Source organism: Herbaspirillum sp. NPDC101397 (assembly GCF_044767325.1).
GTDB lineage: Bacteria > Pseudomonadota > Gammaproteobacteria > Burkholderiales > Burkholderiaceae_D > Herbaspirillum.
Map to the genome: position 1 here is coordinate 111560 of NZ_JBIWNS010000002.1, position 115343 is coordinate 226902.

Here is a 115343-nt window from a genome sequence, read left to right on the forward strand (position 1 = left end):
CCGAGGATCATCGGCACGTGGCCGTACAGCGGCAGCGTGCCGCCCAGCGCCTTGAGAATGTTGATCTGGCGCGGTGTGTTGTTGACGTGGTCGTCACCGCGGATCACGTGGGTGATTTTCATGTCCCAATCGTCCACCACGACGCAGAAGTTGTAGGTCGGCGTGCCATCCGGACGCGCAATCACAAGATCATCCAGCTCACGGTTGGAAATCGTGATCGGCCCCTTGACCACGTCGTCCCAGGTGACGTCGCCGTCGAGCGGATTGCGGAAGCGCACCACCGGCTTGCGGCCTTCGGGGATCGCCGGCAAGGTCTTGCCGTCTTCGGGGCGCCATGTGCCGTCGTAACGCGGCTTCTCGCCTGCGGCGCGTTGGCGTTCGCGCATGGCTTCGACTTCTTCCGGCGAGGAATAGCAATGGTAGGCGCTGCCCTGTTGCAGCATCTGCGCCACCACTTCGCGGTAACGGTCCATGCGCTTCATCTGATAGAACGGGCCTTCGTCATGCGCCAGACCCAGCCACTGCATGCCCTCGATGATGGCCTGCACCGCTTCCGGGGTGGAACGCTCCAGATCGGTGTCTTCAACGCGCAGGATGAAGGTGCCACCGAAACGGCGCGCATAAGCCCACGAGAACAAGGCCGTGCGTGCGCCGCCCAAGTGGAGATAACCAGTCGGGCTGGGCGCAAAGCGGGTGCGGACGGGCGTGGTAGGTGCTGTGGATGTCATGATAAATAAAAACGGCCTTGGAACGCCAAAGCCGTTGTCAGTCTGATCGGAAAGCCGCCATTTTACCGCGTCAGCCGCTGCGATGGAACGCAGCGACGGCAGACGGCAGGCGACGCGTGGTTTTACTTGACGGTGATGTTGATGGTCTTGCTCAAAGCCGGACCGTAGGACTGGTGCGCACCATCGGCGAACTGCATGGTCAGCTTGTACTTGCCCGGCGGCAGCGTCACCTTCGCTTCAGTCTGGCCCTTGCCGTAATGCAGGTGGGTGTCGTCCATCGGAATCGGCGTCCCCTTGGCGATCGGACCGGTGTTGATCAGCAGGTGATGATGGCCGGTGTTGGGCGCCATCTCGCCGGCCGGCTTGACTTCCATGCCGGTGACGGCGAACTTGACGTCGAACGGACTGGTGACGACGGCGCCGTCCATCGGCGCCGTGAACGACACCGACGGCTCGGCCGCCTGGGCTGCCGCGGCGAACAGGACGGATGCGGCGAACAGGGTCGTGACGAATCGGGATGGGCGGAATGTCAGGGATTTCAGGGATGTCATGGCAATTCTCCTTGCTGCGTTCTACGTTAGTGGGATTCCCCCCATGGCGTCGCCGGCATTGACCGACCGACCAATCGATCAATCGATCAGTCGTTCTGGATCACGATGCTCGGGAACTTGCTGGTCATGTCCTTGGCTTTTTCCGCCACTTTGACAGCGACCTTGCGCGCGATGTTCTTGTAAATTTCAGCCACCGCGCCATTCGGCTCGGCCACCACGGTCGGACGGCCGGAATCGGTCTGCTCGCGGATCGCCATCGTCAGCGGCAACGCGCCGAGGAAATCGACGCCGAAGTCGGCACACATCTTCTCGCCGCCGCCGCTGCCGAAGATCGCCTCTGCATGGCCGCAGTTGGAGCAGATGTGCGTGCTCATGTTCTCGACAATGCCCAGGATCGGGATGCCAACCTTCTCGAACATCTTCAGGCCCTTGCGCGCGTCCAGCAAGGCGATGTCCTGCGGCGTCGTGACGATCACCGCGCCGGTGACCGGCACCTTCTGCGACAGCGTCAGCTGCACGTCTCCGGTGCCCGGCGGCATGTCGACGATCAGGTAGTCCAGGTCGCGCCAGTTGGTCTGGTCGAGCAGCTGCTGCAAGGCCTGCGTGACGATCGGGCCGCGCCACACCATCGGCTCGTCCGGATCGATCATGAAGCCGATCGACGACACTTGCAGGCCGTGGTTTTCCAGCGGCTCCATGGTCTTGCCGTCCTTGGTCTCGGGCTTGGCGTCGATGCCCAGCATCATCGGCTGCGACGGACCGTAGATGTCGGCGTCGAGGATGCCCACGCGCGCGCCTTCGGCGGCCAGCGCCAACGCCAGGTTGGCGGCGGTGGTCGACTTGCCGACGCCGCCCTTGCCGGAAGCCACGGCGATGATGTTCTTGACGTTGGATTTAAGCTTGATGCCGCGCTGCACCGCATGCGCGACGATCTTGAAATAGACATTGGCCTTGACCGCGCCAACGCCTTCAACCGCCCGCACGGCGGCCTCGGCGGCGCTGCGAATCGGTTCGATCTGGCTATTGGCCGGATAACCCAGCTCGACGTCGAAGGCGACATCGACGCCGGTGACCTGGATGTTCTTGACCGACTTGCCCGCCACCAGATCCTTGCCGGTATTGGGGTCGATGACCTGGGACAGCGCTGCTTTGACGACTTCTGCGGTGATGCTCATTACCTCTCCTTGATGGACCTTTTCCAATGCACCCGCAAGTCTAAACCAATAGCGCCGCCGAGGTTGCCGCATCGATACGGCAAGCTTCACGAAAAATTGCCATGCAAACATGAAAATCGCCGTTTTCACCGGCTTGCTTCCGGCTTGTTTGCGGCTAGTTTATGGATCAACCCTGCGCCAAAGCCCCTGCGGCTGCTAAAATGACCCTCTTTCCTGATCACCAACCCAAGCACGCATTGCCAATGAGCACTTCATCGCCACGCCAACTTTTCGTTACCACCGCCCTTCCCTACGCCAACGGCGCGTTCCACATCGGCCACATCATGGAATATATCCAGGCCGATATCTGGGTCCGGTTCCAACGAATGCAGGGTAATGAAGTCCATTTCGTCGGCGCCGACGACGCCCACGGCGCACCGATCATGATCGCGGCTGAAAAAGCCGGCGTGACGCCGCAGCAGTTCGTTGCCGACATCGCGGCCGGCCGCAAGCAATACCTGGACGGCTTCCACATCGCCTTCGACAACTGGAGCTCGACCGACAGCCAGGAAAACCACCAGCTGTCGCAAGACATCTACCGCGCCCTGCGCGACGATGCCAAGCTGATCACGACCAAGACCATCGACCAGTTCTTCGACCCGGTCAAGAGCATGTTCCTGCCGGACCGCTACATCAAGGGCGAATGCCCGAAGTGCGGCACCAAGGACCAGTACGGCGACTCCTGTGAGAACTGCAGCGCCGTCTACGCGCCGACCGACCTGAAGAATCCGTACTCGACCCTGTCGGGCGCAACACCGGTGATGAAATCGTCGGAACACTTCTTCTTCAAGCTGTCGGATCCGAAATGCGTGGCCTTCCTGCGCGAATGGGCGCTGGACAACAACCGCCTGCAACCGGAAGTGGCCAACAAGTGCCGCGAATGGCTGGATGGCGAGAGCGGCCTGGGCGACTGGGACATCAGCCGCGACGCGCCCTACTTCGGCATTGAAATCCCTGACGCGCCGGGCAAGTACTTCTATGTCTGGCTGGACGCGCCGATCGGCTACCTGGCTTCGCTTAAGAATTACTTCGAGAAGACCGGCCGCGACTTCGACGCCTTCATGGCCGACGACAAGACCGAGCAATATCATTTCATCGGCAAGGACATCACGTATTTCCACACGCTGTTCTGGCCCGCCATGCTCAAGTTCGCCGGCCGCAAGACGCCGACCAACGTGTTCGCGCACGGCTTCATCACCGTCAGCGGCGAAAAGATGTCGAAGTCACGCGGAACCGGCATCTCGCCGCTGCGCTACCTCGACATCGGCATGAATCCGGAGTGGCTGCGCTATTACATTGCCGCCAAGCTCAACGCCAAGGTGGAAGACGTCGACTTCAACCCTGACGACTTTGTGGCACGCGTCAATGCCGACCTGATCGGCAAATACGTCAACATCGCCAGCCGCGCCGCCGGCTTCATCGCCAAGCGTTTCGACGGCAAGCTGTCGACCGCGTGGGCAACTGCCGACGATGCCTTCCTGGCCAAGCTGCGCGGCATCGCACCGGACATCCTGGCGCTCTACGAACAACGCGAATACGGCAAGGCCCTGCGCGCGATCATGGAGCAAGCCGACGTCATCAACGCCTACGTCGACGCCAACAAGCCATGGGAACTGGCCAAGGACACCGCCAAGGACGCGCAACTGCATGAAGTCTGCAGCCGCCTGCTGGAAGCCTTCCGCATCCTGACCGTGTACCTGAAACCGGTGCTGCCGCAACTGGCAGCGCAAGTCGAAGGCTTCCTCAACGTCGCGCCGTTCACCTGGGCCGACGTCCAGACCGCACTGCCTGACGGTCACGTCATTAATGCCTACGCCCATCTGATGCAACGCGTCGATCCGAAGATGCTGGATGCGCTGTTCGATGCGCCTGAAGCGGCTGCTGTTGCAACGCCTGCCGAAACGGCTGATGCCGGCATCGAAGAACTCGCCCCCGAAATCAGCATTGATGATTTCGCCAAGATCGATCTGCGCATCGCCAAGATCGTCAACTGCGAAGCCGTCGAAGGCTCGACCAAGCTGCTGCGCCTGACGCTGGACGCCGGCGAAGGCAAGACCCGCAACGTGTTCTCCGGCATCGCTTCGGCCTACAAGCCGGAAGAGCTGGTCGGCAAGCTGACCGTGATGGTCGCCAACCTGGCGCCGCGCAAGATGAAGTTCGGCATTTCCGAAGGCATGGTGCTGGCCGCTTCCGCCAAGGATGAAAAAGCCAAGCCGGGCATCTATGTGCTCAATCCGTGGCCGGGCGCCGAGCCGGGCATGCGGGTTCGTTAATCTCAGCGATCACTCGCCATGGCAGACATTGACCTTCTGATTCGTGAAGCCACCGTCGACGATGCGGAGCTGATCGCCGAGCTCACGCGCGGCAGCTGGGCCAACAAGGTTGCGCCCAGTTCGAGCGGCCACCGTGAAGAACCCAAACGCGTCGCCGAAGACCTGCAACGCGGCGGCGGCTTCGTGCTGCTGCGCAGCGACGTACCGGCCGGCTCGGTGCGCTGGTTGCCGCTGGACACCGAACTCGACGTCTGGGAAATCCTGCGCATGGGCATCCTGCCCGACTATCGTGGCGAACGCCTGTCGCAACATCTGATGGAGGCCCTGATCCATCGCGCCCTGGCCGCCGACATTGGCGAACTGCGCCTGGCGGTCCGCAGCGATCAGGAACAACTGCTCGACGTCTACGCCGCCTTCGGTTTTGAAATCGCCCCTGAACTGGAATACACCCGCGCCAATCCGATGGAGCCGTCGCCCATCGTGATGCGTCGCTGGCTGCGCAACTAACTCCCTGCCTCAGCCTTGCCCCGAGCCGTCGTCCGCGCTGCAATCGCAGTCGCGCACGACGGTTTTTCTTTCCCGCCGCGCTGCTTCCCATCGTCATCTTGCCGGCGCGCACGTGCTCGCCGATGCTGCACGGCGTCAAGGCTCAGGCTTGATTTCTCGAATCAATTCGATTATTGTACAAACGTTCAACAACAATGATCATCTGTTCAAAGACAAAATGGCAACCACAGACCGTCAGGACATTGCTTATTCCGCTGTGCGCGTCGCGCGTCTGTACTATTTCCAGAACATGACGACGGCGGCCATCGCGGAAGAGATCGGCACCTCGCGCGCGACCGTGTCGCGGCTGCTGTCGTACGCCATGGAGAACGGCCTGGTCGAGATCCGCGTGCATGATCCGCAGGAACTCTCGGGCAATCTCGAAGCCGCCATCACCAAACACTATCCGCTGCGCTCGATCCAGGTGGTGCCGGTGCCGGCCGCCGCCACCGAGCGCGAAAGCATGCAGCGTGTCGCCGCGCACACCGCCGCCTACCTGAATACGCTGATGCAACCGTCCACCGTCATCGGCCTGGCCTGGGGCAACACTGTCGCCGCCATTGCCGACAACCTGAGTCCGAAGGCAGTGCACGACGTCGACGTGGTGCAGCTCAATGGTTCGGGCGCGGGCGCCAACATCGTCAACACCTTCGGCGAATCGCTAGTGTCGCGCTTCGCCCAGAACTACGGCGGCCGCGCCCACAGCTTCCCGGTGCCGGCCTTCTTCGACTACGCCGACACGCGCACCGCGCTGTGGCGTGAGCGCAGCATCAAGGCCATCCGCACGCTGCAGAACGACGCCACCATCCTGCTGTTCAGCATCGGCGCGGCCGAAACCGGCAGCCACATTCACACCGGTGGCTATCTCGACAAGCAGGACCAGCAAGACATCCGCCGCGACGACGTGGTCGGCGACATCGCCACCGTGTTCTTCCGCGACGACGGCAGCTGGCGCGACGTGGCGCTCAACGCGCGCAGCAGCGGCCCCGACCTCGACCGCTTTCAGCGCGCCGCGCATTCGATCTGCGTGGTATCCGGCAAGGGCAAGATCCCGGGCCTGCGCGCAGCACTATTGGGCGGCTTCATCAATGAACTGGTGATTGACGAGCCCACCGCCCGCCTGCTGGTGCAGCAACTGGACGAAGACAAGAACGAGGCGATGCAGGAAGCGCCTGCCGGCAAGACCGCAAACAACAAAACCAACCGCAAACGAGCAAAGTAATGAGTACAGCGACCACTTCAGAAACCTACGATCTCCTGATCATCGGCGGCGGCATCAACGGCGCCGGCGTGGCGCGCGACGCCGCCGGGCGCGGCCTCAAGGTCGCCTTGTGCGAGCAGAACGATTTCGCCGGCGCCACCTCCTCGGCCAGCACCAAGCTGATCCACGGCGGCCTGCGCTATCTTGAATACTATGAATTCCGCCTGGTCGCCGAAGCGCTGGCCGAGCGCGAACACCTGCTCAACATCGCACCACACATTGCGTGGCCGCTGCGCTTCGTCATGCCGCACGTCAAGGGCCTGCGCCCGCGCTGGATGATCCGCCTCGGCTTGTGGATGTACGACCATATCGGCGGCCGCATCACGCTGCCGCATTCGGAAGGCATCGCGCTCGACCGGATGAGCGCGCCAAGCGGCCTGCGCGCCGACATCACGCGCGGCTTCGCCTATTCCGACGCCTGGGTCGACGACGCCCGCCTGGTGATTCTCAATTTGCTGAGCGCACAGGAACACGGCGCCGACATCTTCGCCCGCACGCGCCTGGTCGACGCCAAACGCAGCAACGGCCAATGGCAATGCGAAGTCGAGAACACCGTCACCGGCGTGCGCAAGCAGCTCACCGCACGCGCCGTGGTCAACACCGCCGGCCCGTGGGTGGCGAAGATGGACCAGCTGCTTAATCCGGCCCAGCAAGGCAAGGCGCACGCCGCCGTCAAGCTGGTGCGCGGCAGCCACATCGTGGTGCCGCGCCTGTTCGCCGGCGAGCATGCCTACATCCTGCAGAACGACGACAAGCGCATCGTGTTCATGATTCCCTATGAAGACAAGTTCACGCTGATCGGCACCACCGATGTGCCGCAGGAGAACATGGATAACGGGGCCAAGATCAGCGCTGACGAAGAAGCCTACCTGCTGCGCGCGGTCAATCAATACCTGGCCAAGCCGATAGCCCACGCCGACATCGTCTGGCGCTACGCCGGCGTGCGCCCGCTGTTCGACGACGAATCCGACAATCCCTCGGCCGTCACGCGCGACTACACGCTGGTGCTGCAGGATGCGGACAATACGCCTTGCGTGTCGGTCTACGGCGGCAAGATCACCACCTACCGTCGCCTGGCCGAATCGGTGCTGGAGAAACTGGCGCCCTGGACCAAGACCCGTCGCGGTCCGTGGAGCAAGGACGAAGCCCTGCCCGGCGGCAAGTTCAAGCGCGCCGATCGCGCCCAGGAACTGGATTACCTGAAAAAGAAATACGCCCAGCTCGACGCCCATTTCCTGACTCGCCTGTTCGGTCGCCACGGCCGCATCGCCCACGTCATCCTCAAGGAAGCGCAGACGCCGGCCGAACTCGGCCGCGACTTCGGCGGTGGCCTGGTGCAGCGCGAGGTCGATTACCTGATCACGCACGAATGGGCCTACCAGCCGGACGACATCCTGTGGCGCCGCACCAAGTGCGGCTTGCACATGAGCGAGCAACAGCGCGCCGAGTTCGCCGCCTATTTCGACGAACACTGCACCATCCGAAAACACCTGGCCGCACAGATGGCGCAGACCTGAGCGCGACCGCATTGATTTGCATCACCATTCATTTCTTTACCGAGGGGACACCGCGATGGCAGCAATTTCGCTCAAGGGCATTACCAAGAACTGGGGAGACGCCCAGGCAGTAAAAGGCATTGATTTCGAAGTGAAGTCGGGCGACTTCACCGTGTTGCTGGGACCGTCCGGCTGCGGCAAGTCGACCACGCTGCGCCTGATTGCCGGCCTCGATACGCCGTCCACCGGCGCCATCCGCATCGGTGAGCGCGACGTCACCAACCTGCCGCCGGCGCAACGCAAAATCGCCATGGTGTTCCAGTCGTATGCGCTGTTCCCGCATCTCAACGTGCGCGACAACATCCTGTTCGGCGTGCGTGTGCGCAAGGAGCCGGCCAAGCATTTCGACGAACGCCTCAAGCGCGTCGCCGACATCCTCGGCCTGAGCCACCTGCTCGACCGCCGTCCCGGCCAGTTGTCGGGCGGCCAGCAACAGCGCGTGGCGCTGGGCCGCGCCATCATCGCCGATGCGCCGGTCTGCCTGATGGATGAGCCGCTGTCGAACCTCGACGCCCAGCTGCGCCAGGAAATGCGCCGTGAAATCCGCGCCCTGCAACAGCAGCTCAACATGACCATGATCTACGTCACGCACGACCAGACCGAGGCGATGAGCATGGCCGACCAGGTGATCCTGCTGCGCGACGGCAAGATTGAACAGAACGCGCCGCCGGCCGAACTGTATGCGCAACCTGCTTCGGTGTTCGCCGCGCGCTTCATCGGCACGCCGCCGATGAACATCCTGCCGCTGTCGAACAGCGCCGCCGGCCTTGTCATAGAAGGCAGCAGCGGTCCGGTGATCCATCCGTACAACGTCGATGAAGAATGGCAACTGGGCGTGCGCCCAGAGCACATCCATCTGGTTGAGCAAGGCATTGCCGCCACCGTCGACACGATCGAATACTTCGGCGCCGACACCATCGTCGGCTGCCGCGTCGGCCAGGCCTCGCTGCTCATGCGCGTGCCGGGCCAGCTGACGCTGGTGCCGGGCGATGCGATCCAGCTCGGCTGGGATCGTGGCAGCCAGTATTTCTTCGACCGGAAATCGGGCTTGCGCCGCCTTCCGATGTAATCGTTTTCATCGCTTTTGCTTTGCACGACAGACGTACCACCATAACTAAATTGGGAGACAAACATGCGTAGAGTCATTCTGAAATCCATGGCCGCAGCAGTTACAGCAGCCGTCGCAGGCGCCTTCGCCGCTCCGGCATTCGCCGCCAATCCGGTCGAACTGACCTTCTATTATCCGGTCGCCGTGGGCGGCCCGATCACCAAGACCATCGACACCATGGTCGCCGATTTCGAAAAACAGAATCCCGACGTCAGGATCAAGGCGGTCTACGCAGGCACTTACCAGGAAAGCATCGTCAAGGCGCTGACCGCGTTCAAGAGCGGAACGCCGCCGACGCTGGCCGTGCTGCTGTCGACCGACCTGTTCACGCTGATCGATGAAAACGCCATCGTGCCGATCGACGGCCTGGCCAACAAGCCGGAAGACAAGAAGTGGATCGAAGGCTTCTACAAGGGCTTCATGGACAACAGCCAGACCGGCGGCAAGACTTGGGGCATTCCGTTCCAGCGCTCCACCATCGTGATGTTCTGGAACAAGAACCTGTTCAAGGAAGCCGGCCTGAATCCGGACAAAGCGCCGGCCACCTGGGCCGAGACCATCACCTACGCCAAGAAGCTGACCAAGAGCGACGCCAACGGCAACGTCTCGCAATGGGGCCTGAAGATTCCATCGACCGGCTTCACCTACTGGATGTTCCAGGGCCTGACCACGCCGAACGACACGGCGCTGATGAACACCGCCGGCACCAAGACCTACTTCGACAAGCCGGCCGCAGTCGAGTCGCTGCAATACTGGGTCGACCTGTCGGCCAAACACAAAGTCATGCCAAGCGGCGTGATCGAATGGGGCACCACGCCGAAGGACTTCCTCGAACAGAAGGCCGCGATGGTCTGGACCACCACCGGCAACCTGACCAACATCCGCGCCAACGCCAGCTTCCCGTTCGGCGTGGCGATGCTGCCGGCCAACAAGCATCCGGGCAGCCCGACCGGCGGCGGCAATTTCTACGTGTTCAACAAGACTTCGCCGGAACAACAGCAAGCTGCCGTGAAGTTCATCCGCTTCGCCACCGAGCCTGCACGCGCGGCCCAATGGTCGATCGCCACCGGTTATGTGGCGCCGCGCCAGGACGCCTGGGATACGCCGGAAATGAAGAAGTACCTGCAGGAAGTGCCGGCCGCCGCCGTGGCGCGCGAGCAGATGAAGTACGGCGTGGCCGAACTGTCGACGCATGACAACCAGCGCGTCACCAAGGCGCTGAACGACAATCTGCAGGCTGCTCTGTCCGGCACCAAGACGCCGGAAGCGGCACTGAAGGATGCGCAACGTGAATCCGATCGCATCCTGCGCAGCTGGAATCGTTAATTGACGCTTTGGCGAAGCAAAGGTCTGCAATCGCCGGTGCAGGGACAGGTTCCTGCACCGGCATTGCACCTGGTCTGAGACAGCAAAAGGCTTTACATGAATCGCACACAATTTTCCATCACACCCTGGCTGCTGCTGATGCCGGCCATGGTGCTGCTGGTCGCGTTCACCCACTATCCGGCGGTGGCGACGATCTGGCACAGTTTCTTTTCCACGCCCAAGGGCGCCAGCCCGTCGGTGTTCGTCGGCCTGGAAAACTATGCGCTGATGGCCGACGACCCGGTCTTCTGGCGCGCGCTATTCAACAACCTGTGGTTCGCGCTGGGTACCATCCCGGTCTCGATCGCGCTGGCCATCATGATGGCGCTGTGGGTCAACGACAAGCTGCTGGGCCGCGGCCTGCTGCGCCTGGCTTACTTCACGCCGACGGTGCTGCCGATGATTGCGGTGGCCAATATCTGGTTGTTCTTCTACACGCCGCAATACGGCTTGCTGGAGCAACTGACCAATGCGCTTGGCCTGCCTTCGCATAACTGGCTGGGCAATCCGGACACCGTGCTGGGCTGCATGATGGTGGTGGCGATCTGGAAGGAAGCCGGCTTCTTCATGATCTTCTACCTGGCTGCGCTGCAGCAGATCTCGCCCGTGCTGGCGGAAGCTGCCGGACTGGAAGGCGCATCGCGCTGGCAGTATTTCTGGAAGGTGCAGTTCCCGCTGCTGATGCCGACCACGCTGTTCGTGCTGATCAACGCGCTGATCAATTCCTTCCGCCTGGTTGACCATATTGTGGTGATGACCAAGGGCGGACCGGACAACGCCAGCTCGCTGCTGCTGTACTACATCTATGAAGTCGGCTTCAGCTTCTGGGATTCGTCCTACGCCGCCGCGCTGACCGTGGTGCTGCTGATGATGCTGGCGGTGATCGCCTTCGTCAAATTCCGAATTCTCGACCGCAGGACTCACTACCAATGATCGCTCAAGCCACCAATCCGTTCGGTGAACGGAACAAGATACTGGAAACCATCGCGGCCTGGGTGCTCGGCCTGCTGTGGCTGCTGCCGCTGATCTATGCGGTCTGGACCGCATTCCATCCAGCCGAGTTCGCCACGCGCTTCTCGCTGACCGCGCCGCTGACGCTGCAGAACTTCGTCAACGCCTGGAATGCGGCGCCATTCCCGCGCTACTTCCTCAACACCTTCCTGCTGGTGTCGATGATCCTGATCGCGCAGATGGTGCTGGCGACGATGGCGGCCTATGCATTTTCGCGCTACCGCTTCCGCGGCGACAACATCATGTTCATGCTGGTGCTGATGCAACTGATGGTGATGCCCGACATCCTGATCGTCGAGAACTACAACACCATGAACCTGCTCGGCCTGCGCGACACCATCCTGTCGATCGGCCTGCCCTACTTCGCCTCGGCGTTCGGCATCTTCCTGCTGCGCCAGACCTTCAAGACAGTGCCGCGCGAGCTGGATGAAGCCGCCACCGTGGAAGGCGCCAGCGCCATGCAAGTGCTGTGGAAGGTGTACGTGCCGCTGGCCAAGCCGATCTACCTGGCGTTCGGGCTGGTCTCGATCAGCACGCACTGGAACAATTTCCTGTGGCCGCTGATCGTCACCAATTCGGTCGAATCGCGTCCGCTGACGGTCGGTCTGCAGGTGTTCTCGTCTACCGACCAGGGCGTCGACTGGTCGATCATCACCTCGGCCACGCTGATGACCTCGGCGCCGCTGTTGCTGGCGTTCCTGCTGTTCCAGCGCCAGTTCGTGCAGTCGTTCATGCGCGCCGGCATTCGCTGATTTGATGAGGATATTGCGATGAAACTCATCAGCTGGAATATCCAATGGTCGCGCGGCGTTGACGGCGTCGTCGATCCGGCGCGCATCGTGCGCGACGCAAAGAAGCTCGGCGACTTCGACGTGCTGTGCCTGCAGGAAGTGGCGGCGAATTTCCCGTCGCTGGCCGGCAGCGCCGGCGAGAACCAGTTCGATATCTTCGCGCGACTGTTGCCGGACTTCACGGCCATCCCGGCGGCCGGCGTCGACGTCGCCGCACCCGACGGCAGCCGGCGCTGCTTCGGCAACATGATCCTGTCGCGCTATCCGGTCTCGCGCGTGCTGCGCCACCAGTTGCCGTGGCCGGTCGACGCCGACGTCATCAGCATGCCGCGCGTGCTGATCGAGGCGACGCTGGACACGCCGCTGGGCGCTGTGCGCGTGATGAACACGCACCTGGAATATTATTCCCTGCTGCAACGCCGCGCCCAGGTCGAGGCGATCCGAGCGATTCATGCCGAGACCTCGCTGCGGGCGGCCCGCAGCCGCGTGCGCGACCTGTCTGGTTCGCCTTACCATGCGTTCGAACAGACATCCAAAACGATCCTCACCGGCGACTTCAATTTCCGCCCGGAAGATCCGCTGCATTCGCGCCTGCAACATCCGTTCAAGGACGGCGCGCCGAGACTGCGCGACACCTGGGAATACCTGCACGGGAACAAACCGCATCCGCACAATGTCGGTCTCTATGACCGCGAACAATGGCCGGAAGCCTTTGCCTGCGACTTCATCTTCGCCAGCGAAGATTTGTTGCCGCGCGTGCGCGCCTTTGACATCGACAGCGACACGCACTCTTCCGACCACCAACCGCAATTACTGGAATTGAAATGAAATCCGTAGACCAATTGCCGCGCGCACAGGTCACGACCGTCTTCACCGACATCGACGACACCCTGACCACCGACGGCAAACTCAGCGCGCAAGCGTACCAATCGCTGGAGACTTTGCAGCGCGCCGGCCTGCGCGTGATCCCCGTGACCGGCCGTCCGGCCGGCTGGTGCGACCAGATCGCGCGCATGTGGCCGGTCGACGGCGTGATCGGCGAGAACGGTGCGCTCTACATGTGGCATGACCGCGCCGCCAACAAGCTGCGCACACGCCATCTGCTGGATGAAATAAGCCGCCGCAATAACACCGACAAGCTGGCAGCAGTGCGCGACCGCATCCTGCGTGAAGTGCCGGGTTGCGCCGTAGCGTCCGATCAGTTCTGCCGCCAGTACGACCTGGCCATCGATTTTTGTGAGGATGTACCGCCGCTGGACCGCGCAGCCGTTGATCGCATCGTGCAAATCATGGAAGATGCAGGGATGACTGCAAAAATCAGTTCCATCCACGTCAACGGCTGGTTCGGCGACTACGACAAACTGAGCATGGCGCGCCTCATGATGCAGGAGCGCTACGACGTCGACCTCGCCGATGACGAAGAACGCAGCCGCTGCGTATTCGCCGGCGACTCGCCCAACGACGCACCGATGTTCGCCTACTTTCCGCTGTCGGTGGGGGTGGCCAACGTGCTCGAATTTGCTGATCGCCTGCAACATCCGCCGCGCTTCATCACGCGGCATCCTTTCGGCGCCGGATTTGCCGAATTGACTCAACATTTGCTGGAGCCATGACCACCCTTCTCAACCTGCTTTCTGCACTGGCCCTGCTGGTATGGGGCACCCACATCGTTCGTACCGACGTGCTGCGCGTCTACGGTGCGCAGCTGCGCCGCATCCTGAGCACCAGCATCAAGCGCCGCGGCCTGGCCTTCCTGGCCGGCGTCGGCGTCACCAGCCTGGTCCAGAGCAGCAACGCCACCGCCGTCATCGTCTGCTCCTTCGTTGCCCAAGGTCTGGTCGGGCTGACGCCGGCGCTGACCATCATGCTCGGCGCCGACGTCGGCACTGCGCTGATGACGGGCGTGCTGAGTTTCGATCTGTCGTGGATTTCGCCGCTGCTGATTTTCGGCGGTGTGGTGGTGTATCTGTCGCGCCGCCATACCTCGGTGGGACGCCTGGCGCGCGCCGTGATCGGCCTCGGCCTGATCCTGCTGGCGCTGGAACTGATCACTGCGGCGACGCGGCCGATGATCACGGGCGCCGGCATCAAGGTACTGTTTTCCACACTGACCGGCGACATCATTCTCGACGCGCTGATCGGTGCGGTGTTCGCCATGCTGACCTATTCCAGCCTGGCTGCCGTGCTGCTGGCTGCGACGCTGGCCACCTCCGGCATCATTTCGCTGAAGGTGGCGCTGTGCCTGGTGATCGGCGCCAACCTCGGCAGCGGCATCCTGGCGCTGCTGACTGCCGCCAGCCAGAACGTCGCCGGCCGACGGGTGGCGCTGGGCAGCATGCTGTTCCGCCTGTCCGGCGCGATCGTGGTGCTGCCCTTCATCAATTACATCGACTTGTGGATTGCCCTGCTGGGCAAGGACCTGCGCTTCAGTGTGGTGGCCTTCCACGTGCTGTACAACACGGTGCGTTGCGGCCTGCTGCTGCCGCTGGTGGAACCGATGGCGCGCCTGTGCGAACGACTGTTGCCGGCGTCGCAGAAGGATGAAGAAGACGCCGCCGTCGCGCGCCACCTCGACCTTGCCGCAATCGACACGCCCTCGCTGGCGCTGGCCAATGCCTCGCGAGAAGTGCTGCGTATCGGCGACCTGATCGAGAAAATGTTGACGAGCCTGTTGCCGGTCATTCGCGACAACAACCAGCTGCGCGCGCAACAGATCCGCAAGCTCGATGACGACGTCGACAAGCTGTATACGGCGGTGAAGATGTATCTGGCGCGCGTCTCGCGTGAAGAACTCAATGAAAAGGAAGTGCGCCGCTGGACCAATATCGTCACGCTGACGATCAACCTGGAACAGGCCGGCGACATCATCGAGCGCATCGTCAAGGGCATCGAAAGCAAGAAGATCGCGCTGCAGCGCAGCTTCTCCGCTGCCGGCATGAACGAGGTCTGCGAAATGCATGCACGCCTGGTGGCGAGCCTGCAACTGGGCCTGTCCGTGTTCATCGACGGCGACCTCAAGAGCGCGCAAAAACTGCTGGCCGAGAAGGAAGCGTTCCGCGACCTTGAACGCGCCTACTCCAAGACACACCTGACGCGTCTGGCCGGCGAAACCCAGCAGAGCATCGAAACCAGTTCCTTGCATCTGGACCTGATCAGCGACATGCGCCGCATGCATTCGCTGTTCTGCTCGACCGCCTATTCGGTGCTGGACGAAGCCGGCATGCTGCGCCGCAGTCGCATGGACATCGGTGAAGATCCGGTGGTGGTGCAGGAGCGCCAGGAGTTCGGCGACTACTCGCACCCGCCCTGATCTGATCGGCGCCGACCGGCGCTGATCCCGCGCTGATCCTGCGCAATGCAGGTCAGTGCCCGGATATCTCCGAAATCGACATGCGCACGACCTTGCCGGTCTGCATGTCGAAATGCACGTTGAACAGTCGTTCTTCATGGACGTACAGGTATTTCCAGTCCCACACTTCTTCCTGCTTGCGCGCGAACGGCACCACGGTGCGCGGACGGCCGAGCATGTTGCGCACTTCTTCGCGGGTCATACCCTTCTGCACCCGGTCAAAGTTTTCGGCGGTCAGCACTTGTTGATAGTCTGATAATTTTCCATCGGCGCCGATGCGGAACATCCAGGTGCGAACACCTTGGGGTCCTTTCGGGTATTCCAGCGTGCGGCCGCCGTCGCTCTCCTCGCGCACGCTGTCCGGCTGTCCCATCACGCCGCGCACGTCGGCCTCGGTCGATACGCCTTTGTTCAACTTGTCCAAACCGAATTCCTCCAGCGGATTGCCGTTGCGGTCGCAGCCGAGCGCGAGCACAGTCGCGCAGACAGCCAGCAGCCGGGCCAGCAAGTTGTTTTTGATCATGGTCATCTTTGCGTCTGCCATTCTATGCGGGCTTCAAGACAGGGTAGAATAGCGGTTATTAGCCAGTTAACAAGAATTCCCGGGATAAATCATGTTCTTCAGCAAACTTTTCACCTCGTACGAGTCGGAAGCCACCAAGTTCATCGCCGAACTCAAGGAAAAGAATCCCGACCTCGAAGAACAGCAACGCGCCGGCCGCGCCCTGCTGTGGGACAAGACGCCGCTGGATCTGGACAAGACCGCGCGCGACAAGGAATCCCGCGTCAAGCAACAGCCTTACGTTTACCAAAATCACTGATTCGCCAGCATGATCGAAAACGCCGGGAATCCATCCTCCGACGCTGCCGAACTGACGCTGGAAGGCCAGCCGGACTCGACCCCCAATGTGGTCGACGGCGTCGCGTTCGCGAAGCTGTACGGCGAGCCGCTGTTCAAGCTGCCCACCGATCTGTACATTCCGCCGGATGCGCTGGAGATTTTCCTGGAAGCGTTCCAGGGACCGCTGGATCTGTTGCTGTACCTGATCCGCAAACAAAACTTCAACATCCTCGACATCCCGATGGCGCAGGTTACCCTGCAATACCTCGAATACGTCGAACAGATCCGCAAGCACAACCTTGAGCTGGCCGCAGAATACCTGCTGATGGCGGCGATGCTGATCGAGATCAAATCGCGCATGCTGCTGCCGGTCAGGAAGGCCGATTCCGGCGAAGAAGCCGAAGATCCGCGCGCCGAACTGGTACGCCGCCTGCTCGAATACGAACAGATGAAGCTGGCCGCGCAAGAGCTCGACTCGCTGCCGCAAGTCGGCCGTGACTATGTGCGCACTCAGGTTTACGTGGAGCAAACCGTCGTCACGCGCTGGCCCGACGTCAACGTCGACGACCTGCATGCGGTGTGGGCCGACATCATGCGGCGCGCCAAGCTGACCGCCCATCACCATATCAGCCGCGAAGAATTGTCGGTGCGTGAACACATGACCGGCATCCTGCGGCGCCTGCGTTCGGCGCGCTTCGTCGAATTCGCCGACCTGTTCGATCCGGCCCGCGGCGTACCGGTGGTGGTGGTGAATTTCATCGCCCTGCTCGAGCTGGCCAAGGAAACCCTGATCGAAATCACCCAGGCTGAAGCCTTCGCGCCGATCTACGTGCGGCTGTCCTATTCACCGAGCTGAGCTGCCGAACTCACCCTTCAGCTCTATCGGCCCAGTACATCGCAGCCTGCTTCCGCATCCATTCACGACACCACGCCATGAAAATCATCTCGTCCATCGAAGAACTGCGCGACCAGCTGCGCGGCCAATTGCGCACCGCTTTCGTCCCCACGATGGGCAACCTGCATGAAGGCCACCTGTCGCTGATGCGCCTGGCGCGCACCCACGGCGATCCGGTGGTCGCGTCGATTTTCGTCAACCGCCTGCAGTTCGGACCGAACGAAGACTTCGACAAATATCCGCGCACCTTCCAGGCCGACATCGACAAGCTGGAGAAGGAAGGCGTCTACGTCCTGTTCGCACCGACGGAAAGAGATCTCTATCCCGAGCCGCAGGAATACCGCGTGCAGCCGCCGGATGATCTCGGCAACATCCTCGAAGGCGAATTCCGTCCCGGCTTTTTCACCGGCGTGACCACCGTCGTGCTCAAGCTGTTCTCCTGTGTGCAGCCGCGCGTGGCGGTGTTCGGCAAGAAGGATTACCAGCAGCTGATGATCGTGCGCAACATGGCGCGCCAGTTCGCGCTGCCGACCGAAATCATCGCCGCCGAAACCTGGCGCGCCGACGACGGCCTCGCGCTGTCCTCGCGCAACGGCTACCTGTCGGCCGACGAACGCGCGGAAGCCCCCGAGCTGTACAAGGTGCTCAACCAGGTCGCCGACGAAGTGCGCGGCGGCCATCCCGACATTTCCAGACTGGAACGCAAGGCCATGGATGCGCTGACGCAGCGCGGCTGGCAACCCGATTACATCTCGATCCGCAAGCGCAACGACTTGCAGCCGCCGTCCGCCGGCGACCTGGCGCAGGGCGAACAACTGGTCGTGGTCGCCGCCGCCAAACTCGGCAAGACGCGCCTGATCGACAATCTCGAAGTCTGATGCGCTATCGGCTGATGCCGCTGCGGTTCGCTGTGCCGGCGGCGCTGGCGTTGCTTTGGGCCGGCAACGCCGCCGCAAGCATCACCGTCACCGATGATTTCGGCAACGACATTCGTCTCGACAAGCCCGCCCGCCGCATCGTCAGCTTGTCGCCGCATACCACCGAATTGCTCTACGCCGCAGGCGCCGGACCGTATGTCATCGGCGTCAGCAACTACAGCAACTATCCTCCGGCTGCGCTGCAAGTGACCTCGGTCGGCCGCATCAGCGCGGTCGACATAGAAAAAATCCTCACGCTCAAACCCGATCTGATCTTGGCCTGGCGCAGCGGCAACTCAGCCTCGCAGTTGCAGCAGCTGCGGGCGTTCGGTTTGCCGGTGTTCGAAAGCCAGCCGGCCGATTACGCAACGATTGCGACCTCGCTGGAACGGCTGGGTGTACTCAGCGGCACCGACGAACAAGGCCGCAAGGCGGCCGCGGATTTCCGCGCGCGCTGGCAGGCACTGAGCCACAACTACCGTGACCGCAAGCCGGTCAACGTGTTCTATCAGATCTGGGGACGACCGCTGATGACGCTCAACGGCAAGCACATGGTGTCGACGGTGCTGCACACCTGCGGCGGCAACAATATCTTCGGCGACTTGCCGCAACTGGCGCCCCACGTCAGCCTGGAGTCGGTGATTGCCGCCAATCCCGAGGCCATCCTTGCCCCCGACGACGCCAAGGATCATCCGCTCGATGAATGGCGTCAGTTCGGCAAGATGAAGGCGGTGGTCGCCGGCAACCTGTTCACGGTCAACGCCGACTGGCTTAACCGTCCGGGTCCGCGCGTCCTGGATGCGACCGAAGAAGTCTGCAAGATGCTCGATACAGTGCGCGCGCGGCGTCCGCCTGGCTAAAAAACTCAGGCCGGCATCAGCCACCGTCCTCCGGCAGATTCCACTATCTCGAAACGGCAATCGTAGGCCGCCTCCAGCAGGTCCGGGCGCAGAATATCCGTGGCCCTGCCCTGCCAGACTTTCCCCTCTGCGATCAACAACACATGCGACGCAAAACGCGTCGCCAGATTGATGTCGTGCATGGTGGCGACGACGGCATGGTCAGCGTCCGCCAGTTCCTTGAGCGTGCGCATCACCAGTTGCTGCGCGGCGACGTCCTGATGCGAGGCCGGCTCGTCCAGCAGATAAAGTTGCGGCGCCTGCAGCATCAGCGTCGCCATCGCGACACGCTGGCGCTCGCCGCCCGACAAACGCATCACGTCGGCATCGGCGTAAGACGCCATGTCCAGACGTTCCAATGCATACAGCGCAGCGCGCCGGTCGGCTTCATCCGGCCAGCCCCAGCCCGGACGATACGGATGCAAACCCGCCATCACGCTGTCCAGTACGCTGCACGCAAACGCGTCGACCTGTTGCTGCACCTGCAAGCCGCGGCACGAGGCCAGCTGCTGCGGCGCGGTTCGTGCGATGTCGCCATCCGGGGAACAGACGCGGCCGGACGCCGACTGCAACAGACCCGCAACCGCATGCAGCAAGGTGCTTTTGCCGATGCCGTTTTTGCCGAGCACACACCAGAATTCACCGGCGCGCACTTGCCAGTTGAAGTTCTCCAACAAGGTGATGTCGCCGGCGCGCAAGGTCAGCGCCTCCACCTGCAGCAACAGGCCCGCCGTCATGCGCGACTCCGCGCCAGCAGCCACAGGAACAAGGGCACGCCGATCAAGGCCGTGATGACGCCGACCGGCAATTGCATCGGCGCGACAATCGTGCGCGCTGCCAGATCGGCCAGCGTCAAACCGGCTCCTCCGGCCAGCGCCGAGGCCGGCAGCAACACGCGCTGATCGTTGCCGACCAGCAGGCGCAGACCGTGCGGCACCACCAGCCCGACGAAGCCGATGGTGCCGGCCAGCGTCACTGCGGCAGCCGTCGCCAACGACGCCGCGCACAAGGTCGCCACGCGCAGTCGCACCACCGGCACCCCCAGCAACTGTGCAAAACTCTCTCCGCGCGCCAGCAGGTTCAAGCGCGGTGCATTCCATGTCGACCACAGCAAGACCGCGCCCGCGATGGCGGCGGCCACCGGCAGGAAGCGGCTGTCTTCGAGATCGCCCATGAGCCAGAACACCATGCCGCGCAATTGCGTCTCTCCCGCCAGCGTCAGCACCAGCGTGATGACGGCGCCGAAACCGGCCGCCAGCATCACACCGGTCAGCAGTAGCCGATGCCCGGCCGCCATCGGCGACAGCGGCAAGCGCCGCAGCGATTTCCCGACCAGGCCGAACAGCAGCAGCACCGCCAGGCCGGCGCCCAATGCAGCGCCGACGGCAGCGATATTCTGGCGCGGCAAACCGATGGACGCAGCCAATAGCATCGCCAGCAAGGCACCCGCCGCAGATCCGCCGGAGACGCCAAGCACATAGGGTTCAGCCAAGGGATTGCGTAGCAATACCTGCATCAGCGCGCCCGCCATCGCCAGCAAGGCGCCGACGGTGAACGCCGTCAACGCGCGCGGCACGCGCAATTGCAGCAGCATGGCGATATCGGCAGGATCACCGCTTGGGCGCAGACAGCCGGTGCTGCCGCACAGACCCGCCAGCACGAGCGCCAGCCCGGCCAATACGGCCAGGCAGGAAAGCACCAAGATCGCTCTGCGCATGAAGTCCTTGAGGTGATTTAAAAGTCGTAACGGGCGGTGAATTTTACTGCACGGCCGCTTTCCGGATAGATGCCCGAGGCGCAGCCGAAGGCTTGCGAGAAATAACGCCGGTCGCCCAGGTTGCTGCCGGTCAGCGCCAGCTCCCACGTACTCACGCGCATCGCGTAGCGCGCATCGACCGTGGTGTACGACGGCATGCGCGCATTGCAGGTATTGCTGAAGTCACTGCCGTAGCGCTGCGCATCGGCCCACAGCACACCGAGGTTGACGGTCTGGTTGCCGGACTGCCAGTTGAGCCGCGCCGAGGCAGTATTCTTTGGCACCAGCACCATTTCCTTGCCGGCATTCGGACCGTCCGTGAAGGCGGCTGCAATGTGTTGGAAATTCGCCTTGAGGCTGAAGTCGGCGTTCAGGCGCGCGGCGGCTTCCAATTCGACGCCCTGCCGCTTGGTCGGATCGAGATTGACGTTGGCACCAAATGCGCCGACGGTGGGATCGTAAAACAACTCATCCTTGATGCGATGTCGAAACCACCTGAGCGTGGCATTGTTGTCGGCGCCGCCCCAGGTGGCGCCGAACTCCAGGTCATGCGAAGTCTGCGGCTTGAGGATTTGTCCGGCCGCCAGCACGATGCCGCGGTTTTCGTCCGCGGTCGGCAACCGGTAACTTTGACCGGCTTTACCGAACAGGCGCAGCGACGGCAGCACCGCGTGGCTCGCCTGCACCTCCCAGGCGTTGACGCCTTGCGCCTTGTCGTAGGCGTTGGCGGTGCTGCGCTTGTCCATGACCTCATGGCGCAAACCCAGCGCGATACGGGTGTTGCCGGCGATCTGCACTTCGTCGCGCACGTAGGCCGCGCGCGCAGTCTGCGCCGCGTCCCCGCTGCCGTCGACGTTGCCGATCCCCCATTCGGAGAAATCGACGCCGGCCACCAGTTCGTTCTTCAACACGCCACCTTCGGCGATGTGGCGCAAGCGCGGCGAGAACTGGGTGGTGCGGCTATGCACTTCACTGACCGCGCCTCCGCCATAGCTGGAACGCGAAATCTTTTCGCGATGCGACAACTCGGCCGCGGCTTCCAGCGCGCCGAACTTGCGCTCGAAGAAAGCGGTGATGCGGTCGCTGTCGTAGGAGCCGTAATCTTTCGGCGTGGTGGCCTGACGCGGATTGGTGAGGAATTGCGCCATGCTCAGCGAGCCGGCCAGGCCGTAGTCGGCGCGTGCGAGATCAACCCGCAAGCCGAAGCGACCTTGATTGGAAAACCATTGCGCCGTGCCGCTGAAATTCTCCTGGTTGGAAGCATTGTTGTCGCGGTAGTTGTCGGCATGCTGTTTGCTGTACGCGGCATTCAGGGCGAAGCCGTCCCAGCCCTTGGCGACGCTGGCGCGGCCGCTGCGCAAACCGTTGCTGCCGATTTCGCCGACCACGCTGCCGCGGATTGCATCCGCAGCCGGGCGTTTGGTGACGATCTGGATCGTGCCACCGGTGGCGCCGTCGCCATACAGTACACTGCCGCCGCCGCGTACGATCTCGATGCGCTCGACCGAGTCGATCGGCACCGACGACAGCAAGGCGGTCGACAACTCGTTTTCCGACAGTCGGACGCCGTCGATCAGGATCACCATGTTCTGATCGCCATTGCTGCCGAAGCCGCGCATGTCTAGCGCGAAGTCGCCCGGCCCCGCCAGGCTTTGACGGCCATACACGCCACCCAGTTTGCGGATCGCCTCGTTGACGTTGTCGATACCGGCGTTGCGGATGTCTTCGGCGCCGATCATGGTCGCGCCCACGGGCGGAAACGCAGGATCGTTCGGAAAGCGCGACGCCGTAACGACGACCGGCGTGAGGCCGGGGTCGTCGGCGGCCTGCGCCAGCGATTGTGCAAGTGAAAACACAGCGCAGGCGATCGCGCCGCGGCGGGATGGGACGGTGAATTTCATGATGTCGTTTTGCAATGATCTCCGGGCCTGCCTCCCCGCAAGCCGGATTGAAATGGAACGCCTGGGCGTTCCCCTGTCGTGGCCGGTATCCGGGCTGCAAGCCTGGCCCGCCGCGCCTTCCCATGCCTTGCCGCGCGAAAGATGCGGGAGGGTCACAGTGGCGAAGTCGGCAGGTTGCCGTTCCGACAAGGAACGGCGCTTGCTTACCGTTGCGGGGGCAGCGCACGTTGGCGGAGATCCTGGTATCCCAGGCGACCGCGCCGTGCTTCCCGTTTAACTGCCGGCACGAACATGCCGGCGAGCACCAAAACGGCGCAATTGTATGCGCCAACGCCACAGGCGGCAATCATCCGTGACAAACGAAGCGGGCTTGCATTATGATTGCCCGAAGATCAACAAGATCGTCATAACGCCATTTAAATGGGGAATTTTCATCGCTTTTTAGCCGATGGAGCCGCTTGACAGGGACTTATAATCCATTCAACAAATAGCGGAAGTCCGTCCCTACCGGGACACTCTCCGGGGGATCGGGCAAAAACAGGGGCAAGCTCTCTACAGATTTTTTATTTGTTGCCGATATGCAATGGATATCCGGCGGCCGCTGCCGCGCACTTACAGCAACAGGAGCTTCATATCACCGAACCATCTCGTCGAACCATGTAATTCAGTTGTGACAGATTACCTGCCTCGCGGCGGAAGCAAATAACGCATCAAATTTGTATGGAGATACCAAGATCATGAGTGACGACGTTGATTTAGAAGCACTATTCGACGAGATTTCGGCGCAAACCCTGCCGGCTTCAGTCCCGGCAGCCGCGCCGGCAGCTTCGGCCCCCTCGGCCGCAACAGAAGATCCGCTCGAAGACCAGACCGACAAGCCCATGTACGAACGCCTGGGCGGCATCGTTCGCTTGTTGCACGACTCCATGCGCGAACTCGGCTACGACCGCTCGCTGTCAGACGTCGCATCGCAGATCGGCGATGCCCAGGGTCGCCTGGAGCATGTCGCCACGCTGACCGAACAAGCCGCCAACAAGGTGCTCAATTCGATTGACGCCGGCATGCCTGCGCAGGACGCACTCGCCAGCAAAGCCAAGGACATCGATGACCGCTGGGCGCGCCTGTTTGCCGGCCAGATGACCATCGACGAATTCAAGAACCTGGCCAACGATTCCAAGAAATTCTCTTCCGCCGTGATCGAAGCCACCGAGGTCGAAAAAGCCCGCATGCTCGAAATCATGATGGCGCAGGACTTCCAGGACATCACCGGGCAGTTGATCAAGAAGATCGTCGGCATCACCGCCGTGGCGGAACGCGAACTTGCGCAACTGCTGCGCGACAACGCACCGCCGGAAGTCAAGGCGGCGATCCAGGCCGACAAGCCGGTTGAGTTGTTGAACGGACCTTCTGCTCCCGGCTCGGCCATGGCGCAGAATGATGTGGATGACTTACTCGCTAACCTGGGGTTCTAATGGATGACGAAATGCTCAAGGATTTTGTCGTTGAGGCCTTGGACCTCGCGACTAGCGTTGAAGAGCATCTGCTGACTCTTGAACGGCATCCTGACGATCTGGAAATTCTGAACGCGGTTTTCCGCGCCTTCCACACCATCAAGGGCGGTGCGGGCTTCGTCAATTTGCCGGCCATGGTATCGGCCTGTCACCTGACGGAAAACCTGTTCGACGCCCTGCGCACCGGCAAGGCGCCGGTCACGCCGCTGGCGATCGAAGCGGCGCTGCAGGCCAGCGGCTTTGTCGCCGACCAGCTCAACGAGCTGGCCAACGGCGCCGATCCGGCCAGCCTGGCGTCGATGCCGCAGGACCTTGAAGACATTCTGACGCAAGCCATTGAAGGCAATGCGGCGGCGCCTGCTGTTGCTGCGCCTGCTGCTGCTGCTGCACCTGCTGCCAGTGCTGCAGCGCCTGTCAGTGCGGCCGCTCCGGCTGCCGGCTCGACGCCTTCCGCCAACGGCGGCGCCAGCGTTCTCGGCGCTGACGGCTCGCTTGACTGGAACGCCTTGTACCAGGCTGTGTCCGGCGGTACCGGAGAAGTTGCGCCAGTTGCTGCTGCAGCCGTCGAAGCAGCGCCTGCGGAAGCAGAAAGCAGCTCCGGCCATCCGAAGTCGCTGCCTTCGGCGACGCCGACGCCAAAGCCGGCCGCTGCCCCCGTACAAGCGCGCCGCGCCACCGACAATCAACCCGGCAACGCCAAGGAAGAAAGCATCCGTATCGATGCCGGCAAGCTCGACGCGCTGCTCGAAGTCGCCGGCGAATCGGTGCAAGCCGCCAACCAGGCCGCCGTGCTGCTGGAAAAACTGCAACAGTTCAAGTTCGAAGGCACCGCCGCATCGCTGATGTCGACGCTGGCCGAAACCCTGGGCCGCGCATCGCGCTACTCCAGCGAACTGCAACGCGCCACGCTGTCGACGCGCATGCAGCCGGTCGGCCGCCTGTTCCAGAAATTCCCGCGCCTGGTGCGCGAACTGGCCAAGGATCTGGGCAAGGACGTCGACCTGGCGATCTCCGGTGCGGAAACCGAAGTCGACCGCGTGGTCGTGGACAGCCTCTACGATCCCCTGGTCCACATGCTGCGCAACTCGCTCGACCACGGTATCGAAACCGATCGCGGCGCTGCCGGCAAGCCCAACAAGGCGACCATTTCGCTCAAGGCATGGCAGGAAGCCAGCAGCGTCATGATTGAAATCTTCGACGACGGCAAGGGCATGGATCCTGATTTCCTGCGCAAGAAGGCGATCGGCAAGGGCCTCATCGGCGAGCATGAAGCGCAAAGTCACGACGAAGCGCTGCAACTGGTGTTCCTGCCGGGCTTCTCGACCAAGGAAGTGGCGTCCAGCGTGTCCGGCCGCGGCGTCGGCATGGACGTGGTGAAAACGGCCGTGGAAAAACACCGCGGCACCATCCGCATCGATTCGACACTGGGCGTCGGCACGCGCTTCTCGATCCGCCTCCCGATCGAATTGTCGATCATCCCGACCATGCTGGTGCGTACCGCCGGTGCTGCATTGGCCTTGCCCATGGCAGTGGTGGAACGCGTGGTGGAATTGCCGGCCGAGTTCGATGAAGTCGGTGGCGCGCCGGTGTTGCGCGATCAGGGTCGTCCGTTGCCGGTGCATTCGCTGGCCGGCGTACTTGGCTATGAACCGGGCAATGAACGTGTCGGTATCGTCATGGCGGTGCCGCATCCGTACATCCTCAGCGTCGGCGCCGTGGAAGGCACGGCCGACCTGGTGATCAAACCGTTGACCGCGATCCAGACCAACGGCATTACCGGCACTGCACGCTCTGCTGAGGGTGAACTGGTGCTGGTGGTCGGCCTCTCGTTCCTGCTGGAAGGCTGCCGCTCCGCTGCCAAGGCTGTGGCGCAAGTTTAAGCAAACTCTTCAAGTCCCATCGAAAAAAGCTGAGCCCGTTCGCGGGGTCAGCTTTTTTATGACCTGAGCAAATCCTTCTCAGGGCATCATTTGACGGTGGCGTGCGCGTAGCGCTCCGACAACGCCTCATACAGCGGCGGCGCAAAGAAGCGCGAGACGCGACTGGCCAGTAAGGCTGTCGCCATCAATGAAATCACCAGCGCATGGCCGTTGATCATTTCCATGACGATCACGAAGGCGGTGATCGGCGATTGCGTCACTGCAGCCAGATAGCCCACCATCGCCAGGGCGATCAGCATCGACAGCGACGTATGCTCGAACACCATGTGCAGCAGATTGCCGAAGCCGGCGCCGATCGACAGCGACGGCGCAAAGATGCCGCCCGGAATCCCCGGCAGGTAAGACCCCACCATCGAGGCCATCTTGGCCAGCGGATACCACGCTGACAACTGCGTCTGGCCGCTCAGCAAACCCTTGGCTTCGGCATAGCCGCTGCCGAAGGTCATGCTGCCTGCACACAAACCGATGATCGCGACGATCAGACCGCACACGGCGCCAAACACCACCGGACGTTCTGCGCGCAAGGCGCGCAGCGGTGCCGGAATCCACTTGTGCGTATTGAGCAGCAGCCAGCAAAAGATGCCACCGGCCACGCCCATCAGGATGCCGCTGACGATGACCGTGACGATCAGTTCGCGCGCGCTGTCATTGCCGGCATTGATGGTGCCGAAGTAGGTATAGTTGCCGTTCAGCCCGAGCGCGACGATACCGGCGAAGATGATGGTCGTGATGACGGTGCCGCTGGCACGTTGCTCGAAGCTGCGTGACAGCTCTTCAATCGCGAACACGATGCCGGCCAGCGGCGTATTGAAAGCGGCCGACAAGCCGGCAGCGGCGCCGGCCAGGATCAGGCGTCGTTCCAGAATGGCGCTGGGACGCGGATAGAAGCGGCGCATGTTGTACATCAGCGCCGCGCCGACGTGCACCGTCGGTCCCTCGCGGCCGATAGTGAAGCCGCCCAAAATACCCAGAAAAGAGATGCCGATCTTGCCGGCCAGGATCTTCAGCGTCAGCAACGCAGGCGCACGGGAAGGACGTGGCGTTCCGCGATCATTCTCCTCCGCCAGCGAGGCAATCACCTGCGGAATCCCGCTGCCCTCGGCGCCCGGAAAGAAGCGGCGCGTCAGCCACACGCACAAGGCGCTCATGGCCGGCGTCAGGACCAGCGGCAGCCAGGCGTGATCGCGCCGCATGGCGCTGAACATTTCGAAGCCGAAATCGATCAGCCAGGCATACATCACCGCCACCAGGCCGACCAGCACCGCGCCCAGCCACAGAATCCCGTATTGCATCCACAACCGGCGCGCCCGGCGGAGAGTATGGCCATGCAGGCCGGCAAGCATAGACATCATCGCGTTTCAGTTCCCATCGTTGATCCGGCTGCCCGCAGGCAACTCAGAGCTCGTACATGTCCTTCTCGCCTTCCATGACCTGACCGATCAACTTGCGGTTGAGCGTCGGCGCCAGCAATTCGATGAAGGTGTAGACATAGCTGCGCAGGTAGGCGCCCTGCTTGAGCGCCACGCGCGAGACATTGGTGCCGAACAGGTGTCCGGCCGGCAGGGAGCGCAGACCGCGATCGCGCTCGGCGTCGAAGGCCATGCCGGCGATGATGCCCACGCCCATGCCCAGCTCGACGTAAGTCTTGATGACGTCGGCGTCGATGGCTTCAAGCACGATGTCCGGCTTGAGGTCGCGCAGCGAGAACGCGTGATCGATCTTGCTGCGGCCGCTGAAGGCGGCGTCGTAGGTGATCAGCGGATAGCCGGCGATTTCTTCCAACGACAGGTTTTTGGATTTCAGCAAAGGATGGTCGGGCGGCACCACCACCACGTGCTCCCATTGATAACATGGCAAAGAGACAAGTCCCTCTCCCGATGCCAGCGCTTCGGTGGCGATGGCGATGTCGGCCTGGTCGTTGCGCACCATCTCGGTAATTTGTTTGGGATTGCCTTGCAGCAATGACAACCTGACCTTGGGGTACTTTTGCGTGAAGGCCTGCACCACTTTCGGCAGCGAATAGCGGGCCTGGGTGTGGGTGGTGGCGATGGTGAAACTGCCGCTGTCGTGGGCGGCGAATTCCTTGCCGATGCGCTTGAGGCCATCCACTTCCTGCATGATCAGTTCAACCGAGCGCAACACCGCGCGGCCCGGTTCTGTGAGGCCGCGGATGCGCTTGCCGTGACGGGTGAAGATGTCGACGCCGAGTTCTTCTTCCAGCTCGATGATCGCTTTCGAGACACCGGGTTGCGAGGTGAACAACGCTTTGGCGGCTTCGGTCAGATTGTAGTTTTGCCTAACCGCTTCCCTGACGAAGCGGAATTGATGCAGATTCATGGCTTGTCCTTCGATATGCTCAGCAAATGAATTTGTATATGCCGATTGTGCATATAAGCAAATAAATAGTATGTAGTTTGGTTTGAAGGCTAAGTTTATTACGATTCGAGCTGTTATAGACGAGGTGTTATGACTGTTTCTTATGTAGTCAGTGGTTTTGCTGTCGGTGTGCTGGTCGGATTGACCGGTGTCGGCGGCGGCTCGCTGATGACGCCCTTACTGACGCTGCTGTTCGGCATCCACCCCAGCGTGGCGGTCGGCACCGATCTGGCCTTTGCTTCGGCGACGAAGACGGCCGGCACGTTCGCGCATCGCTTCAAGGGCACCGTGCGTTGGGACATCGTGCGCCGCCTGTCCTACGGCGCCCTGCCCGCAGCCGTCGTCACCACACTGCTGCTCAAGCACTTCGGCGCGGTCAGCGAGGGCATGAGCCTTGTCATCCGTTATTCCATCGCAATCTCCGTTTTCCTCACGGTGATCGCTTTGCTGTTTAAGAGTAAACTTCAGGTTTGGCTGAATGCCCATCCGGAGCGCCAGTTGCAAGGCCTCAAGCTGTCCCGGGCGACCATCCTGGCAGGCGCCGTGCTCGGCACGCTGGTGACGATCTCGTCGATCGGCGCCGGTGCGGTCGGCGCCACGCTGCTGGTGTTGCTGTATCCGCGCCTGTCGCCGGCGGAAGTCGCCGGTACCGACATCGCTTATGCGGTGCCGTTGACGGCGATTGCGGCATTCGGTCACTGGTGGCTGGGTTCGATCGACTGGAGCCTGCTCGGCGCGTTGCTGCTGGGTTCGGTACCGGGCATCACCATCGGCTCCTTCGCCGCGCGTGCGGTGCCGGAGAAATTTTTGCGTGGCCTGCTGGCGATTACGCTGACGAGCGTTGCCTTGAAGCTGATTTGGTAGGCTGTTTTTTTTATCACATGAAGTCTCCATGAAAGACTTCTGCAAGACGTTAACAGGGATGACAAGATGTACCGTTATGACCAATACGATCACCTGATCGTCAAAGAGCGCGTTGCCCAGTACCGCGACCAGGTCCGCCGCCGCCTTTCCGATGAACTGGTCGAAGACGAGTTCCGCATCCTGCGCCTGCAGAACGGCCTGTACCTGCAACGCCATGCGTACATGCTGCGCATCGCGGTTCCCTACGGTCTGCTGGCATCGCGCCAAGTCCGCATGTTTGCCCACATCGCGCGCAAATACGATCGCGGCTACGGTCACTTCACCACGCGTCAGAACATCCAGTTCAACTGGATCAAGCTGGAAGAATCCCCGGACATCCTGGCCGAGCTCGCAACGGTCGAGATGCACGCCATCCAGACCTCCGGCAACTGCATCCGCAACACCACTTCGGACGAACTGGCCGGCGTCGCCGCCGACGAGATCGTCGATCCGCGCCCTTACGCCGAACTGATCCGCGAGTGGAGCACCTTCCATCCCGAGTTCGCCTACCTGCCACGCAAGTTCAAGATCGCCATCAGCGGTTCCGAGCAGGACCGCGCTGCAACCGCCGTGCATGACATCGGCCTGCACGTGATCAAGAACGAAGCCGGCGAAGTCGGTTTCCGCGTACTGGTCGGCGGCGGCATGGGCCGTACGCCCATCCTCGGCAGCCAGATCCGCGACTTCCTGCCATGGAAACACGCGATGTCTTACCTGGAAGCGATCCTGCGCGTGTACAACCAGTACGGCCGTCGCGACAACATCTACAAGGCGCGCATCAAGATCCTGGTCAAGGCCATCGGCGCCGAAGAATTCGCGCGCCAGGTCGAAGCCGAATGGCAGGACATCAAGGACGGCCCGTCGACGCTGACCGAAGAAGAACTGCAACGCGTGGCGAACTACTTCACCGAGCCTGCATACGAAACGCTGCCGGCCAACGACGCCGAATACGAACGCCTGAAGGCCGAAGACAAGGGCTTCGCCAACTGGATCAAGCGCAACGTCAAGGACCACAAGGTGCCCGGCTATGCCGCCGCGATCCTGTCGCTGAAGAAAACCGGCGTGCCGCCGGGCGACATCACCGCCGACCAGCTCGACTTCGTCGCCGACCTGGCCGACCGCTACAGCTTCTCGGAACTGCGCGTCACGCACGAGCAGAACCTGGTGCTGGCCGACGTCAAGCAAAGCGAACTGTACGCGCTGTGGAAAGAAGCCAAGGCGCACGGTCTGGCAACGCCGAACATCGGCCTGCTGACCGACATCATCTGCTGCCCCGGCGGCGACTTCTGCTCGCTGGCCAACGCCAAGTCGATCCCGATCGCGCAAGCGATTGCAGAACGTTTCGACAATATCGACTTCCAGCACGATATCGGCGACATCGAACTGAACATCTCGGGTTGCATCAACGCCTGCGGCCACCACCATGTCGGCAACATCGGCATCCTGGGCGTCGACAAGGACGGCGCCGAGTGGTACCAGGTGTCGCTGGGCGGCGCCCAGGGCAACACGTCCAGCATCGGCAAGATCATCGGCCCATCGTTCTCGGCGCATCAGATGCCGACCGTGATCGATCGCCTGCTGCAGGTCTATGTCAAACAACGCATCGAAGACGAACGCTTCATCGACACCGTGCGCCGCGTCGGCGTCACGCCGTTCAAGGACTTCGTCTATGCCACCCCGATCAAAGCTGGTCATGTCACCGGAGAAGACGTCTGTGCCTAATTCCACCCTCATCATCAAAGACAAAGTCGTCATCAGCGATGACTGGACCGTACTGCGCCTGAACGAAGGCGAAACCCCGGAAGGCGTCGCCGTCCCGGAAGGCAAGATCATCGTGCCGCTGAAGGTATGGCAGGCGCAACGCGCCACGCTGCAAGGTCGCCCGGAACTCGGCGTCTGGTTCGCCAGCGACGAGCGTCCGGAAGCGTTGAAAGACGACCTGGCGCCGTTCAAGGTCATCGCCGTGGATTTCCCCAAGTTCGCTGACGGCCGCGGCTATTCGATCGCCTACAACCTGCGCGCCCGCCTCGGCTATACCGGCGAACTGCGCGCCGTCGGCGATGTGCTGCGCGACCAGTTGTTCTACATGCAGCGCGTCGGTTTCAACGCCTTCGCCGTGCGCGCCGACAAGGACATCCACGATGCATTGAAGGGCCTGACCGATTTTTCGGAAAAATACCAGACCTCATGGGATGAGAAGAACCCGCTGTTCCGTCGCGCCAAACGCGAGACGGTTGTTACCCGCGATTAAGAGCAAGTAAGCGTCATTTGAATCAAGGGAAGGAAGTAACGCCATGTCCGAACAAGCTTTGCAAGCGCTCATCGAAGCTACCCGCGCCACGCTGGAAAAGATCGCCGCCGACTACACTCCGGCCGTGTTCGCTTCCAGCATGGCGGCGGAGGACATGGTGCTGACCGACCTCATCCTGCGCGGCAAGCTGCAGGACAAGATCGGTATCTTCACGCTGGAAACCGGCCGCCTGCACAAGGAAACGCTGGGCATGCTCGACCGCATCAGGGAAACCTACGATTACGACGTCACGCCGTATCGCCCGGAACCTGCCGCCGTCGAACACTACGTCGCGCAGAACGGCCTCAACGCCTTCTACGACAGCGTCGAGATGCGCAAGGAATGCTGCCGCATCCGCAAGATCGAGCCGCTCAACCGCGCGCTGGCCGGCAATAAATCCTGGATCACCGGCCAACGCCGCGCGCAGTCGGTCACGCGCGCCGCGCTCGATGTGCAGGAAGACGATCCGGCGCACGGCATGGCCAAATTCAATCCACTGGCCGACTGGTCGGAAGAAGACGTCTGGCAATACATCCGCGACAACCAGGTGCCGTATAACCCGCTGCACGACCAGGGCTATCCGTCGATCGGCTGCGAGCCCTGTACCCGCGCCATCGAGCCGGGCGAAGACGTGCGCGCCGGCCGCTGGTGGTGGGAGAACCCCGACTCCAAGGAGTGCGGCCTGCATGTGGTGGACGGCAAGCTGATCCGCATCAAATCACAGACCGCGCCGGCCTGATTTTTTCCACGACAAACAACATGTCGATGCGCGGCCCTTGCCGGCCTCGCCGTACTCGATATTCCGATATCCGTTTTACATCCGACTTGAACCAAAGGTCATCGCATGAACACAGCAGTTGAACAACTCTTCCTGGACAACGCCAGCAGCCGTCATCTTGACTGGCTGGAATCCGAAGCGATCCACATCATGCGCGAGGTCGCGGCCGAGTGCAGCAACCCTGCCCTGCTGTTTTCCGGCGGCAAGGATTCCGTGGTGCTGCTGCGCATCGCCGAGAAGGCCTTCCGTCCGGGCAAGTTCCCGTTCCCGCTGGTGCACATCGATACCGGCCACAATTTTCCGGAAGTGATTTCCTTCCGTGACCAGCGCGCCGCCGAACTCGGTGAGAAGCTGGTGGTGCGTTCAGTCGAAGACTCGATCAAACGCGGCACCGTGCGCCTGCGCAATCCGCTGACCGATTCGCGCAATGCCGCCCAAGCCGTGACGCTGCTGGAAACGATTGAAGAATTCAAGTTCGATGCCTGTATCGGCGGCGCCCGTCGCGATGAAGAAAAGGCGCGCGCGAAGGAACGCATCTTTTCCTTCCGCGACGAGTTCGGTCAATGGAATCCGAAGGCACAACGTCCTGAACTCTGGGACCTGTACAACACCCGCGTGCATCCGGGCGAAAACATGCGCGTGTTCCCGATCTCGAACTGGACCGAGCTCGACGTTTGGCAATACATCGCCCGTGAAAAACTGGCGCTGCCACCGATCTATTTTGCGCACGAGCGCCAGGTGATTCCGCGCAACGGCCTGCTGGTGCCGCTGACCGACCTGACGCCGGCCAAAGAAGGCGAAACCGTCGAGAACCGCGTGGTGCGCTTCCGCACCGTAGGCGACATTTCCTGCACTTGCCCGGTGGCCTCCGATGCGGCTTCCGTGGAAGCCATCATCGCCGAAACCGCCGTCACCCAGATCACCGAACGCGGCGCGACGCGCATGGACGACCAGACCTCCGAAGCGTCGATGGAAAAACGTAAAAAAGAAGGATATTTCTGATGAATGCCGCTGTTGCCGAAAAAGATCTCAACGTAACTTCGCACGAACGCGGCCTGCTGCGCTTCATCACCGCCGGTTCGGTGGATGACGGCAAGAGCACGCTGATCGGCCGCCTGCTGTTCGACAGCAAGGGCATCTTCGCCGACCAGCTCGCGTCCATCTCGCGCGCCAAGCACAAGCGCACCGTGGGCGACACCATTGATTTGTCCTTGCTCACCGATGGCCTCGAAGCCGAGCGCGAGCAAGGCATCACCATCGACGTCGCGTATCGCTACTTCGCCACGCCCAAGCGCAAATTCATCATCGCCGACACGCCGGGCCACGAGCAATACACGCGCAACATGGTGACCGGCGCTTCGACCGCAGACGCCGTGATCATCTTGATCGACGTATCCAAGGTCAAGCTGAACGACGACGGCAGCGTTGAGCTGCTGACGCAAACCAAGCGCCACTCGACCATCGCCCATTTGCTGCAAATCCAGCACATCGTGGTCGCCGTCAACAAGATGGACCTGGTCAACTACGACCAGACCGTATACGACCGTATCGTCGGCGCGTATCAGGAATTCGCCGCCCAACTGGGCCTCAAGGATGTGCGTCCGATTCCGCTGTCGGCGCTGGCCGGCGACAACGTTGTGACCGCCGGCGACAATCTGTCGTGGTACAAGGGCCCGACGCTGATCGAGCTGCTGGAGTCGCTATCGGTGTATGAAGATGCCCACGAAGAACCGTTCCGCTTCCCGGTGCAACTGGTGGCACGCCACAACGGCCACGAAGCCAACGACTTCCGCGGCTACATGGGCCGTATCGAAGCCGGCAAGGTGAGCAAGGGTGACAAGCTGCTGGTGCAGCCGAGCGGCCAGAGCGCGACTGTGAAGGACATCCTGACGCTGGACGGCTCGTTGCAATCGGCCGCGGCCGGACAGTCGGTGACGATCTTGCTGGACGAATACCTGGACATTTCGCGCGGCGACATGCTGGCTTCCGCCGAGCAGGCGCCGACGCAACTCAAGACCGTCAACGCCGACCTGTGCTGGCTGTCCGAGGATGCGCTTGATCCGCGTTGCAAGTATTGGCTCAAGCACACCACCAAGCAAGTGGCGGCGCGCGTGAGCAAAGTCGATACCTTGCTCGACATCAACACGCAGCAACGCCATCCGGCCGAGTCGCTCAAGCTGAACGACATCGCCCGCGTGTCCATCAATGTGCAGCAGCCGATTGCCGCGGACAGCTATGACGCCATCCGTGCCACGGGCGCCTTCATCCTGATTGATGAAGTCACCCACCAGACCGTTGCCGCTGGCATGATCCGCCTGGATGCCTGATAATCGCTGCTGTACCGTTTCACCCGCTCAGGCGGGCTGAAACGTACAGCAGCCGGTATGTGCCGGGCTGCGATTCTTATCTTTTTCAGCATGAGCTCAGCCCCAGCCAATCCAGTCAACGTGCCAACGCCTCCTGTTTCCATAAAACCCGTCGGCAAGGTCTATCTGATCGGCGCCGGCCCCGGCGCGGCCGATTTGATCACCGTGCGCGGGGCGCGTCTTCTCGCCCAAGCGGATGTCGTCTTGCACGACGCGCTGGTCACGGAAGAAATGCTGGCGCTGTGCCCGCAAGCCGTCAAGATCTCCGTCGGCAAACGCAGCGGCCAGCGCTCCACCGCCCAGCAAGTCATCAATGAACGCCTGATCGAATCCGCGCGCCAATACCGTATGGTGGTACGCCTGAAAGGCGGTGACCCGATGCTGTTCGGCCGCGCCGACGAGGAATTGCGCGCACTCGACAGCCAGAACATTTCCTACGAAATCGTCCCCGGCATCACCGCCGCACTGGCGGCGGCATCCTCGGCGCAACGACCGCTGACCAAGCGCGGCATCGCGCGCAGCGTCTCGCTGTTCACGTCCAGCACGGCCCCCGACGAGCCCAGCGAATTCATCATGCCCAACGGCGACACTTTGGTGCAGTACATGGGCGGCCGTGAAGCCGCCGCGACGGCGCAACGCTTGCTATCGCTCGGCTATGCCCGCACGACGCCGGTGGTGGTAGTGGAAAACTGCAGCCGCGACAACGAACGCATCCTCGATCTCGAACTCGGTACGCTGGAACAGGGACTGGCCCAGTGCAGCGGCCCGGTGCTCGTCATGATCGGCGAGGCGCTGGCAAGCCGTGACTGAACACCGTCTGACTATTTTTTCGAGCACATCCCCATGCACTTGCTACACGACCCCAGCGCGCCTGCAGCGCCGCTGATCACGTTCGACGATTTCCTCAAGGTGGATATCCGCATCGGTACAATCGTCTCGGCCGAAGCCTATCCAGAAGCCCGCAAACCGGCCTACAAGCTGAAAATCGACTTCGGTCCGACCATCGGCGTCAAGCAGAGCAGCGCGCAGATCACGGCGCTCTATCAGCTGGAGGAACTGGTGGGGAAACAAGTGGCGGCGGTGGTCAACTTTCCTCCCCGCCAGATCGGCAAATTCATGTCGGAAGTATTGACGCTGGGTTTCCCCGACGCACAGGGAGAAGTGGTGTTGTTCGCGCCGGACCGGTCGACGCCGAACGGCGGTCGCTTATTCTGAATCGTTTGAACTGCTGATGCAATATTGCGCCAGCGCCTGCAGCACGCCGTCGTCTTCACCGGCCGCTGCGGCCACCTGAAAATCCACGCCGGGATGATCCCGGCGCAACTGTTCGATCAATACCGGCAGATCGCGCCGGACATGTCCGCCCTGCCCCAAAAATACCGGCACGATCGTCACCTGCTGTGCGCCGTCGGCGATCTGCTGCGCCGCCAGTTGCGGCAAGCCCGGGGACATCAATTCCAGGAAAGCCAACTCCACCACCACGTCCGGCAGGTTCGCCTGCGTCAGTGTGCGCAAACGCTTGAACGGCTCGGCCCAGTTGGGATCGCGTGCGCCATGTGCAAACAGGATCAGTGATTTCTTCATCATGGTCAGCGCCGCTCGACCCAACGCAACGCCACGATCGCCATCAACATGAACAGCGTGCTCGGCAGCGCGGCGGTCACCAGCGCCGGCCAGGTGTTGAGCAAGCCCAGATGCGAGAACAGGTTGTTGATCAACTGAAAGCTCACGCCGATCATGATGCCGGTGAAAATCTTCAGGCTGACGCCGCCGGTACGGAAATGCAGATAGGCGAACGGCAGCGCCAGCCCCATCATCACGAAGATCGATAGCGGATAGACGATCTTTTTCCAGAACGCGATTTCATAGCGCTCGGTGCGTTGGTTATTGGCTTCCAGATGCTTGGTATAGGCACGCAGATCATAGGCCGACATCCGATCCGGATCGGCGAACAGCACCGACAGGATTTCCGGCGTGACTTCGGAGACGAAACTGACCGTCTTGATCTTTGCGGTGGTGATCGGCGCAGTGATCGAGCTGACCTTCTCGTCGACGATGAAGGTCGTTTTCTGCACGTCGGACAATTGCCAGGTATGGTCGCCCTGGTAGTCGCCGCGCGCCGCGACGATCAGGTCGGACAAATGGAAGTTCTTGTCCAGTTCATAAATCTTCACGCCTTCCAGCCTGCCGTCAGTCTGGATACGCTGGATGTTGAGGAAGCGCGTGCCGATGACGTCGCCTTCCAGGCCCTTGCTCTTGATCACGTCCTTGGCCCAGAGGCCGGAACGGAACTGCTGCGACAGCGACGAACCCTGTGCCTGCAACTTGATCTTCTCGCCCAGCTCGGTGGCCTTGGGCGCCACCAGTTCGCCGAACAGGATGGTGACGATGGCGAAACCGAGGCCGATCTTGGCCAGCGCCTTGGCGGTCATGCGTGTCGACATGCTGGACACGCGCATGATGGTGAATTCGGAACTTGCGGCGAACTGCGCCAGCGCGTAAATGGTGCCGATCAGCACCGCAATCGGCATCAGTTCATACACATTGCCGGGCAAACCCATGATCACGTAGAGCACGGCGTTCTGCAGTTGATAGCCATTGCGGCCGACTGCTTCCAGTTGCCCCATCATTTCAAAAAATGCGAACAACGCGAGGAAGGCCGCCAGCGCGAATGCGACCGAACGGACAATCTCGGTGGTGATATAACGTTGCAGGACTCTCATCAGGCTTGCCGTTTCAGGAAAAGCGCACGCCGTACGCGAGACAACATGACTGCGGGGTGATAGTGGCTATTGACCTTCAGCCGCAGGAAGAACAGACCGACCACCAGCAAGGCCACCACCAGATGCACCGGCCACCAGGCCAGCAGGAACGACGTGCGGTTCTGAATCACGGAAGACTGCATCACGCTGACGGTGTTGCTGTAGACGACGAACAGCAGCAGTGCGACCAGCAGGCCCATCGAGCGGCCCACGCGAGGATTGACGAAGGACAGCGGAATCGCCAGCAGCATCAGGGTCGATGCCATCAGCGGCAAGGCCATGCGCCACAGCAGCTCTCCGCGCGTGAACTGGTTGTCCAGCGCCAGCAACTCCCAAGTCTGCAGCGCACGCGCCGACTTGTCGCCGGCGGCGGCTTGCGACTGCCCGCCCACCAGCAAGCCGTAGCGTTCGAATTCAACCATCTGGAAATCGGGCTGGGTAGGCATGCCGTCGTAACGGCGTCCCTTGGTCATGACGACGAATTTTTCGCCGTCCTTGTCGACTTCCATTTCGCCTTCCTTGGCGACCACGATGCTGTTCTTGCCATCGCGGAAGGTATTGACGAAAACGTTCTTGACCTTGTTGGCGTCGCCGGAAATACCCTCGACGAAGAAAATGCGGTTGGCGGTGGCGGACTCCTGGAACTTGCCGGGAGAGACGCGTGCGATGTCTTCGCGCTTTTCAAAGCGTTCGCGGAATTGCGCACTCTGCTGGTTGGCCCAGGGAGTGGCGACGAAACTGAGCACTGCGGTCAGCAGGATGATCGGCCAGCCGAAGCGCAGCACCGGCCTGATCCAGCGCGTCAGGCTCAGTCCCGAAGCGAACCACACCACCATTTCGGAATCCTGGTAGCTGCGCGTGACCACCAGCAATACGGAAATGAAGCCGGTCAGGATCAGGATCACCGGCATGTAGTTCAGCGCCTGGAAACCGATCAGGGCGAGCACGTCCTGCGAGCTCACCTGTCCACCCGCAGCCTGACCAAGAATCTTGATCAGCATCACGGTGAGGGTGATTGTAAATAGCGTTGTGAACACTGCGCCGGCGGTGCTCATCAATTCGCGTCGAAGAGCGCGCTCAAAAATCATTCGGGGCTTATAATCGCAGAGGTAGATTGATGCAAACAGAAACTAGCAAACTAAGGACAAGCGATGGACTTTAGCATAAAAACATTGGACGCAAAAACCTCTGTCAACGCCGCCAAGACCGGCGTGCTCGTCGTTGGCGTTTTTGAAAACCGCAAACTGACACAAGCTGCACAAGCCCTGGACAAATCAGGCGCGATCAGCGACGCACTGAAATCCGGCGACATTACCGGCAAGCCGGGTTCCACCCTGCTGCTGCGTGGCGTGGCCGGCGTCGCCGCCGAACGCGTGCTGCTGGTCGGCCTGGGCGCCGATGAAGAAATTGCCGACAAGAGTTTCTCCTCCGCAACACAAGGCGCCGTACGCGCACTGACCACCGTCGGCGCCGTCGATGCGCTGGTGGCGCTGCCGCTGGACAAGATCAAGGGTCGCGATGCGGCTTGGGCTATCCGCGCGCTGGTGCTGGCCGTACGCGACAACAATTACCGCTCTGACGTCCTGAAGAGCAAAAAAGATCCCGCGCCGACCGGCGTCAAAAAAATTGCAGTGGCAGTCTCCACCGCCGCCACTGCCGCCGCCAAGACCGGCCTGGCCGAAGCGGTTGCGCTGGCCAACGGCATGGAACTGAGCAAGGACCTGGCCAACCTGCCGGGCAACGTCTGCACCCCGACCTACCTCGCCAACAGCGCCAAGAAACTGGCCAAGGAATACAAGCTCGGCGTCGAAGTGCTGGATCGCAAACAGCTCGAAGCGCTCAAGATGGGCAGCTTCCTGTCGGTCACCAACGGCAGCGACGAACCGCCGAAATTCATCGTCCTCAAGCATCTCGGCGGCAAATCCAAGGATGCGCCTATCGTTTTGGTCGGCAAAGGCATCACCTTCGACACCGGCGGCATCTCCCTCAAACCGGGTGCCGGCATGGATGAAATGAAATACGACATGTGCGGCGCCGCCTCGGTGCTGGGCACCTTCCGCGCCATCGCCGAGCTGCAACTGAAACTCAACGTCATCGGCGTCATTCCGACCTGCGAAAACATGCCGTCGGGCCGCGCCACCAAGCCGGGCGACATCGTTACCTCGATGTCGGGCCAGACCATCGAAGTACTCAACACCGACGCCGAAGGCCGCCTGATCCTGTGCGACGCGCTGACGTACGTGGAACGCTTCAAGCCCGCCGCCGTGGTCGACATCGCAACGCTGACCGGCGCTTGCGTGGTGGCGCTGGGTCATCACAATACCGGCCTGTTCACGCGTGAAGACGACGCCCACGACCAGCTCGCCAACGACCTGCTGGCAGCCGGTAAATCCAGCGGCGACACCGCATGGCGCATGCCGGTGCAGGACGCCTATCAGGAGCAGCTGAAGTCGAACTTCGCCGACATCGCCAACATCGGTGGCCAGCCTGGAGGCAGCGTGACGGCAGCGTGCTTCCTTGAGCGCTTCACCAAGAAATACACCTGGGCGCATCTGGACATCGCAGGCACCGCATGGCGCGGCGGCGCGACCAAGGGGGCCAGCGGCCGTCCGGTCCCGCTGCTGACGACCTTCCTGCTGAATGAAGCGAAGAAGTCGCAAAAAGCGCGCGCGTAAGTTGCACGTGTAAGTTCGCACGCTCCGCAATCAAGCCGTCATCCGCAAGATGACGGCTTTTTTATTGGGCATCGCGCTTCATTGCAGCAGCGGCAGCGGCAACGGCGGCGTCTGCGGGATGATGGCACGACGTCGGCGCAGCCTCGCCTGCAGCAGCGTCGCCAGCACCAAGGTCGGCAGCGCCGCGAACAGCATGTTCAGTTGATCGCCGTGACTGCGAAAATCAACTGGTCGCGCCAGGTGATACAGGCAATTGACGAAGTCGCCGGCGGTGTTGAGCAACGCCGTATTGGCGACGCCCGCAATCGTCGCGGCAATGAAGAACAACAGGTGCGCCACGATTGCCAGCAAGGCAATCGCGACGCAGTCGACGGACGATAATGCCGCTGTCCTGCCGCCGCTCACCGCATGCCCCATCCCGCGCATGGCGGCCCAGAAAGCCGTCAGTGCAAGATAGGATGGACCACACAGGATGCCTGTCGCCGCCAGTGTCTGCCAGATGCTGCCGCGGTCTTTGAGCATGAGGTGATCGAGTACCAGGATGAATGCAGTCAGCCCGGCGCCCATCGCCCGCCAGCGGCGCCGACGGTGCTGCCAATACAACAACGCCGGCAGCATCGCAAACAGCACTGCCATCAGCGAAAAGTGCACAAGGCTCGCAACAGAGCTGCCCCCCGCAGCGAAATGAGGCAGCGTGAGAAAACCGCCAGGTGTCAGGCACAGGGATGTTTTGAACGGTGGCATCGGTGTCGGGAAATCAATCGTGTTTTTCGCTCAGCTCCGGCCACAGTTTGGCCCAGTCCTCGGGAAACAGGTCTTTGCGGGTAATCACGCCCTGCGAAACGCGTTCCAGACACACCGCGATCAGCGGCGAACACGGGCGATTGCCATAGCCGATCTGACGCAAGTAGTCGAACGAGGTCTCACAGTACGCAGCAAGCGCGGAGCGCCTGTCCATCGGAACGGAATTGAGATAGTCGATCAGTGTCATAACGACAATTTAGCATCTGCTACAGACAAGTCAAGCAAAAGCTAATTTACCAAATGCTAAATTTGCGTTCAAATGCAGGCATGGACATGCATGAACATCGACGGAAACGTTTGCTTGCGTTGATCGCGGATCGCTACGACGGCGACCGCCAACAGGTTTGCGACGCCAGCGGCATGAGCGAGTCGCGCCTGGCGCAATTATTGTCGTCCAGTTACCGGCGCGGCCAGGGCTTCGGCGAGAAGGCGGCCCGTGCGCTGGAAGAGCGTCTGCACCTCGATCCGCTGTATTTCGACCAGTTCGCCGTCGGCGAGATGACGACGCCCTATGTCGTGCGCCAAACACCGAAGACGGATGCGGACGACGCCGTCACCGTGCGCCAGGTTGTACTGACGCTGACCGCAGGCTCGGCGCGCACATCCATGCAAGAGATCGCGCCGACACTGTGCCTGTGGAGATTCCCGAAAAGCTGGCTCAAGGCACACTGCCTGCACGCCGACAAACTGTTCGCCGTCACCGTCACCGGCGCCGGCATGGCGCCGCGCTTGCATGAAGGCGATGTCGTGGTGGTCAATGGCGGCGACACTGCCTTGCAGGACGGCGCCGTGTATCTGATCAATTACCGCGGCGAAGCCATCCTCAAACGCCTGGCGCTGGACCTCGGGCGCTGGTTCATGACCGCCGACAACAACGCCGGCAAACGCTACCCTCGCCTTGAATTCGACCAGCCGGATTGCATCCTGCTGGGACGCGTCATCTTGCTCGCCAGCGAACGGATCTGATTCCGCTTTGCCCTCGCCACTTCATGGGCGCGGCATGTACCGCAAACTCCAGCTCCAGAACATCAGGCCCAGTACACTGACGGCGGCGCCCAGCGCGCATACGCCACCCCATCCCCAGGCGGCAAACGCCGAGGTCGACAGCACCGCGCCGGCACCGCTGCCGACCGCATAAAAAATCATGTAGCAAGCCACAAGCCGGCTGTGCGCCGTCGCATTTGTGCGAAAAATCATGCTCTGGTTCGTGACATGGATCGCCTGCGCCGCCAGGTCCAGCAACAGCACCCCCGCCGCCAACGCCCACAGGCTCCACGACAGCAGCGACAGCGGTAGCCAGGCCGCGGCCAGCAACGCCAGCGCCACGCCGCTGGTCCACTGGCCGCGCCCACGGTCGGCCCAGCTGCCGGCCTTGGCAGCGCCCAGCGTGCCGACCACGCCGATCAGGCCGAAGGCGCCGATCGCGGCATGCGACAGCGAGTACGGCGGCGCACTCAGGGGCAGCACCAGGGCGCTCCAGAAGATGTTCAGCACGGCAAACATCAGCATTGCGATCACGCCGCGAATTTGCAGCACGCGGTCATGCAGCATCAACGTCGCCATCGACGCCAGCAGTTGTCCATACGACAAGCGAGTGACGCTGGCGTCCGCAGGACGCTGCGGCAGGCGGCCATGCAACAGCGCCAGCATCAGCAGCGCCAGCACAGCCGACACCGCGTACACCATGCGCCAGCCGGCGACGTCGGCGATCAGCCCGGCCAAGGTGCGCGCCAGCAGCAAGCCAATCACCACGCCCGCCTGCGCCGTGCCGACCACGCGGCCGCGCTCCTGCGGCGCCGCCAGCGCCGCCGCATACGAAATCAGTCCCTGCGTCATGGCCGTGCCAAGCATACCCACGGCCAGCATGCCGAGCAGCAGCCAGGCCGGCGATGACGCCAGCCCGACGCCGACCAATGCGGCGAACAGCAGTAGCAACTGCGCCAGCGTCAAGCGACGGCGGTCCAGCAAATCCCCCAACGGCACCACCAGCACCAACGCCAGCGCGGAACCGAGCTGGGTTGCGGTCACCACCAGGCCGACCGCCGCCTGGCTGAAGCCAAACTCTGCCGCCAGCGCATCCAGCAAGGGCTGGGCGTAATACACGTTGGCGACGCTGACGCCGCAGGCCATCGCAAACAACAACACCATGGCGCGCGGCATCACCGCGGAGGCCCGCTCCGGGCCTGCCTCTTCGAATCGGCACGCATCTGCCCCGCCATCGTTTTGCGCCATTGCTTCGCTCCTTTTCAACTTTTATATGTGGTTTCAAATTAAAACCAGTTGAAGTGTAGGCGAGCGAGTTTTAAAATGCAACCATCAGACATGCACGAGGAAGCGGCAATACGATGGCCAAGCGGAAAAGTCTCATGAGCGATCCCTGCCCGGTAGCAAGGTCGATTGACGTGGTCGGCGACCGCTGGGCGCTGCTGATCATTCGCGATGCCTTCGACGGCATGCGCCGCTTCGGCGAGTTCCAGAAGAGCCTGGGCGTAGCCAAGAACATCCTGTCGGCGCGGCTGCGCGACCTGGTCGACGCCGGCATCCTCGACGTCGCCCCGGCCTCCGACGGCAGCGCCTACCAGGAATACATCCTCACCGCCAAGGGCAAGGAATTGTTCACGGTGGTGCTGGGCCTGCGCCAATGGGGCGAGGGTCATTTGTTCAAGAAGGGTGAATCCATCGCGCCGATGGTCGACCGCGACAGCGGCAAGCCGGTCCCGAAAATCGCTTTGCACACTTGTGAAGGCAAACCGCTGAAGCCGGAAAACGCCTTCGTCAAAAGAAAGGCCAGGGCTTGATGCCGCGGCCACTATTCGTGCAAGATGCGTCTTTAACGCGGCTGACAGTGCCGGCGACATCATCCCAATTTCACCCATCGAAAGCCAACATGAACAAAACCCTGCTGTGCGCCCTGCTCCTGTCGTTCGCCGGCCATGCGTCTGCCCAGCAAGCTGCGGAAGCCGACTTCCCCGACCACCTGCGCGGCGATATCGGCCCGGGCGTGTTCCGTCTCGAACGCAATATCCTCGGCAAGAGCGACGTCACCCAGGTGCTGCCGTACGCCTACTTCGACTACGGCCGCTTCTTCGCACGCCTGGATACCTTCGGCGTGAAAACGGTGAAATTCGGCGCCGGCTATCTGGAACTGGCGGCGCGCGTCAACTTTGACCACATGGACGCCGAACGCGGCCTGAACCGCCGCTCCAACTCCGTGCCGATCGGCATCGGCACGCTGCAGGAAACCCGCTTCGGCGCGTTCTTTCTGAACGCCTTCTACGACGTCAACAAATCGCACGGCACGCTGCTGGAAGCCGTCTACGCGGCGCAATTCGACCTCGGCCGCGCCAGCGTCTACCCGCAGATCGGCATTGAGCGCCGCAGCAGCTCCTACAACAACTACTTCTACGGCGTGACCGGCCAGGAATCGTCCGCCAGCGGTTTCCGCGAATATCATGCCGGCGCCTCGACCACGCCGATGCTGGGCCTGACCATCGAAATGCCGGTGGCCGAGAACTGGGTCGCCAACGTCACCTTCCGCCGTAAATGGCTGGGCAACGGCATCGCCAACAGTCCGATCGTCAACCACAGCACCGAGAACATGGGGCTGGTGGCGATCAACTATCACTTCAAATAATCTGGCTTCAGATGTACCGGGCGATGCAGGCAATCGCGGCATTGCTGGCGGGAATCATGATGAGCCTGCCTGCAACGGCATCTGCCGCACCGCCCGACACGGTGTATTTCCCGGGCGGCGACGGCACTGAACTGGTGGGGTATCTGTTCCATCCGCCTGGCAATGCCGGTCAGCAGCGCCATCCCGCCATCGTGATGCTGCATGGCCGCGGCGGCCCCTACTCCAGCAACGTCAATGCGGCATGCTCACGCATCGGCCGCGATATCAGCTCGCCTTGCAACACGGGAACGCTGTCGCAGCGGCACAAGATGTGGGGTGAATACTGGGCCGCGCGCGGCTACCTCGCGCTGCACGTCGACAGCTTCGGCCCGCGTGGACGCGCCCACGGCTACGGCAGAAACTCGCACGACCTGCCGGAACGCCAGGCCGTCAATGAACTGACCGTGCGCCCGCTCGATGCCGAAGCCGCGCTGGCCTATCTGGCCGCACGCGATGACGTGCGGAAGGACAGCATCATGCTGCAAGGTTGGTCCAACGGCGGCAGCACTGCACTCAATGTGATGTATCGCCAGGCGCAGGGGAATTCATCGTTCGCGGCTGCGCGCTTCCGGGCTGCACTGGTGTTCTATCCGGGTTGCGGTGCACGCGCGCTCCTGAGCCGGCGCTATCGCAGCGACACCGACGTCCTGGTGTTCCTCGCCTCCAACGATGAAGAAGTGTCGCCGCGCAATTGCCTGCGTGCGCTGCAAGCCAACAACGAACCCGGCAAGGTCAAGGTGATTGAATACGCGGGCGCGATGCACGACTTCGACGACCCCGGACGCGCACGGCAATCGGTTCCTGAAAATCGTGCGGCAAAAGAAGATGCCATGCGCCGGGCGGCGTTGCTGCTCGAAGAGTTCTCGAATTCCGCAAACCGGCCTGCCGTGCCGGATAATCGCAAGTAAAACTCATCATCCATCCGTCGGTGAAACTCACTCCACCGGTTCAGGCGCCTGATTTTTCAACGCCCCGGACAATACGGATTTTGGATCCTCTCCACGCGCGCAGACTCCGGCAACCGGGAAGGACACGTGCGACAGGCTATGGCCATCCGGCCCGCGTCCTTTCGCCTCAATGACTTCAACCCGATGACCGGCCGCCGCCAGCTTGTCGGCGAAACGTTTCTGCAAAAAGAACACGGTGTTGCGGTCCTCCGGATTGGCGATCAGGTAAAACACGCGCTGCGGATCGGCCACGACGCCGTCCACGTGATCGATGACCTCATAGGCGTCGCAATAATTGGTGACATCGCAACCGGGCCGTGAACGCATGTAGTTTTTGGCGCGCTTGATTTCCGCCAGCTCACTGACCGCATACACGCCTGATGACGCCGCCACGCACATCACGTCGGTGCGGCCCAGCGACAGCAACGCCGCTGCGGTATAAGCGCCGCCGGACTGCCCCGCCAGCACCACCTTTTGCATGCCATAGCGCGTCTTGATCGCATCCACGGCAGCGTTGAGTGAATACGATTCCTTGAGGCGTCTGCGCTGCGTGTGATCGCCTGATGAACCGTACACGCCGGGCCGCCCGATCAGTACGTACGGTACTCCGAACTTGCGGTAGTACGACTGTACGCCGTCGAGCAGTTTCTGCGGCGTGATTTTTCCGTAGTTGCCCAGCGGCGCCGAACCTGCCAGATGATCGCCGTGGAAATACATGACGGCGACCTTCGGTTTTTCTTCCGGCGACAAACCGCTCGAGGGGTAATAGCGGATGCACTCCGTCCCGAGACGGTGTTCCACCCAAACCGCATTGGTCTGGCGCTCGCAGGCTTCTTTCGTGGAAGTGGTGCCGTATTGCAGGTCGCGTTCAAGAAATGGCCGGGCGTTTTCGTCGCCCGTGTTCTGCGCTAACGCTGCCGGGTTCGTCAGCATCGCGCCCAACAGCGCGGTCAACGACCAGAATCGCCTGTGGGCGCCAAACTCGTCAAACCAGCAGACTGTCGCGCCATACGTCTTCATCCCATTTCCCCACGTTTTTGTTATGCAGGCTATTTTAGCGGGAGTAATGCCGAAGGAAGATGATCCCGGATCGAATGCGGTAATATTCCACTCCGCAGCCAACGCTGCCGACGATTTCCGGCCGCGACAGTGCTCACAAACGCAGGGAACCGGCAGAAAGCCGGCAGAAAACAGCTATACCCACAAGGATTCGCAAACGCAATGAAGATCGCCACCTGGAACGTCAACTCCCTCAAAGTCCGCCTGCCGCAGGTATTGCAATGGCTGGGCGACAATCCGGTCGATGTGCTGTGCCTGCAGGAAACCAAGCTCACCGACGACAAATTCCCGCAGGCTGAAATCAACGCCGCCGGTTACGAAGTCGTCTTCAGCGGGCAAAAAACCTACAACGGCGTAGCGATCCTGTCGCGCCATCCGATCACCGACGTGGTCAAGAACAACCCGCTGTTCGAAGATGAACAGCAACGCATCATCGCCGCCACCATCGAAGGCGTGCGCTACGTCTGCGCCTACATCCCCAACGGCCAGGCGCCCGAATCGGAGAAATACCTGTACAAGCTGAAGTGGCTGGCGGCCCTGCATGAATGGCTCGCGCAAGAGCAACTACAGCATGAAAAACTGGCGCTGCTGGGCGACTACAACATTGCGCCGGCTGACCGCGACGTCCATGACCCGGCCGCCTGGGTCGGTCAAAACCTGGTGTCGGAACCGGAACGCGCCGCCTTCTTCCACCTGGAAAAAATGGGCTTCACCGACGCCTTCCGCAAGTTCGAGCAGCCGGACAAGCTGTTCAGCTGGTGGGATTACCGCCAGATGGGATTCCGCCTCAACAAGGGCATGCGCATCGATCACATCCTGCTGACGGCGCCGCTGGCCGCGCAGTGTACGGCATGCGTCATCGACAAGGTGCCGCGCAAGTGGGAGCAACCGTCGGATCATGCGCCGGTGATCGCCACGCTGAACTGACGCCATCGTAGCAATGAAAAAAGCCCTCCTTGGAGGGCTTTTTTCATTCCATCTCGGATTGCCGTGACGCTCACGCATACCGTGGCGTCAGGCCGCGCTCATGGCGCCGTATGCAGTACATGACGACAAGGGTGAACAATCCGCCGCACGCCATGCATGCCGCCAGGAACAACATGGGTGCAATCGTGCTGCCGGTGCTTTCACGAATCATCGGTACAACGTTCTGGGCAATGAAGCCACCGAGGTTTCCGATCGAGTTGATCGCCGCAATACCTGCAGCGGCGCTTGCACCGGTGAGAAACCTGCCAGGCAGCGTCCAAAAGCACGGCAGAACGGTGAAGCTGCATGCCGCGGCAAGGCAGAGCATGGCGAACTTCACGAAGGAATTGTCGAAGTACACGCTGCCGACCAGGCAGCAAGCGCCAAACAACGCCGGCAAGAGAATGTTCTTGATCGGATCTTCCGTGCGTCCCGGCTTGCGCGGCACCCACCACAAGACGAGGGTCACCAGCAACCACGGAATCGTATTGATGAAACCATTGAGCGTATTGCCGACGCCAAAGCTCTTCACGATGGTCGGCAGCCAATAGCTCAAGCCGTAGGACGACAACGGGAAAAAGATGAGAAAGAACGCCAGCAGCAGGACACGATAGTCCAGCAGCGTCTTGAAGGGATTGCCATGCCCTCCCTCTCCGCTTTGCTCCAGCGCCAGTCTTTCCCGCGTCAGAACTTCCTGCAGCCAGTTGCGCTCTTCAGGATCGAGGAAGCGCGCCTGCGCAGGAGACGCCGGCAGCCGGAAAAACACAACAAACGCCAACAACACCGCCGGCAATCCGGTGAAGATGAAAGTCAGCTGCCACCCGCGCATACCGAACAGGCCGTCCAGATCCAGCAGCGCCCCGCCAATGGGAGCGCCGATCATGTTGGCGATGCTGCTGCCGATCAGGAAGTAACCGATCATGCGGCTGCGATGTTGCCGCGGAAACCAGAGCGTCAGGTAGTACAACACACCCGGGTAAAAACCGGCCTCGGTTGCACCCAGCAAGAATCGCAGGATGTAAAACATCGTCGCATTCTGCGTGTAAGCCAGCGCCAGTGTCACCAGTCCCCACGAGAACATGATGCGGGCAAACCAGACACGCGCACCGACCTTGTGCAGGATGATGTTACTGGGTACTTCAAACAGCAGGTAACCGATGAAAAACAGAGAAGCGCCCAAACCATACGACGCCTCGCTCAGCCCCAGGCTGGAGACCATTTGCAGCTTGGCGTAGCTGACGTTCTGGCGATCAATGTAAGCGACCAGATATAACAGGCCCAGAAACGGCATCAGTTTCCAGGCCATTTTGTCGATCAGTTTTTGCTCGTCGATGGCAATGTGCACGGATATCTCCTTCGTTGTCGATTGATCGGATCACGCTCGTCCGATCAATCGAAAAATATCACGCCACATTATCTTTTAAACAACCTCACTGCACTCTGCAGCCCGCATTGCGCAATCTGTTTCGATATGCAGATATTTTACGAATTGCTTCCCGACAGAATGCTGAAAAACCTGGTCACCGATGCGATCGCAGCACGACCTTGGTGTCGGTATAGGGGTTGTATCGCGTCATATCCAGACGTCGTTGGCACGCGTGCGTTCGCTTTCTTCTGCCCCGGTATTGACCACACCGCGCGGCTCGACCAGCAGGATGCTGGCCTCCTCTTCAGCATACGGCTTGTGCTCGACGCCCTTGGGAATCACGAACATCTCGCCGGCCTTCAGGTGCACCGCGCCGTCACGGAAGTCGATGCGCAATGCGCCGTCCACCACGATGAAGACTTCATCAGTATCGGCATGGTCGTGCCAGATAAAGTCGCCTTTGACCTTGGCCAGCTTGAACTGGTAGTCGTTCATTTCGGCGATGACGCGTTGCGACCAGTGCTCGCTGAACAACGAAAGCTTGTCGGTGAAATTGATGGCGCGGTATTCGCGCAGATTGGTGGCGGCTGACATGCTGGCTCCGTAGATAAGTAACAGAAGCAAGCCTACGCGAGCGAAACGCCGCGGTCTTGAACGATCGTGCAACTAGCACGACATCTACGAAATCAGGTCCCCCGCCGCATGATGCGCAGCCAGTGCGCCGGCGCAATGCCGTAGGTCTTGGTGAACAGACGCGTCATGTGGCTCTGATCGGCAAAGCCCGACATGGCGGCGGCGTCCGCCAGCGGCAGGCCCTGCGCCATCAGGCGACGCGCCATGTCGAGCCGGCGCATGCTGAGGTAGCGATAGGGACTGGTGCCGAAAAAACTGCGAAAGTCGCGCGTCAGGCTCCAGCGGTCGCGACCGCTGGCCTGCGCCAGTTCGTCGAGCGTCAGCGTGCGGTCGAGCGCGCCGTGGATGTATTCGCGCGCCAGCTGAGCCGCTCCAAAGTCGGCCGCGTGGCGTCGCGGCCGCTTGCCGGACACCGCATCCATCGCGCGCGCCAGCTCGAAGATGCCGTCGTCTTGCTGCAAGGGTTCGACCTCGTCGTCCATGTGCAGCAACAAATTGCGCACGGCGCCGAACAGGCGCGGATCGGTCGAGATGCCGCCTTCGATGAAAGGCAATGCGACACCGCCGAGGGCGTCCTGCAGCAAGGACGGCTCGATGTACAGCATGCGATAGCGGAAACCCGCTTCGCTGCCGGCCTGGCCGTCATGCGGCTCATCGGGGTACAGCGCCATGGTGTTGCCAGGCAGGCTGTGGCGCATCGACTTCTTGTACTGGAACGACTGCACCCCGCCCAGCGTGATGCCGATGGCGTAGGTGTCGTGGCGGTGCATGGCATAGCCGCGCCCATGGAAAAACGCCTCGATGCGCTCCATGCCGGACGACTGCGACCGCAGTATCCAGTCCTTGCGCTTTTGCTGGCGGGGGCGCGATGAGGCCACGATGTCTTGCTTCCTTACTCTTCGCGCTTCTTCGCGAGTTGCTTTTCAAAGGCGACGTCGAGCTTGCTGATGCGCTTCGGCTTTTGCGGCCCGTAGGCGTTGACGAAGGTGACGAACTCATCCAGCGGCAGCGGCTCGCTGAGCTTTTCAGCAGGATTGTCGGGCGTGCGCTGGAGCAGGTAAAACAGTTCCGCAGAAGTGCGGCCCATTGAATACTGCTTCGTCCCTGCACGCGTGTTGAGGCGCTCGATGGCGCCGGTTGCTCTGGTCGATCTGGCCATGTGTGCTCCTAAGAACTCATTTCATAAATAGGTGTGAGTGCGAGCGAGTCCTGTTTGGGATGAGATGCAAGGCGCGAATCGGGGTCAAGACTGGGCGTCTTGCCCCCGATTCGTAACGCAGCAGCTCGCCCAAACAGGCCGCTCCCTTCGGGCTCTTCCAAGAAAGGGCGCTGGCCGCGTTGCGCTCCTTGCGCGTGGCCCCGCCACGCGACGCGTCGCACGCCTTGCCAGAGCCCTTTCTTGGAAGAACGCATCTCACACCTATTTATGAAATGAGTTCTAAAGAATCAACTGCCAATAGGCGACGTCAATCCATTGATCGAATTTCCTGCCGACTTGCGCGAAATGGGCGACTTTGACGAAGCCCATTTTCTCGTGCAAGGCCACGCTGCCGGGATTCGGCTGGGCGATACCGCCAATGACCGCATGTACGTCGCGCGCCTTCAGTTCGTCGAACAAGGCGCGGTACAACTGCGTACCGACGCCCTTGCCGCCGCTGTCCTTGGCCATGTAGACCGAACTCTCGACGGACTGCTGGTAGGCCTTGCGCGCCTTCCACTTGGTGGCGTAGGCGTAGCCCAGGATGCGGCCGCCTTCCTCGTACACCAGCCATGGAAATATCGCGGACACCTCGACGATGCGCTGCGCCATTTCCTCAGTGGAAACGGCTTCCAGCTCAAAGCTGATGGTCGTCGTCAGAACGTAGTGGTTGTATATCTCGCAAATGGCGGCGGCATCGGCCGTCGTCGCCGGGCGTATCGATGTAGTCATGAAAGCTGGGAAGAAAGTGCGGTAGCACGTAGTGTACCCAAAATGACGACGTCCGGCGCAGGGGCCGGACGTCGTCGCTGCCGCTTCCAGCGTATTTCTATGCTTGCAGTGCCGCTTTGATTTGTTGCAGCGAGGTTGGATCTTCGATGGTGGTCAGATCGCCCGGATCGCGTCCCTCGCAGATGGCCTGGATGGAACGGCGCAGCAGCTTGCCGGAACGCGTTTTCGGCAACAGGCTGACGAACAACACGCGCGAAGGCCGGCCGACGGCGCCGATCTGCTTGTCGACCACGCGCATGATTTCCGCCTCGAGCGCCTGGCGACCCGTCGCCGTGGCCACGGCGTCGGCCTGCTTCGGGATCACGAAAGCGATCGCCACCTGGCCCTTGAGCTTGTCCTCGACGCCGACCACGGCCACCTCGGACACGTTGGCGTGGCTGGAAATGCTCTCTTCGATCTCGCGCGTGCCGAGGCGATGACCGGCGACGTTGATGACGTCGTCGGTGCGGCCGAGGATGAAGTAGTAGCCGTCTTCATCGCGGATGCCCCAGTCGAAAGTCGAGTACACCTGCGTCCTGAAGTTGGACCAGTAAGTGTTGACGAAGCGCTCGTCGTCGCGATACACGGTCTGCATGCAGCCCGGCGGCAACGGTCCTTCGATCACCACCACGCCTTTTTCGTTGGCGCCGCACAGCTCTCCGGTGGACTCGTTCATGATGTGCATCTTGTAGCCATACAAGGGCACACCCGGGCTGCCCAGCCGGGTCGCTTTGTCGTCGACGCCCTTGGCAATGGAGAGGATGGGCCAGCCGCTTTCGGTCTGCCAGTAGTTGTCGATCACCGGCACGCCAAGCGCACCCGAAATCCAGTTCGAGGTGGTCTCGTCGAGCGGCTCGCCGGCCAGATACAGACTCTTGAGCGACGACAAGTCATGCCGCGTCATGCAGTCGGCCGGCTGCTTCTTGAGCACACGGATCGCGGTCGGCGACGAGAACATGCGCGTCACCTTGTACTTCTCCACCAGGTTCCACCAGATGCCGCCGTCCGGCTTGTCGCCCGCAAGCACCGGCAGGCCTTCGTACAGGATGGTCGCCATGCCGGCCATCAAGGGCCCGTAGACGATGTAGGAATGGCCGACCACCCAGCCGATGTCGGAGGTGCAGAAATAAGTCTCGCCGGGATTGCCGCAGAACACGTAGGGCATCGATGCCGCCAGCGCCACCGCATAACCGCCGACATCGCGCTGCACGCCCTTGGGCTTGCCGGTGGTGCCGGAGGTATAGAGGATGTAGGACGGCTCGTTCGATTCCAGCCAGGTGATCGGCACTTCAGCGTCGAGATATTGCGCGCGCAGGCTGGTGTAGTCGACGTCGCGTCCGGCGGTGCGCGGCATGGCGGCCAATCCGCGATCGGTCAGCAAGACATGCGCCGGCTTGTGTTGCGCCAACCGGATCGCCTCGTCAAGCAAGCCCTTGTAGGCAACCACCCTGCCGCCGCGCGAGCCGGCATCGGCGGACACGATCAGCGTCGGCTGCGCATCGTCGATGCGCGTCGCCAGACTGTTCGACGCGAAGCCGCCGAACACTACCGAATGCACCGCGCCGATGCGCGCACACGCCAGCATCGCGAACACTGCTTCGGCAATCATCGGCATGTAGATCAACACGCGGTCGCCGCGCTTGACGCCGAGCGACAGCATGATCGCCGCCATCGCGCTGACTTCGCGATGCAGCTCGCGGAAGGTATAGGTTTTTTCGGTATTGGTTTCGGTCGATACCGCAATCAGCGCGGCCTGATCGGCGCGTTGCGCCAGATGGCGATCGACGGCGTTGTGGCACAGATTGGTCTCGCCGCCGATGAACCAGCGCGCAAAAGGTGGGCGTGTGTAATCGAGCGTTTGGGTGAATGGTGTATGCCAGTCAATCCGCTTGGCTTCATTGGCCCAGAAGGACTCCGGGTCGTCGATGGACTGCTGGTAAAACGATGCGAAACTCATGATGTCTCCTCATGGCGATCGGATGCGCATCGACCTTGTCGGAGGGTCGTTGCGAGCGGTGTGCCGTGTCTTTGCTCGGCATCTCTTCTGCTTGTTGTGTGTAGTTGTTTACTGTCTCAGAACATGCTTACGTGCAGCTTAATCCGCTTCGTTTTTTCCTTAAAAAAATGCGATGGCAATCTGCGCTATGCAAAAAAAAGGATGCATAGCCGCATCCTTTTTTATCGCCTGCAAAGCAAAAGGCTTTATCGATTCTTGCAATCGTTCGCGAGTTGCTGGCCGACCTTGGAATTCAGCAGCATCGACTTCGACGGGATCTGAATCCAGACCAGGCCATCGCCCTTGTCTTCGAAACGCAAGGCGCCGGTGGATGTCGATACCGGCGTCATCTTGTAGGTGCTGCCCTTCCACACCAGGCTCACGTTGTTGTTGCCGTCGACCTTGACTTCCACCTTGTTGCCCATCTCGCAGGAGAAGCTACCGGTCGCCAAACGGCCGGCCCAGGCAGGATTGACTGCCGCGGCCACCGGTTGCAGCGGCGCAGGCACCGGTTTGGTTTCGGTCAGCGGCACCGTTTCAGCGCAGGCAGCCAGCAGGATGGTGAGGGTCAATACGGAAGCACGTTGCAAGAAAGTCATGTTTTGGTCCAATGCCGGGATGAAAAGGAATGTGGACGGCATCTTACCAACTTTCGTTCCGCAACTCCGGTTTTGTCGCGCCGCGGCGCAGCATCCGTAGCCCCCCGCTCTCATCCGGTTATCAGAACGCGTCGCCCGGCACGCGCACCGCCCCTTCCATCAGCACCCGCGCGCTACGGCTCATGATGGCCTTGGTCACGCTCCACTCACCATCGACCTGCTGCGCTTGCGCGCCGACGCGCAAGGTGCCGGACGGGTGACCGAAGCGCACCGCCGTGCGTTCGCCACCACCCGCCGCCAGGTTCACCAGCGTACCGGGAATCGCTGCAGCGACGCCGATGGCAACCGCCGCCGTACCCATCATGGCATGGTGCAGCTTGCCCATGGACATGGCGCGCACCAGCAGATCGACGTCGCCGGTGGTGACCTTTTTGCCGCTGGATGACGTGTAGTCGCGCGGCTTGGCGACAAAGGCGACCTTGGGCGTGTGCTGGCGCTTGACGGCTTCGTCGACATGCTTGATCAGGCCCATGCGTACGGCGCCATGTGCACGGATGGTCTCGAAACGCGCCAATGCTTTCGGGTCACCATTGATGGCGTCCTGCAATTCGGCGCCGGTGTAACCGATATCTTCCGCGTTCAGGAAAATCGCCGGAATGCCGGCGTTGATCATGGTCGCCTTGAAGGTGCCGATGCCGGGCACTTCCAGGTCGTCCACCAGGTTCCCGGTCGGGAACATGGCGCCGCCTGCCCCCTCTTCTTCCGCTGCCGGGTCCATGAATTCGAGTTGTACTTCGGCCGCCGGGAAAGTCACTCCATCGAGCTCGAAGTCGCCGGTCTCCTGCACCTGGCCGTCGGTGATCGGCACGTGCGCAACGATGGTCTTGCCGATGTTGGCCTGCCAGATGCGCACGATGCAGACACCGTTCAACGGAATGCGATCGGGATCGACCAGGCCGTTGCTGATGGCGAACGGACCGACCGCCGCCGACAGATTGCCGCAGTTGCCGCTCCAGTCGACGAAGGACGTATCGATGGAAACCTGGCCGAACAGATAGTCGACGTCGTGCCCGGCCCGGGCGGACTTGGACAGGATCACCGTCTTGCTGGTGCTGGAGGTGGCGCCGCCCATGCCGTCGATCTGCTTGCCGTAGGGATCGGGGCTGCCGATCACGCGCATGAGCAAGGCATCGCGCGCCGGGCCGGGCGCCTGCGCCGTGGCCGGCAAGTCCTGCAGGCGGAAGAACACGCCCTTGCTGGTGCCGCCGCGCATGTAAGTGGCGGGAATCTTGATTTGGGGTGCGTGGGTCATATGCATGCTTTCTTCAATGTCGGGGCGATCACGCGGCCTTGACGGTCGACGCCAGGAAGTCCTGTGCAAAACGCTGCAGCACGCCGCCGGCTTCATAGATAGAGACTTCTTCGCCGGTGTCGAGGCGACAGGTCATCGGCACTTCGACGCGTTCGCCGTTCTTGCGGAGGATGACCAGCGTCAGGTCGGCGCGCGGAGTGCGCTTGCCGATCACGTCGAAGGTTTCGGTGCCGTCGATGCCCAGCGTCTTGCGGGTGGTCCCAGGTTTGAATTCCAGCGGCAACACGCCCATGCCGATCAGGTTGGTGCGGTGGATGCGCTCGAAGCCTTCGGCCGCGATCACTTCCACGCCCGCAAGACGCACGCCCTTGGCTGCCCAGTCGCGCGACGAGCCTTGGCCGTAATCGGCACCGGCGACGATGATCAGCGGCTGCTTGCGGTTGAGGTAGGTCTCGATCGCTTCCCACATGCGCATGACCTTGCCTTCCGGCTCGACCCGGGTCAACGAACCCTTCTTGACTTCACCGTCGACCACGGCCATTTCATTGACCAGTTGCGGATTGGCAAAGGTGGCGCGCAGCGCGGTCAGGTGATCCCCGCGATGCGTGGCGTAGGAGTTGAAATCTTCTTCCGGCAGGCCCATCTTGGCAAGATATTCACCGGCCGCCGAATCAGCCATGATGGCGTTCGACGGCGACAGGTGGTCGGTGGTGATGTTGTCGGGCAGCACCGCCAGCGCGCGCATGCCGGTCATCGTGCGTTCGCCGGCGAGCGCGCCTTCCCAGTATGGCGGACGGCGGATATAGGTGCTCATCGGACGCCAGTCGTACAACGGTTTGGCCGGCTCGCCCTTGTCCACCTGTACGGCGAACATCGGCGTGTAGACGTTGCGGAATTGCTCGGGCTTGACCGAGGACTTGACCACGGCGTCGATCTCTTCGTCGCTCGGCCAAATGTCCTTCAGGCGGATTTCCTTGCCGTCGACGACTGCCAGCACGTCCTTCTCGATGTCGAAGCGGATGGTGCCGGCAATCGCGTACGCCACCACCAGCGGCGGCGATGCCAGGAAAGCCTGCTTGGCGTAAGGATGGATGCGGCCGTCGAAGTTGCGGTTGCCGGACAGGACTGCTGTCGCGTACAGATCGCGGTCGATGATCTCTTTCTGGATCACCGGATCAAGCGCACCCGACATGCCGTTGCAGGTGGTGCAGGCAAAGGCGACGATGCCGAAGCCGAGCTTTTGCAACTCGGTGCTGAGGCCCGCTTCGTCGAGATACAACTCAACGGTCTTGGAGCCGGGCGCCAACGATGACTTCACCCACGGCTTGCGGGTCAGGCCGAGCTTGTTGGCGTTACGCGCCAGCAGGCCGGCGGCAATCACGTTGCGCGGATTGCTGGTGTTGGTGCAGCTGGTGATGGCGGCGATGATCACGGCGCCGTCCGGCATCAGGCCTTCGGCTTCCTGCGCCTGCGCCTTGTCCAGATCGACGGCGATGCCGCGTTCGGCCAGCGCCGACACCGGCAGGCGGCGATGCGGATTGGACGGACCGGCCAGCGTGCGCACCACGGTCGACAGATCAAATTTGAGCGTGCGTTCGTACTGCGCCGTGGTCAGGCTGTCGGCCCACAGGCCGGCTTCCTTGGCATAGGTCTCGACAAGCTTGACCTGATCGTCTTCCCGGCCGGTGAGCTTGAGGTAGTCGATGGTTTGCTGGTCGATGAAGAACATGGCGGCGGTCGCGCCGTATTCCGGCGCCATGTTGGAGATCGTGGCGCGGTCGCCCAGCGTCAATGCGGAGGCGCCCTCGCCGCGGAATTCCAGGTAGGCGCCGACCACTTTTTCCTTGCGCAGGAACTCGGTCAGCGACAGCACGACGTCGGTCGCGGTAATGCCCGACTGGGGCTTGCCGGAGAGCTCGACGCCGATGATTTCCGGCAGGCGCATCCACGATGCGCGACCCAGCATGACGTTCTCCGCTTCGAGGCCGCCGACGCCGACGGCGATCACGCCCAGTGCGTCGACATGCGGCGTGTGGCTGTCGGTGCCGACGCAGGTGTCCGGATACGCCAGGCCGTTGTCGCTATGAATGACCGGCGACATTTTTTCCAGGTTGATCTGGTGCATGATGCCGTTGCCGGGCTGGATCACATTGATGTTCTTGAAAGCGCGCTTGGTCCAGTTGATGAAATGGAAGCGGTCTTCGTTGCGGCGATCTTCGATGGCGCGGTTTTTTTCAAACGCCTGCGGATCGAAACCGCCGCATTCCACCGCCAGCGAATGGTCGACGATCAGCTGTACCGGCACCACCGGATTGACCTTGGCCGGATCGCCGCCCTGGTCCGCAATGGCGTCACGCAGGCCGGCGAGGTCGACCAGTGCGGTCTGGCCGAGGATGTCGTGGCAGACCACGCGTGCGGGGAACCAAGGAAAATCCAGGTCGCGCTTGCATTCGATGATCTGCTTCAGGTAGTCATTGAGGAGGGCCGGATCGCAGCGGCGCACCAGGTTTTCGGCGTGCACGCGCGAGGTATAGGGCAGCGTGTTCCAGGCGCCCGGCTTGATTGCCTCCACTGCGCCGCGCGCATCGAAGTAATCCAGCGTGGTGCCGGGCAGAGGTTTGCGGTGTGCGGTATTCATGGCTCGATCCCGAGAAAAACATTGGTAAGAGAAATTGCAAGAGCGGCAGCCTGCCCGCCGTGGCGGCATGGCAGACTGCTGTGCTACGTGTGAAACTTGTTCGCGTACCTGCTGCTTATTTGCGCTTGCCGATCGGCACGAACTTCAGATCTTCCGGACCGACATAGTTGGCCGACGGACGGATGATCTTGTTGTCGATGCGTTGCTCGATGATGTGCGCCGCCCAGCCGGAAGTGCGCGCGATCACGAACAGCGGCGTGAACATCGCGGTCGGCACACCCATCATGTGATAGGACACGGCCGAGAACCAGTCAAGATTCGGGAACATCTTCTTGATATCCCACATGACCGTTTCGAGGCGCTCGGCGATGTCGAACATCTTGACCGAACCGGCATCCTTGGACAGCTTGCGCGCGACTTCCTTGATGACCTTGTTGCGCGGATCCGAGATGGTATAGACCGGATGGCCGAAGCCGATCACGACTTCCTTGTTCTCGACGCGACGCTTGATGTCGGCTTCCGCTTCGTCGGGATTGTCGTAGCGCTTCTGGATTTCAAACGCAACTTCATTGGCGCCGCCGTGCTTGGGACCGCGCAATGCGCCGATGCCGCCGGTGATGGCCGAGTACATGTCGGAACCGGTGCCGGCGATGACGCGGCTGGCGAAGGTGGAGGCGTTGAATTCGTGTTCGGCGTACAGGATCAGCGAAGTGTGCATCGCTTTTTCCCACAGCTCGGATGGCTTTTCGCCGTGCAGCAAGTGCAGGAAGTGGCCGCCGATGGATTCGTCGTCGGTTTCCGTTTCAATGCGCTTGCCGTTCTGGCTGTAGTGATACCAGTACAGCAGCATCGAACCCAAGGACGCCATCAGGCGGTCGGCGATGTCGCGCGCGCCCGGCGTGTTGTGATCGTCTTTTTCCGGCAGCACACAGCCCAATGCCGACACGCCGGTGCGCATGACGTCCATCGGATGCGACGCCGCAGGCAACCATTCCAGCGCCGCCTTGACGTTGGCCGGCAGGCCGCGCAGTGCTTTCAGCTTGGCCTTGTAGGCCTTCAGTTCGGCCGCGGTCGGCAGCTTGCCGTGCACCAGCAAATGGGCGATTTCTTCAAACTCGCAGCTGTCGGCGACGTCGAGGATGTCGTAGCCGCGATAGTGCAAGTCATTGCCGGTCTTGCCGACGGTGCACAGTGCGGTGTTGCCGGCGGTGACGCCGGACAGGGCGACGGATTTCTTCGGTTTGAAGCCTGGTGCCGGTGCTTGTGTTTCGCTCATGCGTATCTCCTGGAGGATGTATTGAGGTATGAATGTTTGTCTGAATCCGGATTATTTTTCGGCGTATTTCTTTTCCAGCAAATCGAACATCGGCTTGTTGACGAGGCGCTGGCGCTCGGCGAACGGCGTCACGAAATTCGGGTCTTCGTCGAGGCGATGGTTGTCGCGCAACACGGTCAGGGCCTTTTGCATGCCGGCCACGGCGCCTTGCAGCGCGGCGTTGGCGTACAGCACGATACCGTAGCCCAGCTCGCCCAGCTCGTCGGCGTTGAAGATCGGCGTCTTGCCGCCGATCACCAGGTTCATCAGTTGCGGCTTGTCCAATGCCTGCGGCAGACGGCGGATTTCATCTGCGGTCTCGACTGCCTCCACAAACAGGATGTCGGCGCCGGCTTCGCTGTAGCGGGCCGCGCGTTCCAGCGCATCGTCAAAACCATGGACGCTGCACGCATCGGTGCGCGCCATGATCAGCATGCCGTCGTTGCTGCGCGCATCGACGGCGGCGTGGATCTTGCCGACCATTTCGGCGCAGGAGATGACTTCCTTGCCGCTGAAGTGCCCGCAACGCTTGGGCGAGACCTGGTCTTCCAGCTGCACCGCATCGGCGCCGGCGCGTTCCAGCGTGCGGATCGTGTGGCGCACGTTGAGCGCATTGCCGAAGCCGGTGTCGGCGTCGACGATCAGCGGGATCTCCACCGCATCGCGAATGCGTGCGGTATGGTCGGCCAGTTCGTTGAGACCGATGAAGCCTTGATCCGGCATGCCGAAGTACATGTTGGTCACGCCGGCGCCGGTGATGTAGAGCGCCTCGAAGCCGAGATCAGCGATCACGCGCGCCGACAGCGCATTGAACGCGCCGGGGACCAGCAAGCCTTTGCGGGCATTGACCTTGTCGCGCAGGATTTGTTTGGTGGTTTGGGAAAGATTGGTCATACGGAGTCCTTGAAGTTGCGTGCGTCGTTATGTCTGGCGTTGCGTGTTTCAGCGAGGTGAATGCCCTGCTTATTGCAATGCGCATGCCATCTCCAACGCTGCTGAATGTTGCATCGCGGAAGAAATCGATGTTTCAGAACAAGCTGTCGTTAAATCAATGAGTTACAGCTATTTCTCCCTAGACAACATCCATTTTCAAGCCAGACGACGGCTGCGGCGATGTGTTACATTTGAAACACTTGAAACATTAATCTGAAACGTGGAACATGAAGCGCCCCGCCCCTCAGCATCGTGATCAAAGCGACAAGCCGGTCATCTGGACCGTCTCGGTATCGCGCCTGTTCGAACTGTTCCGCGACATCACGCTGGAGTTCGACGACCAGGCCGATATCGAGCCGATCCCGCTGGGCTTCGAGGATGCGGTGCGGCATATACGCGAACGCCTCGCCACCGAACGCTGCGATGCGGTGATTGCGGCGGGTTCGAACGGCGCCTACCTGAAGAGCCGCTTGTCGGTGCCCGTCATCATCGCCAAGGCCAGCGGCTTCGACGTGATGCAGGCGCTGGCGCGCGCACGCAAGATCACGCCCGAGATCGGCCTGATCACCTACCAGGAAACCATGCCGGCGCTCGGCGAATTCCAGAGCACCTTCGGCCTCAACATTGCCCAGCGCACTTACGCCACCGAAGAAGATGCACGCTCGCAGATCAGCGAACTCAAAGCCGCCGGCATCAAGGCCATCGTCGGCGCCGGCCTGATTACCGATCTTGCCGAGGAAGCGGGACTGGCGGGCGTCTTCGTGTACTCCGCCGCGTCCATCCGCCAGGCTTTCGACGATGCACTGGAACTGGCGCGCCTGACGCAGCTGGAGTCGACGCGCGGCCGCAGCTTTCCGGTGGCAGATACCTTGCGCGCCAAACATCACATCAACGATTTGCGTGGCGATTCGGCGGCGATGGAAAGCGTGCGGCAATCCATCACGCTGTTCGCCAAATCACCGGCAACGGTGCTGATCCAGGGTGAGACCGGCACCGGCAAGGAACTTGCCGCGCAAGCCATTCATCGCGCGCATCCGCAAATGCAGGGCAAGGTGCAGGCGCACCATCCGTTCGTGGCCGTCAACTGCGGCGCGCTGGCGGAGTCGCTGTTGGAGTCCGAACTGTTCGGCTACGAAGAAGGCGCCTTCACCGGCTCGCGCCGCGGCGGTCGCGCCGGCCTGTTTGAAGCCGCGCATCGCGGCACCCTTTTGCTCGATGAAATCGGCGAGATGCCGCTGCCGCTGCAAACGCGTCTGCTGCGCGTGCTGGAAGAACGCGAAGTGGTGCGCGTGGGCGGCACCCGGCCGATACCGGTCAACGTGCGCATCATCAGCGCCACGCATTGCGATCTCGATGCACGTGTGCGCGAAGGACGCTTTCGCGCTGACTTGTTCTATCGCCTGAGCGTCTTGCGCATGACGCTGCCGCCGCTGCGCGAGCGGCCCGATGATCTCGCGCCATTGGCGGAATGGTGCCTGAAGAATGCGCTGGCGGCGATGGACATCCGCCCTCACGCCAACCTGCATGCCGAGATCTTGCGTTGCACGCCATTGCTGGCGCGCTACGGCTGGCCCGGCAATGTCCGCGAGCTGCGCAACATGATGGAGCGGCTGGCGTTGTTCCTGGCGGCCGAACCGCTGCAGGCGCTGACGCCGAATCTGATCGCGCGCATCGCCCCGGAGATCCTGCGTGATGACGGATCGACAACGACGGCGTCCGACGCGCCGGCTCCATCCCCAGCGCACATCGGCGGCGAAGAATCATTGCAGGACGTGCTGGCGCGCTTCGATGGCAACCGCGCCGCTGCTGCGAGTTACCTGGGCATCAGCCGCACGACGCTGTGGCGTCGTCTGGGCGAGAAAAACTGAAACGCCGACATGTCTGCGCGGCATGTGCTGGTCTTTACATGTCGACGATTTTGATTCACCTGTGAAGCAGACTGGAGGCAATTCCCGCCATTCGGGAATCGTGCTGAATGTGCTCTGCCTGACACCTTCCTTTCCACGCGAAACCTGATTGACAGTCGCGCGCGCATGCACGTATTCTCGCTCGATCGCATCTCTCAACGGCATACTGTTTACGCATTGTTCATGATGTGTAAACAACATGACGCTGAATGATCTGCGGTGCGATGCACCACCATAAAAAAAATCATCTCAATCACTTCATTCCGGGAGAAACATGAACGCCATCAGTTCAGCAAACACAGGCGACGCCAAGTCGGTCAAATTACATCCACAAACCTGGCGCGCGGTCATTTCGTCATCGATCGGCAACGCGCTGGAATGGTTTGACGTGCTGATCTACGGCGCCTTTGCCGTAATCATCGCCAAACTGTTTTTCCCTACCGAGAACGAGACGGTCTCGTTGCTGGTGACCTTCGCCACCTTCGGCGTGTCGTTCTTCATGCGTCCGCTCGGTGCGGTCATACTCGGCGCCTATTCCGATCGCGTCGGCCGCAAGGCGGCGCTGTCGCTGTCGATCGTGCTGATGACCATCGGCACCGCCATGATCGCATTCATGCCGACCTATGCCAGCATCGGTCTGTGGGCGCCTGCCGGCATCGTGCTGGCGCGCCTGATCCAGGGCTTTTCGGCCGGCGGCGAGTTCGGCAGTTCGACCGCATTCCTGGTGGAACATGCACCGCATCGCCGCGGCTTCTTCTCCAGCTGGCAAGTTGCCAGCCAGGGCCTGAGCCTGCTGATGGCGGCGGTTTTCGGCGCCGGTCTGAACGGCTTGCTGACGCCTGAGCAGCTGTATTCCTGGGGCTGGCGCCTGCCGTTCCTGTTCGGTCTGCTGATCGGCCCTGCCGGTTACTACATCCGCCGCCATCTCGATGAATCGCCGGAGTTCGCCGCTGCGGAACGCACCGAAACACCGCTGCGCGATACCTTCTCCAACCAGAAAATGCGCCTGCTGATCGGTACCGGCAGCGTGATCATGGCGACCGTGTCGGTCTACCTGGCGCTGTACATGCCGACCTATGCGATCAAGCAACTGGGCATGCCGGCGTGGTCATCGTACGCAGCGACCATCGTCTCCGGACTGATCATGATGGTGTTCTCACCGCTGGTGGGCGAGCTTTCCGACAAGTACGGCCGCACACCATTCATGATCGGCAGCAGCCTGGCGTTCGTGGTGTTCACGTATCCGATGTTCGTATTCCTGACGAGTGCGCCGAGCTTCGTCAACCTGCTGTTGCTGCAGATCGTGATCGGCGTGCTGATGACGATGTACTTCGCGTCGATGCCGGCATTGCTGGCCGATGTGTTCCCGGTGCAGACGCGCGGCACCGGCATGTCGCTGAGCTATAACATCGCCGTAATGCTGTTCGGCGGTTTCGCCGGCCTGATCATCACCTGGCTGATCCAGTTCACCGGCAACAAGCTGTCGGTAAGCTTCTTCGTGATCTTCGGCGCAGCCCTGAGCTTGATCGCGTCGACGGCGGCGCGCTACGTCCTGCGCGTGCGTTGATGATCGACTTCACGCCTGATCGGCTCAGCCGGTCGGCGTGAAGGAAAAGCTGCTCGAAAAAATGGGCCGGTTTCATCGCTGAAACCGGCCCTCATGTTTTTGATGTTATTGATCCGCATCGCATGTGCAGATGGTGTTCCTGCACTGCGGCTTGTTCTGTTCCCTCTTCCCCTCAAACCCCTTCTTTCAATCTTTCAACCTTTCATTCTTTCGCTCTTCCGTTCAATCGTCTTCAGCGCCGCCGATGCCAAGTTCCTGAATCTTGCGCGTGATCGTGTTGCGACCGATGCCCAGGCGCACGGCTGCATCGTTCTTTCGACCGTGGGTATGCTTGAGCGCGATCTTGATCAGCGTCGCTTCGAACTGGCGACCGAGGATGTCCATGACTTCCGGGCGCTCTTCGGCCAGCATTTGCGCTGCCTCCGTTTCCAGCAGGCTGATCCAGCTGCGATCAGCGTCGCCGTCATAGCTGGCAGCCACGCCGCCGGACATCTCCGCAGGCGCTGCCGATGAAACGGCATGCGTCTGTGTCGGCTGGAAGTTACTGCTGCGTTCCTCGATCAGATCCTGCGGCAAATCCTTCACTTCCACGGTCTGGCCTGGCGCCATGACGGTAATCCAGTTGCACAGGTTTTCCAGCTGACGTACGTTGCCGGGCAGTTCCAGTTGCGACAGGAACTGCATCGCCTGGGGCGACAGGCGCTTGGCTTCAACGCCGAGCTGACGCGCGCTTTGCGTGAGGAAATGGCGCGCCAGGATCGGGATGTCTTCGCTGCGCTCACGCAGACTTGGCAGTCGCAGGCGGATGACGTTGAGGCGATGATACAAGTCTTCCCGGAACAGGCCTTCGCGCACGCGATGCTCGAGGTTCTGGTGGGTGGCAGCGATGACGCGGACATTGGCCTTGAGCGACTGATGGCCGCCGACGCGATAGAAATGGCCGTCCGACAACACGCGCAGCAAACGCGTTTGCAGGTCGAGCGGCATGTCGCCGATTTCATCAAGGAACAGCGTGCCGCCTTCAGCCTGCTCAAAACGGCCGCGACGCATCGCCTGCGCGCCGGTGAAGGCGCCGCGTTCGTGGCCGAACAGTTCGGACTCGAGCAGGTCCTTGGGGATCGCTGCGGTATTCAGTGCGACGAACGGCTGCGCCGCGCGCGGGCTGTGCTTGTGCAGGGCGCGTGCGACCAACTCTTTACCTGAGCCGGATTCGCCGGTAATCAAGACGGTCACGTTCGATTGCGACAAGCGGCCGATGGCGCGGAAGACATCCTGCATGGCCGGTGCCTGGCCGAGGATTTCCGGCGCGTTGGCCGACGATTGCTCCACGTCGGTTTCGCGCAGGCTTTCTTCCAATGCACGACGGATCAGCTCGACGGCCTTGTCGACGTCGAAAGGCTTGGCCAGGTATTCGAAGGCGCCGCCCTGGAATGCCGAGACCGCCGAATCGAGATCGGAGAAAGCGGTGATGATGATGACCGGAATGCCGGGATGCTTGGCTTTGATGGTCTGCAGCAGCTCCAGGCCGGATGCGCCGGGCATGCGAATATCGGAAACCAATACTTGCGGCGTGCCGCTCTCCAGTGCCTGCATGGCGTCGCGTGCGCTGGAAAAGCTTTGTGTGGCGAGATTTTCTCGCGCGAGGGCTTTTTCCAATACCCAGCGTATCGATTCGTCGTCGTCAACAATCCAGATCGGTTTCATAGTGTTATCTTTTCTTGCTTATCGTTGCGTTTGGTAGCGTGTGTGGACAGCCTGAAAGGCCTGTGCCGGTGTTGCCCTGCTCGATACCCGCTCACCCGATGAACTGCCATCAGGGAAGCGGAATCAATATTCTGAAATCCGTACATCCCGGCCGGCTTTCGCATTCGATCACCCCCATGTGCTGCTGAACGAATGTTTGCGCCAGCGTCAGTCCCAAACCGCTGCCTCCTTCCCGACCGGATACCAGCGGGTAAAAAATGCGGTCCTGGATATCCGGTGAAATGCCGGGGCCGTTGTCGATGATATGCAAGTCTAGTGCCAGCCGATACCGGACCTTGGCCAGCGTCACTTGACGCATGACGCGCGTCTGCAAAATCAGCTCGCCGTCGCCGGTGCGGATGCGTTCGGCGAGCGCTTGCGCGGCGTTGTGAACGATGTTGAGCAAAGCCTGGATCAACTGCTCCTTGTCGCCGCGGAATTCCGGAATCGACAGGTCGTAATCGCGCTTGATGGTCAGGCCGTTGGGGAACTCGGCCAGGATCAGGCTGCGCACGCGCTCGCAGACTTCGTGGATATTGACGTCGCCGACGATGTGCGGCCGCCGGTGCGGCGCCAGCAGGCGATCGACCAGCGTTTGCAGGCGGTCGGCCTCCTTGATGATGACCTGTGTGTATTCGCGCAGCTCTTTCAGGTGACGCTCAGGCAACTCCAGTTCCAGCAGTTGCGCCGCGCCGCGAATGCCGCCGAGCGGATTCTTGATTTCATGCGCGAGGTTGCGAATCAGTTCCTTGTTGGCCTGGCTCTGGTCGAGCAGGCGCTCTTCACGATCGAGCTTGAGTTGCTGAACGTTTTCCCGCAGCTCCAGCAGCACCGGCGTGTCAGCGTTGTCGAGCGCGGTGACGATGGTGTGCACCTGCAGCGGCTCGCGGCCGACGCGCTCGAGCACGAGGTCGAGCCGCTTGTCGGCGAACTGGTGCGCCACCGCCTGGTAGAACAAGGTCGCGAGCTCTTTGCCGTTGAGGAACAACTCACTGAGCTTTTGCTGGGACAGCACCTTGAAGGAACTCTCCAGCAGGTTTTCGGCCGCGGCGTTGGCGTACACGATGCCGCCGTTGGCGTCGAGAATGATGACTGCCGATGCCAGCAGGTCAAGACCATCGAGTAAAGGTAAAGTTGTTTTCATGCGTTCCGATAAATTAATGCCGCATCAAGTATGCCGTCGCGGCTTATGGCCGCGGGCTCGGATTTGTCAGCTTCCCCTCAGCTAAGCAAGATTTGGGCAAGCCTGCAATATGACTGACTTCCCGGCTTGCCGAGCGTATCGGGCAACTAACGCAGCCTGGCCAGCTCGCGTCGGAGCGCCTCGACATTGCGTTCCGTGCGGGCGATGTCGTCCTTCATGGAGGCAGCGCGTTCCTGGTATTTTGCATAGTTGCGCTCATCGCCGCGCCGTTCAGGTTCACCGTTGCTGTATTCCGCTTTCAGGCTTGCCAGCTTGCCCTCTTCCACCCTGAGTTCATCCTGCAATATCAGCTTGCGATCGCTGTCGCGTACTTTCTGCGCCTGGCCGTCGGCCTTGGGGAAAGGGCTTGCCGCCATCGCAGGCTTGTTCGGTGCGACGCGTTTATTCTGCGTCGGCGCCGGTGCACTTGCAGCCGGTATATCCAGTTTCCGGCAAGCTTTGTTGATGCCGGTGTTGCGGTATTCGGTCGCGCCATTCGGGTCGATGCAGACATAGACCTCGTCTTGCGCCGGAGCTGCGTGTACGACGGCCGCGCAGGCCACGCCCGAGAGTACGGCGAGCACAAAAAATTTCATTGGTCCATGCCTCAAAAATGCAATGAAACCAAGTGTATGACAAGACTCGCCGACGGACAAACGGGCTCCGCCCGACGCAAACGGAAAATGCCGCGCGCATAAAAAAAGGGAAGCAAGCTTCCCTTTTTTATCAATGCAAAATCGACGATTACAGCGAGTAGTACATGTCGAATTCGATTGGGTGTGTCGTCATGCGATAGCGTTGCACTTCCTGGCCCTTCAGGTCCAGGTAGGCATCGATCATGCTGTCGGTGAAGACACCGCCGCGTGTCAGGAACTCGCGGTCCTTGTTCAGTGCATCCAGCGCTTCTTCCAGCGATGCGCACACTGTCGGGATCAGCTTGTCTTCTTCCGGCGGCAGGTGGTACAGGTCCTTCGAAGCAGCTTCGCCTGGATGGATCTTGTTTTGCACGCCGTCCAGACCTGCCATCAGCAGAGCCGAGAAGCACAGGTATGGGTTCGCCAGTGGATCAGGGAAACGTGTTTCGATACGGCGACCCTTAGGATTCGCAACGTGTGGAATACGGATCGATGCGGAACGGTTACGCGCCGAGTACGCCAGCTTGACCGGTGCTTCGAAGCCTGGAACCAGACGCTTGTACGAGTTGGTGCCTGGGTTGGTGATCGCGTTCAGCGCCTTGGCGTGTTTGATGATGCCGCCGATGTAGAACAGCGCGAATTCGGACAGGCCAGCATAGCCGTCGCCTGCGAACAGGTTCTTGCCGTCTTTCCAGACCGATTGGTGAACGTGCATACCGGAGCCATTGTCGCCGACCAGTGGCTTAGGCATGAAGGTCGCTGTCTTGCCGTAGGTGTGGGCAACGTTCCAGATCACATACTTCAGTGTCTGTGTCCAGTCAGCGCGCTCAACCAGTGTCGAGAACTTGGTGCCCAGTTCGTTTTGACCTGCGCCGGCCACTTCGTGGTGGTGCACTTCAACAGGGATACCCAGGGATTCGAGGATCAGGGACATTTCCGAACGCATGTCCTGGAAGCTGTCGACTGGTGGCACTGGGAAGTAGCCGCCCTTGACGACCGGACGATGGCCGGTGTTGCCGCCTTCGAGCTTGGCGCCGGAGCTCCACGATGCTTCTTCGGATTCGATCTTGACGAAGGAACCGGACATGTCCGCACCCCAACGTACGCCGTCGAAGATGAAGAATTCTGGCTCAGGACCGAAATAGGCGGTGTCGCCCAGGCCCGAGGACTTCAGGTAAGCTTCAGCGCGCTTGGCGATGGAGCGTGGATCACGGTCGTAACCCTTGCCATCGGATGGCTCGATCACGTCACATTGCATGAACAATGTGGTTTCTTCCATGAACGGGTCGATGTTGGCGGTGTTTGGATCAGGGATCAGCAACATGTCCGAAGCTTCAATGCCCTTCCAACCGGCGATCGAGGAACCGTCGAATGCGTGACCCGACTCGAACTTGTCGATGTCGAAGTGGGAAACAGGCACAGTTACGTGTTGCTCTTTACCCCGGGTATCGGCAAAACGGAAATCAACAAACTTGACTTCATTGTCTTTCACCAACTTCAAAACCTCTGCGGCCGTCCTTGCCATGCGAATCTCCTAAAACGAGGAAGTAGTATAAATTTGTACAATTTGGGTGATGAGCCGACTACGTGCGACTTGATGTGTGCAGCAAATACAACAGATAGTGCGCCAGAACTCAGGCGGGAATGATAGCAGATTCCATGCCATCAACTGCCTTGCGTTCATGCTTATGACATATTCTAGGGAGTTATTGACGGGTGGGCGTTTCCGAGCAGTGCATGCCAATTCCAATAATGAGCAATTATGGTGCAAATGAATATTTATGCACCAATAAAATGCGATTTATGTGAAATGCTTAATTTTGGTGCAAATACTCCGCGCTGCTGGCGTTGAAATAATAATTTAGGTATCTTTTCAGCAATTCTCAAAGGACTCTGATGACGACTTCCAACGAAATTCTTTCCACCGCCGCCCAACGCGCTCAGTCCGGCCAATTTCCGTATGCCGGTGCGGTAACGCCGCAAGAGGCGTTTGCCCTGCTGCAGGGCGACCCGGCCGTGAAACTGGTCGACGTCCGCACCAAGGCGGAACGCGACTGGGTCGGCCAGGTCGTCATTCCCGCCGAACAGCATCTCGCGGTGCAATGGAATCTCTACCCGGAAAGCGTGCCCAATCCGCAGTTCCTGGAACAACTGGGCGCTGCCGCCGGCAAAGAGACTACCTTGCTGTTCCTGTGCCGCTCGGGCGTGCGTTCCCGCCATGCCGCCAAACTGGCGACCGAAAGCGGCTATGTGCGCTGTTATGACATCCTGGAAGGCTTCGAGGGCAACAAGGACAGCGCTGGGCATCGCAAGACCATTGAGGGATGGTGCAAGGCCGGCCTGCCGTGGGTCGGGGCTTGAGTTGACTTGAATCGGGCGACGCCGCTCTGGCGTTCCTTCATCGCAAAAGCCAAACGGCCCGCATCAGCGGGCCGTTTGGCTTTTTGCAAACTTGAATCAGATGGATTGCAATTGCCGTTCGAGCACACTGACTTCAGCGCTCAGATCAGACGGCGGCTGCGCGCGATGCACGGCAATTGCTTCGATACGCTCCAGTGTCCTGACAATCTCGCCTGCCGCCATCGTCAAGGCAGCACCTTTCATCCGGTGCGCCAGCCTTCCGACCGAAGTAATGTCAGCCTCATCCATGGCCGCCCGCAACGCAGCGAAGTCCTCGAGGGAGGTTGTGCGGAACAACGCGGTCAGATCCACGCTGCGCATGTCGTCGATATGCATCGGCGCCGCGTCTGTCACGTCGACATCGCACCACAGCGAGAGCATTTTTTTCAGTTCGTCGACCGGCAGGGGCTTGCCGAGTACACCGTCCATGCCGCTGTCGAGGCAAAGCTGCATATGCCCTGTATCCGTTTCTGCGGAAATGGCGATGATGGGCGTATGCACACGCTCTTCTTCCCGCTCACGCCGACGGAAGATCTTCGCCACGTCGTAGCCGCTCATGTCGGGCATCTGGCAGTCCAGCAGCACCAGATCGAACTCGCCCTCCTGCAATGCCGCAAGACCCGCGGTACCGTCTTGCGCCATCGCGACTTTGCAGCCCAGTTTCTTCAGTTGCTTCTCGATGACGACGCGGCTGGTCGCAGAATCGTCGACGACAAGAATCTGCAGCGAAGGAGCCGGGGCAATCGTGTTCATGGTGCGTCCTATATGTCTTGGAGTTGATGCTGAATCTTGAACAGTTCATTGTCGTTGCGCACTCCCAGCTTGCGGAAGGCCGCCTGCTTCTGTCCGCTGATGGTCTTGACGCTGCGCGCGAATTTTTCCGCAATCTGCGTGACGCTCATCCCTTCAAGGCAGCAGCGCAACACTTCTCGCTCGCGCGGCGACAACTCGACGTTGTCGGTGAGCGAATCGCCGTTTGCAGATTCTTCGTCCGAACCGTTGCTGGACAACATGGAGGATATCTCCGCCGCCATCAACGGATTCAGATGCACGCGCCCCACCGCCACGGAACGCACGGCAGCAATCAGCTCGGACAATTCCTGCTCCTTGCCCACGAAGCCGCGCGCACCGGCGCGCATCGCCAACGCGACCGTAGCAGGATTGTAGTGCGAGGAAGAGACAAGAATTTTACTTTCCGGGAAACGCACCTTGAGGGCCCGGATCAGGTTGAGGCCGTCGATGTCGTTGGCCCCGAGGGAATAGTCGATCAGCAGGATATCGGCCGGCGAGGCGCGCAAGGAGGACATCATGTCCTTGCTGGCGGCATAGGCGCCGACCACCTGGAAATCGGATTCTTCCGTCAATCGCGCCGCGAGACCATGCCGGACCACGGCATGATCGTCGAGCAATGCAATACGAATTGCCTTTGTCGCAGTCCAGGTCATCATGGCGTCCTTTCGCAGACGGTCATTCACGCAGAAAACCGCTAGACATCGAAATCGATGCTCGCTTCGCCTGGATGCGATGGTGAAAGGTGCGATTGCCGACCAGTCGAATTATGGTCGAGTGTATCAAAAATAGTAAAAATACAATAGAAAACTCAGGCATTGATGAGGCCATTATTGAACAGTTGATTGGCTCCGACCTTGTTAAGGAACTCTTCCTGGCGCATCGGGGCGGCAATATAACCCTGCCCGCGCCCACATCCCATGGCGGCCAGGACCTCCATTTGGCGGGCGTTCTCGATCCCTTCCGCCGTCACGGTAAGTTGCAGGCGCTTGGCAATGCCGATGATTGATTCGACGATGACACGGCATTGCGCCTGACGCAGAAACTGGCGCACGAAGTGGCGGTCGATGCGGATTTCGGTGAAAGGCATTTGCGACAGCAGCTTCATGGTTGAAATTCCTGAACCGAAGTCGTCGATCGACAAGCCGAATCCGCGCACGCGCAAGCGGTTGAGCGACGCTGCCAGCCTCAGCGCATGTTGCGACGGCTCTTCTTCTGAAATGCCCACGGTAACAAGGTGCGAGCCGATGCCGTAACGCTGCGAACGCTCGTAAAGGTAATCGGCGATCTCGGGCGTCTCCAGAGTCGAAGCGGAGGCCTTGATGCAAATCGGGATGCTGCAGCCTATCTGCTCCAGCTTCTGTTGCGTTTTCAGCACATGATTGACGGTGCGGTAGAACAACATGAGGCCAAGCCCCTGCCGTTCGATCAGCGTCATGAACTGTTCCGGAACGAGATAACTGAATTTGGGATGACTCCAGCGCACCATGGCGTCAGCGCCGACGATGGTTTTGGTTTCCAGCGAAACCTGCGGCTGGTACCACACCTCGAATTCGCTGGTGTCGCAGATGGCCCGCAGGATGTCGTCGTCGCCGATGGCGCCGTCCGCCGGGGGTGTTTTTCCGCTCTTTCCCGGCAATGGCCTGGTCGCGTTCATCAGCGTCAGCGAGGTTGCCAGGATGGTTTGCAACGCGGGCAAACTGAGCGGCTTGGCGATCGCCTCGACGAAGGGAAAGCCGGCCGAATACGCCAATTGCAGATGCGACTCGCGTACGTCTTCGGGATGCGCGCTCATCCACACCAGCATCGGTAATTCCTTGCCTGCGGATTGCGCTGACCGGTCTTGCGCCAGCACGAACTGCGAGCCGTCCATGTTGGGCATGCCGATATCGCAAAAAATCAGATCGATGCGGCGTTCAGCCAGTCGCTCCATTGCTTCCATGCCGTCGGCGGCATCAACCACGTCGACGCACCCAAGCTCGCGCAATTTTTCGATTGCAAATATTTTTTGCAATGGCTCGTCTTCTACGACAAGAACAGAGAGATTCGCGACAGTTTTCATCTTTACCCCAAGCGAGATGTGCACCGCAGCTGCGGCATAGACTTGATTGACCAGATGCAATTCTGATCATCTTGCCGACATCCGTATATGAGAATGATCTCAATTCGGCCCAGCTTATTTGCTAGCAAACGCTCAAAAAAAGACGAGTTCGCCACAGCCGTGATGTTTTTTCATCCGTTTCCGATATTTTCATTGGATGAACATCTCGCCAACGTTATCCTTGCCTGATCAAATCAAATAGCCAGCGACATGGGGAAAGCATGAAAAAGGCCGTATCGCAGATGCTGTTGCATGGCATCGCACTCCCTCTGCTTGTCGTCGCGTCCACCACCGGCGCAACGGAATTGCGCGTGACGGGCAAGATCGTTCCCAACGCCTGCCTGCCGGTTTTTTCAGATGCCGGCGTGGTGAATTACGGACCGGTTTCGTCAGAGCGCGGTGCGGCAAAAATCCTCAATAAAAAAATCTTTTCGCTTTCCGTTTCCTGCGCACTCCCTTCACGTCTTGCGATCCGTTTGATCGACAATCGCGAGAGCGCTCCCATACCGCAAATGCAGACAGTCGCGATACGGAATCGCAGCAAAAAACATCTGTTCGGATTGGGCGCCGAGAGCGGACAAAACGCCGGCGCATACATCGTCTCGTTCGAGCCTGCGCATCCGACCGCGACGTCTCCGGCCATGCTGGAATCCGCCACCGGCATCAACGCCACGCAGTGGATGCTGAGCAGCGACAACACCATCCGCAAGAACGTGCTTTACGCTTGGGATGCCGAACACAAAATCCATCCCGGCGGCACCCTGAATTTCGAGGCGAAACTGAGTGTCCAGGCCTTCATCGACAACGCCGACAATACCTCGGTGAAAGAAGATGCGCCATTGAACGGCTCGGCCACCTTCGAACTGTTGTATCTGTAGATGCCGATCACCCGAGAAAATGAAGGAAGCGCACCCGTGAAGAACATCGCGTCCACTCCAATCATGACGCTGGGAATTTTTTGCATTGCAGCGGCAACGATCACTGTCACGCATGCCGCCAACATGGTGGAAATGCAGGTCGTGAGCGTCATCACCCCTGCAGCGTGCACGCCGATGTTGTCGGGCGGAGGCGTCGCCGACTACGGCACCATCCCGGCGCAGTCATTGAAACCCGGCGCCGTGACGCCCCTGCCCGCCAAGTCGCTGTCGTTCAGCATCAACTGCGACGCCGCCGCTAAAGTCAGCATCAGGGCCATCGACAACCGCACCAGCTCGGTCATTGTCGGTATCCTTGCGGCCGGTTCCGGTGACGGCAATCTCAACGACAGTTTCAACTTCGGTCTCGGCACCGCCTCCGGCAAAAGCATCGGCGGCTATGCGATCGTGTTTCAGCCCGGATCCTATACGGGCGATTACCAGCAGGCCCAATTGTTGTATTCGACCGACAGTGGTACGACATGGCAACCCTCGACCAACGGCTATATCGCCAAGAACCGCAGTTTCAGTTGGGGAGCGCCGGGCAGCAGCTACGTGTCTTCCCTGCGCACGATCTCCGGCACCGTCGTCGTGCAGCCGTATATCAACAAGCCTGAAAACCTTTCCCTGTCGCAAGAGATCTTGCTCGACGGTTCGGCGACGCTGGAACTTTCTTATCTTTAAGAGTCGCCGCGACACTGTTTATCGGTCCTGTTCGGCGTTTCAAACCATCCTGCATTTTGAGAATATTCTCAAATACTATTGAATCAATTTTTCCTAAAATCGGAGCTGTTCAACACCTACATATCTACAACGACCGGGGGTAAATGAAATGTGCGCCATTGTAAAGAAATTGATTTTTCTTGTTGTTGCCGGCTTTCTTTCCAACGCTTTCTTCCTGAGCATGGCTCACGCCAGCGGTATGCTCCCCGAGACCTCTGTTGTGATCATCAATGAAGCCGACGGCGAAGCCAGCATGAACGTCAAGAACACCGACGCCAATGCCACCTTGTTGTACACCTCGATTCAAAACCTGCCCGAAGACAAGGAAAACCTGCTGGTCGTCACGCCGCCCGTGGCGCGCGTCGAACCGGACGAAACCCAGCTGGTGCGCTTCATCCTGCAAAGCAAGGAGCCGCTCAAGACGCAACGGTTCAAGCGCGTCATCTTCGAAGGCATTCCGCAACAATCCAAGGACGGCGGCGTCAAGGTGACGATGAACGTGCGTCAGAACCTGCCGGTCATCATTCATCCCAAAGGCCTGGCCCCCAACCGCGAACCATGGAAGCTGCTGACCTGGTCCGTGCGCAATGGCAACCTCGTCGCAATGAACGACAGCGCCTATGTCGTGCGGCTGGCGCAAACCGTGACGCTGCTGCCGGGCAAGGCCGAGCTCGATCTCGGCAAGACCTATTTCCTGCCGGGCGAAACCATCAGCGTTCCCATGCCGGCGGCCGCTGCGGCATCGACAACGGTGCGCCTGGCGCCTGCAACCGTATATGGCTTCTCGGTGGACAGTTACGACGCTGCACTGACCAAGTAAGTCCCGCTTTTTCCTCCCCCGCAATGAGGGAAAATGAATAATAAAATCCGCGGAAAAAATGGCGCTTTCCTCGGCCCGCCCGGCGCTCGCCTGAAGCAATGCCTCATCGCCTTGTCCGGCCTGGCCGGCGGCGTTGCGGCTTTGCCGTCGCATGCAGCCGACGCCAGTGGATTCGATCTGAACATGCTCAAAGAGCGTGGCATCGATCCTCAGCTGGCGGATTATTTTCGCGAGGCTGCACGCTTCCGTCCGGGCGTGCAGGTCGTGACGCTGTTCGTCAACGGCAGCAAGCGCGGGCGCGTCGATGCGCGTTTCAATGCCAAAGGCGATTTATGCTTTGAAGTCGGACTGCTCGATAAAGGCGGATTGATCGTGCCGCCACAGTTGAAGAAAACCGAAAAGTCCGCGCCGACGCCAGGAACAACTGCGGCACCGAGTGCGGCGGCCGCGGCGCCGGCCTGCTTCGATTACAAGGAAGCCTTCCCGCAAACCCAGGTCGAACTGCGTCCCGGCAAGGAAGAGGTCGCGCTGGTGGTGCCCACCGACGCTCTGCGTCCCACCGAGGACGACTTCGCCGGCTACAGCAGCGGCGGCACCGCGGCCATGCTGAACTACGAAATACTCGGCGTGAACAGCAAATTCGCCGGCGGAGGCAGCCGCTTCATGTCCGGCAACGCGGAACTGGGATTCAACTTCCGGGACTGGATCGTGCGCAGCCGCGAGATCTACACCGCGCAGGACGGCAAATCGCAGCGCCAGCATGTCTACGCCTATGCCCAGCACACGCTGATGGACTACAAGTCGATCCTGCAGACCGGCCAGATCAACATCGCCAACTCGGCAGTGTCGGGCGGCTCCATCACCGGCGCACAAATCATTCCGGAAGGCGCGCTGATGAGCCTCACCCGTAATAACGTCATGGTCGAAGGCATCGCGCAATGGCAGGCGCGCATTGAAGTCCGCCAGGCCGGTGCGCTGATTTACACCACCGTTGTTCCGGCCGGGCCATTCGCCTTGTCCGACCTGCCGCTGCTCAACTCCGGCAGCGACCTGGAAGTTACCGTGGTGGAAGCCACCGGCGCGCAACGCCGCTTCATCGTCCCAGCCGCTTCGCTGCACAGCGGCTCGCTGGGCAGCCAGCGCGGCTATTCATTTGCCGTCGGGCGTCAGCGCAGTTTCGGCGGCAGCACCGCGCGCCAACCGTGGATCATTACCGGTTCCGGCGGCTGGAAAATCGGCAAGGACAGCAATGCCAACGCCGGCCTCATGGCGGCTACTTCGTATCAGGCCGGCGCCTGGGGCATGGACACGCGCGTATTCAACAGCACCAGCGTAAGCCTGCAGCAACGTCTGTCCAATGCAACCGGCGAAGGCGTGCGCGGCACCCAGCTCAGCCTGTCCAGCAGCAGCCTGCTGTCGACCACGCTCTCTGGCAGCTTTTCAGCAACCCAGCAAACTCTGGGTTATCGCGATCTGGCCGACACCATCGTCGATACGCCCGCCAACGCCGGCGACCTGCAGCACAATCGCTATCGCGGACAGTACACCGCGTCGCTGAGCTGGAGCAATGCGACACTGGGTTCGTTCAACGTTGCCTACTCGCGCTCCTCACTGTTCAGCGGCGTCGCCACCCAGCGCGTAACTGCGGCATGGGGCCAGACTTTTGCTTTCGGCACGGTGTCGTTCAACGTCGAACACAATCTCGGCAGCAGCGGCAACACCGACGCCAACAGCAGCAATACGGTTCCGATCAACACCTTTTACCTGACCCTGAGCATCCCGCTCGGACAGCGCAACGTGCGCACCTATGTCAACAACAGCAGCGGCTACAAGCGTTACGGCGCCTCCTATAACGAGACCATCAACGAATACGCCAACTACACCGTCTCGGCGGAGCGCAACACCCAGAACCAGGAAACCGATCTCTCGACGCAGGCGTCGATACTGCCGCGCTATACCCAGGTCAACCTCGGCTACTCGCGTGCTGGATCTGGGGCCACTTCCATGAACGGCGGTCTGCGCGGCGGCATGGTGCTGCATCAGAATGGTCTGACGCTGTCGCCCTATCCGATCCAGGACACCTTCGGCATCCTGTCGGTGGGCGACGAATCCGGCATCCGCGTCAGCACGCCCTACGGACCGGTGTGGACCGATCCATGGGGACAGGCGGTGATCTCGCAAATGGCGCCGTATGCCAGCAGCCGGCTGGAGATCGCCACCAAGAGCCTGCCGCGCAATGTCGACATCAAGAACGGCTACAAGCTCGTCGAGCCGGGACGCGGCTCGGTCAACTTCGTCACGTTCGACACCATCAAGGTGCGGCGCATTCTGCTCAACACCAAGGGGGCTGACGGCAACCCTCTGCCCAAGGGCGCTTTCGTGCTGGACGCCGAGGGCCAGTTCGTGACGACGGTGGTTGATGACGGCCAGATTTTCCTGATCAACGGCGTGCCCAACTCCAAACTCGAAGTCTCTCTTCCGGACGGCAGGCAATGTTCACTGCAATTCGAACTGCCCGCCAAAGCGGATCCCAACATGTTCTTTGAAACTGCAGAGGCGCGCTGCGGCCCTACTCTGCAAGTGCAGATACAGAAAGCGTCCCATGCTCAATCGTAAATTCTTTGTACGCAGCGCCATGATCCGGCATGCCTTGGTTGCCGCGGTGGTCGCATTGATCTCGTTGCCGACGCACGCCGCGCCCAACGACAATTGCCAGATGCAGATCAGCAATACCGTGATCGACTACGGTCAGGTCACGCGCGCGGAGCTGCTCGGCCGCCAGGTGACGCCCACCACGTTTGCGTTGGGCAAGCAAACCATGACGCTGTCGGTGAATTGCCGTCAGCCGGCGCTGATGACGATTTACTTCCGCGGCGCCGCCGGCGATGGCAATGGCTACCGCTTTGGCAACGGCGGCAACTTCGTGCTGAATCTGTCGCTTGCGCAACTCGACGGCAAACGCGTCAAACTCGGCAATGTCAGGGTCACCGGCCAGCAGCCGGACAATATTGCCGAAACCATCCTGTTGACGCCTGGCGTAGGCATCGTGCCGGTACAGGACGAACGCACGCTCAAAGGCACCAGCTTCTCGGTGCAGGTGGAAATCAATACCAGCGTCACCGGCACGGCCAGCCGGGTTGCCGACCGCACCACCTGGCGCAGCAGCGGCAGTTTCGAACTCGTGGAAAACTGACGGAAAGCTGAGGGACTGCTGACGACATTTCAGCAGAAGCGGTTCTTTTACACTTTATTACAGCGACGTTCGGTGAGGATGCGATACTTTAAGCATTCTCTTTTCCATATACGGCGTCATGCAACTCTCCCGCAGACATGGTGTGATCGGCTTGCTGGCATGGAGCCTCGCCGGCGCTTGCGGCGGCGTGTCCGCGCAGACGCTGAATTCGCAGGAGCAGGCCCTGCACTTACTCAATCGGCTCGCCTATGGACCACGGCCGGGCGACGTTGCTGCAGTTGAAAAAATCGGCGTCAAACGCTACATCGACGAGCAGCTCAATCCGGAACGCATCCCGCTTCCCCAAGAACTGCAAAGCCGCCTCGACAGCCTGACGACATACCAGTTGAACACCTCGCAACTCTACGTCGCCTACGGCCCGCCCTCCTTCCCGCCCAACACCGCCAGCGCCGACGAGAAGAATGCCGCACGCCAGCGCGCCGCAAAAGAAATCACCCCGCAGAGCCACGCCGCGCGATTGTGGCTGGCCACCGAAAGTCCGCGCCAGCTGCAGGAAGTGATGACCGAATTCTGGTTCAATCATTTCAATGTCTTCGAAGGCAAGGAATGGGTGCGCTACTGGAGCGCCGACTATGAAAAGAACGCCATCCGTCCCAACGCGCTCGGCAATTTCCGCCAGTTGCTGGGGGCGGTCGCACATCATCCGGCGATGCTCTATTACCTCGATAACTGGCTCAGCAGCGGCGCCAACACACCGCAAGCCAAAGGACGCTTCAAGGGACTCAACGAGAACTACGCGCGCGAGCTGATGGAGCTGCACACGCTCGGCGTCGACGGCGGCTATACGCAAGCCGATGTCATTTCACTGGCGCGCATCCTGAGCGGGTGGACCATCGATGAGGTGAACATGAAGCAAGGATCGGACAGCGCCGGCTTCGTGTTCAATCAGCTGCGACATGACGGCGCAGCCAAGCAATTCCTCGGCCGCACGGTTGCGCCGGGCGGCCAGCAGGAAGGCGAACAGGCGCTCGACATGCTGGCGCGCAATCCGGCCACGGCACGCTTCATTTCGACCAAACTGGTGCAGTACTTCGTCTCCGACCAGGCCGATCCGGCGCTGGTCGGGAAGCTGGCGCAACGCTTCCTCGCCAGCGATGGCGACATCAAGGCCGTGCTGCGCGTCTTGTTCGATAGTCCGCAGTTCTGGTCGCGCCGGAACTACCAGAGCCAGTTCAAAACGCCGTATCAATACGTGGTATCCAGCCTGCGCGCCACCGCCACGCCGGTCATCAACGCCAAACCAGTCAGCGGCGTGCTCAGCCAGTTCGGCATGCCGCTATACGGCTGGCTGACGCCGGAAGGCTACAAGTTCTCCGAAGAAGCCTGGCTCAATCCCGACGCGCTGCTGCGTCGTATCAATTTCGCCAATGGCCTGAGCAACGGGAAGTCGCCGATTGCCCGCGCCGAGAATACGCAACCCGCGGCCAACACCGAAGCCGTCGATCCGGTGCGCCTGATCCAGACGCTGTCGCCGCTGCTGGACCAGAACGCCGTGACCACCATCGCCGCAGCGCCGCCCAACCTGCAAGTCGGCCTGATCCTGGGCGGGCCTGCCTTCATGAAACGCTAGGAGCCGCAATGAAACGTCGAGACTTCATTCGCTACATGGGCCTGGCGGGCAGCGGCGCCATCCTGGTGCCGGTCGGCTTGTCCGGCTGCGCCGTGGCGCCCGTCGGCAAGGCGACCGCCGCCAATGCCAACGGCAACGCGCCATTGTCCTACGGCTCCCCACGCCAGCGCGCGCATGCCGAGGGCGACGGCACGCCGCGCATGGTGGTGGTGTTCCTGCGCGGCGCAGTCGATGGCCTCAATGTCGTCGTTCCGCACGGCGACAAGGAGTATTACCAGGCGCGTCCCGGCATCGCCGTCGCGCGTCCCGGCCAGAATAACGGTGTCATCGACCTGACCGGCTACTTCGGCCTGCATCCTGCCTTGCGTCCGCTGATGCCGTATTGGGACAGCGGTCAGTTGGCCTTTGTCCACGCCTCCGGCTCCCCCGACGGTTCGCGTTCGCATTTCGAAGCACAGGACTACATGGAAACCGGCACGCCCGGCCAGCACAACACCCGCGACGGCTGGATGAATCGCCTGCAAGGGCGCCTGCCGCCCTCCGAATCGCCGGTGCAGGCGCTCACGCTGGGTGAATCAATTCCGCGCATCCTGAGCGGCCGGCAAGTGGTGGCCAACATGCCCACCGGCCGCGACGCAGCGCGCCCCACCCTGATCGATCAACCGAAGATCAGCCAGGCCTACGGCGCCATGTATGCCGGCAACGATGCGCTCGACAAGGCCTATCGGGACGGCATCGCCGCACGCAAGGAATTGATGGCGGAGATGAGCAGCAATGAGCAGCGCATGGCCAACAACGGCGCGCCTCTGCCGAACGGCATGGCCATCGATGCGGCGCGGCTGGGTCGCCTGATGCGCGGCGATCCGAAGATCCGGCTGGGCTTTCTCGCCGTCGGCGGCTGGGATACCCATGCCAACCAGGGCAACGGCGCAGGGCAATTGGCCGGACGGCTGGCGCCGCTGGCGACCGGACTGGCGACGCTGGCGCAGGAGCTTGGTCCGGCATTCAACGATACGGTGATTGTGGTGATTTCGGAATTCGGTCGCACCTTCCGCGAAAACGGCAACGGCGGTACCGATCACGGTCATGGCAATGTGATGTGGCTGCTGGGCGGCAATGTGCGCGGGCGCACAATCTACGGGCAATGGCCGGGGCTGAACAAGACCGAGCTCAATGAAGGGCGCGACCTGGCGATCACCACTGATTTTCGCGCTGTGATGTCGACGCTGGCGGAGAAACACATGCGCATTCCGGACAGCGCCTTGCAGCAGATTTTCCCGCAATACACGACGGGCATGCAGCATGTATCGAATATCCTGGTGTAGAGAGCACGTATCGGACGGGCAACAAAAAAGGAGCGATTTCGCTCCTTTTTGTTTTCATGCTGTCGCCGAATTATTCCGCTTCCTCGATCCACGCAGCCTGAATCGCTTCGAGAATCTTCTCGCCGGAGCGATTGGCATCGTCGTCGAAACCGTCCAGCTCCATCACCCAACGATGCAGGTCGGTGAATCGAATGGTCTTCGGATCGATGTCCGGGAATTTATCGCTGAGTTCTTCCGCGATATGTTGAATGTCGGTCCATTTCATGGCTGCCTCGCAAACGTAGGTCGCACACTACCAGATAGAATCAATGATTCTCGCTGGCGTGGTTGATGGTGTACTTCGGAATTTCGACAACCAGATCGTCGTCGCCCAGCACCACCTGGCACGACAGGCGCGAATTCGCCTCCAGGCCCCAGGCCATGTCGAGCAAATCTTCTTCCTTGTCGGTCGGGTCATCCAACGTGTCGAAACCTTCGCGGATCACCACGTGGCAGGTGGTACAGGCGCAGGATTTTTCGCAGGCGTGTTCGATATCGACGTCGCTGTCGAGCATGGCGTCGCACAGGCTCTTGCCGGCCGGCGCGTCGATGACGGCGCCGTCAGGGCAAAACGTGGGGTGTGGAAGTATGACGATTTGTGGCACGGTATTTACCTTTAATGACTTTGTCTTTTACGAAACTTCATCCAATTTCTTGCCTGCCAGCGCGGCGTGGACGCTGCGATCCATGCGGCGGGCAGCGAATTCTTCAGTGCCCTGCGCCAGGGCTTCGACGGCCGCCTTGATCGCCAGGTGATCTTCGCCCTTGGCCTTCTCGCGCACGATCTCGATCAGCGCGGCGATGTCGACGCGCTCCTGTTCGTTGAGCAATGCGCTGTCGCTATCCAGCGCCGATTGCGTCGCCAGGATGATGCGTTCGGCCTCGACCTGCTCTTCACGCAGGGCGCGGCGCTTCATGTCTTCGTCGGCTGACTGGAAGGAATCCTGCAGCATGCGTGCAACGTCGTCATCTTCCAGGCCGTAGGAAGGCTTGACGGTGATTGCCGCCTCCACGCCCGACGTCATCTCGCGCGCCGACACCGACAGCAAACCATCTGCATCGACCTGATACGTCACCCGAATACGCGCAGCGCCTGCCGCCATCGGCGGGATGCCGCGCAGCTCGAAGCGCGCCAGAGAGCGGCAATCGGTGACCAGCTCGCGCTCGCCCTGCACCACATGCACCGCCAGCGCAGTCTGGCCGTCCTTGAAGGTCGTGAACTCCTGCGCGCGCGCGCACGGAATCGTGGAATTGCGTGGAATGACTTTCTCTGCCAGGCCTCCCATGGTCTCGATGCCCAGCGATAGCGGGATCACGTCGAGCAACAACCAGTCGTCGCCGGCGGCGCGGTTGCCGGCCAGCAGGTTGGCCTGGACGGCGGCGCCCAGCGCCACCACTTTGTCCGGATCGATGTTCGCCAATGGCGTGGTCTGGAAGAACTCGCCGACCGCCTTGCGCACGTGCGGCATGCGCGTGGCGCCGCCGACCAGCACGACACCATCGACGTCATCAACTGACAGCCCGGCATCGCGCAAAGCCTTGCGGCTCGGCGTGATGGTCTTGGTGACCAGGTGCTGGGTCAGCGCGACAAACTCTTCGGCCGTAATCGAGAGATGCACTTCTTCACCGGAATTGAGCACGGCGTCGATCTGCGTGTTAGCTTTGGACGACAGCAATTCCTTTACCTCGCGCGCCTTGACCAACAGGATGCGAGTGTCTTCGTCCGACAATGGAGCCAGTTGCGATTGTTCGCAGATCCAGCAGAACAGGCGCTGGTCGAAATCGTCGCCGCCCAGCGCGGAATCGCCGCCGGTCGACAGGACTTCAAACACGCCCTTGGTCAGTTTCAGGATCGAAATATCGAAGGTGCCGCCGCCGAGGTCATAGACGGCAAACGTGCCTTCCGAACCGTTGTCGAGGCCGTAGGCAATCGCTGCGGCAGTCGGCTCATTGAGCAGGCGCAACACATTCAGCCCGGCCAGTTGCGCGGCATCCTTGGTGGCCTGGCGCTGCGCATCGTCAAAGTAGGCCGGCACGGTGATCACGGCGCCGACCAGATCGTCGCCCAGTGCGTCTTCCGCGGTCTGGCGCAAGGTGGCCAGAATCTGTGCCGAAATCTCGACCGGGCTCTTCACGCCGGCCACCGTTTTCAGTTGCACCATGCCCGGCGCATCCTGGAAATCGTAGGGCAGGTTTTCAACGTAGGCGATGTCTTTCAGGCCGCGACCCATGAAGCGCTTGACCGACACGATGGTGTTCTTGGGATCGGTGGTCTGCGCGGCCTGTGCCTTGTAGCCGATGTTGGCATTGCCGTTGGGCAGGTAGCGCACCACCGACGGCAACAGACTGCGCCCTTCTTCGTCGCTGAGGACTTCAGGGATGCTGTTGCGCACGGTGGCGACCAGTGAATTGGTGGTGCCGAGATCAATGCCGACCGCCAGCCGATGCTGGTGCGGCGCGGTGGACATGCCCGGTTCGGAGATTTGGAGAAGAGCCATAGTCGATTTATTCCGGCAAGGCGATGCGGATACCGAGTCCCACAAACGCACAGCCGGCAAGCCTGTTCAAATAGAGAGCGGCACGCGCCTGACGCTGAAAATACGCGCCGACGATACCGGAGAAAAACGCAATCGCGCTGAAGATCGCCAGCGCCTGGAGAATGAAGACCACCGCCAGCAACAGCATCTGCCAGGCCACATGGCCGGCCTGCACGTTGACGAATTGCGGCAGGAAGGCGATGAAGAACAGCGTCACCTTGGGATTGAGGATATTGGCGATCACGCTCTGCCAGTAAATGCGCGACAGCCTGACCGGCGTCATCGTGGCGTCCAGCGACATCGATGCCGCCGACCGCAGGGTACGGATGCCGAGATACACCAGATACGCGGCGCCGGCATATTGCAAGGCGTGATAAGCGGCCGGATACGCCTTGATGATGGCCGCAAAACCCAGCACCGCCAGCAAGGTATGGAAAAACAATCCGGAAGAAAAGCCGAGTGCCGCCACGAATCCGGCCTTCTTGCCCTGCGCGATGCCGCGCGTGAGCACGTAAATATTGTCAGGCCCCGGCGCCAGGGTCAGCATCATCGCGGCGACAAGAAACAGGAACACGTCAGGCATGGCGCATCAACCTTCGATCAGGGCGAAAGCGTTACCGATCTCTTCGCCGAATTTTTCAAGGAACATCAATTGGCGCACGAGTTGTGCGGCGCCGGCAAAGTCGTCGGCGTCGAGCAGTGTTTCGATGCGGGCGACAGCATCTTTCTTGGCGCCGCGCAAGGCGCCGTCCAGTTGTTCCAGCGCATCGATGTTCTTGCCTGCACGCGCGTCGTCGAGTTCTTCGCGCCATTCCATCTGCTGCATCAGGAACGCGGTCGGCATGGCGGTGTTGGATTCGGTTTCGAGATCGACGCCATTGAGCTCGCACAGATACGTGGCGCGCTTGAGGGGATTTTTGAGGGTCTGGTATGCCTCGTTGGCGCGCGTGGCCCATTGCATGGCGACGCGCTTTTCAGCGCCGGTCGCATGCGCGAACTTGTCGGGATGGGCCTGGTTCTGCACCCCGTGATACGCCTTTTCCAACGCGGCCAGATCGACGGCAAAGCGTTGCGGTAATTGGAAAAGCGCGAAATGATTTTGCATACGTTGTGCAAACGGGGAGCGGATGGGTAAAAAATAAAAAGCCTGTTCGGACTTCAACAGGCTTGGCAGAACAACGCTTCAGAGGCTATCGCTACGACTATTCTGGCTAAGCACGAGACTACATTTGCACATCAATCCGCAGACCCAAGACGCCGCCGCATCGTGCGGCGTCTCAGCATGCAACGATCAATCCGGATCAGACTCAGATCAGATACGGAAGCTCTCACCGCAGCCGCACTCATCCTTCATGTTCGGATTCTGGAACTTGAAGCCTTCGTTGAGGCCTTCGCGGGCGAAGTCGAGTTCAGTACCGTCAATGTAAGGCAAGCTCTTGGGATCGACAAAAACGCGAATGCCGCGCGATTCGAACACCTGATCTTCGGGAGTTTCTTCGTCCACGTATTCCAGCTTGTAAGCCAGGCCGGAACAGCCTGTCGTGCGCACGCCAAGGCGCAGGCCGAGGCCTTTGCCGCGACGTTCCATATAGCGGCTGATGTGCTTTGCAGCTTTTTCAGTCAGTGTGATTGCCATGATGCTTGCCCTTCGCGTGCTTCTCGTTTGCTGCAACCTGAATTAGGCCGCAACCTTTTGTTCAACGCTGCCGTGCTTGGCCTTGTAATCTTGCACCGCCGCCTTGATGGCGTCTTCCGCCAGGATCGAGCAGTGGATCTTCACCGGCGGCAAGGCCAGTTCTTCGGCGATCTGGGTGTTCTTGATCGACAAAGCCTGATCCAGCGTCTTGCCCTTAACCCATTCGGTCACCAGGGACGAGGAAGCGATGGCCGAACCGCAGCCGTAGGTTTTGAACTTGGCGTCCAGGATCACGCCGTCGGCGCCGACCTTGATCTGCAACTTCATGACGTCGCCGCAAGCGGGCGCGCCGACCATACCTGTGCCTACGGTCTCGTCGCCCTTTTCGAAGGCGCCGACGTTACGTGGGTTTTCGTAGTGATCGAGTACTTTTTCCGAGTAAGACATTTTGATGCTCCTTGATGATGGTCGCCCCTGATATTCATATGGGGGCGGTTTTCATTTTCGCGATGTTTAGTGTGCAGCCCATTGGATCGTGCTGATGTCGATCCCGTCCTTGTACATATCCCACAGCGGCGACAGTTCGCGCAGCTTGCCGACCTTGCTCTTGATCAGGTCGATCGTGAAGTCGATGTCTTCTTCGGTCGTGAAACGGCCGATGGTGAAACGAATCGAGCTGTGCGCCAGTTCGTCGCTGCGGCCCAGGGCGCGCAGCACGTACGATGGCTCCAGGCTGGCCGAGGTGCAAGCCGAGCCGGACGACACCGCGATGTCCTTGATCGCCATGATCAGTGATTCGCCTTCGACGTAGTTGAAGCTGACGTTCAGGTTGTGCGGGACACGGTGTTCCATGTCGCCGTTGATGTAGGTTTCTTCGATCTCTTGCAGGCCCTTGGCCAGGCGATCGCGCATGGCGCGGATGTGGGCCAGTTCGGTGTCCATCTCTTCACGGGCGATACGGAAGGCTTCGCCCATACCGACGATCTGATGGGTCGCCAGCGTACCGGAACGCAGACCACGCTCGTGACCGCCACCATGGATCTGCGCTTCGATGCGCACGCGCGGCTTGCGGCGGACGTACAGCGCGCCGATGCCCTTGGGACCGTAAGTCTTGTGCGCCGAGAAGCTCATCAGGTCTACTTTCCAGTTTTCCAGATCGATCTTGACCTTGCCGGTTGCCTGCGCAGCGTCGCAATGGAAAATGATGCCCTTGGAGCGGCAGAATTCGCCGATTTCAGGCACAGGCTGGATCACGCCGATTTCATTGTTGACCAGCATGACCGAGATCAGGATGGTGTCGGGACGCACGGCGGCAGCGATCTGCTCGACGGTCACCAGACCATTGTCCTGCGGCTGCAGGTAAGTCGCTTCGAAACCCTGGCGCTCCAGTTCACGGAAGGTATCCAGCACAGCCTTGTGCTCGGTCTTGACCGTGATGATGTGCTTGCCCTTGGTCTTGTAGAACTGTGCCGCGCCCTTGATTGCCAGGTTGTTGCTTTCGGTTGCGCCGGAAGTCCAGATGATCTCGCGCGAATCAGCGTTGACCAGCTTGGCGACTTCTTCGCGTGCGTCTTCCACGGCCTTCTCTGCCGTCCAGCCGTACATGTGGCTGCGCGACGCAGGATTGCCGAACTGCTCGCGCAGATACGGAATCATCTTGTCCGCTACGCGCGGGTCGACCGGTGTAGTTGCCGAATAATCCAGGTAAATTGGAAAATGCGGTGCCTTGAGGGTGTCCAACAGGCTTTTTTCCAGAGGTGCGTTCATTTGTTCTAGCTCCAATCAAACCGCTGCGTGAGGGCGGTGCATGACAACCACGCTTTGTTCGGTACCGAGGGTTCTGTGTTCCGGATGCTTCTGTTCTTTGGTGTGCTGCTGATTGACCAGGTCCTGCAAGGAGACCGAGTCAAGATATTCGACCATTTTTTCATTGAGCGTCGACCACAGGTCGTGCGTCATGCAGCGGGTGCCGCCGGGATGCGTGACACTGTGGCAATTTTCCTTGCCGCCGCATTGGGTTGCATCCAAGGGTTCGTCGACCGCGATGATGATGTCGGCAACCGAGACGTCCGCTGCTTTGCGCGCCAGGTTATAGCCGCCGCCGGGTCCGCGCACGGACTCGACGATCTGATGACGCCGCAATTTGCCGAACAACTGCTCGAGATATGATAAAGAAATTTCCTGTCTCTCGCTGATGGCGGACAACGTGACGGGGCCATTGCCCTGGCGCAACGCCAGGTCAATCATTGCTGTCACCGCAAAACGGCCTTTAGTAGTTAATCGCATGAACTCTCGACTCCAGAACAGTTTTCAGTCCCACTCCCTGAATTCCCGAATATTTAGGTCAAGTATAACAAACTTGAGTAATCTTGTCAGGTACTGAAAAACGCCATTCCGCGCTATGGGCAAGCCGTATGAATTAAAAGGCGGGAAGACATGCGGGCAAAGGACTTTACCCGTACGAAAAGGTAGAAATATGGTGCAAAATCAGCCGAAGAATTCGCGTAGCAGGAAAGCCTGCAAGCCGGCATTGTCCTGCACCCTGGCAGACAAAGTGACGACCCTGCCCAGCCGTTGGGAGTCAAAGGTAAAGTCGCCGGTCACATTTTCGCGGATGAGCGAGATCATGCTGTCAACGATCGCCTTGTCCATATCGCCGTTCAAGCCGGCATCCACGGTGATGGTGCGCCGCGACTTGTTGCGCGCATCCTTGGTCCATCCGTAGAACAGATACTGAGAGATGCGCGGCCCCTTGCTGATGATCTCGAACATCCCGTTGCTCGGTCCGCGGGCCTTGCGTGCCTGAAAGTCGACGTTCGCCTGGGCAATCTCGTTGGCCGACGGGCCCTGCTCTGCGGCACGCGCAGCGGCATTCTCGCGCGCGGCTGAATCTTCGCTGGAGCGACGGCGTTCGCGTGCGGCGTTGAGCATGGTGGACATGTCCATTTCCGGCGGCGCCTGGGTGATGGCGGTCGGCGAATTGGAAAGGGGCAGTGCTTGCCGCGTCGGCGCAGCCGAACTTGGTTTGGCGCGCGCAATTTGTTTGGGCTGCGGAGTCGGCTTTTTGACGGGCTTGGCTTTTTGGGGCGGCTCAGGTTGTTTGACAGCCGGCTTCGGCGGGCTCTGGACGAACGTCACCTCAAGCGGCTCATTGGAAGAGCGTGCTTGTGGTTCGATTTTTTGCAGGCTGGGCCGCAAAACAAGAAACAGCAGCACGTGAATCAGAACCGACAGGCCGACGCCGACGATGGTCCTGTTGCGAGTGCGCGTTTTGGGGGAGGTTCGGGAAAGTGTCGTAAAAATCGCCATACCATGCAGCAACAACGAATAGCGTCCAATTTTTTCAGCGCTCATCATACCTGATGCGGCGCATCAGTCCGGATCAATGATGCGCCATGCTACTGCCTTGAATCTCGGAATGCAAACCGGCTAAACCTGAAAACCGACCTCAATGGCGCCAGTGCCCGCGACCACCCCAACCGCCGCGATAACCGCCGCCCCAGCCATAGCCGTAATACACCGAAGGGGCAGGAACAACATAGACCGGCGCCGGCTGGCCATATCCATAGTAAGGATTGGGATCATACGGAACCGCCACGCAGCCGCCCAGCATCAGCGCCGGGATGATCCATAGCAAACGTTTCATGATGCCCTCCTGCCGGGAATATTCCATACTCATGATGCTCCGCAGCCCGTCGGCACACCAGCGCCATTACCTTTTGTTACCTCGCGTACCTGCGGGAAACAGGGGCGCTTGCTTATATAATCTCTGCTGCCCGTCCGCCAGGATGGCTACCATAAAACAATAACCGATCATCCCAGGAGACACGCAAGCCCGCGCCGCAACCCGTCAGCACATCCGCCCGCCTTGCCGATCTTCTATTACCGAAAAGCTTTCATGACCACCGCTTCCGCTCCCGTCGTCGTCATTGCACCCGATTCCTTCAAAGGCTCGCTCAGCGCGCAGGAAGTCGCCGAAGCCATCGGCGCCGGCGTACGCGCCGCTGCACCCTCTGCAATCGTCCGCCTGTGCCCGATCGCCGATGGCGGCGAAGGCACGCTCGATGCGCTGCTACACGCCGGCGGCGAAGTCCGCCGACTGCAGGTACGCGGCGCTGCGGGCATATTGCGCGACGCCGCCGCCGGTATCCTCAGCGACGGCAGCGCCGTGATCGAATCCGCAGAAATCGTCGGCCTGACCGACCCCATCGGCACCGCAGTCACGGTCGAAAACCGCTCCACGCTCGGTATCGGCGATGCCCTGCTGACGCTGCTCGACGGCGGCGCGCGGCGCTTCCTGATCGCGCTGGGCGGCAGCAGCACCAACGACGGCGGCATCGGCATGCTGGTCGCGCTGGGCCTGAAGCTTTACGACGCCGACGGCAAGGAACTGGAGCCGGTACCGGCGCAGCTTGGAAGGCTCGCACGCGTGGACGTTGCCGGTCTCGATCCGCGGCTCAATGACATCCACATCGTCGCCATGTCCGACGTCGACAACCCGCTGTGCGGGGATGAGGGCGCAACCGCGATTTTCGGTCCGCAAAAAGGCGTGACGGCCGACCAGGTCAAACCCCTCGACGCCTTGCTCGGCCATTTCGCGACCCTGTTCGAACAAGCCAGCGGCCGCAGCGCAGCCAACTCGGCGGGAGCCGGTGCAGCGGGCGGTCTGGGCTATGCCTTGCTGATGCTCGGCGCCGAATTCCAGTCCGGTGCGCAAACCGTGGCGGATTACATCGGACTTGATGCGGCGTTGAAAGACGCCGATTGGCTGATCACCGGCGAAGGCCGCAGCGATGTCCAGACGCTGCATGGCAAAGCGCCGTTCATCGCCGCCCAACGCGCACGCCGGGCGGGCGTGCAGACTTCGCTGCTTTCCGGCGGCGTCGATCGCGCAGCCCTGGGGGAATTGCAGACCAGCTTCGCGGGGTGTTTCTCCATTACGTTCGGGCCGACAACGCTCGACAACGCCATCGCCAACGCCGCCGGGCTGCTCAAGGACAGCGCCGAACAGATGACGCGGTTATGGCTGTCCGGACGCTAATCGAAAGAAGAAAAGTTACTCACAAAAATTGGGGGTAACTTTGTGGATAACCTTGAGGAGTTCTTGCTATCCAATTGATTTTTAAAGAATTTATTGGATTGATAAAAGTGGATGCATTTTCGCGCGCCCCCTCTCCTTCCGTCAAACCAGAGCAAACTCCCCCGCAATCAGTTCATACGACCGCTTGCGCGCTTCATGGTCGTAAATGATGCTGACGATCATGATTTCATCCGCGCCGTAGGCCTGCGCCAGCGTCTCGATCTGCTCGCGCACCCGCGCCGGTGAACCGATCACGGCGCGGCGTCCCGACGGCAAGGTCGACGACGGCAGGTCATGTTCTTCAAAGAAACGCAACGCAGTCTCCACCGAAGGAATCTTGTCCAGACGACGGCCGCTGTGCATGTGGATCAGGCGCATGCCGTAACTGGTCGCCAGCAACTTCGCTTCTTCATCCGTTTCAGCGCAAATCACCTGCAAGGCCACGCCCTGGCGGGCTTGCGGCCAGTGCGGCGACGGCACGAAATCGCGCCGGTAACGCGCCGCCACGGTTTCACCTGCGGCCTGGATGAAGTCGGCAAACATATAAGGCATGCCCAGTTCGGCTGCCCAAACGCCACTCTGCGGCGAGGAGCCCAGCATCCACGGTTGAATCAGTTCGGGACTGCCCGGCATCGCCGGCAAACGCACGAACGGATGATCGGCCGGCAACTCACCCCACAAGTAGGCCAGCAACTCATTCAATTGTTCGGGGAAATCGTCCTGCGGGCGCTGGCGCCGGTCGCGCTGCAGCGCCGACGCTGTCAGTGAATCACTGCCGGGCGCCCGCCCCAGTCCGAGGTCGATGCGGTCCGGATAAAGTCCGCTCAGCATGCTGAAGGATTCCGCTACCTTGAGCGGACTGTAATGCGGCAGCATCACGCCGCCGCTGCCCACGCGCAAGCGCGATGTGGCTGCGGCAATCGGCCCGATCAGCACCTCCGGGCTGGCGCAGGCCAGCGATTGCGTGCCGTGGTGTTCGGCGACCCAATAGCGGTAATAGCCGAGACGGTCGGCCAACACGGCCAGGTCCAGCGAATTGCGGAGCGCCTGCGCGCTGCTCATGCCCTCGGAAACCGGGGCCTGGTCGAGCACGCTGATGCGCAAGGAGGACGAAGAAGAAATCGCGGTGGCAGCTGACATGGCGTAAAGGGCAAAAGACAATGCGCCAAGCATAGACGAAATCGCAGAAACGTTTTTTTGGAGCGCAATTCCGGCGGGACTGTCCAGGGACGCTCTTTGCGCTGCTACGCCAACCGTCCGGCACGTTATAAAGCTGCAACATTGAATTGATATCGCGCAATATCTATGCTTAACTGGCCCCACACCCGGAGTTGCAACGCCATATCGCTGCAATTGAAAGAACTTCCGTGCATCGGAACGATCCATCGGCAAAGATAAAAACAGGTAAAATTACCTCGCAGAAACATTTATTGCAATGAAGACTCAAATTGCAAAGATTTGTAGGCGCAATTAGAATTTTTTTGAAACCAGCCTGTTTTCGATTAATATGCACAGCTTAAGTTGTCATATTTACAAAACTTTTGCCTCTGATTCACGTTTATTGCCGGTGCATCCCTGTGCCGCACAAACAATCGTTTTGTAATCAGTCCCGGGAGTTCAGTTTGCGCCGATTCGTATTGTTCCTTGCCTCCATCCTTGCCCTCCTGACGAGCTTTTCCGCTCTCGCGCAGGTGCCCACCGATCCGACCAAGACCGGCGAACTGATGTCCGCGCCGCCCGGCACGTTGTCCACGCTGGCGCTTCCCTCCTCCACTGTGACGAATACCCGCGTCGGTTCCGGCGACGTGCTGCGCGTGACCGTGTTCGGCCAGCCAGACCTGTCGGCGGAAGTCGGCGTGAACGACAAAGGCTTCCTGACATTGCCGCTGATCGGCGGCATCGACGTCAACGGCTTGACCACCAGCGAAATCTCGGCCAAGGTCGCGAACGGCCTGCGCCAGGGCCAATATCTCAAGAATCCCGAAGTCTCCGTGGAAGTCGTCCAACTGCGCAGCCAGATGGTGTCGGTGCTGGGCGAAGTCAGCCGTCCGGGCCGCTATCCGATTCCCGGCCACATGAGCGTGCTGGAGTTGCTGGCCACCGCCGGCGGCCTCACCGTGCAGGCCGACCAGACCGTGACGCTGCTGCGCAGGAAAGGCGATAAAGCGGGCGACAAATCCACCACCGGCGAAAGCGACGTCCGTATTCCCATCCTGCTGGGCGAAACCAGCGCCACCGAACGCACGCCGCTGGACGTCGAGCTCAATGCCGGCGACGTCGTCTACGTCAACAAGAAAAAACTCTTCTACATCCACGGCGAAGTCAATCGCCCGGGTTCCTACCCGATGGAACAGGACATGAACGTCATGCGCGCGATTTCACTGGGTGGCGGCATGACGCAGCGCGCATCGCAACGCCGGATCTATATCAATAGGGAAATGCCTGAAAAGGGTGTGCAGGAAATCAAGGCAAAATTGACGGATCCGGTATTGCCCGGCGATGTCGTGTACGTCAATGAAAGTCTATTCTGAATAAACATCAAGGCTATAGCGTGAATCTTCAGGCTCCTGAAACCGGCTTATCGTCCAAACAGCTGGCGTCGATGATCTCGGCGCGGCGCGGCACCATTTTCAAAACGCTGATGGCGACCATGGCGGTCACTATCGTCGTCACCCTGTTGCTGCCGAAGACGTACACGGCGTCGTCCGACGTGTTCCTCGACTACAAGGGCAACGACCCGATCAACGGCCGCCTGTTCTCGCCGATGATGGACGAGAGCTACATGCAGACCCAGCTCGACATGATCAAGAGCCAGGCCGTGGCCGAGAAAGTCATCGACGCGCTGGATCTGGAACGCACCGCCGCTTATCGCGAATCGGTCGAACGCCAGGGCGAAGCGCGCGCCCATTCGCAACTGGTCAAGCGCATCAACGACCAGACCCTGGTGGTCACGCGCCGTTCCAGCCGCGTGATTGAAGTCGAATACGCGGCCGGTGCGCCGGAGCAGGCGCGCGACCTGGCCAATGCCGTGGTGCGTGCCTATATCGATCTCAATCAGCAGATTTCCTCAGCCTCGGCGCGTGCGCGCCGCGAGCAGTACAACGCCCAGCTTGAACACCTGCGCAAGGAAGCCGACTCGATCCAGGAGAAGCTGACCAAGTACCAGCAGGACGTCGGCATCCTCGATCCGAACGAGCGCAACGACTTGCAGTCGCGCCAGCTCGGCGACCTCATGACCTCTCTGATTGCGGTCCAGAATCAGCAGCAGGAAGCCCAGGCGCGCAAGAACGCCACCGACAGCCTGGTGCGCGGCGGCCTGCGCATCGACGAATTGCCTGAAGTTGCTCAGCGCCCCAACATCAACGACCTGAAATCCAAGCTCAGCGATGTCAACAAGCGCCTGTCCGACATCCAGGATGTGCTCGGTCCGCGCCATCCGAAGACACTGGCGCTGATCAGCGAACGCGACGACATCGCCACCCGCATCACGCGTGAAGCGCGCAGCTCGCTCGACGCGCAGCAAATCGATGCGCGCCGACTGGCCATGCAGGAAGAAGCGCTCAGGAAGGAAGTCGACAGCCAGCGCGACAAACTGCTGGAACAGAAAAAACATCGCGACACCATCACCTCCTACCAGCGCCAGCTCGACAGCGTCGAACGCGTCTACAACACCGCGCTGGCGAAGTACGATGAAATCCTGATGGCCAGCAACATCAACACCTTCGATCTGACCGTGCTGCGGGTGGCCGAAGTGCCGAGTTCGCACTCCAAGCCGCTGCTGTTGCAGAACATCGCCGCCAGCATCCTGGTAGGACTGGCGCTGGGCTTCTGCCTCGCCCTGCTGTATGAACTAGGTCAGCGCCGCGTACGGTGCGAAGACGACCTGGTGCGTGGCATCCATCTCCCGTTAATCGGCCATATCGGCATTCGCTAGGCCCCGACCCCGGCACCCATGACCATGGCAACAGAAAACTCCACACCAGCAAACGCGGGCACCGCCGACAAGATGGGCTCCCGCTTCGTCGAAGCGGGCCTGCTCACTCAAGAACAGGTGGCGCGCGTCGTCGAGCTGCAGAACTCCGCCAACATCCGCTTCGGCGAAGCCGCCGTGCGGCTGGGTCTGTTGACCGAGCAAAACGTGCAGACGGTGCTGTCCGAACAATTCAACTACGCCACCGCGCTGGTGCCGACCGACAGCCTCGACGATTCGCTCGACATCGCCCTGGCGCCGTTCGGCCTGGAGGCCGAAGCCATCCGTCAGATTCGCGCCGAACTGTCGATCCGCCTCAGCGACCAGGAAAAGATTTCGCTGGCCATCGTCAGCACCGCCGAAGGCGAAGGCAAGAGCTACCTGGCCGCGAGCCTGGCGCTGGCGTTCTCGCAAATGGGCAAGCGCACGTTGCTGATCGATGCCGACATGCGCTCGCCGCGACAGCATGAACTGTTCGGTCTCGAAAACAAGACTGGCCTGTCGACCATGCTGGCCGGACGCACCACCATTTCCGCCGGCGGCCTGGCCGAAGGTTTCCCGCACCTGCACATTCTCAATGCCGGTCCGAAGCCGCCAAACCCGCTTGAAATCCTGCTGCAACCCGCGCTGAGCAACCTGATGCGGCAGCTGGCCGACGACTTCGACGTTTTCATCGTCGACACGCCGGCGGCGCAGACGTCGTCCGATGCACAAACCATCTCCCAGCAAGTCGGCATGTGCCTGCTGGTAGCGCGCCAGCATCACTCGCGCCTCGACGACCTGCGCCAGACGCAGGCGCAGATGAAGACCGCCGGCGCCCAGATCATCGGCACGGTCTACAACGAATTCTCCGAACAGGATGCATTCGATCAGCTTGAGGGCAAGGGCAAAACACTATGGCGCCGTCTACGCAAATGGCTGAGCGGCCCGCTCCAGAAGTAGGCGGCGTGAGCAGCGTCAGCAACAAAAAGCTGCTGACCCACTCGCTGGCCTCGCTCATCGACCAGGCCCTGCTGAGCGGCCTGAACTTCGCGCTCGGCCTGGTGCTGATCCGGCTTGCCACCAAGGAATCCTACGGCGTTTACTCGCAGCTTTACGTCGCCGGTATTTTTGCCTCCACCGTGGTCGAAGCGCTGATCACCGGTCCCCTCACCACCATCGCTCCCGGTAAAACGCCGGAACAACGTGCGCGCCTGTCGACGCTGCTGCTGCGCTTCCAGTGGCAGCTCAGCATCGGCCTGGCCTTGCTGTTTGGCGTCGGCAGCGCGATCGTCGCCAAGGTCGCCGCCATCGACGCTCATCCGATCCTGCTCGGCATCGCCTTTGCCATTTATCTGTTCGCCAATGCGCAGCGCGAATATCATCGCAGCATCAGCTTCATCGAAGCGCGGCCACGGCGCGTGCTGCATACCGACGTCGCCTACGCGCTGGCAGTCGCGGTCGGCGTCGGCGTCCTGCTTCTGATCGGCTATTTCACGGTGCCCGCCATCCTGCTGGTGATGGGTCTGGCGAACATTGCCGGCATGTGGCGCAGTACCGATCATGGCTATGCGCGTGCACAACACGATCCGGTCGCTTTCCGCGCCGCCGTTGCCGAAGTCATGCAGCGTGGTCGCTGGGCGCTGCCGGGCGCACTGGTGGCTTGGGCCACCAACTACAGTTACCTCTATCTTGCGGCCGCCTTCCTGGGCGTCGCCGCCTCGGCCGACCTCAACGCTTCGCGCCTGCTGCTGATGCCGATTTCGCTGTCGGTGCTGGCCTGGTCGCGGGTGGCGCGTCCGATGGTCAGCCGCCTGTTCGCTGCGCGCGACTGGAAGCATCTCGACCGCCTTGCCTGGGCCTCTGTGGCCGGCATCGAAGTGCTGACCGTGCTGTACGTGATTGTCCTTTGGCTGGCGCTGCCATGGCTGCAAGCCCATGTACTGGGCGCCAAATACCATGGGTTGGAACCGATGGTGCTGGCCTGGGGCGGTTACTTCGCCATCAACGCGGCGCGCTGGATCGGCTCGTCGTGGATGACCAGCAACGACCAGTACAAGCTGCTGCTCTTGAGCGGCGTGGCTTGCCTGGTGATCATGCTGATTTCGGCGGCGGTGTTCATTCCGCTGTACGGCGCCTGGGGCGCGATCCTGTCGCTGATCATCGTGGAAGCCTTCGATCTGCTGCTGATCTGGGTAGTCTTCCTGCCCATGCTGCGGCGTAAAAACGCGAGCGCACAGCCATGACCGCTCCCATCGACATCAGCATCTGCATCTGCACGTTCCGCCGCCCTGCGCTGCTGGACCAGCTGCTGATGGCCTTGACCGAGCAGGCCTGCGACGGCCTGCGCGTGGAAGTCGTGGTGGTCGACAACGATCCGGCCGGCTCAGCGGGGGAAGTCCTGCGCGACTGGCAAAGCCGCATGCCCATGCCCTTGCACGCTCGCCACGAAACCACGCCCAACATCGCCCAGGCGCGCAACGCCGCAGTTCATACGGCGCAAGGCGAATGGGTGCTGTTCATTGACGATGACGAAGCCCCCGACGCCGACTGGATCCGCCATCTGGTGCACACTCAGCGGCAATACAACGCCGACGCCGTGTTCGCGCCGGTGTTGCCGCGCTACCTGGTCAACACGCCGGACTGGATCCGCGCCGGCGACTTCTTCAACCGCCGCCGCTTCGCCACCGGCACCGCCATCACCACCAAGGATGCGCGCACCGGCAACGTGCTCATTCGACGCAGCAAGCTGATGACAGTACCGGGACCGTTCGACACCGCGTTCGGCCGCACCGGCGCGGAAGACACCATGCTGTTCCGCGACATGCTGGCCCACGGGGCCAGCTTCATCTGGTGCGACGAAGCCACCGTCAGCGAAGAAGTGCCGGCCCAGCGCGCCAATCTCAACTGGCTGCTGCGCCGCTCTTATCGACTGGGCCAGACCTATGTATTGTCGGAGATTGCCCGTCTCGGCGGCCTGCAGCGCTTCCTGCGGGCGACCCAGCTGGGCGTGCGTGCGCTTGTCCAGTTGCTGATCGCCGCCGGCGTCACGCTGCTGGCCCTCCCTTTTTCACGCATTGCGGCCGTTCGCTGGCTACGCACGACACTGGCGCAATGCGGCAAGTTAAGCGCCCTCGCGGGGCATCGATATCATGAATACGGCAACTGAATCCACGACGCCATCGGCGCCCTCGTCGCCATCTCCGTCGCCCTCCCGGTCGGGATCGGTGTTCGGCAACATCGATCCGTTCGTGGTGCGGCTGCTGATCGTCATGAGCATGACGTTCTCCCTGCTGCCGCCCGGCTTCAACTGGGGCCACACCGATCCGCAAGGCAGCTATGCCGAGGGCTCGCTGATCTTTCAGATGGAGTTCGGTTCGGTGTTCCTGCTCGGCGCCTGGCTGGCCTGGCGCAACCGCGGCTGGAGCTTGCGCCACATACTGCATCTGAATCCCATGCTGATCGCCATCATCGTGTACTGCCTGCTTACCATCGTGTGGTCACCCTACCCGGTGGTCACGCTCAAGCGCAGTATCCAGCTGATCGGCCTGACGCTGGTCGGCATCGCGATCTCGCCGCCGATCGGCGGCAAGCATCAACTGATCCGTACCATGCTGGGCACGCTCATGGCGCTCATGGCGGTGTCCTTCGTGGTGTCGCTGGTGCTGCCTCGCATCGGCGTCGACTATGAACTGGGCGGCGCCTGGCGCGGCATCCTGACGCAGAAGAACACGCTCGGCGCCATCTCTGGCCTGTGCGTGGTGTTGTGGATCAAGGAAAGCCTGGGCACCACCTTCCCGCGTTCGATCTGCTATTTCGGCATCCTGTTCAGCCTGTTCATGCTGGTGATGGCCAAGAGCAGCACCGCGATCCTGGTGGCGATGCTGGGCACCGGCATTTACCTGCTGGTGCGCCGGCGCTACCTCAACGGTGAATTCGACGGCCGCCGCCTGACGCTTTCGCTGGTCGTGGTGGTGCTGGTGTGCCTGCACATGTTCTATGTCGCGCAAGGCCGCCTGCCGGAATGGAATGAACTGTTCGCGCCCTTCGGCGCCCTCTTCAACAAAAGCACCGACCTCACCGGCCGCACCGACATCTGGCGCCTGGTGCTGCTGGAAGTGCAGCGCCACCCGGTCTTCGGCATCGGCTACGGCGCTTTCTGGCTGGGCGAAGGCAGTCCATCGCAGATGATTATCAATGCCTTGCACTGGATCCCGCTGCAAGCCCACAACGGCTATCTCGACATCCTCAACGAGCTCGGCATCGTCGGCCTGGTGATCATGGCCGGCGTCTTCATTTTCCACATTCTCAATCTCGTGAAGATGACGCGCATCGACCGAGAAGAAGCAGCCATTCACTGGGCCATGTTGATCCTGATTCTGATCAGCAACCTGTCGGAAAGTGAAATGTTTCGCGGCGTGCTGTTCCAGAATATTTTCTTCATCTATTCCTCGACGGCGATTTCCGCGCGCATCACCGTGCATCGCATGGAAAAGGCCGAGGCGGCGCGACTCGCGCAAGCCGAAGCGGGGGCAACACCATGAACGCATTCACACGGCTCCACGCGCTGACGCTGACAATAGCGACCGCCATCGCCGCTTTAGCGCCGCAGGTCCAGGCGCAAAATCCGCCTGCCGCATTCACCACCGGCGACAACGGCATCTCCTACTTCACCTTCGCCATCGATGAAGACAAGCTGGGCGGCGCCCCCGATCGCTCGGCCATGAACCAGCCGCTCGACGCCGGCTCGCGCATTTTCGTGCGCAACGGCCATTTCTACCGCGTCGGCGCCGACAATCGCCCCAACACCAACGATGACACGCGCGTGCGCCTGTACGGCATCAACCTCAGCTTCGCCACCAACTTCCCCTCCGACGCCGACGCCGTGCGGCTGGCCCAGCGTCTGCGCAAGCTCGGCATCAACGCGGTGCGCCTGCATCACATGGACAGCAGCCCGGGTGTGCAGGAAAACCCGCCGCGCAGCCTGCTGACGCCGGGTCCTTATCCGAGCTTCAACCAGACTGCCGTGACGCGCTTGCGCAACTTCATCGCCGCATTGAAGCAGCAAGGCATCTACGTCAACCTGAACCTCCATGTCGGCTATCGTTTCCGCCCCGACGTCGACCAGTTGCCGCCGCTGGACGGCAAGGCCGAATCGACGCCGCTCGGTGCGCCACTGCATGTGTATTACCCGCGCATGGTGGCATTGCAGGAAGAGTACGCGCGCCAGCTGATCCGCGGCCTCGGCCTGCGCGGCAATCCGGCGCTGGCGATGGTCGAGATCAACAACGAATCCTCGCTGCTGGCCGCCTGGCAGCGCCGTGAATGGACCGAAGCCGTGCCCAAGGCCTACGAGGCCGAGCTGCGCAAGCAATGGCAGCAATGGCTGGTCAAGCGCTACGGTTCCACCGCCAAGGCCTGCGCGACCTGGAACACCTGCGTCTCCAGCGACTCCGTCATCCAGCTGCTGACGCCGACCGATGCCTCGCAGATCGGCCAATGGCGCGATCGCCTCGACGGCAAGCTCAAGTCGCTGACCGAGAAAGTCCTCGGCCCCGGCGACCCCGGCACACCCAACACTTCCGGCGAATCGCTGCGCATCCGCGACTTCCTGATGTTCCTGGCCGACACCGACCGCGCTTATTTCAACCGCATCCGTCAGGTCGTGCAAACGGAAACCGACACCTTGGTGCCGGTGACCGGCACCCAGATGGGCTACGGCGGCGTGCTCAATTTCGATTCGCAGGCGCAGATGGATTACATCGACGAGCACTTTTACATCGACCATCCCGACTTCCCCGGCCCCGCCTGGGACCGCAATGACTGGCGCATCCACAACAGCGCCGCCAGCGACGGCGAACTCAATCGCCTGCTGGCGCTGTCGCTGCGCCGCGATATACGCAAGCCCTTCGTTGTCAGCGAATACAACCAACCGTTCCCGAACAGGCAAAGCAGCGAAATCCAGCCGCTGATGGCGGCTTTTGCAGCGTCGCAGGATTGGGACGGCCTGTTCTTCTTCGATTATATGGACGGCGACAACTGGGCCAATACACCGTCCGCGTTCACGCTCGCCGGCGACTGGGGCAAATACGCCGCTACCGGCCAGAGCGCCATGCTGTTCCGCAATGGCCTGGTGGCGACGCTACCGACCTTGACCGCGATTCCGTTTGGCGCCGATGCGCGTCGCGCCGTCGCCGCCGCGCGTGAACCGAGCGCCTTCGAGTCGCATCTGGCGGTGCGCTACGGCGTCAAGCCGGAACTGGCCACGCAAGCGCGTCTGGGCATGGATCTGAGCGGCGCCGCCAAGCTGGCGACGCAAACAGCGTTGACAATGCCGCTGCGCGCGCCCAACGGCGAATTTGAATTCGACGCCCAACAGCGCACCATCCAGTTGCGTATGCCGCAAGCGCGCGGCTTCTTCGGCTTCCTGATGAAACGTCGCGTGGGCGACGACAACGCCGCCGTCGAATTGCTCGGCAAGAGCCGCGGCTTTACCGGCGTGCTGCTGACCGCGCTCGACAACCGTCCGCTGGCGTCGTCGCGACAGATCCTGATTTCCGCTTCGAGCGCCGTGACAGGCACCCAGCCCGGCTCGATGCCGTCGCGGCCGAAAGAACTGGTGCGCTACAAGAACGATCCGAAATGGTGGACGCTGGAGCGGGACGCCGGCATGAACGACAAACCCTCGGGTCCGCGCGATGTTGAAGGTCCGGTCTGGATGGAGCGCAACGAAGCGCGCATCACCCTGCGCACGCAGGCGCGCCGCATCGCTGTCTACCCGTTGGACGGCAGCGGCAAGCGCCTGGCTGCCCTCGATGCCGGCCGTGCGGCGGTGAGCAATGGCGTGGCGACAATTCATATCCAGGCCGATATCGCCCAGGCCAGCCCATGGTACGAGGTGGTAACCGATGAGTGACGCCCTGCTTCCAACCATGTTCACCACGCGCCGGCTGGCCTGCGTCACTGCGAGCGCACTCGGCATGCTGCTGGTTGCTCCGGCTGCCCACGCCACCGCCGAATACGCATTGCAGAGTGGCCTGAGCTGGTATCGCATCGACAATCCTTTCATGTTCCCGAGCAACAGCGACAACAAGCTCAAGACTTCGGATTCGGCCTGGTCGACCGACGTGCGCGGCGCGTTGTTCCTGCCGCTGCCGAGCGAACGCACCAACCTGCAACTGACGGCGTCGCTGTCCAAGATGCATTTCGGCAGCGGCTTCGGCAACTACAACGACCTCAGCGGTGGCGGTCCGTACACCCTGAACAAGGACAAGAAGCAGTTCGAAGGCATCTACAACTGGGAGTACAGCGACCTGTTCCGTGGCCGCATCCGTCATCGCACCGATGATCGGCTGTACAACTATTTCGGCGGTGAAATCGGCCGCAGCACAACGTCGCCGCCGCGCGGCATCACCAACGTCGAGCCGGAATTTCCGCACGTGCGCGAAGACAATATCGAAGTCGCCTACCGCGTCACAAACCGCTTCGACGTGCCGCTGACCTGGACCCAGCAAACCCTGAGCTACATGATCCCGGGCCGGGTCGAGATGTACAACATGAACAGCAATGCAATCCAGGCGGCAGTCCGCTACACCGCCGGCACCAAGTCGACGTTCTCGGGCGGCGTGCGGCGCAACAAGGTGCGCTTCCCGAATCGCACGCCGGACGAGATTGCCGATTTCGACTCCGGCTACACCGACACGGAGCTGTTCACCGACACCGCCTGGCGTTTTTCCGAGAACACTGTGTTCATCGGCCATCTCGGCACCATCGCGCGACACTTCAATACGGTGCCCAACCGCGACAGCCGCCTGGTGTCGGCCGAGCTCGGCATCGACTGGCACTACTCGGCCAAGACCACCTTCTACGGCCGCATCTGGGACCGCCCGCAAGCCAACGACGAGGCCGACAGCCGCCTCTATGTCGTGACCAAAGGCATACAAGGCCGCGTGGTCTGGCAAGCCACGCCGAAGACGCGCGTGTCGTTGCTGAGCTCGCTGGAGTCGCAGAAATCGGCCGGCTTCGCGACCAGTCAGATCAGCACGCCGACCAGCGGCAACGACCAGCTGCTGCGCCTGGGTTTCCGCTACGACTACGACATCACGCGCCGACTGGCTTTCCGCATCGACGCCATGCGCGAGCAGACCACCTCGAAGTCGGGCGGCAATGTCGATTACCGGCGCAGCACGGTGCAAGTCAGTCTGAACTACACCTTCGACAACATCACCGGGCCGTTCATTTACGAAAACCAGCAGGGCTACAATCGCGCTCGCCAACAAATTGAGGATCTGCGATGACCGCCAACGCGCTCGCCAGTGCACGACCTTCGTTCGACTACATCCCCGGCCTCGACGGCCTGCGCGCCTGCGCAGTGCTGCTGGTGCTGGTGGCGCACATGGGTTTCAGCACCAGCATCCCCGGCGGCTTCGGCGTGACCGTATTCTTTTTCATCAGCGGCATGCTGATCACGCGCCTGCTGTTGGCCGAGCATGCACAGAACGGCCGCATCGCGGTCGGACGTTTTTATGTACGCCGGCTGTTCCGGCTGTATCCAGCTTTGCTGGTCGCGGTGGCGCTGGGCGCGCTGGTGTTCACGCTGGCAGGTGGCATCATGAGCTGGGGCAAAGTGTTCGCGTCGTTGTTCTATTACGCGAATTACTACGGCATCTTGGTGCATTTCGGCCAGGGCCGCGACGGCTTCGATCCGTTCAGCATCCTGTGGTCGCTGGCGGTGGAAGAGCAGTATTACCTGGTCTTCCCCTTCGTCTGCGTGGCGCTGCTGGCAGGCGCCGCGAACCTGCGCCGGTTCGCCTGGGTGCTGGCGGCCAGCGTGGCGCTGGTGCTGTTGTGGCGCGTGATCGTGCATCACAACGGCGGCAGCAGCGACTACATCTACATGGCCACCGACACGCGCATCGACTCCATCCTGTACGGCGCCTGGCTGGCGTTGATCCTCGCCAATGACACGCAAAAACACTGGCGGCGTTTTTCGTCCAGCCACATGGTCCAGGCGGTCTGCCTGCTGTTGCTGCTGGCGTGCTTCACGCTGCGCCATCCGGGCTTTCGCGACACGCTGCGCTACTCGCTGCAAGGGCTGGCGCTGATGCCGCTGGTGACCGCGATCTGCTTCACCGACAAGCTGACGCCGCTGACGCGCCTGCTGGAAACCAAACCGGCGCGACGCGTGGGCAACTGGTCGTATTCGCTGTATCTGTATCACCCGATCGCCATCGTGATCGCCGAGATCTGGTGGGGACCGGGCAGCATCGGTCCACAGCGCGTCGGCTGGCACATCTTCCCTTACTTCGCGGCGACGGCGGTGCTGCTATCATTTGCACTCGCGGTTGCGTCCTATAACTTTGTCGAAAAGCCCTTCCTGCGCTGGCGTCGCCGTTTCGGCGCGCATGTGGTCGCGAATTAGGGCAACGATTCCGGAAAAATCCCATGCCCGATTCCGCCTCCAAACTGGCCCTGCGCATCAGTCGACGACTGGCGCAGCATGCGTTCAAGGAAATATTGCCGCTGCGCGCCGATGTCGGTGTGGTCAGCTTCACCTTTGACGACGTGCCTGCTTCCGCTTGCATAGCCGGCGCCCAGGCGCTTGAACGACACGGCGCGCGCGGCACCTTTTACGTCGCCGGCGGCCTCACCGATGCGCTCGAAGAAGGCAAGCCCTGCCATTCACGCGAGCATCTGCGCACGCTGCTGGCCACCGGCCACGAACTCGGCTGCCACAGCTACTCGCACGTCCGCTGCGACACGCTCACCGCTGCCGAACTGGAGCAGGAACTGGACCGCAACGCGGCTTTCCTGGCGGAACTGGGCGTCGATCCGCGCACGCTGAATTTCGCTTATCCATTCGGCGCCTATGCCTACAACGCCAAACGCATCTGCGGCAAGCGCTTCCGCTCCAGCCGCATCACCGGCGGCGGCACGCATGAAGATTCCGCCGACCTGAACGCTCTAAAGACACATCGTCTCTATGACGTGCACGTGGACGCCGAAAACTACGACGCGCTGCTGCAGCGCACGGTGCGCCGCAAGGGGTGGCTGATTGTGAATACGCATGATGTGGAAGATCCGCCGAGCCGCTACGGCTACACGCCCGAGCGACTCGAACGTGCGGTAGCGGCGGCGCTTGCAGCCGGCTGCAAGGTGTTGCCGGTGAATGCCGCTATCGACTATCTGCAGCAGTACGCCGCCCCCGCAAGCGCCTGACCAGCGAGCGCAGGATCTTGTTGGCGCGCGCCCGTTCACGCAGGCGACGGTAGGTCCGGTCCAGCGTTACCGCCAGCTTGCCGCGCAGGCTGTGGCCCTGCTGGCCGGCATACAGTGGCAGGATGTGGTCGGCCCACTGTTGCTTGTAGGCTTCGTCCCCGACCGTGAGATCGAACAGCGCCAGGCCTTGGGCGATGCAATCGCGCACCACCGCATCGAGCAGGATGCGTCCCACGGAATAACGCCCCCAATCGCCGTCTTCATACCCCGGCATCAGCCAGTAGAAGCGTTTGCCGTAACGAATGCCCCAATGCGTGGCGACCAGGTGCTCGTCGACGTACAGCGCTGACACCACCACTGCGCCGCCGCCCAGTCCCTGTGCGGCGAGGTCTTGATAGAAGGACAGATACCCGTCTTCCGCAAACAAATCGCGGCTGCCTGTTTCATGCCAGCGCCGCGCCTTTTGACGCGCCATGGCGTCTACCACTTGTGCGCGCTGCGGCGGCGATGTATCGATCAGCAATTGCACCGCGCCGAGCTCGCCCAGCCGGCGCAATTGCCGGCGCGTATCGGCGAAGACCTTGGCGCTGCGCTGCTTCTGGAATTCTTCAAAGCTGCTCGTCAGCGTCGCCACATGGGCCTGTTCGGTATGCTGCATGCCGGCCAGCGCGGCCAGCGGATTGGCGACGCCTTCAACGTGCAGCGGCATGCGGCGCGCGCGAAACACGTCGACGCCGCCCAGCAGCCGCACGATCAGCGGCCACAATGCAGCAAAAGCCGAGACATCGAAATCAGCGCGCAGCAAGGGCGCGTTATAGTCGGTGACTTCACCACCAAGGAACCCGGCAATGCGCAGGCCGTATTGACGTCGCCGCCCCAGCGGCAACAGCATCAGGGTGTGATCATCGGCATCGGTCAGCTCGACCAGCAGGACTTCCCAGCCCTGCCGCCGGCCCAGGTTCTTGTACCAGGTCGCCAGCCAGTCGTAGCCCTGGAAGCCGTAGCAGGTGCACACATCCTGCGCGGCGCGCCAGCGTTGCTCGGCCTGTTCGAAGGAAGTATGGACGCGGATGGCGACGCCGTCGGCAAAGCGCCCCGCGATGTCCGGGGCCAGCTCGCTGAGCAAGTGTCGGGATACGGCGTTCACCATGGCTGCATGCGCGACGCCCGGCCTAGTAGGCGTTGCGGTCTTTGACGACCACCAGCACCGTGCGCAGAATGATTTTAAAGTCCAGTCCGAGGGACCAGTTGCGGATGTAGTACAGGTCGTATTCGATGCGGCGCTGCATCTTGTCGAGCGTGTCGGTTTCGCCGCGCAGGCCGTTGATCTGGGCCCAGCCGGTGATGCCGGGCTTGACCTTGTGGCGCAACATGTAACCCTTGACCTGCTTGCGGTACAACTCGTTGTGCTGGACCGCATGCGGGCGCGGTCCGACGATGCTCATCGAACCTTCCAGCACGTTGAAGAATTGCGGCAGTTCATCCAGCGAAGTCTTGCGCAGGAAACGTCCGAACGGCGTCACGCGCGCATCGCCGACCGTGGCCTGTTTGATCTCGCCGGTTTGCGGCAAGGGATCGTTGCGCATGGAGCGGAATTTCGACACCACGATCTTCTGCCCGCCGACGCCGTAACGCATCTGGCGGAACACCACCGGCCCCGGCGACGACAGCTTGACGCCGATGGCGATGGCCAGCAGGATCGGGCTCAGCAGCAGCAGGATCAGGAACGACATGATGACGTCGACGAAGCGTTTGAGCAAACGCGTAATGCCGATGAACGGCGTCTCGTAAGCCACCAGCACCGGCGTGCCGGCCATCTCGGCATATTGCATGTGGCCCAGCCCGAACAGTTTGGAATCCGGCACGAAGTACACCGACGCCACCGAGTCATGCAAGGCGTCCACCACCGGCGCGATGTCGCTGGTGCGCGCGTGCACCAGGCCGACGAACACGACGTCGACCGGATTGTGCTCGATCCAGTCGATGGCTTCCATCAGGCTGCCCAGGCGCGGCAGTTCGGAGCCGACGCGCTGCGTTCCCTGGCGGTTGTCAAAGAATCCCACCGGCGTGATGCCCAGCATTTTTGAGGCCTGGAACGACTCCGCCAGGCGCTGCGCATCCTCGCTGAAGCCGACGAAGATAGCGGTGCGGCGCTCGCCCTTGCCTGTATACATGCGCAAGGCCCACCAGCGGCATCCCAGCGAGGTCAGCGTCAACGTGAACGGCGTGACGGCCAGCCACAGTATCATCACCACGCGCGAAAACTCGGGACCCGTTTTGGTCAGATACAAAGCCAGCACCACCACAAAGAAGGTGCCGATCCACAGCTTCACGATGGTGCTGAAACGATGCACCATGAGTGCCGCGTTGTCGACGGCATAGCGTCGCAGGTCGCTGAAGACGATGAAGCCGGTCACGCCGGCGACGGCAGCGACGAAATTGAAGGTGGCGAAATCCGCCCATTGATAAATCGCGACGCAGATTTCCAGCGTCAGGATGATCGTCAACGCATAGGCTGCGCCGATGGCCAACCCGAGCAAGGTAGTGTGGTGGTTGCGCTTGTCTGTGTAAAAGCTCAATGGCCGCTCCCTGTCTTCTGCTTGTCATTGATTGTACGCTGCAGCCGCTGTTGTTTCCGTTCACGTCGCAGCAGTCCGGCGAACTTCGAGCCCTGCACGATGTAGCGACGCCACAGGCGACGCGGTTCCGAAGCGAGACGCCAGAACCATTCCATGCCGATCTTTTGCATCCACAGCGGCGCACGCGACTTGAAGCCGAGCGCGAACTCCATCGCCGCGCCGACGCACATGACGACGCCGGCCTGCATGTTGTCCTTGTGCGCGAACGCCCAACGCTCCTGCTTGGGCATGCCGAGACAGACGAACACAATGCCCGGCCGTACTTCATTCACTCGCCGCAGCGCCTCCAGGCCTTCGTCACCGGTCGGATCAAACCGCATTGACGGGCAATACAGCTCCACCGACAAACCCGGATAGACGCGCGCGAAGGCTTCGGTCAGCATGGCTTCCTGGCCGGGCATGCCGCCGATGACGAATACCGGTAATTTTTGCACCGCCGCTTCGCGCGCCAGTCTGACGAACAGGTCGGAACCGGTGACTCGCTCAGGCAAAGGCGTTGCGCTGAGACGGCTGGCCCAGACCAGCGGCATGCCGTCGGCAAAAATATAGTCAGCCCGCACATACAACTGGCGAAACTGCGCATCGGCATCGAGCCGCACCACATGATCGACATTGGGAGTCACCACGATCGACGGCGGCCCTTCCCGGTGGGCGGCCAGTTGCATCAATTGCGTGGCTGCGCCGGTGAAACTCGCGGCACAGATATCGAGTCCGAACAGGGAAGACGTCGGGAAGGCGGTTTGTTTAGTCATGCGTTCCGGCGAAGTAAGGAGGCGATTCGAATCAAAGAGCCCGGTATTGAATAGTCACTTGCCACTCAAATAGTTGACCATATTGCACCACTAATTTGATATCATTTTAACAATATTACGAAGCGCGCACGCGTTATTTGACCTAAATTTACTCATTAATTCTTGATTTGACTGTCTGTATCAGACAGCATACGCAAGCATAAGCAAGACTGAGCCCGGCTACAAATTTATTTACACACGACAAGACATGCACAAGGAAAACCTTATGCAAGACGCTCAGAAACAGCCTCTTGAGCCGGTGGAAGCGCCTCCAGCGACCAATCCGCGCATTGTGCCGCTGGTCATCATTTCACCGGTGCGCGACGAGTCGCAATACCTGCGCCTGACGATGGACTCGATGGTGGCGCAGACGTTCCGCCCGCTGGAATGGATCCTGGTCGATGACGGCTCAGCCGACGCCACCCCGGACATCGTGCGTGAATACGCCGAGAAATACCCGTTCATCCGCCTCGTGCCGCGCCAGAATCGCGGCTTTCGCAAGCTGGGCGGCGGCGTCATCGCGGCCTTCAACTTCGGCGTCGAACACATCCAGAACAAGGATTACCAGTACATCGCCAAGCTCGACGGCGACATGTCGTTCGGTCCGCAATACCTGGAACACATGTTCCGCAAGCTTGATGAAGATCCCAAGCTGGCCGCTGTATCGGGCAAGGTCTATCGTCATGAAGACGGCCAGTTCATCGAAGAAAGCCATATCGACGAACAGGTCGCCGGCCAGTTCAAGCTGTACAAACGCACCGCGTTTGAAGACATCGGCGGCTTCGTCCAGCATCTGTCGTGGGACGGCATCGACGTCCATACCGCGTGGATGAAGGGCTGGAAAACGTTCTGCTACTACGACCCCAAGGCATGGCTGTGGCATCACCGCATCATGGGCTCGTCCGACAAGCACATCTACGAAGGCCGCTTGCGCTGGGGTCGGGGCAACTGGTACATGGGTTACCACCCGCTGTACGCGATCGCCACCGGCGTCAACCGCATGCGCGAAAAGCCGGTGGTCATCGGCGGCCTGCTGATGATCTTCAGTTATTTCTGGTCCGGCCTGCGCCGCCTGCCGCGCTACGAAAACCTGGAGTTCCGGCGCTATCTGCGTCAATGGCAGATGGCCCGCCTGAAGAACCACTTCTTCGGCAAAAAATGACCAACACGCTCTTTTCGCTTCCATGCCGATACTGACCGCGCTGCCTGCCGACCGGACCTTCGATCTCTGCGTGGTCGGCGCCGGTCCCGTCGGATTGACGCTGGCGCTGGAAGCTGCGGCACGCGGCCTGCAAGTACTACTGCTGGAATCCGGCGGCGCCGCCAATAACCCGGCGACGCAGCAATGGTCGCACGCCACCGTACTAGACCAGCAAGCCCACGCGCCCATGGAACTGGCGTCGAACCGCGCACTGGGCGGCAGTTCATGGTTATGGGGCGGACGTTGCGTACCATTCGAAGCGATCGACTTCGAACCGCGTAAGTACGTGCCGCATTCCGGATGGCCGTTTACGCTGGACGAGGTGCTGCCGTGGTACGACAAGGCCGCCGACTACCTGGACTGCGGCACGGCGCAGTTCCGTCAGGCCCCGCAGCACTGGCCTGAAATGAATGAAATCGAACTGTCGCAACTGGAGCGCTGGGCGCGCCAGCCGAAGCTGGCCGGCAAGCTCGGTCCGCGCGTGCTGGCCTCGCCCTGCATCCATATCCTGTTCGACGCCACTGTCACCGGCATCGTTTTCGACGACGATCAGCGCAGCGTCAGATCGCTGCAGGCGCGTCACAAGAATGCCACCATGACGGTACAGGCGGCCCACTACGTGCTGGCCGGCGGCGGCCTGGAAACCACGCGTCTGCTGCTGTCCGCGCAGGAGGGACATCCAGACCTGTTCGGCGGCCTCGGCGGACCACTCGGCCGCTATTACATGGGCCACATCTTCGGCAGCATCGCCAGCCTGACGCTGACGCAGCCGGGGGATTTCGCCGATCTCGATTTTTCCGCCGACGACACCGGCACGTATGTGCGCCGCCGCTTCACCGTATCGGAAGAAGCGCAGCGCAAGCATCATGTGCTGAACACCTCGTTCTTCGCCGACAATCCGCCGTTCTACGACGAGCGTCATCGCAATCCGACGCTGTCGCTGGTGTTCCTCGGGTTGTCGTTCCCGGCCATCGGCCGCCGCATGATTTCGGAAGCGATCCGGCTGCGGCACGTAGGGCCACCGCCGTACCGCTACGGCGCGCATCTGCTCAATGTCCTGCGCCGTCCCTGGCAAGCCGCCGCCGACGTGCTGACCATCCTGCGCCTGCGCTACGTCTCGCCGGTGCGCAAGCCTGGCTTCGTGCTGCGCAATCAGGGCGGCACGTATGCGCTCAACTACCACGCTGAACAAATTCCCAATCCGGATAGCCGCGTCACGCTGAACCGGGAGTACGACGCCCACGGCATGCCACGCCTGACCATCGACTTCCGCTATCTCAAGGACGATGCTGAATCTGCGCTCAAGGCCCACGAGATCCTGGATCGGCAATTACGCGCTGCCGGCAAAGGCAAAGTCGAATACCACCGTTCGCCGGATCAGCGCATCGGTCACATCCTGGAACAGGCCACCGACGGTTTCCACCAGGTCGGCACCACGCGTATGCACGATGATCCGCAACTGGGCGTGGTGGATCGCGATTGCCAGGTGCATGGCGTCGCCAACCTGCACATCGCCTCGAGCAGCGTTTTCCCGACCACCGGCGAAGCCAATCCGACCTTTTTGGCAGTGGCCTTGGCAGCCCGGCTGGCGGATCGGCTGGTTCAGCGTCTGAGCACGCCGGTCGCGCAAGATGCAGCTGCGTCGACGAGCACCCCTCTTCTCTTCCAACCTGGATCCCAGCGCATGCAAACCATTCGTATCCCCGGCACGTCGCTCGACGTCAGCCGGCTGTCGTTCGGCACCGCCAGTTTGCATCATCTGTTCAAGGGACCGCAGCGGCAGGCGCTGCTGACGGCGGCGCTGGACGCCGGCTTCACGCACTTCGACACGTCGCCGTATTACGGCTTCGGCCTGGCGGAAAAATCGCTGGGGGAACTGCCGGCAGCAGAATTGCAGCGCATCACGATCGCCAGCAAGGTCGGCCTGTACGGACCGAACGGCGCCAGCCCCAGCGTGCCTGAAATCCTGCTGCGCAAAGTCGCAGGCAAAGCCATCCCTGCCTTGAACAAACCGGTGGTCGACTGGAGCATCGCGCGCGCGCAAAAGAGCCTGGAAGACAGCCTGCGCCGCCTGCGACGCGGCTGGCTGGACGTGTTGTTCCTGCATGAGCCGGTGCAGGCGCTGATCGCTACCGATGAATGGCAGCGCTGGCTGGAGTCGCTGGTGCAAGCCGGCAAGATCCGTCACTTCGGCATCGCCGGCGAGGCGCCCATGATCGCCGCCATGCTGCAAGCCGCACCGTCGCTGGCGCAGATTGTGCAAGTACGCGACAGCCTGGACAAGCGTCAGGCCGACGTCCTCGCGCAGCATCAGCGCGCATTGCAATTCACGTATGGGTATCTGGCGGGCGGCGGGCAACCGGGCAGTGATGGCGTGGCGGTACTGCGCCAGGCGCTGCAACGCAATCCGGGTGGTTCCATCCTGGTATCGACGCGACGCGTGGAGCGCGTGGCCGAGCTGGCGCGCGCGGGATCGTAGTCTGAACTAGCACCCGGCAGCCAGCACCAGGTATCGGGCGTCGCTGTCGTAGCTGGCGATCTTCTTCGCCAGTGCGGCGTCGACATGTTCGTACGGCATGAAGCCGCGCCGTTGCCAGTACGCCGCCGAGTTGTTGACCGCCATCAGCGCAGCGCAGGCAAATCCATGGGCTGCGGCCAACTCCCTGATGTAGTCAACCAAGGCGCCGCCCAGACCTGACCGGCGCGTCTGCGCAGTTAACGCGACGTCGTGCAGATACAGGCAATCAGCCTGCGGCGACAAACCATCCAGCAAGGAATTCAAGGCCGGCGGTTGCCCGAGCACGCCCGGATGCGCGATGGCGTAACCGAGCGCGGTCCCCTTCACATCGACCGCAAGCAGGCAGCCCTGAGCAAACAGGCGCAGCCGCTCCGCAAACACCGCCGGCGACTCCGGATAGTCCGGATGCACTTCTGCGGCGATCGCCGTCACGGTCGGCAAATCGGTGTCCAGCATGGCGCGCCAGGTAACACCGTTGCGTACGTCATTGTTCATGTTCTGTGCTCTCCAAAAACAAAAAAAGCCACCGTTGCCGGCAGCTTTTTGTCATGCATCATCGCAGCAGCAATGACACCGGGCCCAATCAGGCGCGCGGACTCAGCAATTGCAGGATGCCGTTGAGCTCGACGCGCACGGCTTCGATTTCGTCCGCTCCCATCGAGATTTCGATGTCTTCGGTGATATCCGACTGGTCTTCATGCAGATGGCCGTCGAGCTTGTTGCGGGCGCCGCTGATGGTGAAGCCTTGCTCGTACAGCAGTTCGCGGATGCGGCGAATCAGCAGCACTTCGTGATGCTGGTAATAGCGGCGGTTGCCGCGCCGCTTGACCGGTTTCAGCTGGGTGAACTCCTGTTCCCAGTAGCGCAGCACGTGCGGCTTGACGCCACACAGCTCGCTGACTTCACCGATGGTGAAATAGCGTTTGGCGGGAATCGGCGGCAATACGATCACCGCAGGTTTATTGACACGTTCGTTCATGGAATGGGATTACGTTACACAGCAGCAAGGGCGAGAGGCTGGCCGCTCGACATCTCGACCATTTCCTTGAGTTTCTGGCTGGCGTGGAAAGTGACAACGCGGCGCGCAGTAATCGGAATCTCTTCGCCCGTCTTCGGATTACGACCCGGACGCTGCGGCTTGTCGCGCAACTGGAAATTACCGAATCCAGACAGCTTCACCGCTTCGCCACGTTCGAGCGCATTGCGAATTTCATCGAAGAACGTTTCAACCATGTCCTTCGCTTCGCGCTTGTTGAGACCGACCTGCTCGAACAAAAGTTCGGCAAGTTCTGCCTTGGTCAGCGTGGGGAGGTTTTTTTCCGCCTGCGAGCGCACCTCGGATTCGAGTACCGCGCGTTGCAGGTCGGCATCCAGCACAGATTGAAATTCGTTTGAATTCACGTTGTTCATGACGGGTGAGTCGCCTCTTACCGATTTATAAATTGTTATGTACGCAATCTGGCGGCAAGCTTACCCGTTGCAGCGGCTACGATAGCGGCCATTGCAGCGTCAACTGTGTCGTCCTGGAGTGTGTTTTGAGTATCTTGCAAGGTGAATCGGAAAGCAAGACTTTTTTCGTCATTTTCCAAGCCCTTTCCTTGATATTCATCAAATAAAACAATGGCTTGGATGATTCCGCACGCAGCGTTGCGCTGCTGTTCCGCAGCGAAAATATCACGCAATTCCTGGACCTGAACAGCCTGCTTGACGACCAGTGCGAGATCGCGCGTGACCGCCGGGAATTTGGAGATTTCCGCGTAGGCCGGCACGTCGCGTTGCTGCAGCGCCGCTGCATCAATCTCGAAGACGACCGGCGCCAGCGGCAGGTCGTATTTCTGTTGCAGGCGCGGATGCAGTTCGCCGATCAGGCCGATGTTCTTGCCGTCCAGCTCAACCTGGGCCGAACGTCCCGGATGCAGCGAAGGATGCTCGACGCGGGCGAAGCGCAGGACGCGCGGCGCGAACAAGGCTTCCAGATCCGCCTTGACGTCGAAGAAGTCGACGTTGCGGGTATCCTGCCCCCATTGCTCGTCAGCCACCGGTCCATAGGCCAGGCCGGCGACGCGCTTGGGTTGGTGATAGCCGGCCACTTCCAGCGGGCCGTCCTGCACTTGCGCATCACGATGGAACACGGCGCCGATTTCAAACACCCGCACGCGGTTGGCCTTACGGTTGATGTTGTAGCGCACGTTGGCGACCAGGCTGGCGATCAGCGAGGAGCGCATCACGTTCATCTGGCTGGCGATCGGATTGAGCAGCTTGATCGGCGCCTGGTTGCCGGCGAAGTCGGCTTCCCATGCGCTCTCGACGAAGCTGAAATTGACCACTTCCTGATAGTCGAGGTCGGCCAGCAGATGACGGATGGCGAACAGCGAACGAACGTTTTCCGGCGCGATCTTCATCTCGCTGGCGGCCACCGGCGGCAAGGCCGGGATGTTTTCAAAGCCGTACACGCGCGCGATTTCTTCGATCAGGTCTTCTTCGATTTCGATGTCGAAACGGAAAGACGGCGGCGTCACCGCAAACAGGCCGGGCTCTTGCGTGAACTGCAGGCCGAGGCGGGTGAAGATGTCGGCGATCATGTCGTCGGTGATGGCCACGCCGATCACCTTGGTGGCGCGCGCAGTTCGCACCTTGACCGGCTCGCGCTTGGGCAGGTTGACGATCTGGTCGTCGACTGCGGCGACCTTGGTGTCGGGCGTGCCGCAGATTTCAATCAGCAAGGCGGTAATGCGCTCGATGTGTTCGACCACGGTGGCGAAGTCGACCCCGCGTTCGAAACGATGCGCGGCATCGGTCGAGAAGTTGAAACGGCGCGCACGGCCTTGGATCGCCTGCGGAAACCAGAACGCGGCTTCGAGATAAATATTCGTGGTCTCGAGCGAAACGGAAGTCGCGTCGCCGCCCATGATGCCGGCCAGCGATTCGAGTTCCTTGTCGTCGGCGATCACGCCGACCCATTCGTCGACTTCAACGGTGTTGCCGTTGAGGAGCTTGATCTGTTCGCCCTTCTTGCCCCAGCGTACGTCGAG

107 protein-coding genes and 1 riboswitch (2 of these 108 running past the window's edge) are annotated in these 115343 nt (G+C 61.2%); of the genes, 54 read left to right on the forward strand and 53 right to left on the reverse strand.

The window, feature by feature from the left end; all coding sequences use genetic code 11:
* The 3 genes from gltX to apbC all read right to left on the reverse strand — a co-directional run.
* A protein-coding gene (gene gltX, locus ACIROW_RS05295) for a glutamate--tRNA ligase (protein ID WP_402272720.1) crosses the window boundary here: on the reverse strand, positions 1–728 show its 5' portion. The gene continues 685 nt to the left of window position 1, outside the view; 728 of the gene's 1413 nt are visible here — the first part of the coding sequence; the start codon lies at positions 726–728; its stop codon lies off the left edge, out of view.
* Positions 729–850: 122 nt separating this feature from the next.
* A complete protein-coding gene (locus ACIROW_RS05300) occupies positions 851–1279 on the reverse strand; it encodes a DUF4399 domain-containing protein (protein WP_402272722.1) in 429 nt (142 codons plus the stop codon).
* An 86-nt stretch (positions 1280–1365) separates the two neighbouring features.
* Positions 1366–2454, reverse strand: a complete 1089-nt coding sequence (apbC, locus tag ACIROW_RS05305; protein WP_402272725.1) for an iron-sulfur cluster carrier protein ApbC — start codon at positions 2452–2454, stop codon at positions 1366–1368.
* A gap of 242 nt (positions 2455–2696) precedes the next feature.
* On the opposite strand from apbC, the gene metG reads away from it, so the two are divergent.
* The 11 genes from metG (at position 2697) to ACIROW_RS05360 (ending at position 15714) form a co-directional block, all read left to right on the forward strand.
* The gene (gene metG / locus ACIROW_RS05310) at positions 2697–4766 is read left to right on the forward strand and encodes a methionine--tRNA ligase (protein ID WP_402272728.1); all 2070 of its coding nucleotides are present in this window, start codon (positions 2697–2699) and stop codon (positions 4764–4766) included.
* A gap of 27 nt (positions 4767–4793) precedes the next feature.
* Complete coding sequence (locus ACIROW_RS05315) at positions 4794–5273, forward strand: GNAT family N-acetyltransferase (RefSeq protein WP_402273812.1); 480 nt, start codon at positions 4794–4796, stop codon at positions 5271–5273.
* 217 nt (positions 5274–5490) lie between these two features.
* The gene (locus ACIROW_RS05320; protein ID WP_402272730.1) at positions 5491–6534 is read left to right on the forward strand and encodes a sugar-binding transcriptional regulator; all 1044 of its coding nucleotides are present in this window, start codon (positions 5491–5493) and stop codon (positions 6532–6534) included.
* The gene (gene glpD, locus ACIROW_RS05325) at positions 6534–8090 is read left to right on the forward strand and encodes a glycerol-3-phosphate dehydrogenase (RefSeq protein WP_402272732.1); all 1557 of its coding nucleotides are present in this window, start codon (positions 6534–6536) and stop codon (positions 8088–8090) included. Before ACIROW_RS05320 ends, glpD begins: the two co-directional genes overlap by 1 nt.
* A gap of 55 nt (positions 8091–8145) precedes the next feature.
* Positions 8146–9198, forward strand: a complete 1053-nt coding sequence (locus tag ACIROW_RS05330; protein ID WP_402272735.1) for an ABC transporter ATP-binding protein — start codon at positions 8146–8148, stop codon at positions 9196–9198.
* Positions 9199–9261: 63 nt separating this feature from the next.
* Complete coding sequence (locus tag ACIROW_RS05335; protein ID WP_402272738.1) at positions 9262–10563, forward strand: ABC transporter substrate-binding protein; 1302 nt, start codon at positions 9262–9264, stop codon at positions 10561–10563.
* Positions 10564–10659: 96 nt separating this feature from the next.
* The gene (locus ACIROW_RS05340) at positions 10660–11535 is read left to right on the forward strand and encodes a carbohydrate ABC transporter permease (protein WP_402272741.1); all 876 of its coding nucleotides are present in this window, start codon (positions 10660–10662) and stop codon (positions 11533–11535) included.
* The gene (locus ACIROW_RS05345; protein WP_402272744.1) at positions 11532–12365 is read left to right on the forward strand and encodes a carbohydrate ABC transporter permease; all 834 of its coding nucleotides are present in this window, start codon (positions 11532–11534) and stop codon (positions 12363–12365) included. Before ACIROW_RS05340 ends, ACIROW_RS05345 begins: the two co-directional genes overlap by 4 nt.
* 18 nt (positions 12366–12383) lie before the next feature.
* Positions 12384–13232 (forward strand): endonuclease/exonuclease/phosphatase family protein, encoded by an 849-nt coding sequence (locus ACIROW_RS05350; RefSeq protein ID WP_402272747.1) that lies wholly within the window; start codon positions 12384–12386, stop codon positions 13230–13232.
* The gene (locus ACIROW_RS05355; RefSeq protein WP_402272750.1) at positions 13229–14017 is read left to right on the forward strand and encodes an HAD family hydrolase; all 789 of its coding nucleotides are present in this window, start codon (positions 13229–13231) and stop codon (positions 14015–14017) included. Before ACIROW_RS05350 ends, ACIROW_RS05355 begins: the two co-directional genes overlap by 4 nt.
* Entirely contained in the window at positions 14014–15714 is a 1701-nt protein-coding gene (locus tag ACIROW_RS05360) for a Na/Pi cotransporter family protein (RefSeq protein ID WP_402272753.1), read from the forward strand. Before ACIROW_RS05355 ends, ACIROW_RS05360 begins: the two co-directional genes overlap by 4 nt.
* A 52-nt stretch (positions 15715–15766) precedes the next feature.
* Here the strand turns inward: ACIROW_RS05360 and bamE are convergent, their stop codons facing one another.
* Positions 15767–16282, reverse strand: a complete 516-nt coding sequence (gene bamE / locus ACIROW_RS05365; protein WP_402272756.1) for an outer membrane protein assembly factor BamE — start codon at positions 16280–16282, stop codon at positions 15767–15769.
* Between the two features lie 85 nt (positions 16283–16367).
* On the opposite strand from bamE, the gene ACIROW_RS05370 reads away from it, so the two are divergent.
* The 4 genes from ACIROW_RS05370 to ACIROW_RS05385 all read left to right on the forward strand — a co-directional run bounded on the left by ACIROW_RS05370 (position 16368) and on the right by ACIROW_RS05385 (position 19266).
* Positions 16368–16574 (forward strand): DUF3460 family protein, encoded by a 207-nt coding sequence (locus tag ACIROW_RS05370; RefSeq protein ID WP_402272759.1) that lies wholly within the window; start codon positions 16368–16370, stop codon positions 16572–16574.
* A gap of 9 nt (positions 16575–16583) precedes the next feature.
* Complete coding sequence (locus tag ACIROW_RS05375; RefSeq protein ID WP_402272761.1) at positions 16584–17450, forward strand: segregation and condensation protein A; 867 nt, start codon at positions 16584–16586, stop codon at positions 17448–17450.
* 77 nt (positions 17451–17527) lie between these two features.
* Positions 17528–18367 carry a pantoate--beta-alanine ligase gene (gene panC, locus ACIROW_RS05380; protein ID WP_402272764.1) on the forward strand — a complete coding sequence of 280 codons (840 nt, stop codon included), beginning with the start codon at positions 17528–17530 and terminating at the stop codon, positions 18365–18367.
* Positions 18367–19266 carry a cobalamin-binding protein gene (locus tag ACIROW_RS05385; protein ID WP_402272767.1) on the forward strand — a complete coding sequence of 300 codons (900 nt, stop codon included), beginning with the start codon at positions 18367–18369 and terminating at the stop codon, positions 19264–19266. Before panC ends, ACIROW_RS05385 begins: the two co-directional genes overlap by 1 nt.
* Positions 19267–19271: 5 nt before the next feature.
* On the opposite strand, the gene ACIROW_RS05390 is transcribed toward ACIROW_RS05385, so the two are convergent.
* From ACIROW_RS05390 to ACIROW_RS05400, 3 genes are read right to left on the reverse strand one after another with little or no spacing between them, the layout of a single operon-like run.
* On the reverse strand, positions 19272–20042 hold the full coding sequence (locus ACIROW_RS05390) for an ABC transporter ATP-binding protein (RefSeq protein ID WP_402272770.1): 771 nt from the start codon (positions 20040–20042) through the stop codon (positions 19272–19274).
* Complete coding sequence (locus ACIROW_RS05395; RefSeq protein ID WP_402272772.1) at positions 20039–21022, reverse strand: FecCD family ABC transporter permease; 984 nt, start codon at positions 21020–21022, stop codon at positions 20039–20041. The genes ACIROW_RS05390 and ACIROW_RS05395 overlap by 4 nt, the downstream gene beginning before the upstream one ends.
* A gap of 17 nt (positions 21023–21039) precedes the next feature.
* A complete protein-coding gene (locus tag ACIROW_RS05400) occupies positions 21040–22962 on the reverse strand; it encodes a TonB-dependent receptor family protein (RefSeq protein ID WP_402272775.1) in 1923 nt (640 codons plus the stop codon).
* Between the two features lie 62 nt (positions 22963–23024).
* Positions 23025–23286: riboswitch (cobalamin riboswitch) on the reverse strand.
* Between the two features lie 413 nt (positions 23287–23699).
* Here ACIROW_RS05400 and ACIROW_RS05405 point away from each other — a divergent pair.
* Positions 23700–24434, forward strand: coding sequence for a protein phosphatase CheZ (locus tag ACIROW_RS05405; protein ID WP_402272778.1), 735 nt, complete (start codon positions 23700–23702; stop codon positions 24432–24434).
* A complete protein-coding gene (locus ACIROW_RS05410) occupies positions 24434–26353 on the forward strand; it encodes a chemotaxis protein CheA (RefSeq protein ID WP_402272781.1) in 1920 nt (639 codons plus the stop codon). Before ACIROW_RS05405 ends, ACIROW_RS05410 begins: the two co-directional genes overlap by 1 nt.
* 86 nt (positions 26354–26439) lie before the next feature.
* Here the strand turns inward: ACIROW_RS05410 and ACIROW_RS05415 are convergent, their stop codons facing one another.
* Together ACIROW_RS05415 and ACIROW_RS05420 are read right to left on the reverse strand one after the other, a co-directional pair.
* On the reverse strand, positions 26440–27765 hold the full coding sequence (locus ACIROW_RS05415) for a chloride channel protein (protein ID WP_402272784.1): 1326 nt from the start codon (positions 27763–27765) through the stop codon (positions 26440–26442).
* Positions 27766–27808: 43 nt separating this feature from the next.
* On the reverse strand, positions 27809–28750 hold the full coding sequence (locus tag ACIROW_RS05420; RefSeq protein ID WP_116433367.1) for a CysB family HTH-type transcriptional regulator: 942 nt from the start codon (positions 28748–28750) through the stop codon (positions 27809–27811).
* A gap of 129 nt (positions 28751–28879) precedes the next feature.
* Here ACIROW_RS05420 and ACIROW_RS05425 point away from each other — a divergent pair, with 129 nt between their 5' ends.
* The 8 genes from ACIROW_RS05425 (at position 28880) to ACIROW_RS05460 (ending at position 36341) form a co-directional block, all read left to right on the forward strand.
* Positions 28880–29653: a sulfite exporter TauE/SafE family protein gene (locus ACIROW_RS05425; RefSeq protein WP_402272787.1), complete on the forward strand. Its 774-nt coding sequence runs from the start codon at positions 28880–28882 to the stop codon at positions 29651–29653.
* A 66-nt stretch (positions 29654–29719) separates the two neighbouring features.
* Positions 29720–31414: a nitrite/sulfite reductase gene (locus ACIROW_RS05430; protein ID WP_402272790.1), complete on the forward strand. Its 1695-nt coding sequence runs from the start codon at positions 29720–29722 to the stop codon at positions 31412–31414.
* Positions 31386–31943 carry a DUF934 domain-containing protein gene (locus ACIROW_RS05435; protein ID WP_402273814.1) on the forward strand — a complete coding sequence of 186 codons (558 nt, stop codon included), beginning with the start codon at positions 31386–31388 and terminating at the stop codon, positions 31941–31943. The genes ACIROW_RS05430 and ACIROW_RS05435 overlap by 29 nt, the downstream gene beginning before the upstream one ends.
* 43 nt (positions 31944–31986) lie before the next feature.
* A complete protein-coding gene (locus tag ACIROW_RS05440) occupies positions 31987–32721 on the forward strand; it encodes a phosphoadenylyl-sulfate reductase (RefSeq protein ID WP_402272793.1) in 735 nt (244 codons plus the stop codon).
* 105 nt (positions 32722–32826) lie between these two features.
* Entirely contained in the window at positions 32827–33762 is a 936-nt protein-coding gene (gene cysD, locus ACIROW_RS05445; protein WP_402272795.1) for a sulfate adenylyltransferase subunit CysD, read from the forward strand.
* Positions 33762–35087 carry a sulfate adenylyltransferase subunit 1 gene (locus tag ACIROW_RS05450; RefSeq protein WP_402272798.1) on the forward strand — a complete coding sequence of 442 codons (1326 nt, stop codon included), beginning with the start codon at positions 33762–33764 and terminating at the stop codon, positions 35085–35087. The genes cysD and ACIROW_RS05450 overlap by 1 nt, the downstream gene beginning before the upstream one ends.
* A 90-nt stretch (positions 35088–35177) precedes the next feature.
* The gene (gene cobA, locus ACIROW_RS05455; protein WP_402272800.1) at positions 35178–35936 is read left to right on the forward strand and encodes a uroporphyrinogen-III C-methyltransferase; all 759 of its coding nucleotides are present in this window, start codon (positions 35178–35180) and stop codon (positions 35934–35936) included.
* Positions 35937–35969: 33 nt separating this feature from the next.
* The gene (locus ACIROW_RS05460) at positions 35970–36341 is read left to right on the forward strand and encodes a tRNA-binding protein (protein ID WP_402272802.1); all 372 of its coding nucleotides are present in this window, start codon (positions 35970–35972) and stop codon (positions 36339–36341) included.
* Here the strand turns inward: ACIROW_RS05460 and ACIROW_RS05465 are convergent.
* The 3 genes from ACIROW_RS05465 to lptF are packed head-to-tail and all read right to left on the reverse strand — an operon-like array spanning position 36333 to position 38976.
* Entirely contained in the window at positions 36333–36710 is a 378-nt protein-coding gene (locus ACIROW_RS05465; protein ID WP_402273817.1) for a sirohydrochlorin chelatase, read from the reverse strand. The two genes, ACIROW_RS05460 and ACIROW_RS05465, sit on opposite strands and share 9 nt — an antisense overlap.
* 5 nt (positions 36711–36715) lie before the next feature.
* Positions 36716–37849: an LPS export ABC transporter permease LptG gene (gene lptG / locus ACIROW_RS05470; protein WP_402272804.1), complete on the reverse strand. Its 1134-nt coding sequence runs from the start codon at positions 37847–37849 to the stop codon at positions 36716–36718.
* On the reverse strand, positions 37849–38976 hold the full coding sequence (lptF, locus tag ACIROW_RS05475) for an LPS export ABC transporter permease LptF (RefSeq protein ID WP_402272807.1): 1128 nt from the start codon (positions 38974–38976) through the stop codon (positions 37849–37851). The genes lptG and lptF overlap by 1 nt, the downstream gene beginning before the upstream one ends.
* Positions 38977–39039: 63 nt before the next feature.
* Between lptF and ACIROW_RS05480 the strand changes: the two genes are divergently transcribed.
* Positions 39040–40563 carry a leucyl aminopeptidase gene (locus ACIROW_RS05480; RefSeq protein ID WP_402272809.1) on the forward strand — a complete coding sequence of 508 codons (1524 nt, stop codon included), beginning with the start codon at positions 39040–39042 and terminating at the stop codon, positions 40561–40563.
* Positions 40564–40641: 78 nt separating this feature from the next.
* Here the strand turns inward: ACIROW_RS05480 and ACIROW_RS05485 are convergent, their stop codons facing one another.
* Positions 40642–41199, reverse strand: coding sequence for a hypothetical protein (locus tag ACIROW_RS05485; protein ID WP_402272812.1), 558 nt, complete (start codon positions 41197–41199; stop codon positions 40642–40644).
* A gap of 121 nt (positions 41200–41320) precedes the next feature.
* Positions 41321–41554 (reverse strand): transcriptional regulator, encoded by a 234-nt coding sequence (locus ACIROW_RS05490; RefSeq protein WP_402272815.1) that lies wholly within the window; start codon positions 41552–41554, stop codon positions 41321–41323.
* A 110-nt stretch (positions 41555–41664) separates the two neighbouring features.
* On the opposite strand from ACIROW_RS05490, the gene ACIROW_RS05495 reads away from it, so the two are divergent.
* Complete coding sequence (locus ACIROW_RS05495; protein ID WP_402272817.1) at positions 41665–42333, forward strand: helix-turn-helix transcriptional regulator; 669 nt, start codon at positions 41665–41667, stop codon at positions 42331–42333.
* Between the two features lie 21 nt (positions 42334–42354).
* Here the strand turns inward: ACIROW_RS05495 and ACIROW_RS05500 are convergent, their stop codons facing one another.
* Positions 42355–43599, reverse strand: coding sequence for an MFS transporter (locus ACIROW_RS05500; protein ID WP_402272819.1), 1245 nt, complete (start codon positions 43597–43599; stop codon positions 42355–42357).
* Positions 43600–43712: 113 nt separating this feature from the next.
* On the opposite strand from ACIROW_RS05500, the gene ACIROW_RS05505 reads away from it, so the two are divergent.
* From ACIROW_RS05505 to ACIROW_RS05515, 3 genes are all read left to right on the forward strand, one after another.
* Positions 43713–44165 (forward strand): winged helix-turn-helix transcriptional regulator, encoded by a 453-nt coding sequence (locus tag ACIROW_RS05505; RefSeq protein WP_402272821.1) that lies wholly within the window; start codon positions 43713–43715, stop codon positions 44163–44165.
* 89 nt (positions 44166–44254) lie between these two features.
* Entirely contained in the window at positions 44255–45001 is a 747-nt protein-coding gene (locus ACIROW_RS05510; RefSeq protein ID WP_402272823.1) for a MipA/OmpV family protein, read from the forward strand.
* A gap of 59 nt (positions 45002–45060) precedes the next feature.
* Positions 45061–45948: a dienelactone hydrolase family protein gene (locus ACIROW_RS05515; RefSeq protein ID WP_402272826.1), complete on the forward strand. Its 888-nt coding sequence runs from the start codon at positions 45061–45063 to the stop codon at positions 45946–45948.
* 27 nt (positions 45949–45975) lie between these two features.
* Here the strand turns inward: ACIROW_RS05515 and ACIROW_RS05520 are convergent, their stop codons facing one another.
* A complete protein-coding gene (locus ACIROW_RS05520) occupies positions 45976–47007 on the reverse strand; it encodes an alpha/beta hydrolase family protein (RefSeq protein ID WP_402272828.1) in 1032 nt (343 codons plus the stop codon).
* Between the two features lie 201 nt (positions 47008–47208).
* On the opposite strand from ACIROW_RS05520, the gene xth reads away from it, so the two are divergent.
* Positions 47209–47973: an exodeoxyribonuclease III gene (gene xth / locus ACIROW_RS05525; RefSeq protein ID WP_402272830.1), complete on the forward strand. Its 765-nt coding sequence runs from the start codon at positions 47209–47211 to the stop codon at positions 47971–47973.
* Positions 47974–48043: 70 nt separating this feature from the next.
* On the opposite strand, the gene ACIROW_RS05530 is transcribed toward xth, so the two are convergent.
* From ACIROW_RS05530 to ACIROW_RS05580, 11 genes are all read right to left on the reverse strand, one after another.
* Positions 48044–49318, reverse strand: coding sequence for an MFS transporter (locus ACIROW_RS05530; protein WP_402273819.1), 1275 nt, complete (start codon positions 49316–49318; stop codon positions 48044–48046).
* 267 nt (positions 49319–49585) lie between these two features.
* A complete protein-coding gene (locus ACIROW_RS05535) occupies positions 49586–49972 on the reverse strand; it encodes a cupin domain-containing protein (protein WP_402272832.1) in 387 nt (128 codons plus the stop codon).
* Between the two features lie 92 nt (positions 49973–50064).
* Positions 50065–50823, reverse strand: coding sequence for an AraC family transcriptional regulator (locus tag ACIROW_RS05540; protein WP_402273822.1), 759 nt, complete (start codon positions 50821–50823; stop codon positions 50065–50067).
* Positions 50824–50903: 80 nt separating this feature from the next.
* On the reverse strand, positions 50904–51170 hold the full coding sequence (locus ACIROW_RS05545; RefSeq protein WP_116433389.1) for a hypothetical protein: 267 nt from the start codon (positions 51168–51170) through the stop codon (positions 50904–50906).
* Positions 51171–51449: 279 nt separating this feature from the next.
* Entirely contained in the window at positions 51450–51941 is a 492-nt protein-coding gene (locus ACIROW_RS05550) for an arsinothricin resistance N-acetyltransferase ArsN1 family B (RefSeq protein WP_402272835.1), read from the reverse strand.
* Positions 51942–52038: 97 nt separating this feature from the next.
* On the reverse strand, positions 52039–53937 hold the full coding sequence (locus ACIROW_RS05555; RefSeq protein ID WP_402272837.1) for a propionate--CoA ligase: 1899 nt from the start codon (positions 53935–53937) through the stop codon (positions 52039–52041).
* A 245-nt stretch (positions 53938–54182) separates the two neighbouring features.
* Positions 54183–54575, reverse strand: coding sequence for a hypothetical protein (locus ACIROW_RS05560; RefSeq protein ID WP_402272839.1), 393 nt, complete (start codon positions 54573–54575; stop codon positions 54183–54185).
* Positions 54576–54696: 121 nt separating this feature from the next.
* Positions 54697–55887 carry a 2-methylaconitate cis-trans isomerase PrpF gene (prpF, locus tag ACIROW_RS05565; RefSeq protein ID WP_402272842.1) on the reverse strand — a complete coding sequence of 397 codons (1191 nt, stop codon included), beginning with the start codon at positions 55885–55887 and terminating at the stop codon, positions 54697–54699.
* A gap of 28 nt (positions 55888–55915) precedes the next feature.
* Positions 55916–58525: a Fe/S-dependent 2-methylisocitrate dehydratase AcnD gene (gene acnD / locus ACIROW_RS05570; RefSeq protein ID WP_402272844.1), complete on the reverse strand. Its 2610-nt coding sequence runs from the start codon at positions 58523–58525 to the stop codon at positions 55916–55918.
* 115 nt (positions 58526–58640) lie between these two features.
* The gene (gene prpC / locus ACIROW_RS05575; protein WP_402272847.1) at positions 58641–59801 is read right to left on the reverse strand and encodes a 2-methylcitrate synthase; all 1161 of its coding nucleotides are present in this window, start codon (positions 59799–59801) and stop codon (positions 58641–58643) included.
* A gap of 51 nt (positions 59802–59852) precedes the next feature.
* On the reverse strand, positions 59853–60734 hold the full coding sequence (locus ACIROW_RS05580) for an oxaloacetate decarboxylase (RefSeq protein WP_402272848.1): 882 nt from the start codon (positions 60732–60734) through the stop codon (positions 59853–59855).
* Positions 60735–61000: 266 nt separating this feature from the next.
* Between ACIROW_RS05580 and prpR the strand changes: the two genes are divergently transcribed.
* Positions 61001–62641 carry a propionate catabolism operon regulatory protein PrpR gene (prpR, locus tag ACIROW_RS05585; RefSeq protein ID WP_402272850.1) on the forward strand — a complete coding sequence of 547 codons (1641 nt, stop codon included), beginning with the start codon at positions 61001–61003 and terminating at the stop codon, positions 62639–62641.
* Between the two features lie 313 nt (positions 62642–62954).
* A complete protein-coding gene (locus ACIROW_RS05590; protein ID WP_402272852.1) occupies positions 62955–64247 on the forward strand; it encodes an MFS transporter in 1293 nt (430 codons plus the stop codon).
* 222 nt (positions 64248–64469) lie between these two features.
* Here ACIROW_RS05590 and ntrC read toward each other — a convergent pair whose 3' ends face one another.
* From ntrC to glnA, 4 genes are all read right to left on the reverse strand, one after another.
* Positions 64470–65951 (reverse strand): nitrogen regulation protein NR(I), encoded by a 1482-nt coding sequence (gene ntrC / locus ACIROW_RS05595; protein ID WP_402272854.1) that lies wholly within the window; start codon positions 65949–65951, stop codon positions 64470–64472.
* 109 nt (positions 65952–66060) lie between these two features.
* Positions 66061–67134 (reverse strand): nitrogen regulation protein NR(II), encoded by a 1074-nt coding sequence (gene glnL / locus ACIROW_RS05600; protein WP_402272856.1) that lies wholly within the window; start codon positions 67132–67134, stop codon positions 66061–66063.
* Between the two features lie 146 nt (positions 67135–67280).
* Complete coding sequence (locus tag ACIROW_RS05605) at positions 67281–67769, reverse strand: DUF4124 domain-containing protein (protein ID WP_402272859.1); 489 nt, start codon at positions 67767–67769, stop codon at positions 67281–67283.
* Between the two features lie 148 nt (positions 67770–67917).
* Complete coding sequence (gene glnA / locus ACIROW_RS05610) at positions 67918–69333, reverse strand: type I glutamate--ammonia ligase (RefSeq protein ID WP_007880082.1); 1416 nt, start codon at positions 69331–69333, stop codon at positions 67918–67920.
* 371 nt (positions 69334–69704) lie between these two features.
* Between glnA and ACIROW_RS05615 the strand changes: the two genes are divergently transcribed.
* The gene (locus ACIROW_RS05615; RefSeq protein ID WP_402272860.1) at positions 69705–70169 is read left to right on the forward strand and encodes a rhodanese-like domain-containing protein; all 465 of its coding nucleotides are present in this window, start codon (positions 69705–69707) and stop codon (positions 70167–70169) included.
* Positions 70170–70265: 96 nt separating this feature from the next.
* Here the strand turns inward: ACIROW_RS05615 and ACIROW_RS05620 are convergent, their stop codons facing one another.
* From ACIROW_RS05620 to ACIROW_RS05630, 3 genes are all read right to left on the reverse strand, one after another.
* Positions 70266–70961 carry a response regulator gene (locus tag ACIROW_RS05620; protein ID WP_402272862.1) on the reverse strand — a complete coding sequence of 232 codons (696 nt, stop codon included), beginning with the start codon at positions 70959–70961 and terminating at the stop codon, positions 70266–70268.
* 8 nt (positions 70962–70969) lie between these two features.
* Positions 70970–71653: a response regulator gene (locus ACIROW_RS05625; protein WP_402273825.1), complete on the reverse strand. Its 684-nt coding sequence runs from the start codon at positions 71651–71653 to the stop codon at positions 70970–70972.
* A gap of 155 nt (positions 71654–71808) precedes the next feature.
* Positions 71809–73059, reverse strand: a complete 1251-nt coding sequence (locus tag ACIROW_RS05630) for an EAL domain-containing protein (RefSeq protein WP_402272864.1) — start codon at positions 73057–73059, stop codon at positions 71809–71811.
* A 260-nt stretch (positions 73060–73319) separates the two neighbouring features.
* Between ACIROW_RS05630 and ACIROW_RS05635 the strand changes: the two genes are divergently transcribed.
* The 7 genes from ACIROW_RS05635 to ACIROW_RS05665 all read left to right on the forward strand — a co-directional run bounded on the left by ACIROW_RS05635 (position 73320) and on the right by ACIROW_RS05665 (position 81703).
* Positions 73320–73976 (forward strand): DUF1120 domain-containing protein, encoded by a 657-nt coding sequence (locus ACIROW_RS05635; RefSeq protein ID WP_402272866.1) that lies wholly within the window; start codon positions 73320–73322, stop codon positions 73974–73976.
* A 36-nt stretch (positions 73977–74012) separates the two neighbouring features.
* Positions 74013–74696, forward strand: coding sequence for a DUF1120 domain-containing protein (locus ACIROW_RS05640; protein WP_402272869.1), 684 nt, complete (start codon positions 74013–74015; stop codon positions 74694–74696).
* 148 nt (positions 74697–74844) lie between these two features.
* A complete protein-coding gene (locus ACIROW_RS05645) occupies positions 74845–75555 on the forward strand; it encodes a fimbria/pilus chaperone family protein (RefSeq protein ID WP_402272872.1) in 711 nt (236 codons plus the stop codon).
* A 33-nt stretch (positions 75556–75588) separates the two neighbouring features.
* Positions 75589–78171 carry a fimbria/pilus outer membrane usher protein gene (locus ACIROW_RS05650; RefSeq protein WP_402272874.1) on the forward strand — a complete coding sequence of 861 codons (2583 nt, stop codon included), beginning with the start codon at positions 75589–75591 and terminating at the stop codon, positions 78169–78171.
* A complete protein-coding gene (locus ACIROW_RS05655; RefSeq protein WP_402272876.1) occupies positions 78158–78748 on the forward strand; it encodes a hypothetical protein in 591 nt (196 codons plus the stop codon). The genes ACIROW_RS05650 and ACIROW_RS05655 overlap by 14 nt, the downstream gene beginning before the upstream one ends.
* 118 nt (positions 78749–78866) lie before the next feature.
* Positions 78867–80378 carry a DUF1800 domain-containing protein gene (locus ACIROW_RS05660; protein WP_402272879.1) on the forward strand — a complete coding sequence of 504 codons (1512 nt, stop codon included), beginning with the start codon at positions 78867–78869 and terminating at the stop codon, positions 80376–80378.
* An 8-nt stretch (positions 80379–80386) separates the two neighbouring features.
* Positions 80387–81703 (forward strand): DUF1501 domain-containing protein, encoded by a 1317-nt coding sequence (locus tag ACIROW_RS05665; protein ID WP_402272882.1) that lies wholly within the window; start codon positions 80387–80389, stop codon positions 81701–81703.
* Positions 81704–81773: 70 nt separating this feature from the next.
* Here the strand turns inward: ACIROW_RS05665 and iscX are convergent, their stop codons facing one another.
* The 11 genes from iscX to ACIROW_RS05720 form a co-directional block, all read right to left on the reverse strand.
* Positions 81774–81968 (reverse strand): Fe-S cluster assembly protein IscX, encoded by a 195-nt coding sequence (gene iscX, locus ACIROW_RS05670; protein WP_402272884.1) that lies wholly within the window; start codon positions 81966–81968, stop codon positions 81774–81776.
* Between the two features lie 40 nt (positions 81969–82008).
* Entirely contained in the window at positions 82009–82347 is a 339-nt protein-coding gene (gene fdx / locus ACIROW_RS05675; protein ID WP_053198809.1) for an ISC system 2Fe-2S type ferredoxin, read from the reverse strand.
* Positions 82348–82374: 27 nt separating this feature from the next.
* The gene (gene hscA, locus ACIROW_RS05680) at positions 82375–84240 is read right to left on the reverse strand and encodes a Fe-S protein assembly chaperone HscA (RefSeq protein ID WP_402272886.1); all 1866 of its coding nucleotides are present in this window, start codon (positions 84238–84240) and stop codon (positions 82375–82377) included.
* A 7-nt stretch (positions 84241–84247) separates the two neighbouring features.
* Positions 84248–84862 (reverse strand): LysE family translocator, encoded by a 615-nt coding sequence (locus ACIROW_RS05685; protein ID WP_402272888.1) that lies wholly within the window; start codon positions 84860–84862, stop codon positions 84248–84250.
* 6 nt (positions 84863–84868) lie between these two features.
* Positions 84869–85384 carry a Fe-S protein assembly co-chaperone HscB gene (gene hscB, locus ACIROW_RS05690; protein WP_402272890.1) on the reverse strand — a complete coding sequence of 172 codons (516 nt, stop codon included), beginning with the start codon at positions 85382–85384 and terminating at the stop codon, positions 84869–84871.
* A 207-nt stretch (positions 85385–85591) separates the two neighbouring features.
* Entirely contained in the window at positions 85592–85915 is a 324-nt protein-coding gene (gene iscA / locus ACIROW_RS05695) for an iron-sulfur cluster assembly protein IscA (protein WP_016834034.1), read from the reverse strand.
* 42 nt (positions 85916–85957) lie between these two features.
* Complete coding sequence (gene iscU / locus ACIROW_RS05700; protein WP_016834035.1) at positions 85958–86362, reverse strand: Fe-S cluster assembly scaffold IscU; 405 nt, start codon at positions 86360–86362, stop codon at positions 85958–85960.
* Between the two features lie 66 nt (positions 86363–86428).
* Positions 86429–87682, reverse strand: a complete 1254-nt coding sequence (locus tag ACIROW_RS05705) for an IscS subfamily cysteine desulfurase (protein ID WP_402272894.1) — start codon at positions 87680–87682, stop codon at positions 86429–86431.
* 15 nt (positions 87683–87697) lie between these two features.
* Positions 87698–88201: a Fe-S cluster assembly transcriptional regulator IscR gene (gene iscR, locus ACIROW_RS05710; protein ID WP_402272896.1), complete on the reverse strand. Its 504-nt coding sequence runs from the start codon at positions 88199–88201 to the stop codon at positions 87698–87700.
* Between the two features lie 201 nt (positions 88202–88402).
* Positions 88403–89272, reverse strand: a complete 870-nt coding sequence (locus ACIROW_RS05715) for a hypothetical protein (protein ID WP_402272899.1) — start codon at positions 89270–89272, stop codon at positions 88403–88405.
* Between the two features lie 91 nt (positions 89273–89363).
* The gene (locus ACIROW_RS05720; RefSeq protein ID WP_402272901.1) at positions 89364–89561 is read right to left on the reverse strand and encodes a hypothetical protein; all 198 of its coding nucleotides are present in this window, start codon (positions 89559–89561) and stop codon (positions 89364–89366) included.
* Positions 89562–89813: 252 nt separating this feature from the next.
* On the opposite strand from ACIROW_RS05720, the gene ACIROW_RS05725 reads away from it, so the two are divergent.
* Positions 89814–90956, forward strand: a complete 1143-nt coding sequence (locus ACIROW_RS05725) for a glycerate kinase (RefSeq protein WP_402272903.1) — start codon at positions 89814–89816, stop codon at positions 90954–90956.
* A gap of 141 nt (positions 90957–91097) precedes the next feature.
* Here the strand turns inward: ACIROW_RS05725 and ACIROW_RS05730 are convergent, their stop codons facing one another.
* Positions 91098–92135: an LLM class flavin-dependent oxidoreductase gene (locus tag ACIROW_RS05730; protein ID WP_402272905.1), complete on the reverse strand. Its 1038-nt coding sequence runs from the start codon at positions 92133–92135 to the stop codon at positions 91098–91100.
* Between the two features lie 482 nt (positions 92136–92617).
* Between ACIROW_RS05730 and ACIROW_RS05735 the strand changes: the two genes are divergently transcribed.
* From ACIROW_RS05735 to ACIROW_RS05780, 10 genes are read left to right on the forward strand one after another with little or no spacing between them, the layout of a single operon-like run.
* Positions 92618–93526: an SLBB domain-containing protein gene (locus ACIROW_RS05735; RefSeq protein ID WP_402272908.1), complete on the forward strand. Its 909-nt coding sequence runs from the start codon at positions 92618–92620 to the stop codon at positions 93524–93526.
* A gap of 20 nt (positions 93527–93546) precedes the next feature.
* Positions 93547–94929, forward strand: a complete 1383-nt coding sequence (locus ACIROW_RS05740; RefSeq protein ID WP_402272910.1) for a Wzz/FepE/Etk N-terminal domain-containing protein — start codon at positions 93547–93549, stop codon at positions 94927–94929.
* Between the two features lie 24 nt (positions 94930–94953).
* Positions 94954–95907, forward strand: coding sequence for a polysaccharide biosynthesis tyrosine autokinase (locus tag ACIROW_RS05745; RefSeq protein ID WP_402272912.1), 954 nt, complete (start codon positions 94954–94956; stop codon positions 95905–95907).
* 5 nt (positions 95908–95912) lie between these two features.
* The gene (locus ACIROW_RS05750; RefSeq protein ID WP_402272915.1) at positions 95913–97190 is read left to right on the forward strand and encodes a lipopolysaccharide biosynthesis protein; all 1278 of its coding nucleotides are present in this window, start codon (positions 95913–95915) and stop codon (positions 97188–97190) included.
* Complete coding sequence (locus ACIROW_RS05755; protein ID WP_402272917.1) at positions 97187–98113, forward strand: glycosyltransferase; 927 nt, start codon at positions 97187–97189, stop codon at positions 98111–98113. The genes ACIROW_RS05750 and ACIROW_RS05755 overlap by 4 nt, the downstream gene beginning before the upstream one ends.
* The gene (locus tag ACIROW_RS05760) at positions 98097–99488 is read left to right on the forward strand and encodes an O-antigen ligase family protein (RefSeq protein WP_402272919.1); all 1392 of its coding nucleotides are present in this window, start codon (positions 98097–98099) and stop codon (positions 99486–99488) included. The genes ACIROW_RS05755 and ACIROW_RS05760 overlap by 17 nt, the downstream gene beginning before the upstream one ends.
* Positions 99485–101860, forward strand: coding sequence for a capsular biosynthesis protein (locus ACIROW_RS05765; RefSeq protein ID WP_402272922.1), 2376 nt, complete (start codon positions 99485–99487; stop codon positions 101858–101860). The genes ACIROW_RS05760 and ACIROW_RS05765 overlap by 4 nt, the downstream gene beginning before the upstream one ends.
* A complete protein-coding gene (locus ACIROW_RS05770) occupies positions 101853–103241 on the forward strand; it encodes a hypothetical protein (protein WP_402272925.1) in 1389 nt (462 codons plus the stop codon). Before ACIROW_RS05765 ends, ACIROW_RS05770 begins: the two co-directional genes overlap by 8 nt.
* Positions 103238–104365, forward strand: coding sequence for an acyltransferase family protein (locus ACIROW_RS05775; protein WP_402272927.1), 1128 nt, complete (start codon positions 103238–103240; stop codon positions 104363–104365). Before ACIROW_RS05770 ends, ACIROW_RS05775 begins: the two co-directional genes overlap by 4 nt.
* Positions 104366–104388: 23 nt before the next feature.
* Positions 104389–105162 (forward strand): polysaccharide deacetylase family protein, encoded by a 774-nt coding sequence (locus tag ACIROW_RS05780; RefSeq protein WP_402272930.1) that lies wholly within the window; start codon positions 104389–104391, stop codon positions 105160–105162.
* On the opposite strand, the gene ACIROW_RS05785 is transcribed toward ACIROW_RS05780, so the two are convergent.
* From ACIROW_RS05785 to ACIROW_RS05795, 3 genes are read right to left on the reverse strand one after another with little or no spacing between them, the layout of a single operon-like run.
* Positions 105119–106312 (reverse strand): GNAT family N-acetyltransferase, encoded by a 1194-nt coding sequence (locus tag ACIROW_RS05785; protein WP_402272933.1) that lies wholly within the window; start codon positions 106310–106312, stop codon positions 105119–105121. The two genes, ACIROW_RS05780 and ACIROW_RS05785, sit on opposite strands and share 44 nt — an antisense overlap.
* 22 nt (positions 106313–106334) lie before the next feature.
* Complete coding sequence (locus tag ACIROW_RS05790; protein ID WP_402272935.1) at positions 106335–107741, reverse strand: undecaprenyl-phosphate glucose phosphotransferase; 1407 nt, start codon at positions 107739–107741, stop codon at positions 106335–106337.
* Positions 107738–108553 (reverse strand): WecB/TagA/CpsF family glycosyltransferase, encoded by an 816-nt coding sequence (locus tag ACIROW_RS05795; protein WP_402272938.1) that lies wholly within the window; start codon positions 108551–108553, stop codon positions 107738–107740. The genes ACIROW_RS05790 and ACIROW_RS05795 overlap by 4 nt, the downstream gene beginning before the upstream one ends.
* A 265-nt stretch (positions 108554–108818) precedes the next feature.
* On the opposite strand from ACIROW_RS05795, the gene ACIROW_RS05800 reads away from it, so the two are divergent.
* Positions 108819–109754 (forward strand): glycosyltransferase, encoded by a 936-nt coding sequence (locus ACIROW_RS05800; protein ID WP_402272940.1) that lies wholly within the window; start codon positions 108819–108821, stop codon positions 109752–109754.
* A gap of 22 nt (positions 109755–109776) precedes the next feature.
* A complete protein-coding gene (locus ACIROW_RS05805; protein WP_402272942.1) occupies positions 109777–112272 on the forward strand; it encodes an aldo/keto reductase in 2496 nt (831 codons plus the stop codon).
* Positions 112273–112278: 6 nt separating this feature from the next.
* Here ACIROW_RS05805 and ACIROW_RS05810 read toward each other — a convergent pair whose 3' ends face one another.
* From ACIROW_RS05810 to pheT, 4 genes are all read right to left on the reverse strand, one after another.
* The gene (locus ACIROW_RS05810; RefSeq protein WP_402272944.1) at positions 112279–112806 is read right to left on the reverse strand and encodes a GNAT family N-acetyltransferase; all 528 of its coding nucleotides are present in this window, start codon (positions 112804–112806) and stop codon (positions 112279–112281) included.
* An 88-nt stretch (positions 112807–112894) separates the two neighbouring features.
* On the reverse strand, positions 112895–113290 hold the full coding sequence (locus tag ACIROW_RS05815; protein ID WP_402272946.1) for a MerR family transcriptional regulator: 396 nt from the start codon (positions 113288–113290) through the stop codon (positions 112895–112897).
* A gap of 14 nt (positions 113291–113304) precedes the next feature.
* The gene (locus ACIROW_RS05820) at positions 113305–113721 is read right to left on the reverse strand and encodes an integration host factor subunit alpha (protein ID WP_402272948.1); all 417 of its coding nucleotides are present in this window, start codon (positions 113719–113721) and stop codon (positions 113305–113307) included.
* 35 nt (positions 113722–113756) lie between these two features.
* On the reverse strand, positions 113757–115343 hold the 3' portion of the coding sequence (pheT, locus tag ACIROW_RS05825; protein ID WP_402272950.1) for a phenylalanine--tRNA ligase subunit beta. Its footprint extends 840 nt past the window's final position; only the last 1587 of its 2427 coding nucleotides appear in the window; the start codon falls outside the window, past its right edge; the stop codon is at positions 113757–113759.

Bases quoted from the DNA above. Each gene is read 5' to 3' on its own strand.
- ACIROW_RS05300 (WP_402272722.1), bottom strand. From the start codon at position 1,279: ATGACATCCCTGAAATCCCTGACATTCCGCCCATCCCGATTCGTCACG.
- apbC (WP_402272725.1), bottom strand. From the start codon at position 2,454: ATGAGCATCACCGCAGAAGTCGTCAAAGCAGCGCTGTCCCAGGTCATC.
- metG (WP_402272728.1), top strand. From the start codon at position 2,697: ATGAGCACTTCATCGCCACGCCAACTTTTCGTTACCACCGCCCTTCCC.
- ACIROW_RS05320 (WP_402272730.1), top strand. From the start codon at position 5,491: ATGGCAACCACAGACCGTCAGGACATTGCTTATTCCGCTGTGCGCGTC.
- glpD (WP_402272732.1), top strand. From the start codon at position 6,534: ATGAGTACAGCGACCACTTCAGAAACCTACGATCTCCTGATCATCGGC.
- ACIROW_RS05330 (WP_402272735.1), top strand. From the start codon at position 8,146: ATGGCAGCAATTTCGCTCAAGGGCATTACCAAGAACTGGGGAGACGCC.
- ACIROW_RS05335 (WP_402272738.1), top strand. From the start codon at position 9,262: ATGCGTAGAGTCATTCTGAAATCCATGGCCGCAGCAGTTACAGCAGCC.
- ACIROW_RS05340 (WP_402272741.1), top strand. From the start codon at position 10,660: ATGAATCGCACACAATTTTCCATCACACCCTGGCTGCTGCTGATGCCG.
- ACIROW_RS05345 (WP_402272744.1), top strand. From the start codon at position 11,532: ATGATCGCTCAAGCCACCAATCCGTTCGGTGAACGGAACAAGATACTG.
- ACIROW_RS05350 (WP_402272747.1), top strand. From the start codon at position 12,384: ATGAAACTCATCAGCTGGAATATCCAATGGTCGCGCGGCGTTGACGGC.
- ACIROW_RS05355 (WP_402272750.1), top strand. From the start codon at position 13,229: ATGAAATCCGTAGACCAATTGCCGCGCGCACAGGTCACGACCGTCTTC.
- ACIROW_RS05360 (WP_402272753.1), top strand. From the start codon at position 14,014: ATGACCACCCTTCTCAACCTGCTTTCTGCACTGGCCCTGCTGGTATGG.
- bamE (WP_402272756.1), bottom strand. From the start codon at position 16,282: ATGACCATGATCAAAAACAACTTGCTGGCCCGGCTGCTGGCTGTCTGC.
- ACIROW_RS05370 (WP_402272759.1), top strand. From the start codon at position 16,368: ATGTTCTTCAGCAAACTTTTCACCTCGTACGAGTCGGAAGCCACCAAG.
- ACIROW_RS05375 (WP_402272761.1), top strand. From the start codon at position 16,584: ATGATCGAAAACGCCGGGAATCCATCCTCCGACGCTGCCGAACTGACG.
- panC (WP_402272764.1), top strand. From the start codon at position 17,528: ATGAAAATCATCTCGTCCATCGAAGAACTGCGCGACCAGCTGCGCGGC.
- ACIROW_RS05385 (WP_402272767.1), top strand. From the start codon at position 18,367: ATGCGCTATCGGCTGATGCCGCTGCGGTTCGCTGTGCCGGCGGCGCTG.
- ACIROW_RS05390 (WP_402272770.1), bottom strand. From the start codon at position 20,042: ATGACGGCGGGCCTGTTGCTGCAGGTGGAGGCGCTGACCTTGCGCGCC.
- ACIROW_RS05395 (WP_402272772.1), bottom strand. From the start codon at position 21,022: ATGCGCAGAGCGATCTTGGTGCTTTCCTGCCTGGCCGTATTGGCCGGG.
- ACIROW_RS05400 (WP_402272775.1), bottom strand. From the start codon at position 22,962: ATGAAATTCACCGTCCCATCCCGCCGCGGCGCGATCGCCTGCGCTGTG.
- ACIROW_RS05405 (WP_402272778.1), top strand. From the start codon at position 23,700: ATGAGTGACGACGTTGATTTAGAAGCACTATTCGACGAGATTTCGGCG.
- ACIROW_RS05410 (WP_402272781.1), top strand. From the start codon at position 24,434: ATGGATGACGAAATGCTCAAGGATTTTGTCGTTGAGGCCTTGGACCTC.
- ACIROW_RS05415 (WP_402272784.1), bottom strand. From the start codon at position 27,765: ATGATGTCTATGCTTGCCGGCCTGCATGGCCATACTCTCCGCCGGGCG.
- ACIROW_RS05420 (WP_116433367.1), bottom strand. From the start codon at position 28,750: ATGAATCTGCATCAATTCCGCTTCGTCAGGGAAGCGGTTAGGCAAAAC.
- ACIROW_RS05425 (WP_402272787.1), top strand. From the start codon at position 28,880: ATGACTGTTTCTTATGTAGTCAGTGGTTTTGCTGTCGGTGTGCTGGTC.
- ACIROW_RS05430 (WP_402272790.1), top strand. From the start codon at position 29,720: ATGTACCGTTATGACCAATACGATCACCTGATCGTCAAAGAGCGCGTT.
- ACIROW_RS05435 (WP_402273814.1), top strand. From the start codon at position 31,386: ATGTCACCGGAGAAGACGTCTGTGCCTAATTCCACCCTCATCATCAAA.
- ACIROW_RS05440 (WP_402272793.1), top strand. From the start codon at position 31,987: ATGTCCGAACAAGCTTTGCAAGCGCTCATCGAAGCTACCCGCGCCACG.
- cysD (WP_402272795.1), top strand. From the start codon at position 32,827: ATGAACACAGCAGTTGAACAACTCTTCCTGGACAACGCCAGCAGCCGT.
- ACIROW_RS05450 (WP_402272798.1), top strand. From the start codon at position 33,762: ATGAATGCCGCTGTTGCCGAAAAAGATCTCAACGTAACTTCGCACGAA.
- cobA (WP_402272800.1), top strand. From the start codon at position 35,178: ATGAGCTCAGCCCCAGCCAATCCAGTCAACGTGCCAACGCCTCCTGTT.
- ACIROW_RS05460 (WP_402272802.1), top strand. From the start codon at position 35,970: ATGCACTTGCTACACGACCCCAGCGCGCCTGCAGCGCCGCTGATCACG.
- ACIROW_RS05465 (WP_402273817.1), bottom strand. From the start codon at position 36,710: ATGAAGAAATCACTGATCCTGTTTGCACATGGCGCACGCGATCCCAAC.
- lptG (WP_402272804.1), bottom strand. From the start codon at position 37,849: ATGAGAGTCCTGCAACGTTATATCACCACCGAGATTGTCCGTTCGGTC.
- lptF (WP_402272807.1), bottom strand. From the start codon at position 38,976: ATGATTTTTGAGCGCGCTCTTCGACGCGAATTGATGAGCACCGCCGGC.
- ACIROW_RS05480 (WP_402272809.1), top strand. From the start codon at position 39,040: ATGGACTTTAGCATAAAAACATTGGACGCAAAAACCTCTGTCAACGCC.
- ACIROW_RS05485 (WP_402272812.1), bottom strand. From the start codon at position 41,199: ATGGCAGTGCTGTTTGCGATGCTGCCGGCGTTGTTGTATTGGCAGCAC.
- ACIROW_RS05490 (WP_402272815.1), bottom strand. From the start codon at position 41,554: ATGACACTGATCGACTATCTCAATTCCGTTCCGATGGACAGGCGCTCC.
- ACIROW_RS05500 (WP_402272819.1), bottom strand. From the start codon at position 43,599: ATGGCGCAAAACGATGGCGGGGCAGATGCGTGCCGATTCGAAGAGGCA.
- ACIROW_RS05505 (WP_402272821.1), top strand. From the start codon at position 43,713: ATGGCCAAGCGGAAAAGTCTCATGAGCGATCCCTGCCCGGTAGCAAGG.
- ACIROW_RS05510 (WP_402272823.1), top strand. From the start codon at position 44,255: ATGAACAAAACCCTGCTGTGCGCCCTGCTCCTGTCGTTCGCCGGCCAT.
- ACIROW_RS05515 (WP_402272826.1), top strand. From the start codon at position 45,061: ATGAGCCTGCCTGCAACGGCATCTGCCGCACCGCCCGACACGGTGTAT.
- ACIROW_RS05520 (WP_402272828.1), bottom strand. From the start codon at position 47,007: ATGAAGACGTATGGCGCGACAGTCTGCTGGTTTGACGAGTTTGGCGCC.
- xth (WP_402272830.1), top strand. From the start codon at position 47,209: ATGAAGATCGCCACCTGGAACGTCAACTCCCTCAAAGTCCGCCTGCCG.
- ACIROW_RS05530 (WP_402273819.1), bottom strand. From the start codon at position 49,318: ATGGCCTGGAAACTGATGCCGTTTCTGGGCCTGTTATATCTGGTCGCT.
- ACIROW_RS05535 (WP_402272832.1), bottom strand. From the start codon at position 49,972: ATGTCAGCCGCCACCAATCTGCGCGAATACCGCGCCATCAATTTCACC.
- ACIROW_RS05540 (WP_402273822.1), bottom strand. From the start codon at position 50,823: ATGGAGCGCATCGAGGCGTTTTTCCATGGGCGCGGCTATGCCATGCAC.
- ACIROW_RS05545 (WP_116433389.1), bottom strand. From the start codon at position 51,170: ATGGCCAGATCGACCAGAGCAACCGGCGCCATCGAGCGCCTCAACACG.
- ACIROW_RS05550 (WP_402272835.1), bottom strand. From the start codon at position 51,941: ATGACTACATCGATACGCCCGGCGACGACGGCCGATGCCGCCGCCATT.
- ACIROW_RS05555 (WP_402272837.1), bottom strand. From the start codon at position 53,937: ATGAGTTTCGCATCGTTTTACCAGCAGTCCATCGACGACCCGGAGTCC.
- ACIROW_RS05560 (WP_402272839.1), bottom strand. From the start codon at position 54,575: ATGACTTTCTTGCAACGTGCTTCCGTATTGACCCTCACCATCCTGCTG.
- prpF (WP_402272842.1), bottom strand. From the start codon at position 55,887: ATGACCCACGCACCCCAAATCAAGATTCCCGCCACTTACATGCGCGGC.
- acnD (WP_402272844.1), bottom strand. From the start codon at position 58,525: ATGAATACCGCACACCGCAAACCTCTGCCCGGCACCACGCTGGATTAC.
- prpC (WP_402272847.1), bottom strand. From the start codon at position 59,801: ATGAGCGAAACACAAGCACCGGCACCAGGCTTCAAACCGAAGAAATCC.
- ACIROW_RS05580 (WP_402272848.1), bottom strand. From the start codon at position 60,734: ATGACCAATCTTTCCCAAACCACCAAACAAATCCTGCGCGACAAGGTC.
- prpR (WP_402272850.1), top strand. From the start codon at position 61,001: ATGAAGCGCCCCGCCCCTCAGCATCGTGATCAAAGCGACAAGCCGGTC.
- ACIROW_RS05590 (WP_402272852.1), top strand. From the start codon at position 62,955: ATGAACGCCATCAGTTCAGCAAACACAGGCGACGCCAAGTCGGTCAAA.
- ntrC (WP_402272854.1), bottom strand. From the start codon at position 65,951: ATGAAACCGATCTGGATTGTTGACGACGACGAATCGATACGCTGGGTA.
- glnL (WP_402272856.1), bottom strand. From the start codon at position 67,134: ATGAAAACAACTTTACCTTTACTCGATGGTCTTGACCTGCTGGCATCG.
- ACIROW_RS05605 (WP_402272859.1), bottom strand. From the start codon at position 67,769: ATGAAATTTTTTGTGCTCGCCGTACTCTCGGGCGTGGCCTGCGCGGCC.
- glnA (WP_007880082.1), bottom strand. From the start codon at position 69,333: ATGGCAAGGACGGCCGCAGAGGTTTTGAAGTTGGTGAAAGACAATGAA.
- ACIROW_RS05615 (WP_402272860.1), top strand. From the start codon at position 69,705: ATGACGACTTCCAACGAAATTCTTTCCACCGCCGCCCAACGCGCTCAG.
- ACIROW_RS05620 (WP_402272862.1), bottom strand. From the start codon at position 70,961: ATGAACACGATTGCCCCGGCTCCTTCGCTGCAGATTCTTGTCGTCGAC.
- ACIROW_RS05625 (WP_402273825.1), bottom strand. From the start codon at position 71,653: ATGACCTGGACTGCGACAAAGGCAATTCGTATTGCATTGCTCGACGAT.
- ACIROW_RS05630 (WP_402272864.1), bottom strand. From the start codon at position 73,059: ATGAAAACTGTCGCGAATCTCTCTGTTCTTGTCGTAGAAGACGAGCCA.
- ACIROW_RS05635 (WP_402272866.1), top strand. From the start codon at position 73,320: ATGAAAAAGGCCGTATCGCAGATGCTGTTGCATGGCATCGCACTCCCT.
- ACIROW_RS05645 (WP_402272872.1), top strand. From the start codon at position 74,845: ATGTGCGCCATTGTAAAGAAATTGATTTTTCTTGTTGTTGCCGGCTTT.
- ACIROW_RS05650 (WP_402272874.1), top strand. From the start codon at position 75,589: ATGAATAATAAAATCCGCGGAAAAAATGGCGCTTTCCTCGGCCCGCCC.
- ACIROW_RS05655 (WP_402272876.1), top strand. From the start codon at position 78,158: ATGCTCAATCGTAAATTCTTTGTACGCAGCGCCATGATCCGGCATGCC.
- ACIROW_RS05660 (WP_402272879.1), top strand. From the start codon at position 78,867: ATGCAACTCTCCCGCAGACATGGTGTGATCGGCTTGCTGGCATGGAGC.
- ACIROW_RS05665 (WP_402272882.1), top strand. From the start codon at position 80,387: ATGAAACGTCGAGACTTCATTCGCTACATGGGCCTGGCGGGCAGCGGC.
- iscX (WP_402272884.1), bottom strand. From the start codon at position 81,968: ATGAAATGGACCGACATTCAACATATCGCGGAAGAACTCAGCGATAAA.
- hscA (WP_402272886.1), bottom strand. From the start codon at position 84,240: ATGGCTCTTCTCCAAATCTCCGAACCGGGCATGTCCACCGCGCCGCAC.
- ACIROW_RS05685 (WP_402272888.1), bottom strand. From the start codon at position 84,862: ATGCCTGACGTGTTCCTGTTTCTTGTCGCCGCGATGATGCTGACCCTG.
- hscB (WP_402272890.1), bottom strand. From the start codon at position 85,384: ATGCAAAATCATTTCGCGCTTTTCCAATTACCGCAACGCTTTGCCGTC.
- iscA (WP_016834034.1), bottom strand. From the start codon at position 85,915: ATGGCAATCACACTGACTGAAAAAGCTGCAAAGCACATCAGCCGCTAT.
- iscU (WP_016834035.1), bottom strand. From the start codon at position 86,362: ATGTCTTACTCGGAAAAAGTACTCGATCACTACGAAAACCCACGTAAC.
- ACIROW_RS05705 (WP_402272894.1), bottom strand. From the start codon at position 87,682: ATGAACGCACCTCTGGAAAAAAGCCTGTTGGACACCCTCAAGGCACCG.
- iscR (WP_402272896.1), bottom strand. From the start codon at position 88,201: ATGCGATTAACTACTAAAGGCCGTTTTGCGGTGACAGCAATGATTGAC.
- ACIROW_RS05715 (WP_402272899.1), bottom strand. From the start codon at position 89,272: ATGATGAGCGCTGAAAAAATTGGACGCTATTCGTTGTTGCTGCATGGT.
- ACIROW_RS05720 (WP_402272901.1), bottom strand. From the start codon at position 89,561: ATGAAACGTTTGCTATGGATCATCCCGGCGCTGATGCTGGGCGGCTGC.
- ACIROW_RS05725 (WP_402272903.1), top strand. From the start codon at position 89,814: ATGACCACCGCTTCCGCTCCCGTCGTCGTCATTGCACCCGATTCCTTC.
- ACIROW_RS05730 (WP_402272905.1), bottom strand. From the start codon at position 92,135: ATGTCAGCTGCCACCGCGATTTCTTCTTCGTCCTCCTTGCGCATCAGC.
- ACIROW_RS05745 (WP_402272912.1), top strand. From the start codon at position 94,954: ATGGCAACAGAAAACTCCACACCAGCAAACGCGGGCACCGCCGACAAG.
- ACIROW_RS05755 (WP_402272917.1), top strand. From the start codon at position 97,187: ATGACCGCTCCCATCGACATCAGCATCTGCATCTGCACGTTCCGCCGC.
- ACIROW_RS05760 (WP_402272919.1), top strand. From the start codon at position 98,097: ATGAATACGGCAACTGAATCCACGACGCCATCGGCGCCCTCGTCGCCA.
- ACIROW_RS05765 (WP_402272922.1), top strand. From the start codon at position 99,485: ATGAACGCATTCACACGGCTCCACGCGCTGACGCTGACAATAGCGACC.
- ACIROW_RS05770 (WP_402272925.1), top strand. From the start codon at position 101,853: ATGAGTGACGCCCTGCTTCCAACCATGTTCACCACGCGCCGGCTGGCC.
- ACIROW_RS05775 (WP_402272927.1), top strand. From the start codon at position 103,238: ATGACCGCCAACGCGCTCGCCAGTGCACGACCTTCGTTCGACTACATC.
- ACIROW_RS05780 (WP_402272930.1), top strand. From the start codon at position 104,389: ATGCCCGATTCCGCCTCCAAACTGGCCCTGCGCATCAGTCGACGACTG.
- ACIROW_RS05785 (WP_402272933.1), bottom strand. From the start codon at position 106,312: ATGGTGAACGCCGTATCCCGACACTTGCTCAGCGAGCTGGCCCCGGAC.
- ACIROW_RS05795 (WP_402272938.1), bottom strand. From the start codon at position 108,553: ATGACTAAACAAACCGCCTTCCCGACGTCTTCCCTGTTCGGACTCGAT.
- ACIROW_RS05800 (WP_402272940.1), top strand. From the start codon at position 108,819: ATGCAAGACGCTCAGAAACAGCCTCTTGAGCCGGTGGAAGCGCCTCCA.
- ACIROW_RS05805 (WP_402272942.1), top strand. From the start codon at position 109,777: ATGCCGATACTGACCGCGCTGCCTGCCGACCGGACCTTCGATCTCTGC.
- ACIROW_RS05810 (WP_402272944.1), bottom strand. From the start codon at position 112,806: ATGAACAATGACGTACGCAACGGTGTTACCTGGCGCGCCATGCTGGAC.
- ACIROW_RS05815 (WP_402272946.1), bottom strand. From the start codon at position 113,290: ATGAACGAACGTGTCAATAAACCTGCGGTGATCGTATTGCCGCCGATT.
- ACIROW_RS05820 (WP_402272948.1), bottom strand. From the start codon at position 113,721: ATGAACAACGTGAATTCAAACGAATTTCAATCTGTGCTGGATGCCGAC.